Below are 110571 nucleotides of genomic sequence, written 5' to 3' on the forward strand. Positions count from 1 at the left end.
GCTCGTCGCCGATCTGCTCGTGCGAGCCCTGGAACTCGGCGGCACCCCCGTGTGGTCCGTGCTGACCTGCGAGCGAGAGCGGGCCGAGTTGCAGGCCGGTGCCGCCGCGCTGGGCATCCGCCCCTTCGAGGACAGCCGGGACGTGGGCTCCGGGCTCGGCGAGGCGCAGGTCATCCACGTCGTGGCCGAGGCGGCCGCGATGCCGGACGGGCCCACGGTCGCCGTCGCCCCGGTCCACGGCACCGGCGAGGGCGCCGACCCCACCGCCCTGCGCCTCGCCCTGCTCGCCCGGGACCGCACCGCGCCGGCCGCCCTCGACACGGCAGTCCTCGACGAGGCCCGCGCCCTTCTCGCCCGATGGCGCGGCCGCGTCGCCGCCTGGGCACGGCAGCCGTCCCGGCCCATCCCGGACGAGGCCCGGGCCCGGCTGCGCGCCGCGTGGGAGGACGACCTGGACGCGCCCGCCGTGCTCGACACCCTGACCTGGGTGGAGACCTCGCCCGACCTGCCGGACGGCGCCCGCTTCGAGACGTACGCCTACGCCGACCGGCTCCTCGGCCTCGAGCTCACGCGCGACCTGGGAGCCCCGGCGTGATCGCGCGCATGGGCGCGGGGCCGCTGCGCCGGCTGGTCGTGCTGCGGCACGCCAAGTCCGCCTGGCCGGCGGGCGTCCCCGACCACGAACGGCCCCTCGCACCGCGCGGCCGCCGGGACGCCCCGGCCGCGGGGCGCGCCCTCGCCGAGGCCGACTGCCTGCCCGACCTCGCCCTGTGCTCCACCGCCGTACGCGCCCGTCAGACCTGGGAACTGGCCTCGGCCCAGTGGGGCACGCCCCCGCCGGTGCGGCATGACGCCAGGCTGTACGCCGCCGAGCCGGCCGACCTGCTGGACGCCGTGCACGAGGTGTCCCCGGAGGTCGAGACGCTGCTGCTGATCGGGCACAACCCCGCACTGGAGGAACTCGTCCTGGAACTCGCAGGGGACGGCCTCGACGACGCCCTGGACGAGGTGCGCACGAAGTTCCCGACCTCGGCGATCGCCGTCCTGGCCTGGCACGGCGCCACCTGGCGCGCGCTCGCCCCGGGCACGGCGCTGCTGACGAGCATGATCGTGCCCCGGGGGAAGAAGAAGGGCCACGGGAGGGGCTGAGTCAGCCCACGCGCACGTGCGGTCGTCGCTGCGGATCCGGCTCGGCGCGCCTGAGCACCTCCCGGGTCACGGGGGCGACCTCGCCGTCCCCGAACACCAGGAACCGGATCAGATGGCTGACGGGGCCGCCCTCCGTCCAGCTGAAGTAGGCGCTGGGCACCTCGCCGGTGCGGTCGCGCAGCTCCAGCAGTACGGCCGCGATCGTGTTGGGCACGGTCGGGCCCTGCACGCGCAGCCTGCGCACGCCGTGCTTCTCGTCGCCGTGCACGGTGATGTCCGACGTGAAGTCGGAGGAGTCGCGCACGAAGACCTCCAGGAACAGCAGCGGGCCGCCCTCCGGGATGTGCGTGTGGGCCCGCTGGTCGTACTCCTTGGCGCGGTACTCCCGGGTGCTGTGCTCCTGCGGCTCGTTCGCGATCAGCCGGAGCGGACCACTGCGCGCGGCCTCCTCGACGAACCGGGCCGCCGTCTCGTCGAACGTCACCGCGGCGGCACGCAGTTCGAACGCTCGGTGCACCCGCGAGCCGAACGACGTCACCAGGATCGCCACGATGAAGATCAGCGCGATCTTGAGGCCGTCCGGCCGTTCGATGACGTTCGTGACCAGGGTGTACGCGAACACTGCCGTGATCAGCCCGAAGCCCGCCGTCGCCGCCCGGTGGCCGCGCCGGTGCACGGCGACCGCCGAGGCGAACGACGCGGACAGCATCAGCACCAGCACACCGGTGGCGTACGCGCCGCTCTGCGCGTCCACGTTCGCGTCGAACCACAGCGTGATGCCCACGGCGGCCACCATGAAGACCAGCACCAGCGGCCGCACGGCCCGCGTCCACTCGGGCGCCATGCCGTAGCGCGGCAGATAGCGCGGCACGAGGTTCAGCAGACCGGCCAGCGCGGAGGCCCCCGCGAACCACAGGATCGCGATCGTCGACATGTCGTATGCCGTGCCGAACGCCTGGCCGAGGTGCTCGTGCGCGAGGTAGGCGAGCGCGCGCCCGTTCGCCGGACCGCCGCTCCTGAAGTCCTTCTGCGGGATCAGGATCGTCGTCGCCAGACTGGACAGCAGCAGGAAGCAGCTCATGATCACGGCGGCCGTGGTGAGCAGCCTGCGGGTCTCCCGGATGCGGCCGGACGGCTGCGCGTAGGTGTCCGCCGGATCGCCCTCGACCTGCGGCATCACCGCGACACCGGTCTCGAAGCCGGACATGCCGAGCGCCAGTTTCGGGAACACCAGCAGCGCCACGCCGATCATCGCGAGCGGCGAGGAGTGCGCGGCGGTCAGCGCGTCGGTCCAGTTCCCGATCCGCACCGGGTGGCTGAGCACCTCCCAGGCGGACACGGCCAGGACGACCACGTTGAGGGCCAGATAGGTCCCCACGAGAACCACGGCGATCCCGACGGCCTCCCGGAACCCCTTGAGGAACACCGCGCCCAGCGCACCGACGAGGGCCAGCGTGATCCAGAGGTTGCCGCCCTCCGACCAGTGCGGGGCGAAAGGGTTCTCCACGACGTGCGCGGCGGCGTCCGCGGCCGACAGCGTGATCGTGATCAGGAAGTCGGTCGCCGCGAAGCCCAGCAGGACCAGGACGAAGATCTTCCCCGACCACCACGACAGCAGCCGCTCCAGCATGGCGATCGACCCCTCGCCGTGCGGGCTCTCGTGCGCGACCCGCCGGTAGACCGGCAGCGCGCCCAGCAGCGTCAGCGCGACCAGCACCAGCGTCGCGACCGGCGAGAGGAGACCGGCGGCGAGCGCCGCGATGCCCGGCTGGTAGCCGAGCGTGGAGAAGTAGTCGACACCCGTGAGACACATCACCCGCCACCACTTGTGGCCCTCGTGCTCGGGGCGCGGCGTCGCGTGCGGGCCGGGGTGCCGTGCCGACTGCTCGCTCAGCCCCTCCAACAGCCAAGCCCGGAAGCGGGCCCCGGCGGTGGAGGACGCGGAATCGCCGGGATCGGTGGTGCCGGGGCTGTCCACCTCGGTGCCGGTCATGCGGTGTTCTCCCAGTGCGCGGTCATGGCCTCGGGGGGCCGTGCGGACGACGAGGAGCGAGTATCCCCGACGCCGCGGCCCGCACCTGCGGCGGGGCCCTGGCGCGTATCCGCCGCTTAGGCTGGGCGGATGCAGGACGAGTACCGCACAGTGGCCCGCGCGGGCGTGCACGAGACCGAGGTCAACCGTTCCCGCTTCCTGTGCGCCCTCGCCCCGGCGGCCACCGAGCGGGAGGCTCAGGACTTCGTCGCCGCCGTCCGCAAGGAGCACGCGGACGCCACTCACAACTGCTGGGCCTACGTCATCGGCGCCGACGCCTCCGTGCAGAAGGCGAGCGACGACGGCGAACCGGGCGGCACGGCCGGCGTCCCCATGCTGCAGATGCTGCTGCGCCGCGAGATGCGCTACGTCGTCGCCGTCGTCACCCGCTACTACGGCGGCGTCAAACTCGGCGCGGGCGGCCTCATCCGGGCCTACGGCGGCGCGGTCGGCGAGGCGCTCGACGCCCTCGGCACCCTCACCCGGCGCCGCTTCCGGCTGGCCACGGTCACCGTCGACCACCAGCGCGCCGGCAAGGTGCAGAACGACCTGCGCTCCACGGGCCGCGAGGTTCGCGACGTCCGTTACGGCGAGGCGGTCGCCATCGAGATCGCCCTGCCCGACGCCGACGTGGACGCCTTCCGGGCCTGGCTGGCCGACGCGACGGCAGGGACGGCGGGGTTCGAACTGGGCGGGGAGGCCTACGGGGACGCGTGACGTTCCCCGCGAAACAGACGTAACGGATGTAACGGACGGCTGTGAGACTGCTCATGACGGGCCGATACGGGAGTAACCGCCCGTGATGTCGGACCCGGCCGTTAGGGTCGGGGATCATGAGGCTGTTGCACACTTCCGACTGGCATCTCGGCCGGGCGTTCCACCGGGTCAACATGCTCGGGGCCCAGGCCGAGTTCATCGGCCACCTGGTCACGACCGTGCGCGAGCACGCCGTGGACGCGGTGGTCGTGTCGGGAGACGTGTACGACCGGGCGGTGCCCCCGCTGGCCGCGGTCGAGCTGTTCGACGACGCCCTGCACCGCCTCGCCGACCTCGGCGTCCCGACGGTGATGATCTCCGGGAACCACGACTCGGCCCGCCGGCTCGGCGTCGGCGCCGGCCTCATCGGGCGCGCGGGCATCCACCTGCGCACCGAGCCGGCCGCGTGCGGAACACCGGTGGTGCTCACCGACGCGCACGGGGACGTGGCCTTCTACGGACTGCCGTACCTCGAACCGGCTCTGGTCAAGGACGAGTTCGGGGTGGAGAGGGCCGGCCACGAGACGGTGCTCGCGGCCGCCATGGAGCGCGTCCGCGCCGACCTCGCCACGCGCGCGCCCGGCACCCGCTCCATCGTCCTCGCCCACGCCTTCGTCGCCGGCGGCGAGGCCAGCGACAGCGAAAGGGACATCACCGTCGGCGGGGTCGCCTCCGTGCCCGCCGGGGTCTTCGAGGGCGTCGACTACACGGCACTGGGCCACCTGCACGGCTGCCAGACCATCACCGAGCGGGTCCGGTACTCCGGCTCCCCGCTGCCGTACTCCTTCTCCGAGACCGACCACCGCAAGACCATGTGGCTGGTCGACCTCGACGCCGAGGGCGCCGTCACCGCCGAACGCCTCGACTGCCCCGTGCCGCGCGCGCTGGCCCGCGTCCGGGGCCCCCTGGAGGACCTGCTCGCCGACCCCCGTCTCGCGCCGCACGAGGAGGCGTGGGTCGAGGCGACCCTCACCGACGCCGTCCGCCCCGCCGACCCCATGGCCCGCCTCACCGAGCGCTTCCCGCACACCCTCAGCCTGCTCTTCGACCCCGACCGGGCCCCGGACGACCCCGACGTGTCGTACGCCCGACGGCTCGCGGGCCGCAGCGACCAGGAGATCGCCGAGGACTTCGTCGCCCATGTGCGTGGTGCGGGACCAGACGAGCGCGAACGGACCGTGCTGCGGGACGCGTTCGACGCGGTGCGCGCGGACGAGGCCCTGCGGGAGGTGGCGCGATGAGGCTGCACCGGCTGGACATCACCGCCTTCGGCCCCTTCGGCGGCTCCCAGTCCGTCGACTTCGACAGCCTGTCCGCGGCCGGGCTGTTCCTCTTGCACGGACCGACCGGCGCCGGCAAGACGTCCGTCCTGGACGCCGTGTGCTACGCGCTGTACGGCACCGTCCCGGGCGCCCGCCAGAGCGGCCAGGGCCTGACCCTGCGCAGCGACCACGCGGCGATCGGCACGCGCACCGCGGTGACTCTCGAACTGACCGTCGCCGGACGCCGACTGGAGGTCACCCGCCAGCCGCCCTGGGAGCGGCCCAAGAAGCGTGGCACGGGCACCACCCTCGAAAAAGCGCAGAGTTGGCTGCGCGAGTACGACGCCACGGCCGGCGCCTGGAAGGACCTCAGCCGCTCCCACCAGGAGATCGGCGAGGAGGTCACCCAGCTGCTCGGCATGAGCCGCGAGCAGTTCTGCCAGGTCGTGCTGCTGCCCCAGGGCGACTTCGCCCGCTTCCTGCGCGCCGACGCGGAATCCCGCGGCAGGCTGCTGGGCCGCCTCTTCGACACCCACCGCTTCGCCGAGGTCGAGAAACGCCTCGCCGAGCGCCGGCGCGCCGCCGAGGCCCAGGTCCGCGAGAAAGACGCGACCCTGCTGGCCGACGCGCACCGCATGCAGCAGGCGGCCGGCGGCGCGATGACACTGCCGGAACTGCAACCGGGCGAGCCGGGGCTGGCCGAAGCGGTGCTGACCGCCGCCGCCGTCGCCCGCGCGACCGCCCGCGAGCAGCTGACGATCGCCCACTGCCGCCTGTCGGCCGCCGAGTCCGGACAGGCGGCGGCCGAGCGGGAACTCGGCGAGGCGCGCGAACTGGCCCGGCTGCAGCAGCGGTTCGCCGAGGCACGGGAGCGCGCCGCACGGCTGCAGGAGCACTCCGACGCCCACCGGGCGGCGCAGGAACGCATGGAACGAGCCCGCAAGGCCGAGGCGGTGGCGCCCGCTCTCGAACTGCGGGACGCGGCCGACGCGGAACACCGCAGGGCGGCCCAGGCGGAGGCCCGCGCGCGTGCGCTGCTGCGCGATGCCTACGCCGCCGAACGCGCGGGCAGTGCGCCGGGAGAGGGTTCCGGGGAACCTGCCGGTGATGTGGACGCGTCCGCCCACGCCGGGGCGTCCGGGGCGTCCGGCCTCGCGGTGGCCGCGCCGGGAGAGGGTTTCGGGGAACGTGCCGGTGATGTGGACGCGTCCGCCCACGCCGGGGCGTCCGGGGCGTCCGGCCTCGCGGTGGCCGCGCCGGGAGAGGGTTCCGGGGAACTTCCCGGTGATGTGGACGCGTCCGCCCACGCCGAGGCGTCCGGGCTCGCCGTCGCCGCGCGGCGGGCGGCCGAGGAGCTGGGCGGGCTGGAGTCGGCCCGCCGTGCCGAGCAGCGGTTGGACGGACTTCTCGCGGAACGTGCCGGGCTGGACCGGGAGGAGCGGTCCGACGCGGAGGTCCTGCAGGAGGCCGAGGCATGGCTCGCCGGCTGGGAGGAGATCCGCGCGGGCCTCCAGGGCGCCGTCGAGTCCGCCCAGGAAGCGGCCACCCGGGCCGAGCAGCTGGCCGTGCAGCGGGACCCCGCCCGCAGGAGGCTCGCCGCGGCCCGGCAGCGCGACCAGTTCGCGCGGGACACCGACGACGCCCAGCGGCAGGTGACCGCCGCCACCGAACACGCCCTGAAGGCCCGCGCCGAGTGGCTGGACGTCAAGGAACAGCGGCTGAACGGCATCGCCGCCGAGCTGGCCGCCCAGCTCACGGAAGGCGAGCCCTGCGCGGTCTGCGGAGCCACCGAACACCCGGCACCGGCTCGCAAGGACGCGGGACACGTCGACCGGGAGACCGAGGAGCGCGCGCTCGCCGCCTCCCAGCAGGCCGACGAACAGCGCGCCGAGGCCGAGCGTCGCCTCGGAGTCGTTCAACGGGCGCTGGCCGCCGCGGAAGGCGAGGCCGGCGACACCCCCACCGAACAACTGGCCGCCCAGGCACAGGAGTTGGAGCGGCTGTACGCCGAGGCGCGAGGGGAGGCGTCCGCGCTGCACACCGCGGGCGAGCGGCTGCGCCAGGCCGAGCAGGAGCACGAGCGCCGAGTCGCCACCCGGCAGCAGGCCGCCGTACGGGCCGCCTCCCGGGTCGCCCGCCGCGACGCCCTCGACCGGGAACGCGCGACCCTGGAACAGGAGCTGACCCACGCGCGTGGAGCCGCCGCGAGCGTCTCCGCCCGCGCCACCCAGCTCGAGCGCCGGGTCGCCCTGCTCACCGACGCAGCCGACACCGCGCGCGCCGCCGAGGACACCGCGCAGCGCCTCAAGGACGCCGACGCCCGGCTCGCCGACGCCGCCTTCCGCGCCGGCTTCGACACCCCCCAGGCAGCGGCCGCCGCGCTCCTCGACGCGGCCGCCCACCGCGAGCTGCAACACCGCCTGGACGCCTGGCAGGCCGAGGAATCGGCGGTCCGCGCCGTGCTCGCCGAGGACGACACCGCGGCCGCCGCCCGGCGATCCCCGGCCGACGTCGCCGGCGCGCAGCGGACGGCCGCCGCCGCGGCCCAGCGCCTGCGCGAGGCCGCCTCCGCCCGCGACGCGGCGGCCCGCCGCTGCGCCGAGCTAGACCGGCTCTCCGCCCGCTCCGCCGACGGCGTCCGCGCACTGGCACCGCTGCGCGAGGAGTACGACCGCGTGGCCCGCCTGGCCGGCCTCACGGCCGGCACCTCCGCGGAGAACGAGCGCAAGATGCGCCTGGAGTCGTACGTACTGGCCGCCCGCCTGGAACAGGTGGCCGCCGCGGCGACCGTCCGACTGCAGCGCATGTCCTCCGGCCGCTACACCCTGGTCCACTCCGACGACCGCGCCGGACGCGGCCGCAGCGGTCTCGGACTGCACGTCGTCGACGCCTGGACCGGACGGGAGCGGGACACGGCGACCCTGTCCGGCGGGGAGACCTTCTTCGCCTCCCTCGCCCTCGCCCTCGGTCTCGCGGACGTCGTCACGGACGAGGCGGGCGGGGTCCGCCTGGACACCCTCTTCATCGACGAGGGCTTCGGCAGCCTCGACGACCAGACCCTCGACGAGGTCCTCGACGTGCTCGACTCCCTGCGCGAACGCGACCGCAGCGTCGGCATCGTCAGCCATGTCGCCGACCTGAGACGGCGCATCCACGCCCAGCTGGAGGTCGTGAAGGGCCGATCGGGATCGGTGGTCCGCCAGCGCGGTCAGTGACCCAGCGGGCGCCGGGGCAGCGGCGAGGAGTACACGACGCTCGTGGTCACCGAGCCGAGCGAGCCGATCTTCCCCGACACCTCCTCCAGGTGCCGCATCGAGCGGGCGGCGACCTTGATGACGAAGCAGTCGTCGCCCGTCACATGGTGCGCCTCCAGGATCTCGGGCGTCACGGCGACCAGGTCGTGGAAGGGCTTGTAGTTGCCGTTGGGGTACCTGAGCCGTACGAACGCGAGGATCGGCAGCCCCAGCCGCTCGGGGTCCACGACGGCGGCGTACCCCTGGATGACCCCCGCCTCCTCCAGCCGCCGCACCCGCTCGGTGACCGCGCTCGGCGACATGGACACGGCACGGGCCAGCTCGGCGAAACTGGCCCGGCCCGCACGCTGCAGGACGTCGAGGATGCGCCAGTCGGTGGCGTCCGGGGAAAACACGGTCATGCCCCAGAGATACCAGGGGAATCCCCGGCCGGACAGGGCGGGGGCCGTGGAAGGACACTTCAAGGTGCCGGTCGGCGACCGTAAATTTCTTGCCGTAGCGAGAGAACGTCGGCGAAAGGCCAGATCATGACCAGCACCACCACCGCCGTGAACCCGGTCCTGCGCGTCGCCCCGGCGGCCCCGGCCGAGGCGGCCGCCCACTTCCGGGCGAGCCTCGCCTTCCACGCCGACGTCTCCGACGTGGCGGCCGCGCTCGCGGCCGACGGCGATCCCGGCTTCGTCGTACTGGACTCCCGCTCCACCGAGTCCTGGGACCAGGGCCACATCCCCGGCGCCGTCCACCTGCCGACCGCGCTCATCCCCGAGCAGGCCGAAGCGCTCCTCGACAAGTCCGTGCCGGTCGTCACCTACTGCTGGGGCCCCGGCTGCAACGGCGCGACCCGGGCCGCGCTCGCCCTCGCCGAACTCGGCTACCGCGTCAAGGAGATGCTCGGCGGGTTCGAGTACTGGGCACGCGAGGGCTTCGCGTACGAGACCTGGGAGGGCTCCGGCCGCCGCGCCGCCGACCCGCTGACGGCGCCGGTGGGCACCGAGGACTGCGGCTGCTGACGCTTCGCCCGGTATGACCGGTCATGGCGGGTGGCCCGCGTGGAGGGTTGGGGGACACCGAAAACGGGGCACGTCCGTGCGTGTAGGTTCTTGCGCCATGGTGCGATACGCGGATCCCGGGGCGTTGGAGTGGGTGGAGTCGGGCGGCGGCCCGCTCATAGCGGTGCCGGAGACGGTCCTGCCGTTCTGGGCGGGCGCGGACGGCGAGGAGACCGCCTCCGACTACGACCGCGCCTGCGAGGTCGACGGGGTCGTCGGCCTGCTCCCGGTCGGCGACTCGGCGGCCCTGGTCCTCGGCGACGAACCCGCCTCCACCGCCTACCTGCCGGAACACGGCGCCTTCGTACGCTGGTGCGCCGCGAACTCCGAGGACGAGCTGCTGGCCGGCGTCCCGGCCGCCCTCGCCACGGCGGACTGGGAGAACGAGGTGCGCTGGGAAGTGCCGGGCGCGGTCGTGCTGTTCGACTCGGCCTGGCCCGGCGGCGACACCGGACGGACGGACTGCCTGAAGGTCCCGCTCCAGCCCGGCAGTTACTCGGTCCGCGCGGCCAACGTCCAGCCGGGGCCGGAGACCTGGCTCGGCCTCGTACAGCTACGGCGGCTCGACTGACCTGAGCCCCCGGTCCGCCTCGTCGCGTGGCTCGCCACCGACGAGGCGGACCGGATCACCGGAGACGTCATCGACTCCGCGGGCGGGATCCGGCGCCGGTCACAGCCGGGCCAGCTCGTCCACCAGGTCGTCCAGACCCAGCGAGCCCTGCGAGAGCGCGGCCATGTGCCAGGCCTTGAGGTCGAAGGACTCGCCGTGCCGCTCGCGGGCCTTCTCCCGGCCCAGCAGCCAGGCCCGTTCGCCGAGCTTGTAGCCGATCGCCTGGCCCGGGATGGTCAGATAGCGGGTCAGCTCGCTCTCCACGAAGTCCGCCGGGCGGCTGCTGTGCGCGCCGAAGAACTCCTGGGCCAGCTCGGGCGTCCAGCGCTCGCCCGGGTGGAAGGGCGAGTCCGCCGGGATCTCCAGCTCCAGGTGCATGCCGATGTCGACGATGACCCGGGCGGCCCGCATCATCTGCGCGTCCAGGTAACCGAGCCGCTGCTCGGCGTCCTTGAGATAGCCGAGCTCGTCCATCAGCCGCTCCGCGTACAGCGCCCAGCCCTCGGCGTTCGCGCTGACCCCGCCCAGCGTGGCCTGGTAGCGGGAGAGGTTCTCGGCGACGTGTGCCCACTGCGCCAGCTGCAGATGATGCCCGGGCACGCCCTCGTGGTACCAGGTGGAGACCAGGTCGTAGACCGGGAAACGGGTCTGCCCCATCGTCGGCAGCCAGGTGCGTCCCGGGCGGGAGAAGTCCTCGGAGGGCGGCGTGTAGTACGGCGCGGCCGCACCGCCGGGCGGGGCGATGCACGACTCCACCTTCCGTACCCGCTCGGCGAGTTCGAAGTGGGTGCCGTCCAGGTCGGCGATCGCCTGGTCCATCAGGCCCTGCAGCCAGTCGCGGACCTCGTCGACTCCGTCGATGTGCTTGCCGTGCTCGTCGAGGTGCGCGAGCGCCACCCACGGGGTCTCGGCGCCGGGCAGGATCTTCTCGGCCTCGCTCTTCATCTCGCCGAGCAGCCGGTGGAACTCCGACCAGCCGTACGCGTACGCCTCGTCCAGGTCGAGGTCGGTGCCGTTGAAGTAGCGGGCCCAGCGGGCGTAGCGCTCGCGGCCCACCGTGTCCGGGGCGCCCTCGATGGCGGGCGCGTACACGTCGCGCATCCAGTCCCGAAGTTCCACGACCGCCGCGGTCGCCGCCAGGGCGGCCTCGTCCAACTCCGCGCGCAGCGCCTCGGGTCCGGCCGAGGCGAAGTCCTCGAACCAGCCGCGGCCCTTGCCGTCGGTGTCCGCCCACTCGGTGAGCTGTCCGACGAACGTGGCGGTCGGCCGCGGTGCCCCGTACAGCTTGCGCTCCAGGCCGAGCTCCAGGGACTCGCGGTAGCCGGCCAGCGCGGCCGGCACACCGCGCAGCCGCTCGGCGATCGCCGCCCAGTCCTCGTCGGTCTGGTTCGGCGTCACGGTGAACACCTCGCGCACCGAGTGCACCGGTGTGCCGAGGTTGCCGACCCGGCGCAGGCCCTCCTCGGCCTCGTGCACGGCGAGTTCAGCGGTGAGCCGCTCGCGCAGCAGCCGGCCGCACCGGCGTTCGACGTCGCTGTCCGCGCCGGGTTGCCGTTCGGCCTCGTCGAGCCGGGCCAGGGTGCGGCGCGCCAGCTGCGCCAGCGCCTCCTGGCCGCCGGGCGAGAGGTCGGGCAGCCTGCTGGAGCTCTCCTTCACACCGAGGTACGTACCGGTCACCGGGTCGAGGGCGATGACCTCGTCGACGTACGTGTCGGCGACCTGACGGGGCAGCATGTTCGTGGTCTGGGACATGCGGTCCATCCTCACCCGACGGTCCGCCGCACGTCACCCCGATTGAGCCGAGGGCGAAGGCGGCAGCAGCGGTCCGCAGTCCCACTGCTGGAAGATCAGGCGCGTCTCCACGCGGGCCACCTCCCGCCGGGACGTGAACTCGTCCAGCACCAGACGCTGCAGATCCGTCATGTCCGCGACGGCCACATGGACCAGATAGTCGTCCGGTCCGGTCAGATGGAAGACGGTACGGGACTCCGGCAGGGCCCTGATCCGCTCCACGAACGGCCCCACCAGCTCCCGCCGATGCGGCCTGACCTGCACCGACAGCAGGGCCTCCAGACCCCGCCCGAGCTTGGCCGGATCGAGCCGCAGCTGGTGTCCGAGGATCACCCCGCAGCGCCGCAGCCGCGTCACCCGGTCCAGGCACGTCGAGGCCGCGACGCCCACCTGCGCGGCGAGGTCACGGTAGGTGGTCCGGGCGTCGTTCTGCAGCAGGCGCAGAAGATGAAGGTCCACCGGATCCAGTACGACAGAATCGGCCATTGGCCGAACGTAGCACGGTGTCCGGCCCATGAGCCCCGGCCGTTGTTCACGCTTCGGGCATGGAGTCCACGAGAGCTCTGGCCACCGAGGCCGTGCACGCCGGCCGTGACGACCTCGCCCGGCAGGGGCTGCACGCCCCGCCCATCGACCTGTCGACCACCTACCCCTCGTACGACAGCCGTGGCGAGGCGGCCCGCATCGACGCGTTCGCCACCACCGGCGCCGAGCCCGACGGCCCGCCCGTCTACGGCCGCCTGGGCAACCCGACCGTCGCCCGCTTCGAGACCGCGCTGGCCCGCCTGGAGGGCACTCAGTCCGCGGTCGCCTTCGCCAGCGGGATGGCCGCGCTGAGCGCCGTCCTGCTCGTACGCGCCTCCCTGGGCCTGCGCCATGTCGTCGCCGTACGCCCTCTGTACGGCTGCAGCGACCACCTGCTCACCGCGGGACTGCTCGGCTCCGAGGTGACCTGGACCGATCCGGCCGGCATCGCCGACGCCCTGCGCCCGGACACCGGGCTCGTGATGGTGGAGTCCCCGGCCAACCCGACCCTCGCCGAAGTCGACCTGCGCGCCGTCGCCCACGCCTGCGGCTCGGTCCCGCTGCTCGCGGACAACACCTTCGCCACTCCGGTCCTCCAGCGCCCGGCCGGCCTCGGCGCGCGGCTGGTACTGCACAGCGCCACCAAGTACCTCGGCGGACACGGCGACGTGATGGCGGGCGTGGTCGCCTGCGACGAGGAGTTCGCCGGCCGGCTGCGCCAGGTCCGCTTCGCCACCGGTGGTGTCCTGCACCCGCTCGCCGGCTACCTCCTGCTGCGCGGTCTGTCGACCCTGCCGGTCCGCGTCCGCGCCGCCTCCGCCAACGCCGCCGAACTCGTGCGCCGCCTGTCCGCCGACCCGCGGGTCACCCGCGTGCACTACCCGCGCATCGGCGGCGCGATGATCGCCTTCGAGACGGCCGGCGATCCGCACGAGGTGATCGCGGCGGTCCGTCTGATCACCCCGGCGGTCAGTCTGGGCAGCGTCGACACCCTCATCCAGCACCCGGCGTCGATCAGCCACCGCATCGTGGACGCGGACGACCGTCGGGGCGCCGGGGTCGGTGACCGGCTGCTGCGGATGTCGGTGGGTCTGGAGGACGTGGACGACCTGTGGGCCGACCTGGACCAGGCGCTGGGGGAGCGTCCCGTGAGGGGCGCGGGGACCCGCGCGAGCGGGCACGACTGGGCCGCACCCGCCGACGCGGCCCCGGCCGCTACGGTGCTTCCGCGTTCGTGACCCTCACCAACCCGGCGTCCACTCCGAGCCGGGCCGTGATGACCAGGGTGCCCTCCTCGATCTGGTAGTCGAGGGGGAGCCCCAGGCCCCGCATGGCGGCAACCATCCCGGTGTTGGAGGCCTGCGTCACGGCGTACACGCTCTCGCAGCCGGCCTCGGCGGCCAGCGCCACCAGCCGCTCCAGGAGCTCCGCGCCGATGCCCCGCCGCTGCCACTTGTCCTCGACGAGCAGCGCGACCTCGGTCTCGTCCCCGTCCCACAGCAGATGGCCGAGCCCGACGACGCGGCCCGACGCGGTCTGCACGGCGAGCGTCCGGCCGAAGCTCGGGCTGAGCAGGTGGTTCAGATAGCGGTCCGCGTCCCCGACCGGCCCGTGGTAGCGCATGGAGAGCGTCCGGGAGGAGCACCGTTCGTGCATCTCCCGCGCCGCCTCCAGGTCACCCGGGCCGGCCCGGCGCACCGTGATCTCGTTGCCCTCGGGCAGCGTCAGCACGTCCCGGCCGCGCGGCACCCGCGGCCCGAGCCGCGCGTCCAGCTCCACCAGTGCCCGCGCCCGGGCGAACTCGGTCGGGGTGAACGGCAGATACGGCCGCTCCACGGTGATCACGCCGCCTTCCGGCGCCCGCAGCCGCATCACCGTGTCGTCCAGCACTCCCTCCAACGGCACGCCCTCCGGGCCGCGGCCGCCCCCGACCGGCGTGGCCGGCAGCTGGCGAATGGTGCACCGGCCCAGCAACTGCCGCAGCGCCAGCGGCAGTTCCGCCGCGTCAAGGGCGGTGCGGGCCGCGAGGCCCAGCACCCGGGTCGGCGCGTCCACCAGGTCGTGGGCGTCGGCCCGCTCCATCCAGGTGTCGACGCCCCCGGCCCGCGCGACCACCTGCGTGAGTTCGGTCGCCATGAGGCCGCCGGGAGCCCGCAGCAGGAACTCGTCGACGGTGCCCTCGGCCAGCGGATGCGTCTGCAGGCTCAGGATGTCGACGCGCTGCCCGGCGAGCGCCATGCACAGGGCCGCCAGCGACCCCGGTTCGTCCTTCACCGTGGTCCGCATCCGCCACAACACGCTTTCGTCCGGCCCGGCCTGCCGCTCACTCGGCAACGGCCGGGCACCGGTATCGCCTGCCGCCGGTGGCGCGTGTCCGTGGCGGCGTGACCACCACGTCTGGAACGCCGAGGCGAGTCCCGCCACGCCGCTTCGCCGGTGGTGCCCCCAGCGGCCCTGTTCCTCTGTCGTCCCATCAGACATGTCTCGACTCATGGAACCACTGTGAAGGAAACGTGTTGCGTGATCACGAACGGTTTGTGACTGATCGGTAAAGCGTGCTTATGTTCCTTTTGTTGATTTCTTTACGATTAGGGTGTGCCGCTTTCCGCTCATGCGGCCATCTCCCATGTCAGCGCGCTGCGCAACCGCCGTGCCTGCGCCACGATCCGGGACGAGCCGCGCCGGTCCGCGGTCTGCGCGAGGTGCGGTATCTCACCCCGGGCCCCGCAGCGTTCGGCGCATTCCGCACCCACGGCCAGCAGTTCCCCGAGCCCACGGGCCGAGGCTCCCGCACCGCCCGTCGCGAACTCGGCGAGCAGGAGGGGCAGCGTGTGCCGGAGCATCTCCCAGACGGTGGCGTCGGCGCCCGTGGCCGCCGCGGTCCGGGCGGACTCCGCGAGCCGCAGGGGCTTGACCGCGCCGCGCCGCAGGAGCTGCCCGAGGTCCGCGCCGAGCCGGGCCGGGTCGAGCTGGCCGCGTGCCGCCAGCGTCAACAGCGCGTCCACGGCGGCGAGCCGATCCTCCGCGTGCCGGGCGCCGAGGCCGTAGGCCAGGCCCAGGTGCACGGCCTCGCCGGCCGCGCCGCCGGACTCCGCGAGCTGCGGCAGGACTGCGGCACCCCGGTCGTCGTCCACGGCCAGGGCCGACAGATCCCGCAGCAGCCGCACGGCGACGAGCTCGCGCCGCTCGGGCAGCACGGCCAGCCAGTGCGGACGTGCGTCGTCGTTCCAGTGGTGGCAGTACCAACGGTCGGTGAACACCCCCACCGGACGGCCCAGATACCGGAACTCCTCCGGGAAGTCACCTCGCAGCTCCGGCAGTTCATCGCACTCCAGCAGGATGCGGCTGCCCGAGATCCGGCGCCGGGTCGCCGGCTGCGCGTCACCCGGTGCGCCCAGCCAGTCGGCGAGCCGCGCGCCCTCCTTCGTGCCGAGAGCCGCGGCTCGCTCGGCGGCCCGCCCGGCTGCGGGCCGGTCCGCGCGCCGCACCCGCAGCAGCGCCTGTGCGAAGTCCGCCGCCGACACCCGCGCGCCCAGCCGCCGGTACTCGTCCAGCCGGTCCACCAACTCGTCCGGCTCCAGCAGGCCCGTGCTCCAGGTCGGGGTCGACAGCAGGAAGGGCAGCGGGTCCGTCCGCAGCCGGTACGCGACCTCCCACAGCCGGCCCGCGAAGGCCCGGGCCAGGGCGCTGTGCCCGCACGCGCGGGCCGTGGAACCGTGCTGGACGAACGCGCGCGGTGTTTCGAGGTCCACCTTTTCGAGGAGGGCCGCCAGGAGGAGGTCGAGGCCGTCCTCCGCGTCCGCCACGGCGAAGTCGCTCCTGCCGAACCGGCTCGCGTACCGCAGGCCGCTCTCGGCGTCGTACCACCAGCGGCGGGCGAACACCGGTCCGAGCGCCTCCACCAGGGCCTGCCGGTCGTGGTACGCGTGGCGCACCAGTCCGTCCAGCGCCCGCTCGAACCCGGCCACCCCGGGCTCGCTCTCCATGGCCGCCCCCACCTCCTCGGCGACCTCGGCCGCGGAGACCGGAGCGGGTTCGAGGCGCGTGGGAACCGGGACCGGCGGAAGCACCTCCTCGTACGGCGCCGGGTCGGCCGACGCGGTCGTGGTGCCCAGGAGCCGGACCGCGCGGACGCGCAGCCCCGGGATCAACTGCTCCACCTCCGCCGCGATCTCACCGCGCATTCCGTCGCTGTCCGCCTTCTTCAGATGCCGCTCCACCAGCTTCAGCGCCCGCTCCTGCACGTCCGAGTCCTCGTGGCCAAAGGCCCGGGCGACCACGGGCAGCAGTTCCCCGGCCGTGCCGGCGTCCTTGGCGAGGACCTTGCCGAGCAGCACGAGCTGGGCACGCACCAGCTTCTTCTCCGTGCGGAAGAGCACCGCCGACGACATCTCCGCCAGCCGGCGGCTGCTCAGTTCCCCGTCGAGGACCAGGGCGGACAGCACCGACTGGGCGTGCGAGGCCACGGGGGAGACCGCGTCGCAGGCCAGCGCCAGCCAGTCGGCGGTCCGCTGCCGTTCCTCGTCCCTGGTGAGGTCCAGGCCCTTCAACAATCGCAGGAAGAAGCGCTGTTCGCTGGTGGTACCGCCCCGCAGCAGACGGGCCACGCACGCGTCGACCATCACCCCGCGCTCCACGAGCCCCTCGGCGGCCAGCCCCGACAGCGCCCCCGTCCAGCTGTCCGGCCCGTCGCCCCGCGGCCATTCGAGCAGGCCGCCGATGTCGTTCATCGCGAACAGAGCCGCCACGAGCTCTCCGAGATGAGGATCCGGGCGCATGCGGTCGAGCAGCGTGCCCCCGCGCTGCCAGGCCCAGCCCACGTGCCCCATCCAGCCCCGCACATACGCGTCCGTGGTCGGCACCGAGCAGCCCGACAGCCGGACCAGACCCGACATCAGTTCGTACGGCACCCTGGAGGCGGCCGGACGCTGGGCGAGCCGGTGCGTCAGATCGGCCAGCCACTCCGGAGAACGGTCGCCGAGCAGCCGCAGCAACAGGGCCGCGGACGTCCCCGACCAGCGCATGTCGGCGGCGGCGATCCAGGCGGCGACGGCTGCCGCACCCGTCTGGCAGGCCACCCCCGCCGCGTACAGCGGAGGATAGGCGCGACGGGACGCCGCGTCCCAGGGGGCCGCTCTGAGCTCCTTGCGCAGGGCCTTCAACTCCGGGAAGGCCGCGCGCCGTTCGGCATCCGTGAGCTCGTCGAGCAGCCCGATCACCTCGGCCGTCCGCCCGGACCGAACCGCTTCCATCAACGCGCTCATCGCGCACCCCCGTCGACTCGAACCGTCTCCTGCCGTGCCGCGGCACCCCGCCGCACCATCCGCACCGCCAGCGCGTGCTTGCACGGCCCGCGTCCGCCCCGGTACCTCGCCCACCACTGACAGCTGCAGCTGAGCACCCCCGCCTCGTCCCGCACCCGGTGGACATGCCCGTCCTCGGCCGTGACCCTCCCCAGAACGCCCTCCAAGGTGACGGCGCCCGCGGCGACCAGTACCCGGGCCGAGCGCAGCCGGGGGTTGTGGCGCTCCACGCGCTCGGCGTCGTAGGGCAGCTCACGGTGGAAGTAGGCCGCCTCCGCGGTGTCGTACCCGACGCGGCCAGAGGTGCCCAGGCGCACCAGGGCAGCCCGCACCCGCTCGGCCGTGAGGCCGCAGGACGCGGCGAGGTCGGCGATGTCGATACGGGGCTCCCAGGCGAGCAGCACGGAGACCAGCTCCGCGTCCTCGGCGGCCTCGTCCGTGGCCAGCGCGTCCAGCACGCCGCCCTCACCGGAGAAGCCCCGGGAGGCGTCGGGCGACAGGGTGAGCGTGAGCCGCATCCCCGGCAGCACGGCCTCCCAGGCGCAGGCCGTGGAGGCGCCGTCGGTGGCCGCGGGACCGTAGACCCGCAGGGCCGTGGCGTACCGCAGCACGCGCTGCAGCGCGACCAGCCGCTCCGGGCCGGGCAGGCACACCGCGCCCGGCACCGCCCGGGTGGTCGGCCGCAGTCCACGGCCGGCCGGTACCACCCACCGCGGCCCGGTCGCGGCGCCCCGCCCACCCCCGCGGGGCAGGGTGCGCAGGAACCGGACGGCCTCGGCGGCGGAGAGCTCGGCCCGCAGATCGAAACCGGCCGCGATGACCTGGGCCTCGGCGAACCCGCGCAGCCACCGGTCGGGCAGCGGCACCTTCTTCTCCACGACCGGACCGTCCAGCGTGGTCACCGACAGCTCCTCGGGGCCGACCCGCAGATGGAGAGGGTCGTCGGAGCCGATGCGGGAAAGGGCCTCACGCAGCGGGTTGTTGACGTCGACGTTGGTCGTGCCGTGCCCGACCTCGGCGCCGTCGAGGCCCGCGGCCAGCACGTCGAGGCGGGCGTAGACCCCGCCGCAGCCCGAGAAGGACTCGAAGCGCAGCCGGTCGCCGTTGCCCGTCACCACGGGGTCCAGCGAGGCCGGCAACTGCCGCTGGTAGTACCGGGCGGCCGCCACGTCCGCCACCGCCAGCAGTCCGGCGGACGCCGTCCGGGGCGACGTCAGAAAGCCCGCGAAGAAGCGGGGATGGTCCTCGGCGCCGGTGGGCGTCGCACCCCGGGAGGTCTCGAGTCCCAGGCGTCGCCCACCCGCCGAGGACTCCAGCACGGAGGGTCGGCGATAGGCCACGGCCTGCAAAGATCGCGTCATGGAAAAACCGTAGAGGCGACCACTGACAATCGGTCCCGACCTGCGAAAACGAGCTCTCGACAGGGGAGTTGGCGGGTACGGGACAGGGCCGCACGCCGGGGGATGACGCCGGTGCGCGGCCCTGCCGAGAGGGTACGGCAGTTACTGGCCGACCAGCCCCGGCCGCAGGGTCTGCGTGAACAGTACGGTGCCGTCGTACTCGCGCAGCCGTACCGTCAGCTCACCGCTGTCGCCGTCGATGTCGACCTCGCCGAAGAACTGGTAGCCCTCGGCCGGCGAGACGTTCGAGGCGGTCGGGGCCTTCACGAACACCCGGTCCGGGCCGAAGGTGCCGTCGAGCGCGTTGGCGGGGAAGGCGCCGGCGTTCAGCGGGCCGGAGACGAACTCCCAGAACGGCTCGAAGTCCTTGAACGCGGCTCGCGAGGGGTCGTAGTGCTGGGCCGAGGTGTGGTGGACGTCGGCGGTCAGCCACACCGTGCCGGTGATCCGCCGGTGCTTGATGAACCGCAGCAGTTCGGCGATCTGCAACTCGCGGCCGAGCGGCGCTCCCGGGTCGCCCTGCGCGACGGCCTCGAAGTTCGCCCTGCCCTCCACCGGGTCCGGCACGACCAGGCCGAGCGGCATGTCCGCGGCGATCACCTTCCACACGGCACGCGACCGGGACAGCTCGCGCTTGAGCCACCGCAGCTGTTCGGCGCCGAGGATGCCCTGCGGGTCGGTGGTCTGGTCGTCGGGCGAGTTGGCGTTGCGGTAGGTCCGCATGTCGAGGACGAACACGTCCAGCAGTGGACCGTGGTTGACCACGCGGTAGATCCGGCCGTCCGGGCGGCCGCTGACCGTGGAGATGGGGAAGTACTCGGAGAGGGCCCGCCGCGAGCGCACGGCGAGGTCGTCGAGCCGGGTGCCGGCCGGGTAGGCGGTGCCGGTGCCGATGACCTCACCCGGGTACCAGTTGTTGCGGACCTCGTGGTCGTCCCACTGGACGATGTTCGGCACCTGGGCGTTGAAGCGGCGCAGCGCCTGATCCAGCAGGTTGTAGCGGAAGTTGCCGCGGAAGTCGTCCAGCGTGACCGCGACGTGCGACTTCTCCTCGGTGGTGAGGTTGCGGTACACGCTGCCGTCGGGCAGTGCCTGCGTCGACGGGATGACGCCGTCGGCGTAGATGTTGTCGCCGCTGCACAGGAAGAAGTCCGGGTCCACCTTCGCCATGGCGTCGAAGATGCGGTAGCCGCCGATCGACTCGTTGATGCCCCAGCCCTGGCCCGCCAGGTCTCCGGACCACACGAACCGCACATCCTGGCGCCGCTTCGCGGGCGCCGTGCGGAACGTTCCGGTGACCGGCTCGCCGGTGCGGCGCGGGTCGTCCGGGTCGGCGAGCAGCACGCGGTAGTGGATCTGCTCGCCCGCGGGGAGCCCGTGCAGCCGTGTCGTGCCGGTGAAGTCGGAGTCCGCGCCGAGCAGCGGGCCGTGCCATCTGCGCGGGGCGCGGAACGACTCGGTGGCCGACGTCTCGACGACCATCCGGGCGGGACGGTCCGACCGCACCCACACCAGACCGGAGTCGCGGGTCACGTCACCCGCCTGCACACCCCAGTCCGCCCTGGGACGACCGGAGAGCGCGAACGCCGGTGCCGCGGACACGGCGGTGGGCAGAGCCAGGGCCGCGGACGCGGCGAGGGAGCCGCGCAGCACGCTGCGGCGGCCGGGGAACGGACGGTGTGACATGGATGCGCCTCCAGGGACGGGATCCGGCCGGTGTGCGATGCCACAACTACTGGTGCGCCGCAGCGCGCACGGAAACCACAAGTGAACAACTGGCCGCGGGGGGCGGGGGAGCCGACGCGTCGGAAGAACCGGAAGTGCCGGCATCCCGTTCTCACACGGCGGCCGCCATCAGGCGCACACCCGCCCGGATCCGTCCGGGTGACAGGTGCGCGTAGCCGAGGACGAGGCGCACACCGTCGCCGTCGTCCTCGGCACGCGTGTGCGTGTACGCGCTCAGCGGGCGTACGGCCACTCCGGCGGCCCGCACGCGCGCGAGGAAGCTCTCCTCGGGGCCGTACCGCGCGGGAAGGGCGGCGATGACGTGCAGTCCCGCGGCGATGCCGGTCAGCTTCGCCCCCGGGAAGTCCTCCGCCAGCGCGGCCACGAGGGTGTCGCGCCGCTCCCGGTAGGCACGCTGGCAGCGGCGCAGCTGGCGGTCGTAGTCGCCGCGCTCCACGAAGCGGGCGAACAGCGCCTGGTCGAGGGCGGGATGGCCGAGATCCATGGTCCGTTTGCGTTCGACGACCTCCTCGGTCAGTGGCCGCGGGACGAGCAGCCAGCCGAGCCGCAGGCCCGGGGCGAGGGACTTGCTGACCGAGCCCGCGTAGGCCACGTGCTCCGGGTCGAGCCCCTGAAGGGCGCCCACGGGCGCGCGGTCGTAGCGGAAGTCGCCGTCGTAGTCGTCCTCCAGGACCAAGCCGTCCACGGACCGCGCCCAGTCGAGGAGTTCGGCGCGGCGGCGCGCCGAGTAGGCGATGCCGGTGGGGAACTGGTGGGACGGCGTCGCCACCACGGCCCGCAGGCCCGACTCGCGCAGCGCTCCGACGCGCAGCCCCTCAACGTCCAGCGGCACCGGCACAGTGGTGACCCCGGCCGAGGCGTACAGCGCGTCGTGCTGGGGGCTGCCGGGGTCCTCGACGCCGACCTCGCGCACTCCGCGCGCGTGCAGCACGAATCCGAGCAGTGCCGTCGCCTGCGCCACCCCGGAGACGACCACGATGCGTTCGGGGTCGGCCACCACGCCCCGGCGCCGCGTCAGCAGCTCGGCCAGTGCCGTGCGCAGCCGGGGCAGTCCGCGCGGGTCGGGATAGCCGAGGTCCTCGTGGGGCAGTCGGGCCAGCACATCGCGCTGCGCGGCCGCCCAGGCGGCGCGCGGGAACAGCGACAGGTCCGGCGTGCCGGCCACGAAGTCGGCCTCGGTGCCGGGGGAGCGCGGCGCGAGGTCACGCGCGCGTGGCGGCGCCGCCCGTACGGCGCCGCCCACCCAGGTGCCGGCGCCCCGTCCGCTGCGCAGATACCCCTCGGCGGTCAGCTGTTCGTACGCCTCGGTGACCAGCCCCCGCGACACGCCGAGATCGGCGGCGAGATCCCGGCTCGACGGCAGCCTGGTACCCGGCGCCAGCCGCCCCGAGCGCACCGCCTCCCGGAGCGCGGCCTGCAGCGCACGGCCACGCGTGCGTGCCGGCGCGGAGACGGCAGGCAGCAGCAGCTCCCAGGCGGGCGAGGCGCTGAGGCCTGTACCCGCGTCCGCGGCCGGCTCCCCGGTCTCGTCCGGATTGGTCCCCGATGACGTCATGGGAATGGACCTTAAACCGGACCGCGCCGGTGCCTAGCGTCGCCGCCATGAACGCCACCGCCGCCCGTGGAGCACTGCTCGCCGCGCTCGCCGCCGTCCTCGTCGGAGGTTCCTTCACCGCCAACAGCGTCCTGGGCCACTATCCGTACGCCGGCGGCCAGTTCCTGCGCTACGCACTCGCCTGCCTGCTGCTGATCCCGCTCGCCGGTCACGGGGCGGCGGCCCGGCTGCGCACGCTGAAACCCCGCCAATGGGTCCGCCTCGCGGCCCTCGCCGCGGTGGGCATGGTCGGCTTCAACCTGGCCGTACTCGCCGCCGAGCGCAGCGCGGAACCGGCGGTCCCCGGCGTCTTCGTGGGCTGCGCCCCGGTGGTCGTCGCCGTCGCCGTACCGCTGCTGGAGGGACGCGAACCCCGGCGCACCGTCCTGTACGGGGCGTCGCTCGTCGCGGTCGGCGCCTTCACGGTCCAGGGATGGGGCCGTACGGACGGCACCGGCATCGCCTTCTCCGCCTGCGCGCTCGCCGGGGAGGTGGGCTTCGCCGTCCTCGCCGTCCCCGTGCTGCGGCCGCTGGGGCCCCGGCTGCTGTCCGCCACGGTCTGCGGGGTCGCGGCCGCCGAGTCTGCCGTCACCGGCCTGCTCCTGGACGGCACGGCGTGGCTGCGCCGGCCCGACGGCGCCGAGGCCGTCGCGCTGCTGTGGCAGGCGGCGGTGGTCACCGTCGTCGGTTTCGTGTGCTGGTACGTCGGCATGCAGCGGATCGGCGCCGAGCGCGCGACGCTGTTCTCCGGCCTCATCCCGGTCGCCGCCGCCTGCACCGCCCCGCTCGTCGGAACGGGCTCCTACGGGGCCGCCCAGGCCGTCGGCAGCGCCCTGGTGGGCGCCGGAGTCGCCCTCGGCTCCGGCGCGTTGAGCAGGCGGTGCGCCCGGTCAGCGGCTGCCGTCGAGGATGACCCGGGCCACCAGCGCCGGGTCGTCGTTCATCGGGCAGTGCCCGCAACCGGGCAGCCGCACCAGACGGGCCCGCGGAATGATCTGCTTGGCGCGCACCCCCTGACGGCGCACGAGCAGCATGTCCCTGGTCCCCCAGGCCACGGTGACCGGCAGATCGGGGATGTCGTCGGTGAACTGCACGGCGGTGCCGGCCCGGAGCGTCGCGTCGAACCCCGTGGCCCCGGCGAGGGCCAGCGTCTCGGCGACCACGGCGTCGGGTGAACGGCGGCCGGGGCGGGCGTAGATGGTGCTCGTCAGCATCGTCCGGCCGGCCGCCGAGCGGGAGAGCCGCTGCACCAGCGGCAGCGGCAGGCGCTGCGAGATCCGGCGCATGGCGAGCAGCACGCCGAAGGCGTAACGCCGCTCGGCCTCGGACCAGAAGCCGGCCGGCGACAGCGCGGTGACCGACCGTACGAGTTTCTCGCGGGCCAGCTCCAGGGCCAGCAGCCCGCCGAGGGAGTTGCCCGCGACATGCGGCCGGTCGAGCTCCAGGGCCTCGCAGAACGCGCCGAACACGGCGGTCGTGGTGGCCAGGTCGTAGGCGAGGCCGTCCGGCAGCCCCGGGGAGGCGCCGAAGCCGGGGAGGTCCACGGTGATCACCTCGCGCTCGGTGGCGAGGATGTCCACCACCGGGTCCCAGGCCTGCCGGTGGTGACCGATGCCGTGCAGCAGGAGCAGCGGCGCGCCGCTGCCCACGCGCGCGTAGGAGACGGTCACGGGCTGCGGGCCGCGTGGAGAGGGGACCTTGAAGGAGACGGTGGCGGACATGGGTGCTCCTCGTGTGGGGCTCGCTGACGGACGCCGTAGACAGCTTGTCAGCAATTGCTACCGACGGGTAGCCCCCAGTTCGGGCGACCTCACGGCCGTACCCCGCTTCGTTCCCCGGCTCAACGCGCGCTGCGGATCTGCATGTTGAACTCGCCGTGCCCGAAGTGCCGGAACAGGTCGACCCACAGCGGCAGTGCCATCTCCACGGCGCGCGCCGACCGGATGCCGCCGAGGTCCAGCACCCGGTGCGGTGGCCACCCGAACTCCCCGAGCAGGGCGGTGACCTGTTCCTTGGCCGCCGCGTCCTCGCCGCACACGAAGATCTGGTGCTCGCCCGGCACCAGGGCCGGTTCCACCATCACCTTGCAGTTGACCGTGTTGAGCGACTTCACCACGCGCGCGTTGGGGTACGCCCGCTGGATCTGCTCGCCCACGCTGTCCGACTCGACGGGGTCCAGCCGGAGCTGCCCGTCCTCGAACGCCAGGGGATTGCTGACGTCGACGACGACCTTGCCGTCGAGGTTCGCCGCCCCGGCCGCCTCCAGCGCCGACAGCGCCACCCGTCCGCCCACGGCGACGACGACCGCCTCGGCCGACGAGGCCGCCTCCTCGAACGTCCCCGACCGCGCGCCCGCCCCGGCGTCCCGCGCCCACTCCAGGGCGGCCGGATTGTCCTTGGTGCGGGAGCCCAGCGTCACCTCGTGGCCCAGGTCGACCAGCTTCCCGGCCAGCGTCCGGCCCACCTCGCCCGTGCCCAGAACCGCGTACCGCATCGCAACCTCCGCCACTCCGGCCCGCCGACCACCGGCGGTCCCCACGTCATTCTCCTCCGCGCACGCGGATTTCTCCTGGACATGTCCCCACACGTCGCGTGGGATGGACGCCGTGACCACCGACACCGGAACCGACGTCTTCGAAGAGCACCGCCCCGTCCTGCTGGGGGTGGCCTACCGCATGCTCGGGCGGGTGGCCGACGCGGAGGACGTCGTTCAGGAGGCCTGGCTGCGCTGGTCCGGCGCGGACCGCGGCGACGTCCGCGAACCGCGCGCCTATCTGGTACGCGTCACCACCCGTCTCGCCATCGACCGGCTGCGCCAGGTCAAGGCGCGCAACGAGGCGTACGTCGGCCCGTGGCTGCCCGAGCCGTACGCGACCGACTTCGGGGACGCCGTCCCCGACACCGCCGAGAAGGCCGTCCTGGCCGACTCCGTGTCCCTGGCCGTCCTGGTCGTCCTGGAGTCGCTGTCGCCCCTGGAGCGGGCGGTGTTCGTCCTGCGGGAGGCCTTCGGCTACCCGTACGCGGAGATCGCCTCCATGCTCGACCGGGGTGAGGCGGCGGTGCGGCAGCTCGCCGGGCGGGCCCGCAGACACGTCGAGGAGCGCAGGCCGCGTTACGAGGTCGATCCCGGCCGGCGCCGCGAGCTCACCGAGCGCTTCCTGGCCGCGGCCGGGGAGGGTGACCTGGAGGGCCTGATGGAGCTGCTGGCGCCCGACGTACGGCTCGTGGGCGACAGCGGCGGCAAGTCGCGGGCGCCGCTGCGAGTGCTGGAGACCGCCGACAAGGTGGGCCGCTTCGTCATCGGCGCCGCCGGAAAGGGCGTACCCGACCCGTCCTTCCGCTTCATGGAGCTCAACGGCGGCCCGGCTCTCGTCGTCCTGTCCGAGGGCAGGCCCGACAGCGTCTTCCAACTGGACGTCTTCGACGGCCGAATCCAGTCGGTCTACATCATCCGCAACCCTGACAAGCTGCTGTCGCTGCCGGTCGCATAGACAGCGTTTTCTGCCCGTACTTCGCAACCATTCTCTGTGTTCGCCATGGGATCGAGGATTGGTCTTGACCAAGGGTGGGGGCCGCCCTATGGTCGCAGATAAGTGCAACAACCTTTAATAAACAAGGGCGCTAAAACGCCGCCGGACCACGGCGATTGCGGAGGACAGGGTGGGGACCACGCAGCTGGAAACGGTGCCGGAACCGAAGTACTGGCAACTCAAGACCGTGCTCAGTGAGGCACTGGAGTCCGAGTTCTCCGTGGGCGAGATCCTGCCCAACGAGCGCGATCTCGCCGCCCGTTTCGGCGTCGCCCGGGCCACGCTCCGCCAGGCGCTGGAGCAGCTCGAACTGGAAGGCAGGCTGCAGCGTCGCCGCGGCGTCGGCACCACCGTCGCGCCCCCGCGCGTGGGCGTCGCCGTCGGCACCGAGCAGCACGCCTGGCCGGGCGCCGGTGACGACGTCTGGCAGGCCGTGGACTGCGCGGTCGCGGCCCCGCCGGCGGCCGTGGCCGCCGCGCTGGAGACCGGCCGGGAGGAGGCCGTGTACACCGTGCGGCGTTCCCGGGTGTCGCACGGCCAGCCCGTCGCGGCGGAGCTGCTCTACATCCCGGCCTCGTCGGTGCCGGAGCTGTCCGCCATAGACGCCCCGTCGGGACCGGCACGCGCGCGTGCGGTCCTGCGCGAGCTGCAGCGACTTGCGCTGGAGGGCCAGGAGAGCGCCATCGAGCTGGGCTCGGCCCGCGCGGACGACGCCAAGGAACTGGACCGCCTTCCCGGCGCTCCCGTCCTGGTCGTCACCACCCGCTTCCTCGCCCACGGCCGCACGGCGGCACTCTCCGTCGCCACCTACCGCGCCGACACCTGCCGGCTGACCTTCGGCGACTCGGGCGGCGTGGAGATCCACCAGGACACCGAGCGCCGGGCCTCCTGAACCACCGGACCACCACACGGACCGTGCGCCCCGGAACTCACCCGGGGCGCAGCCGTTTCACCGGCGGACGGCCGGTGGTCCGTTCAGCGGCGTGCCGTCACCGTGCCCTCCACCGCGAAGAGCTGTTCCTCCACGTGGTCGAGGGCCAGGCGCAGTGCGCCGGTCGCCACCGCGGCCTCGCCCAGGAGGGACAGCGTGACCTTCGGCGGGCGCAGGCAGTAGCGGGCCAACTCGCGCCGCAGGGGCTCCAGTACGCCGTCCAGACCGTTCGCCCAGCCGCCGACGACGACGAGTTCCGGGTCGAGGGCGAGGGCCAGGGCGGCGACGTCGTGGACGAGACGCTGGATGAAGCGCTCGACGGCCGCACGGGCCCGCTGGTCGCCCTCCCGGGCCTGCGCGAAGACCTCCGCGACGGCCTGTTCGTCCAACGGGTGCAAAGGCTCGTCCGTGGTGGACAGCAGGGTCTCCGGAGTCACCTCGCGGCCCAGCAGGTGCAGCGCGCCGATCTCGCCCGCGGCCCCACCGTACCCGCGGTGCAGCCGTCCGCCGATCAGCGACCCTGCGCCCGGGCTCAGCCCGGCCAGCACGAACACCACGTCGTCGGACTCGGTCGCCGCGCCCTTCCAGTGCTCGGCGACGGCGGCCGCGTTGGCGTCGTTCTCGACCAGCACCGGGCACTTGAAGGACCGGCTCAGACGTTCACCGAGACGCAACCCCGTCCACTCGGGGAGCGCGGCGCACAGCCGTACGGTGCCGTCGGCCTCGACGACGCCGGGCGAGGCCACGCCCACGGCGCGCAGCGAGTCGCGGGCGACCCCGGCCCGGCGCAGCAGCTCGGCCACCGCCGTGCGCAGCCGCTCCAGCCGCTCGTCCGCGGACGCCGACTCGTCGACGTCCTTGGCGACCGCGCCCAGCACCCGGCCGTCCAGGTCGGCGAGCAGCGCGGCGACCCGGTGCGAGCCGATGTCCAGGCCCAGCAGATGCCCTGCCTCGGCCCGGAACCTGAAGCGCCGCGCGGGCCGCCCCTGCCGGCGTACGAGACTCTCGTCGGGGGCCTTCTCGACGACGTACCCCGCCTCGATGAGCCCTTCCACGACGCCCTCGACCGTCGGCCGGGACAGTCCGGTCACCCGGGTGATCTCCGTCAGCGTCGCCGCGTCCGTGGCGCGCAGCGCGTGCAGCACCACCGCGGAGTTGATCCTTCGCAGCAGCGAGGGATCCCCGCCGGTCAGCCGCCCCAACGTCCGTCCTCCCAGCTCGTGCGCGTGTTGGCCGGATCGTACTCGCAGCGGCGGACACCGGCGAGTGCCGGGCCGCCCCGGCGGCGGATCACCCCGGCGTCACGAACCCCGACTCGTACGCGGCGATCACGGCCTGCGTGCGATCCCGGGCACCCAGCTTCGCCAGCACGGAGCTGACGTGCGACTTCACCGTCTCGGTGCCGACGACCAGCCGGGCGGCGATCTCCGCGTTCGACAGCCCGCGGGCCATCAGCCGCAGCACCTCGCCCTCCCGCTCCGTCAGCCGGGCACGCTCCAGCGCCTCCCGGGCCGCCCGGTTTCCGCCCCCGTCCCCGAACTCGGCGGCCAGCCGCCGCAAGGACGCGGGGAACAGCAGCGACTCGCCCTCGGCGACCAGCCGTACCGCCTGAACGATCTCGGCCGGCCGCGCCCGCTTCAGCAGGAAGCCGTCCGCTCCGGCCCGCAGCGCCTCGTAGACGTACTCGTCGTTCTCGAACGTCGTCACCACCAGGATCTTCGGCGGCTCCTGGACCGTCCGCAGCACCGCGCGCGTGGCCTCGATCCCGTCCAGGAGCGGCATGCGCACGTCCATGGCGACGACGTCCGGACGCAACTGGCGCACCAGCGGGATCACCGCCGCGCCGTCGGCCGCCTCCCCGACGACCTCGATGTCGGGCTGCGCCTCCAGCACGGCACGCAGCCCCGCGCGTACGAGGGGCTCGTCGTCGACGAGGAGAACGGTCACCGGCACCCGGCCAGCGTAGATCAACTCAACGGCAGCTCCACATGTACCTGCCATTCACCGTCGGCGGGGACGGTCCGCGCGCGGCCACCCAGCAGGGCCGCGCGCTCCCGTATGCCGCGCAGTCCGCTGCCCGCGCCCGCCCCCGTCGCGTCGCCGGTCAGCGGATTGCGCACCTCCAGCAGCAGCCGCCCGTCCGCGACGTCGACGCCCACGCGCACCGGGACGGCCCCCGCGTGCCGCAGGACGTTCGTCAGGGCCTCCTGAAGGATGCGGTAGCCCTCGCGGGAGACAGGGCCGGGGACCGACTCCAGCGGGCCCGAGACCTCCGCGTCGATCTTCGCCCCGGAGGCGCGAGCGGACTCCAGCAGCCGGTCGGCGTCCGTGAGCGTCGGCCGGCTGCCGACCGGGCGCCCGGACTCGCGCAGGACGCCGAGTACGCGCTCCAGGTCCTCCAGGGCGGCCCGGCCGGTCGACTCGATGGCATCCAGCGCCCGGTCCGTGAAGGCGGGATCACCGGCCGCGCGGGCGGCGCCCGCCTGCACCACGGCCACGGTCAGCGCGTGCCCGATGGAGTCGTGCAGCTCACGGGCGATCCGCGTGCGCTCCAGAAGCTGCTCGGTGCGCTCCTCCAGGGCGGCGAGGCGCTCGGCGGCCGACGGCCCGAGGAGGGCACGGGCGAGGGCCGTCGCCAGTCTGCCGAGTCCGACGACCACGCCGTACAGCGCGAGCAGGGGCAGCGGAGCGGCGAGCGCCCAGGCCCAGTGCCCCGGTATGTCCCGCAGGGCCGGTACCTCGCCGCCGGGATCGCCGAGCGCGGCCCGGACCAGCCCGTAGCACGTGACGGGCAGCCAGACGCAGGCGAACGCCGCCGACATGCCCAGCAGAAGGCGCACTTCGATCCACACCGTGGTGCGCAGCCGGTCGCGCCAGGTCGTCGACGGCGCCATCGAGAAGCCCGCGTCCGGCTCCCCGGGCGTCAGCATCCAGCGGGCCTGGACCCCTTCTGCCGTGCGCACGGCCGGGATCAGCCCGACCGGAGCCAGCAGCAGCGCCGGCACCCACGGCCACGACGGCCCGATGAACATCCACACGCTCACGAACAGCACCGGCACCCACAGGTGCAGCAGCCGTGTGTATGTCGTCCCTTGGAGCAACGGGCGCAGGAAGCGTGCCATTTCGTCATCGTGCCAGCCGCCACCGACAACGGGCCTCCCCCGCGCGGGGGAGACGATCTCCACCGGCGGGGGAGGCCACCACCCCTCCCCGCCGGCCACGCTGCTGCCATGACCAGCATCGACGTCCAGAAACTCACCAAGGAGTACGGCACCCGGCGGGCCGTTGACGACCTCACCTTCAGCGTCCGCCCGGGCCGCGTCACCGGCTTCCTCGGCCCCAACGGCGCCGGGAAGTCCACCACCATGCGGCTCGTGCTCGGCCTGGACCGGCCCACCTCCGGCACCGCCACCATCGACGGCCGCCCCTACGCCGGCCTGCGCGAACCCCTGCGCCACGTCGGCGCCCTCCTCGATGCCCACGCCGCGCACGGCTCCCGCACCGGACGGGACCATCTGCGCACCCTGGCCACGAGCAACCGCATCCCCGACCGGCGGGTCGACGAGGTGCTGGAGGAGACGGGCATCGCCACCGCCGCCCGGCGCCGGGTGCGGACGTACTCCCTCGGGATGCGGCAACGGCTCGGCATCGCCGCCGCCCTGCTCGGCGACCCCGAGGTGGTCATGCTCGACGAGCCCTCCAACGGCCTCGACCCCGAAGGCATCGTCTGGATCCGGGCGCTGCTGCGCCGCCTCGCGGCGCAGGGCCGCACGGTACTGGTCTCCAGCCACCTCATGAACGAGACCGCCTCCTTCGCCGACCACCTCGTCGTCCTGGGCCGCGGCCGCCTGCTCGCCGACACCCCGATGCGGGAGTTCATCGACACGCGCGTGTGCCCACGGGTGCGGATCAGAACGACCGACGCCACCGCGCTCACGGGGGTGCTCGCCCGGCACGGTCACGACGCCGTGCGGCACGAGGCGGGCCACTGGACCGTGGACCACGCGCGCGTGGACGACATCGGGCGCCTCGCCTCCGCCGCCGGCGTCCCGCTCCTCGAACTCGCCGCGGAAGAAGGCACCTTGGAGCAGGCCTATCTCGATCTCACCGGCTCCGAGGCCGAGTTCACCGCACCCGCACAGGAGGCCTGACCATGGAATTCACGCCCGTTCTCCGCTCGGAACTGCTCAAGATCCGCACACTGCGGTCGCTCGTCGGCGCCCTGTGCGCGGTGCTGCTCACGACCGCCCTGTTCTCCGCCCTGGCCGGCGGGGACAGCGGCGGCCCGGACGCCGACCCGCTCTTCTCCGCCTTCTTCGGGGTCTCCTTCGGGCAGATCGCGGCGATCGCGTTCGGCACGACGGCCGTGGCCGCCGAGTTCCGGGGCGGCGCGCTGAGCGCGACCCTCGCCGCGGTGCCGCGCCGGGGGCGGTGGTTCGCGGCGAAGGCGGTGGCGGTGGGCGTACCCGTAATGGTGGTGGGGCTGCTGACGGGCGGTGTGAGCCTGGCCGTGGGCAAGGCCGCCCTGGGGGAGAGGGCGGCTGACCTGACCTGGGGCCAGGAGGTTCGGGGTGTCGTCGGCTGCGCGCTGTATCTGACGCTGATGGCCCTGTTGGCGGCCGGACTGGCGGCCCTGCTGCGCAGTGGCGTCGCCACGCTGAGCCTGCTGGTTCCGTTCCTGCTCATCGTCTCCTTCGTCATCGGCGACATGTCCGACTCCTTCGCCGACGTGCTGCCGGACCGGGCGGGTCAAGTGGTCCTCCACCGAACCTGGGACGGGGCGTTCGGCCCGTGGACCGGCCTCGCGATCACGGCGCTGTGGGCCGCGGCCGCGCTGGCGGCGGGGGTGTGGAGCGTGCGCCGACGGGACGTCTGACACCTCACCAATTGTCAGTGGCGCCCGCTTTACTGGACCGTATGGACATCGCGCACTACGTGGCTCTCGTCGAGGAGCTGTGCTTCCGCCCTTTTGCGGCGGGACACGCTCATCACGAGGCCGAGTTGGCGGTCAGCCACGGCCTTCGGGGCGGCGACCTCGCGGAGCGGGCGGTGACGGCGGAGCAGTACCGGAAGTACCGGGACGCCATGCACGACCGGTTGGCGTCGCGCTGGGGCGAGAAGGAGCCGTACAACCTGCAGACGGTGCTGCTGCGCACGGCGGAGGAGGAGATACCCGAGCCGTGGGCCTCCCTCAGCGCACGCGCCGACGTGGCCTACCTCTGGGAGGTTGCGGGCACCGCCCGCTGGGTCGCCGTCGCCGTCGCCGACCGGGACGTCACGGACGAGGTCCAGCTCCTGGCCGTGGTCACCGAGGTCGCCCCGCCCTGACCAGCCAAGTGCCTTCAGCTGCGGCTCTCGGCCGTCACGACTCCTCGACCGCCGCCGAACGCAACCGCGCGAACTCCTCCGCCATCGTCTGCGCCGTCCAATGCGCGTTCAGACCGCTCGGGTTCGGCAGCACCCACACCCGCGTCCCCCCGATCACCCGCTCCTGCGGCCCCACCCGCGCCTTGCGGTCGTCGAAGGCGGCCCGGTAGGCGGTGACCCCCACCACGGCCAGCCACCGGGGCTTGAGCCGCGCCACCTTCAGCGCCAGCCGCCGCCCGCCCTCCCGGTACTCCTCCGCACCGAGCTCGTCGGCCCGAGCGGTCGCCCGCGCCACGACGTTCGTGATGCCGAGGCCGTAGGACAGCAACTCCCGCTGCTCCGACGGCTTCAGCAGGCGGGGCGTGAACCCCGACAGGTGCAGCACCGGCCAGAAGCGGTTGCCGGGCCGGGCGAAGTGGTGGCCGGTCGCCGCCGTCATCAGCCCCGGGTTGATACCGCAGAAGAGCACGGAGAGGCCGTCCGCGACCACGTCCGGGACGAGACGGTCGCGGGCGGCCTCCAGTTCCGCCGGGGTGAACCGGGTCAGAGGATCGCCCCCGGCGTGTAGCCCGCGGCCTCCGGGTGCTGCTTGACGATCTCCTCGACGCGGCCGACCACCGCGGCCACCTGGTCGGCGGCGGCGCCGGTGAAGGACAGCTTGTCGGCCATCAGCGCGTCCAGCTGGGCGCGGTCGAGCGGGATGCGCTCGTCGGCGGCCAGCTTGTCCAGCAGTTCGTTGCGCTCGGCGCCCTGCTCGCGCATGGCCAGCGCGGAGGCCACGGCGTTCTCCTTGATGGCCTCGTGCGCGAGCTCGCGGCCCACGCCCGCGCGGACCGCGCCCATCAGCACCTTGGTCGTGGCGAGGAAGGGAAGGTAGCGGTCCAGCTCACGGGCCACGACGGCCGGGAAGGCGCCGAACTCGTCGAGCACGGTGAGGAAGGTCTCCAGCAGGCCGTCCAGGGCGAAGAACGCGTCCGGCAGCGCGACCCGGCGCACCACCGAGCAGGACACGTCGCCCTCGTTCCACTGGTCGCCCGCCAGCTCGCCGGTCATCGACGCGTAGCCGCGCAGGATCACCATCAGGCCGTTGACGCGCTCGCACGAGCGGGTGTTCATCTTGTGCGGCATCGCCGAGGAGCCGACCTGGCCCGGCTTGAAGCCCTCGGTCACCAGCTCGTGCCCGGCCATCAGCCGGATCGTCTTCGCCAGCGAGGACGGCGCCGCCGCGAGCTGCACCAGCGCGGTCACGACCTCGTAGTCCAGCGAGCGCGGGTAGACCTGGCCGACCGAGGTGAAAGCCTGCGCGAAGCCGAGGTGCGCGGCGATCCGCCCCTCCAGGTCCGCCAGCTTCGCCGCGTCCCCGCCGAGCAGGTCCAGCATGTCCTGCGCCGTGCCGACCGGACCCTTGATGCCGCGCAGCGGGTAACGCCCCAGCAGCTCCTCGACCCGGCCGTGGGCCACCAGCAGCTCGTCGGCCGCCGTCGCGAACCGCTTGCCCAGCGTCGTGGCCTGCGCGGCCACGTTGTGGGAGCGGCCGGCCATGACCAGCTCGCCGTACTCGCCGGCCAGTCTGCCCAGGCGGGCGAGGACGGCCACCGTACGGTCGCGCATGAGCTCGAGCGACAGCCGGATCTGCAGCTGCTCGACGTTCTCCGTCAGGTCGCGGGAGGTCATGCCCTTGTGCACGTGCTCGTGGCCGGCGAGGTCGTTGAACTCCTCGATCCGGGCCTTCACGTCGTGCCGCGTGACCTTCTCGCGCTCCGCGATCGAGGCCAGGTCGACGGTGTCGAGGACACGCTCGTAGTCGGCGATCGCCGCGTCCGGCACCTCGATCCCGAGGTCCTTCTGGGCCCGCAGCACGGCGAGCCAGAGCTGCCGCTCCAGCTTCACCTTCTGCTCGGGCGACCAGAGCGTGGCGAGCTCGGCGGAGGCGTAGCGTCCGGCGAGGACGTTCGGGATGCGGGGCTTGGCGGGAGCGGAAGTCACGTAGACGGATTCTACTGGCGATTCGTGCAGGCCAGCGCCAGGACCCTGTTCGTCGGATGCTACGAGACGCCCGTCACGCCGCCTGCGTGTCGGCGAGCTCGGCCAGCACGTCCGCGTGGCAGAGCTCGGGCGCGCACCAGCAGGCCAGCGTCCGGCCGCGCAACGGCGGTACCAGCTCCAGCAGTTCGGGCCGCTCCAGCAGATACGCCCGGTACATGGCCATGACCTCCGCCCGCGTCCCGTCCCTGCGGCGCTCGGCGGTGTCGTAGGCGAAGGGGTTGTACAGCGGGTGCCTCGGCAGGTCCCAGCCGCCCATGGTCCAGCGGCGGCCGACGTAGACGAGGTCCGCGGGCGCGTGCTCCAGCCGGGGGCCGTACTCGTGGAGTCGGCCCCTGACGTTGATCACGCGCGTGCGCACCGCGGTCTACTCCTCGTACGGCAGCAGGTCGGGGCGCTTCGGCGGCCGTCCGTCTCCCGACGAGCGGCCGGTCAGCCGGCGGCCGATCCACGGCAGCAGATGCTGCCGGGCGAACCGCGCGTCCGCGACGCGCCGGGCGACCCAGCCGGGCGGCACGGTGGCCGCCATGGGCGTGCGCCACTCGGTGTCCTCGGGGTCGTAGCCGAGGCCCTGCCAGACCGCCTCCGCGACCCTGCGGTGTCCCTCGGCCGTCAGATGCAGCCGGTCGACGTCCCACAGGCGGGGGTCGGAGAGCGAGGGCGCCCCGTACAGGTCGACGACGAGCGCGTCGTGCCGGGCGGCCAGTTCCTCGACTGTGACGAACAGCTCCTCCATGCGCGGCCGGAACCGCTCCAGGACGGGCCCCTGGCGGCCCGGGCTGCGCATCAGCACCAGCTGCTTGCAGGACGGGGCCAGCCGCTCCACGGCCTCGGTCAGCAGGTCCCGCACCCGCCCCATGTCGCACTTGGGCCGCAGGGTGTCGTTCAACCCGCCCACCAGCGTGATCACGTCGGGCCGCATCGCCGCGGCCACGTCGACCTGCTCCTCGACGATCTGCCCGATCAGTTTCCCGCGCACCGCGAGGTTGGCGTACCGGAAACCGGGCGTGACGGCGGCCATCCGGCCCGCGAGCAGGTCGGCCCAGCCGCGGTAGGAGCCGTCGGGCAGCAGGTCCGACATGCCCTCGGTGAAGGAGTCGCCGACCGCGACCAGGCTGGTGTGAGTGGGGTTCGTCTGCATGGCGACGGAAATGGTAACCCGCCTCCATACCCGTCGGTCGGTCGGCCTCCCCGCCGCCCACATGGCCTCAGGCCGGCTGCCCGAACAGCTCCCTGAGCACGTCCTCCATCGTCACCAGGCCCGCCAGCCGTCCGTCGTCGCCGAGGACGGCCGCCAGGTGGGTGCGGCTGCCCCGCATCGCGGTGAGCACGTCGTCCAGCGGTGTGCCCGCCCGTACGCGCGCGATGGGCCGCATGTCCCGCACCCGGAACGGCACGTCCCGCGGCGAGGCGTCCAGCGCGTCCTTCACATGCAGGTAGCCGACGATCCGGCGGTTCTCCTCCACCACGGGGAACCGGGAGAAGCCGCTCTCGGCCGACAGCCGCTCCAGTTCCTCGGGCGTGACGCCCACGCGCGCGTAGACGACGCGCTCCAGCGGCAGGACGACGTCGCGCACGGGCCGGCGGCCCAGTTCCAGGGCGTCCCGCAGCCGCTCCTGCGCCCGGTCGTCGAGCAGGCCCGCCTCACCGGAGTCCCGCACGATGCGGATCAGTTCGGCGTCGGAGAAGGTGGCCGCGACCTCGTCCCTGGTCTCCACCCGCAGCAGCTTCAGCACGGCGTTGGCGAAGGCGTTGATCGCGAAGATCACCGGCCGCAGGGCTCGGGACAGGGCCACCAGCGGCGGCCCGAGCAGCAGGGCGCTGCGCACCGGCTCGGCGAGCGCGATGTTCTTCGGCACCATCTCGCCGAGCAGCATGTGCAGATAGGTGGCCAGGGTCAGCGCGATCACGAAGGACACCGCGTGCCCGGCGCTCTGCGGGACGCCCACCGCGTGGAAGACCGGCTCCAGCAGATGGGCGATCGCCGGTTCCGCGACAACACCGAGGACCAGCGTGCACAGCGTGATGCCGAGCTGTGCCGCCGCCATGAGCGCGGACACGTGCTGCAGACCCCACAGCACACTCTTCGCGCGCCGGTCGCCCTCCTCGGCGTACGGCTCGATCTGCGACCGGCGTACGGAGATCAGCGCGAACTCGGCGCCGACGAAGAAGGCGTTGACGACCAGGGTCGCGAGACCGATCAGCAGCTGTACGGCGGTCATCGCGCCCCCTCCTCGTGCCTTGTTGCGTCCGCGTGGTCGTCGAACGGGGCGTGCAGCAGCACCCGTGCGGCCCGGCGGCCGGAGGCGTCCACCACGTCCAGCCGCCAGCCGTTGACCTGGACGGTGTCGCCGACGGCCGGGATCCGGCCGAGCTCGGTCGCGACCAGGCCGGCCAGCGTCTCGTACGGGCCGTCGGGGGCCCGCAGCCCGACGCGGGCGAGCTGGTCGATGCGGGCCGAGCCGTCGGCGGAGTACAGGGCGTGGCCCTCGTCGTCGCTGCCGGCCGGGGCCAGGTCGGGTGTCTCGTGCGGGTCGTGCTCGTCGCGTACGTCGCCGACGACCTCCTCGACGATGTCCTCCAGGGTGGCGACGCCCGCGGTGCCGCCGTACTCGTCGATGACGACGGCCATGGTGCGCTTGCCGGAGAGCCGGTCCAGGAGCCGGTCCACGGTGAGGGACTCGGGGACCAGGAGGGGTTCGCGCATCACTTCGGAGACCGGCACGTGCGTGCGCCGCTCGGCGGGTATCGCGAGCACGTCCTTGATGTGGGCGGTGCCCACGACCGAGTCGAGGCTCGAACGGTAGACGGGGAAGCGGGACAGGCCGGTCGCCCGCGTCGCGTTGGCCACGTCCTCGCAGGTGGCCTGGGCTTCGAGGGCGATGACCTGCACGCGCGGGGTCATCACGTTCTCCGCGGTCAGGTCGGCGAGGTTCAGGGTCCGTACGAACAGCTCCGCGGTGTCCGCCTCCAGCGCACCCTCCCGGGCGGAGTGCCGGGCCAGCGCCACCAGCTCCTTGGGGCTGCGCGCCGAGGCGAGTTCCTCGATGGGCTCCAGGCCCAGTCGGCGCACCGCGCGGTTCGCGGTGTTGTTGAGGTGGGTGATGAAGGGCCGGAAGGCCGCACTGAACCACCGCTGCGGATTGCCCACCCGCTTGGCCAGGGCCAGCGGCGAGGAGATCGCCCAGTTCTTCGGCACGAGCTCGCCGACGACCATCAGGAAGACGGTCGACAGGGCCGTACCGAGCACCAGCGCGAGCGAGCTCGCGGTGGACGGGGAGAGGCCGAGCGCCTGCAGCGGGCCTGCGATCAGCTTCGCGATCGACGGTTCGGCGAGCATGCCGACAACCAGGTTGGTGACGGTGATGCCGAGCTGCGCGCCGGAGAGCTGGAACGTCAGGCTCCGTACGGCCTTCAGGGCGCCCGCCGCGCCCCGCTCGCCGCGCTCCACGGCCCGTTCCAGCTCGCCCCGCTCGACGGTGGTCAGCGAGAACTCGGCCGCGACGAAGGCGCCGCAGGCGAGCGAGAGCAGGATCGCCAACAGCAGGAGGAGCACTTCGGTCATCGGGTCACCTCCGTCCCATCGTCGGACAGGGTGGGGAGGACCGCGCGATGTCGAACACCACGCGTGCTACTGGGAGGCTCGCCCATGGACGGACGCTCACACCTTTCATGAAGGAGCGGGTGGTCCTCCGGGGAGGACCGAATGGTCCCCCAAGGGTAAAGGATGGGCAAAGTGCTGTGGCGGGGGTCAGCCGGTGAACGGCTTCACCCAGCGCCGCCACTGCTCCTCGGGCGCGTATCCGGCCGCCCGCCAGGCGCGCTGCCCCGTCTCGTTGCGCACCAGCACCATCGCGTCCCCGCGCCGCCCGCCCAGCCGTACGAACCGCTCCTCGGCCGCGGCCAGCAGAGCCGAGCCGATTCCCTGACGGCGCCGGTCGGGGTGCACGGCGAGCCGGTAGAGATGGCAGCGCCAGCCGTCGAAGCCGGCGATCACCGTGCCGACGAGCTCGCCGTCCCGCTCGGCCAGGATCAACGCCTCGGGGTCCCGTTCGACCAGCCGCTCCACGCCGGCGCGGTCGTCGCTGATGCTCGTACCCTCGGCGGCCGTCTTCCAGAAGGCCAGGACGGCGTCGAGGTCGGCGGGGGCGGCGGTTCGTATCCGCAGATCGGTCATGGACCGATCCCACCAGTCACGGCCGCCGCCGACCCGGAATTCCAGCATCCGGACGGTCGCCGTGGCAGGCGACCGGGACGGCGGCGGTGCGCCGTCACTCGTGCGCGATGGCCGCCAGCACGTTCATCCGGGAGGCGCGCAGCGCGGGCAGCAGGGCCGCCACGATGCCCACCACCGCCGAGCCGACCACCACCGCGACGATCGTGCCCCACGGGACGGCCAGGGCCTTCATGCCCTGCAGCGCCAGGACCTGCTGGGTGCACACGCCCCACACCAGGCCGAGCGCCAGGCCCAGGACCGCGCCGAAGACCGCGATCACCACCGACTCCAGCCGGATCATCCGGCGCAGCTGCCGCCGCGCGAGCCCGATCGCCCGCAGCAGGCCGATCTCGCGGGTGCGCTCGACGACCGACAGGGCGAGGGTGTTGACCACGCCGAGCACCGCGATGACGATCGCGAGGCCGAGCAGGGCGTAGACGAGGTACAGCAGCACGGCGATCTGGTCGTGGATGAGCTTCTTGTAGTCGGCCTGGTCGCGGACCTGGACCTGCGGGTACGGCTTGAGGGTGGTCTCCAGGTTCTTGCGCAGCTGGTCGGCGCCGGTGCCGGCGGCACGGTTGACGTACAGGACCGTGTCCTGACCGCCCGGGACGTACTTCTCCACCGTGGCGATGCCGAGGAAGAGCCCGCCCTCGCTGCCGAAGCCGCTGGAGCCCTCCTGGTCGGTGAGGGCCGCCACCTTCACCTGGGCGGTGTGCCCGCCGGGGAACTCCGCGGGGAGCACGCTGCCCAGCCGTACCCGATGGTCCTCCGCGTACTTGCGGTCCATGGCGATGTTGCCGTCCGCCAGCGCGGCCGCCGTGTCGCCCTGCGCGTAGGTGATGTGGGCGACGTCGTCGAGGCGCTGGTCGAATCCGGCCGCCGTGGTCTCGACGCGCTTGCCGTCGGGGAGCCGTACCGCGATCCCCGTGAACCGCTCCCGTACGACGAGACCGACGCCGTCCGTGGCCCGCACCTTGTCGGTGACCTCCTGGGAGAACGGCATGAAGTTGCTGTTCTGCACCATGAAGTCGGCGCCCAGCGTCTTGTCGATCTGCCGGTCGAAGGACTTGGACATCGACGCGCTCGCCACCGACATCCCGCCCACCAGGGCCAGGCCGACCATGAGGGCGGCCGCGGTGGCGCCGGTACGGCGGGGGTTGCGCAGGGCGTTGCGCTGGCTCATGCGGCCGACCGAGCCGAACAGTGCCGGGAAGGCGCCGCCGAGGACCCGGATCACCGGACGCACCAGCAGCGGACCGGCGACCACGGTCGCGATCAGCGTCAGAACGACGCCGAGCCCCAGCAGGGAGGCCGCCGAGGCCGTCTTCGAGGAGGCGGCGCAGCCCGCCAGGGCCGCCGCACCGAGCGCGCCGACGACCGAGCCGACGACCGCCCGGGTCCGCAGCGGCCGGCCGATCCCGGCGGTCTCGGCGTCCGCGAGCGCGGCCATCGGGGAGACACCCGCCGCCCGCCGCGCCGGGAGGTAGGCCGCAACGAAGGTGACGCCGATGCCGACGACGTAGGCCGCCACGGGAGTGCCCCAGCCGACGACCATCTCGGTGGTCTTGAGGTTCATCCCGAACGTGCCCATGAGCTTGATCAGCCCGGCGGCCAGTCCGATGCCGGCCGCGAGGCCGAGCGTGGAGCCGACCAGGCCGAGCAGGACCGCCTCGGTGAGCACCGAGCGCCGCACCTGCCGCCGGTCGGCGCCGAGGGCCCGCAGCAGGCCCAGTTCACGGGTGCGCTGGGCGATCAGCATCGAGAAGGTGTTGACGATCAGGAAGATCCCGACGAGCACCGCGATCCCCGCGAAGCCGAGCATCACGTACTTGATGACGTCGAGGAAGCCGCCGAGTTGCTCGGCCGAGGACTTGGCCTGCTCGTCGGCCGTCTTCACGTCGTAGGCGCCGGTACCGGTCACGGCGAGGACGCGGGACTTGAGCTGCGCGTCGCTGACGCCCTTCGCCGCGTCCACGGAGATGCTCGTCGCCCGGTCCGCCGAGCCGAGCAGTTTCACGGCGGCGACGTCGGGGTCCAGATAGACCAGGGCGGCACCGGGGTTGGTGGTGGTGAAGGTGGCGATGCCGGTGACCCGGACCTTGAACGTGCCGGGCTGGGCCATCACCGTGAGCGGGTCGCCGATGCGCACGTGCTTCTTGTCTGCGGTGTCCGCGTCCAGGAGGGCCTCGCCGGGGCCGTGCGGCGCGTCGCCGGAGGTCAGCTTCACGGGGCTGCGGGAGGTGAGGTACCAGTCCGTGGCGATGGTGGGGGCGCCGCTGGTCGGTCCCACCGACTTGTTGTGCCGGTCGACGATGGTGATGTTCTCGACACCGACGTCGGCGTGCGCGGACTTCACGCCCTGGACGGTCGCCAGCCGCTTCGCGAGCGCCGAGGGCACCGTCTGGGTCTCGCCGGTGGGCACCGACGACTTCAGGTCCTTCTTGGGCTGGACGGTGACGTCGGCCGACGTGTGGGCGAAGAGACGGTCGAAGGTGCGGGTGACCGTGTCGGAGAAGATCAGGCTGCCCGCGACGAACGCCACGGACAGGATGATCGCGAGGGCCGACAGCAGCAGCCGGCCCTTGTGTGCGAGGAAGCTCCGGAGCGTCGCCTTCAGCACGGGCCCTACTCCTGTCCGTCCGTGTCCTCGAACTGGCTGCGGATGACGTCGAACCGCTTCATGCGCTCCAGCACCGCCTCCGCCGTCGGCCGTTCCATCTCGTCCACGATCCGCCCGTCCCCGAGGAACAGCACCAGATCGGAGTGGGCGGCGGCGCCGGGGTCGTGCGTGACCATGACGACGGTCTGCCCCAGCTCGTCGACGGCCTGGCGCAGGAAGGCGAGCACCTCGAGGCCGGCCCGCGAGTCCAGGTTGCCGGTCGGCTCGTCCGCGAAGATCAGCTCCGGTCGGGAGGCCAGCGCCCGCGCGCAGGCGACGCGCTGCTGCTGGCCGCCGGACAGCTCGGCGGGCCGGTGCTTGAGGCGGTCCCGCAGCCCCAGCGTGTCGATGACCTGGTCCAGCCACTTCTCGTCGGGCTTCTTGCCGGCGATGTCCATGGGCAGGGTGATGTTCTCGGCCGCGTTCAGCGTCGGGATCAGGTTGAACGACTGGAACATGAAGCCGATCCGGTCCCGCCGGAGCCGGGTCAGCTCGCGGTCCTTCAGTCCGGTGATCTTGGTGTCGCCGAGCCAGACCTGGCCGGCCGAGACCGTGTCGAGCCCGGCCAGGCAGTGCATCAGGGTGGACTTCCCCGAGCCCGACGGGCCCATGACCGCCGTGAAGCGGCCGCGCGCGATGTCCACGTCCACCGAGTCGAGGGCCAGGACGGTCGTCTCGCCGGAGCCGTACGCCTTGGTCAGACCGCGGGCGCGGGCCGCGATCCCGTCGGCCGGCGCCTGGCCCGGGGCGTGCTCCGCAGCAGGTGTGGACAAGGCTGCCTCCTCGCTCACGTGGACGTGCGACTCCTCGTCGTGGCCGAGGTTAGTGTGAGCCACTCGCGGCGGAAATCCGCCGAAGGTCCCGGGTGGTCTCCACCGCAGGTCGGGCCCCTGATACGGATGTAAGGGGCATCCTCCATCCGTGGGAGGACCCTTGCCGTGCTAGCGGTTCGGCGCTAGCTTCGAGGTATGGCGAAGACCCAGTTGAACGTGAGAGTGGACGAGGGCACGGCCCGCGCCGCCCGTGAGCGTGCCCTGGCCCGGGGCATGAGCGTCAACCGCTACATCGAGGAACTGGTGAGACAGGACACCGGAGAGGTCGGCCAGACGTTCGTCGAGGCCGCCGCCGACTTCATGAAGCAGTACGAGTCCGTCTTCGCGGAGGAGTTCGGCGGCGAGAACGAGGCCCCGCGCGAAGGTCGCCGCTGATCCCTTGAACAACCTCAGCATCGATCTCGCCTGGCTGCTCATGCTCGCCGAGCAGCGGACGCCCGGGGATCCCCAGGTCATCGACTGGGGCGCCCTCGTCGCCGCCGTGGCCCGCCACGAGGCCGAGATATTCGACGTCCCCGTCTACGACAATCCGCACGCACGGGCCGCCGCCCTCCTCCAACTGCTCATCCACATCCCCGCGTTGGAGCGCTCGAACGCCCTCTTCGCCTCGGCGGTGGCCTACGCCTACCTGGTCGCCAGCGGACTGCGGGTCTCCACCTCGCCGACGCAGGTCCGGGATCTGGCCCGCATGGTCAAGCGCGGCAACGCCACGGTGTACGACATCGCGGCCGAACTGCGCGGCTGGACGATGTGAGTCAGGCTGCCGTCTCGCGTTCCGGGCGCCACGCGGTGCCCAGCACGCAGTAGGAGGTGGGCAGCGTGGGACCGGTCTCCGGCATCAACAGCCGCCGGTAGGGGCCGAGTTCGAAGCCGGCCTCGCGCAGGGCGGCGACCGGGTCGCGGGCCAGATGGCAGCCGCCGCTCAGCGGTGGCCACAGTGTGCGGTCCAGGGCGCGCTGGGTGAAGTGCATCGCCGCTCCGCCGCCCCGGCCGTGCTCGAAGAACCGCACGACACCGCCCGGTCGCAGCACCCGCCGTATCTCCGAGAGCGCCCGCGGCACGTCCCGCACGCTGCACAGCACCAGCGACAGCACCACCGCGTCGAACGCCTCGCTCTTGACGGGCAGCGCCTCCGCGGCACCCGGCGCCACGTCCACCGGGACGTCGGCGCGCAGCGCGTTCTCGACGGCCAACTGCCGCAGCCGGCGCTCCGGTTCGATGGCCACGACCTCCGAGACCGTACGCGGATAGCGCGCGAAGTTGAGTCCGTTGCCCGCGCCGATCTCGATCACCCGCCCCGACAGCCCGGCCAGCAGACGGTCGCGGATGACGCCCATCCCCAGCCGGGTCTCGGCGGCGACGCTGGCGCGGGCGTAGTAACGGGCGAACAGCGGGTGGTGCACGGGGTCCGGAAACGGCCTCGCGGAACCGGGCGACCGTAGCGGCATGGGGACCTCCTCCACCGGACGGGCCTTACCGCGATTGTCCCCCGATCGGGCCCCGCGCACCCCCGCCGCAGGTCAGGCGACGAAGTTCCGCACCTGCTGGTACACGCCGGGGTCGTTGTTCATGTCGGTGTGCGAGATGCAGCCGGCGTCGACGTTGGTCGCGCCGCTCAGGAGCGCCGAGCTGTTGGGGACGACCGCGCTGTCGCAGTCGGACCAGTAGCTCGCGTAGGACACGGCGCCCGGTGTCTCGTCGCCGGAGTTCAGCGCGGTCAGGAAGGAGCTGCCCGTCTGCATCTCCTTGCAGGACGTGTACAGCCAGGCACACCAAGAGGCCACGGACGTGCCGTGGTTGACGCCTGCGACGGAGACGAAGTCGTCGACGTACGACGTCCCGCCCAGGTTCTTGAGGTAGTAGCGGGAGGACATCGCGCCCATGGAATGGACGACCAGGTCCACCTTCGAGGCACCGGTTCTCGCGAGCACGTTCTTGACCTCGGTGGCCAGCTGCTGGGCCGTGGTGGCGTTCGACTGCGACCAGTCGTACGAGAACGCGTCCAGCTCGGAGGACGAGTAGCCGTCCGCCTCGAAGTCCGCGATCCAGTCGTCCCAGCTGCTCGCGTCACTGCTCAGGCCGTGCACGAAGACGACGGGGTTGTGGGTCGCCGCCCGGGCGGGGGCGGCGGTGAGGGGGAGGGACAGAAGGAGCGATGCGGCCACGGCCGACAGTGCCGTGGCGATACGACGCGTGTGGCGCTGCATGATGCCTCCTGACACGGGTGGGGTTCGTCAGGAGTGTCGGCTCGGGTCTACGCGCGCCGCATCGGTGAGATCGCCGGTCTTTACGATTCAAGTAACCCGCCAGTAACGTCAATTGTGTGGTGACTCCGGTGAACCCCCCGCCTCTTCCCCGCACTTCGCCACCGCCGCACCCGGCGTCCGAACTCCCCGAGGGCGTCCGCGTACGGGTCCTGCACGCCGTGTACGGCGACGCTCGCGCCGCCGCCGAACTCGCGACCCGCCTCACCGACCGCCAGCGCTCCGGCCTCGACCCGCTCCCCACTCAACCCGCTTCGCAGGCACCCCGGTTGCTGCGGGCGCTGCGCGCCGAGCTCCGCGCGCTCCCCGACGACAGCCGCCTGCTGCTGCTCCTCGCCGCCGCCGACCAGTACCCGCTCGCCACCCACGCCTTCCTGCGCGCCGTCGCCGCCGCCCGCCTCGACACCCGCCCCCTGGAGGCCGCCGAGGCCGCCGGCATCGCGCACGCCGGTGCGGGCGGCGTCGTCTTCCGCGACGCCTGGACCAGGATCGCCGCCTACGAGGCCGGGGCACCGTCGGACCGGCGCGAGGTCCACCGGCTGCTCGCCCGCGTCCTGAACGGCGACGGCGAGACACCGCGCCGCTCCTGGCACCGGGCGGCGGGCGCCCTCGGACCCAGCGGCCGGCTCGTCGCGGAGCTGGACGCGGCCGCCGGACAGGCCCGCGCGACCGGACGGCTCACGCTCGCCCGGGCCCTGTCGGAACGCGGCGCGGCACTCTGTCCCGACCCCGCCCGGCAGGCCCGTCTGCTCACCCGCGCCGCCGTCGACGCCTGGCAGTCCGGCGACGCCGACCGCGCCCGCGGGCTGCTTCGTGCCGGGACGGCCGACGACACCCTCACCGGCCTGTTCGCGCTACGCGCGGAGAACGCCACAGAGGCCTTCGACGCGCTGCTGACGGCGGCGGCCCGGGACGCTCGTGCCGACGATCCCGCTCACGGCACCGACTCCCCGTCCGCGCCCGCCGTCGCGGCCCGCCTCCCCGCCGCCGCCCACCTCCTCGCCCGCGCCACCGAGGCCGTCATCTACACCGGTGACCTGCGGCGATGTCGGGAGGCAGCTCGGGTCGCCGATCGGCTCGGGATCGAACCGCCCGGGGCGCTCGGTGGACTCGTCGCCGCCGTGGAGGGGCGCTACGAGGACGCGCGGGACCTGCTGGAGGCGGCGGCCGGACGCTGTGGACCCGGAGGCGACCCCACCCTGCTCCTGCACGCCGGCATCGCCGCGCTCATGCTCGGCGACCACGCCCGCGCCGCCACCGCCACCGTGCGCGCGGCCGCCTCCGCCCGGACGCGGGGCGCGACCGCCACCGTGGCGCAGGCCATGGAGTTCCGCGCCTACGCCGACTTCTGGACCGGCCGCCCGGACGCCGGCGCGGCCGCCGCGACGGACGCCCTCCGGCAGGCGTACGCCTCCGGCCAGGACAACGGCGCCTGCCATCTGCAGGCCGCGCTCGCCATGTACGCCGCGGTCACCGGTGCCGCGGACGTCTGCCGCGAACGGGCGGCGGCCGTACGGTCGTACGCCCTCTCCCGGGGCCTGGGCCTGCCCGCCGCGCTCGCCCAGTGGGCGCTGGCCTTCCTCGACCTCGCGGAGGGGCGCTTCGCCGGCGCCGCGGCCCGGCTGCGCGCCCTCGCCGGATTCGGCCCCGGCCACGGTCACCGCGCCATCCGGCACCTGGCCACCCCGCACTACGTGGAGGCCGCGGTCCGGACCGGCGACACCCGCGTCGCCCGGGCCGCGCACGCCGACTACGACCGCTGGGCGACGGCCGTCCGCAGCCCCGACGAACTGGCCCTCAGCGCCCGCTGCCGCGCCCTGCTCGCGCCGGGCGCCGAGGCGGTCGACCTCTACCACGAGGCCCTCGACCTGCACGCCCGCGGAACCCGCGACTTCGAACGCGCCCGGACCGAGCTGCTGTTCGGCGCCGCGCTGCGCCGACTGCGCCGCCGTACCGAGGCCCGCGACCGGCTGCACAGCGCCCTGGAGGCGTTCGAGCACTTCGGCGCCCCGCACTGCGCGGTCCAGGCCCGCGCGGAACTCCGCGCCCTCGGCGCTCCGGCCGCCCCGGAGCGGACCGACGAGGGCCCCGGCGGCCGCCTGACCGCGCAGCAGCTGGTGATCGCCCGCATGGCGGCCGACGGCGCCACCAACCGGGAGATCGCCACCCGCCTCGCCCTCAGCCCGCGCACGATCGACCACCATCTGCGGGGCGTGTTCGAACGGTTGGGGATCCGCTCACGGATCGACCTGGTGAGACTGCTCGCGGACAGTGATCCGTAGGGCCCTTGGGCCGCACGGCGACCTGACGACAGGACCGCTAGGAAGCCTGACGCCCCCGGAACACCTCCGCGTCCCAACTGCCGTTCAGCCGCGGGGCCAGCCAACCCGGCGCCGCGGCACGGAAGTCGGCGGGGTCGAGCGCTCCCGCGCCCATCGGCAGGGCGCCCAGCAGCGGGGCCGCGGCGACGTCCGGCAGGTCCGTGACGTTGCAGCGCATCGCCAGGTCCGGCGAGTCGGGCCAGCCGCCGATGACGACACCCAGCAACTCCACGCCACGGGAGCGGAGTTCACGGGCCGTCAGCTCCGTCGTGTTCAGCGTGCCCAGCCCTGCCGTGGCCACCACCAGCACCGGCGCGCGCAGCAGCTGTGCCGCGTCCGCCAGGGTGCCGCCCGCCTCGTCGAACCGGACGAGCAGCCCGCCGGCGCCCTCCACCAGCACCAGGTCGTGCTCCGCGGCCAGTTTGCCGGCGGCCTCGGCGACGTCCTGCGGGCGCACCGGGGTCATACCGGCCCGCCGTGCCGCCGTCGCCGGAGCCAACGGCTCGGGATAGCGCGCCAGTTCGGCCGTCGTCACGGCTCCCGCGAGCCGCGCGACCTCGTCGGCGTCCCCGCGCTCGTCCGGTCGTACGCCCGTCTGCGCGGCCTTGAGCACGGCCACGGAACGCCCTGCCGCGACTGCCGCCGCGGCCACGGCCGCCGTCGTGACGGTCTTGCCGACCTCCGTGCCCGTGCCCGTGATCACCAGTACCGGCATGTCATCCCTCCCGCGCCGCGGCGCAGACCGCGCGCGCGATCCGTGCCACGTCCCCGTCCCCGGTGACGTACGGCGGCATCGTGTAGATCAGGTCGCGGAAGGGCCGCAGCCACACGCCCTCGCGCACGGCCGCGTCGGTGGCCGCCTTCATGTCGACCGCGTGGTCCAGCTGGACGACCCCGATGGCACCCAGGACGCGGACGTCCCGCACCCCGGGCAGCTCGCGCGCCGGCGCCAGCCCCTCCCGCAGCCCCGACTCGATCCGCTTGACCTCCGCGAGCCAGTCCTGGCCCAGCAGCAGCTCGACCGAGGCGCAGGCGACGGACGCCGCGAGGGGGTTGCCCATGAAGGTCGGGCCGTGGGCGAGCACCGGGACCTCGCCCCGGGAGATGCCGTCGGCCACGCGCGCGGTGCACATCGTCGCCGCCATCGTCAGGTAACCGCCGGTCAGCGCCTTGCCGACGCACATCACGTCCGGCGTCACCGCCGCGTGCTCCGCCGCGAACAGCGCGCCCGTGCGGCCGAAACCGGTGGCGATCTCGTCGAACACGAGAAGCACGTCGTGCGCGTCGCACGCCTCGCGCAGCACCCGCAGATAGGCGGGGGAGTGGAACCGCATCCCGCCCGCGCCCTGCACCACCGGCTCGACGATCACCGCGGCCAGCTCGTCGGCGTGCTCGGCGATCGCCGAGCGCAGCGACTCGGCGTACGCCTCCTCGTACTCGGCCGGAGGCGCGTCGACGAACACCTGCCGGGGCAGCACCCCCGTCCACAGCTCGTGCATCCCGCCCTCGGGGTCGCACACCGACATCGGCTGCCAGGTGTCGCCGTGGTAGCCGCCGCGCCAGGTCAGCAGGCGCTGCTTGCCGGTCCGGCCCAGGGACCGCCAGTACTGCAGGCACATCTTCACCGCGACCTCGACAGACACCGAACCGGAGTCGGCGAGGAAGACGTGCTCCAGGCCGTCGGGCGACATGTCGACAAGGAGCTTCGCGAGCCGTACGGCGGGCTCGTGGGTGAGCCCGCCGAACATCACGTGGCTCATCCGGCCCAGCTGCTCGCGCGCGGCCTCGTTGAGCACCGGGTGGTTGTAGCCGTGGATCGCCGACCACCAGGACGACATGCCGTCGACCAGCTCGCCCGAACCGTCCGCCAGGCGCAGCCGCACCCCGCTCGCGGCCTCGACGACGAGCGGTTCGACCCGTCCGGGCATCGGCCCGTACGGATGCCACACATGCCGCCGGTCGAGCTCCAGCAGCTCGGAGACGGGCAGGTCAGGCATTGGGCGCGAGGTCCGTTCCGGCACCACGCCGACGTACGGCGACCAGGTCGGTGCGGGGCTCGTTGGCCGCCGGCACGGCAGCGGCCGTACCGCACACCGCGGCGCCCTCGTGCGACCCGCACCCGGCGCCCTCGTGCGACCCGCACCCGGCGCCCTCGTGCGACCCGCAGCCGGCGTCCCCGTGCGACCCGCAGCCGGCGTCCCCGTGCGACCCGCAGCCCCCGCCCGCGTGCACCCGGTGCTCGGGCAGGGTCACCTGGTCGGCGCCCTCCACCTCGAAACCGGCGTCCGCGATCATCTCCAGGTCGGCCTTGCCCGCCTGGCCCTCGGTGGTGAGGTAGTCGCCGAGGAAGATCGAGTTGGCCAGGTGCAGGGCGACCGGCTGCATCGAGCGCAGATGGACCTCGCGGCCGCCCGCGATGCGCACCTCGATGTCGGGGCAGACGAAGCGGACCATCGCCAGGATGCGCAGACAGCGCTGCGGGGTGAGGTTCCACTCCTCGGCCAGCGGGGTGCCCTCGACCGGGATGAGGAAGTTGACCGGCACCGAGTCCGGGTCCAGCGCCCGCAGCGAGAAGACCACGTCGACCAGGTCCTCGTCGCTCTCGCCCATGCCCGCGATCAGGCCGGAGCAGGCGGACAGACCCGCCGCGTGCGCCTTGTTCACGGTGTCGACGCGGTCGGCGTAGGTGTGCGTGGTCGTGATGTCGCCGTACGTCGACTCCGACGTGTTGAGGTTGTGGTTGTAGGCGTCCGCGCCCGCCTCGCGCAGCCGCTCGGCCTGGCCGTCGGAGAGCAGACCGAGGCAGGCGCACACCTCGACGCCCTCGTTCTGCTCCTTGATCGCCTTGATGGTGCCCGCGACCCGGTCCACGTCACGGTCGGTCGGACCGCGCCCGGACGCCACCAGGCACACCCGCTTGGCGCCGCCCGCCAGACCGGCAGCGGCGGCCTCGGAGGCCTGCTCCGGCTTGAGCCAGGTGTACTTGAGGATGCCGGTGCTGGAGCCGAGCCGCTGGGAGCAGTAGGAGCAGTCCTCCGGACAGAGCCCTGACTTGAGGTTGACGAGGTAGTTGAGTTTCACCCGGCGCCCGAACCAGTGCCGGCGCACCTTCCCGGCCGCGGCCACCACATCGAGCACGTCGTCGTCGGAAGTGGCGAGGACGGCCAGAGCTTCCTCGCGGGTCGGCAGCTCGCGCCGAAGCCCCTTGTCCACCAGCGTGTTCAGCAGGTCCATGAGAGCCGATCCTGTCCTACGGAGCCGCTCCGGGCCAAGGAGAGATTGAACAAGACGTGCGCTTCGACGTGTGGGTATTGCCACATCATGGGGTGCGGACGGTCCGGCTAGTGTCTGTCCACTGCCTACAAAAGCACCCGGAGGAGTCATGGCGTTCGGCTGGATCGACGAGCAGGCGGAGCTGCGCCGCCGAGCCGGGCTCGTACGGCGGCTGCGTCCGCGCCCGGCCGACTCGCCGCTCCTCGACCTCGCGAGCAACGACTACCTGGGGCTGACCCACCATCCCGAGGTCGCCGAGGGCGCGGCCGAGGCCGCCCGGACCTGGGGTGGCGGCTCCACCGGCTCCCGCCTCGTCACCGGTACGACGGAACTGCACGCCGAGCTGGAGCGGGAACTGGCCGACTTCTGCGGCTTCGAGGCGGCGCTGGTCTTCTCCTCCGGCTACGCGGCCAACCTCGCCGCCGTCACCGCGCTGGCCCCGCACGGCTCGCTGATCGTCTCCGACGCGGGCAACCACGCCTCGCTGATCGACGGCTGCCGGCTGGCCCGGGGCGGCACGCAGGTCGTGCCCCACTCGGACCCGGAGGCGGTGCGCAAGGCGCTGCGGACGCACGACGGCCCGGCCGTCGTCGTCTCCGACACGGTCTTCTCGGTCGACGGGGACGCGGCCCCGCTGGCCGCGTTCGCCGCCGCCTGCCGGGAGCGGGGCGCGGGTCTGCTGGTCGACGACGCGCACGGGCTCGGCGTCCTGGGCGACGGGGGCCGGGGTGCCGCGTGGGCGTCGGGCCTCGCGGGCGACGCCGACGTGGTCGTGACGGCCACGCTGTCCAAGTCGCTGGGCAGTCAGGGCGGAGTGGTGCTCGGCCCGGCCAAGGTGATCGAACACCTGGTCAACGCGGCCCGGACGTTCATCTTCGACACGGGTCTGGCGCCCGCGGCGGCGGGGGCGGCCCTGGCCGCGCTGCGGCTGCTGCGCCGCGAGCCCGAGCGGGCGGCGCGGGCACGCGCGGTGGCGGCGGAACTCCACGCGCGGCTGACCGCCGCGGGCCACGAGGCGGTGCGTCCGGACGCCGCGGTGGTCTCGGTGCGCGCGCCGTCCCCGGAGGGGGCCGTGCGATGGGCGGCCGACTGCCGTTCGGCAGGCCTCGCCGTGGGCTGCTTCCGTCCTCCTTCCGTTCCCGACGGCATCTCACGGCTCAGGCTGACCGCCCGCGCGGACCTCTCCGGGGCACTGATCGAACACGCGGTGAGGGTGATCGGCGAGACGCGACCATGAGTCGGCGTGACACGGCAGTGTGCCGCGCGATCACGGACTGATCAGGACCGGACGACCGTGAGGAAGCCCGCCCAGCTCTCGGGGGAGAAGAGCAGCGCGGGCCCAGCGGTGTCCTTCGAGTCGCGCACCGCGAGCAGTCCGGCCCACGGGCCGGAGTGCGGCAGTGCCGTCTCGACGCAGTTGTTCGCTCCCGTGCTGTAGCTGCTGCGCAGCCACCGCACGCCGTGCACTTCGGTGCTGGAAGGTACGTTCCGAGGCAGAGCTGACATGGTGCCTCCTTACGCGCCGTCAAACTGTCGCGGCGATGTAATCCAACGAGTCCTCGGGTGAAAGGGCGTGAATCCGAAGGGCGTTGAAGGCCTGTGTATACGCCTCCAGGTCTTCTTTCCGTTCGAGGTAGAGGCTACTCGTCAAGTGGTCGAGAACAACCACGTCCAGATCAGAAGTGCTCGAAAATGAGAAGATTACGAAAGGGCCTGTGACGCCGACATGTGCCCCGGCAGCGAACGGCAGTACCTGAAGCCGCACTTGGGGCAGACGGGCCGCTTCCAGAAGCCGTTCCCGTTGCCGTGCCATGACGTCCGGACCGCCGATCTCCCGGTGCAGAACCGCCTCGTCCAGGACCGCTGCCAGCCTCAACGGCGGATCCGAACGCAGTACGTCCTGCCGGGCCAGCCGCACCTCGACCAGAGCGTCCAGCCGTTCGTCGTCCAGTCCGTCGACCGCCGCCCTGGTGACCGCACGCGCGTATTCGGGCGTTTGCAGCAGACCGGGCACGACGGACGTCTCCAGCGTGCGCATCGCGCTCGCCTGCGACTCGAGGCTGATGAAGTCTCGATAGGTGGGCGGGAGAATTCCGCGATAGGCGTGCCACCAGTGGTGCCGCCCGACGCCCTCGTCGGAGCCCGCCAACACCAAAAGCAACTCGCGCAGTTGGGAGTCCGCGACGGCGTAGGCGTCGAGAAGTAACCGCACATCGGCCGGTTTCACCCCGCTGGCGCCGGTCTCGATCCGGCTCACCTTGGACTGGTGCCAGCCCACGAGCCGGGCCGCCTCGCCACTGGTGAGACCCGCCCCCGTGCGCAGGGCGCGCAGTTCGGCGCCCAGCTTGCGGCGGCGCACCGCGGGACCGTTCTGCATGCGGTACTCCTTACTCCTTCCGGGGCGCCCAAATACGGTCTCAGGTCGTAGAGTTCACCGTTTTGAGCGACAGATATATGCATATCTTGGTGGATCGCCACCCGTGACCGTCGCGGTAATGGCAGTCTGGCGAAGAAGCACCAGTCCGGGACCGTACTCGAACCATCCGCTCCATGTCGGACTCCGGTCCCGCGGGAAAGGGACGACGTCGTCATGGCAGACCACCTGGAAGCATCCGTCACTCTGCCGAGCGAGCCGGCCTCGGTCTCCGCCGCCCGCGGCTACGTGGTCACCACACTGGTGGAATGGGGTCTGCCCGCCCACACCGAGGCGGCCGAGACGATCCGCCTCATTGTCTCCGAACTGGCCACCAACGCGGTACAGCACACCTTCGGGCAGTCTCCCACCTTCACGGTGGACCTGCGACTGGAGCGTGACGAGCAACTGCGCATCGGCGTCACCGACAGCCATCCGCGCTTCCCCAAGCGGCTCCCGGCCGCGGTCCAGCAGGACAACGGACGGGGCATGGTGATCATCCGCTGGCTGGCGGCCGAGTGCGGCGGCAGGCTGCGAGTGCGGCCCACGAGAGAGGGCGGCAAGACGGTCTCCATCGAACTGCCGTGGACCGTTCCGGCCCAGCCCGTCACGGCGGGGCAGCAGGAGCCGTGAACCAAGACGCCCAGGCGCGATGCGCCTGGGTGCGGAATGTGGAGCCCCGTGGGGGTGACGGCAGGTCAGGAGGCCGCCGCCCCCACGGGAGAGTCAGCTGACCCGGCCGTACCAGACGCTGCGGGTCCAGATCTTCTGGAGCTTCACGACGTCCCCGGTCTTCGGGGCGTGCCAGATCTTCCCCTTCCCGGCGTAGATGCCCACGTGGTAGACGTTCGATCCCGAGTGGAAGAACACCAGGTCTCCGGCCTTGCGGTGGCTCGCGGAGATGTGGTGGGTCTTGTTGTACTGCTGGGCCGCCGTTCGAGGCAGTGTCTTGCCGGCCTTCTTGAACGAGTACAGCGTGAGCCCTGAGCAGTCGAAGCGGCGCGGTCCGGTGGCGCCCCACTTGTACGGGGATCCCTTTTTGGACGCCGCTACCTGAAGTGCCTTCGTCGCCGTCGTCGCGGCCGAGGCGTCGGCGGCGACGCCCGGGATCACGACGGAGCCGCCCACGGCGGCGAGGGTGAGAGCCGAGGCCGTGCCGGCCCGGACCATCAGCGACGGGACACGATTGAGCGCAGTCATGCGCAACCCTTCGTCAGCCGCCTGTGAAGGATGACCTGTCGGATTCGGGCTGGCGAAGTTGCCCGGCCGCATGCGCGGCTTCACCCCAAGGGCTGCTCGGAACGGTCATGGCGTGACCGTGCCGGCGACCCGTCGTGCTTGGGTCCTCCACTCCTGCCGATCCACTCCTGTCGACCGGTCATCCAGGCGGCGGCAGGACTCGGCGTCCGCCCGGATCGCCCCGCCGCTGCGGCGGGGGCTTGTCGTCAGACAGGGATCTTGACTCACGGATGTCCGAAAATCCCAATGGAATCGGGGATTTGTGGCGTTACTCACCACTCACCCGTTCGGGTGGACACCCTGTTTTTCGAACAGCCGTCGCGAGTCCGAGGAGCCCCGGACCAGCGGCGGAACGTCCCATTCCGCCCCTCGGCTACGCGTGTTGCGCAACCGGAGGGGTCCCGAAACAGCAGCCGCGTCTACTCCAAAAGGGGGTACGCCGTTTGGTGCGTTTCAGCCTCGGTCCGGACGCTCGGATCAACTGTCGGACCGCGGCGGCACGATGACCCGCGCCGTGCGCCGCTCACCGTCCAGCACCCGCATGGCCCGGCCCAGCGTGGGGGCGTGCAGTTCGGTCTCCCCCCGCTGGTGCATCAGCACCAGGGCGTCGCGCAGTTCGGCCGCCTTGGTCACCAGCGCCTGAGCCGCGCGCAGTCCTCGGTACGTGTCACCGTGGTGCGCGGGGTTGATGCGGCCGAGCAGGTCGACCACGTCGAGGTAACGGTCGATCAACTCGCCCTCGGCACGCGTGAGGGCGGGCAGCGGCGGGAGCTCGGGTGGAAGCACCGGCCGCTCACCTCCCCGTGGGTGGCGCGAAGGTGGACCTGCGGCTGGGGACGATCCGGTCCACCAGCCCGTACTCCACGGCCTCCCGGGCGTCGAGGATCTTGTCCCGCTCGATGTCCTCGGCCACCTGCTCCCGGGACCGCCCCGTGTGCCGCACCAGCATCTCCTCCAGGCGGGACCGCAGCCGCGACAGCTCGTCGGCCTGGATGGCCAGGTCGCTGGCCTGTCCCTGCACCGGTTCGTACAGCGCGGGCTGACGGAGGACCATGCGCGCGCCCGGCAGCGCGGACCGCTTGCCCGGCGTCCCCGCCGCCAGCAGCAACGCCGCCGAGGAGCCCGCCTGCCCCAGACAGATCGTCTCCACGTCGCAGCCGACGTACTGCATCGTGTCGTAGATCGCCGACATGGCGGTGAACGAGCCGCCCGGGGAGTTGATGTACAGCGAGATGTCCCGGTCCGGGTCCTGGTACTCGAGGTGCATGAACTGCGCCATCACATCGTTGGCGGAGGTGTCGTCGATCTGCGTACCCAGGAAGACGATCCGTTCCTCCAGCAGCTTCGAGTACGGATCCATCGTCTTGTGCCCGAAGCTCGTGCGCTCGGTGAACTCGGGCAGGACGTAGCGGGCGGACGGTCGGGTCATGGCGTACCCCTTCTCGCGGCAGCGCGATCTCTCGCCGGGCTGTCTCTGTAAAAAATGTACAGGATGTACGTGACGTTATGATGGGGGTATGGCCTACGAGATTCCGGTGACGCAAGCCAGGGCTGAGCTCGCCGATCTGATCAACCGGGTGGTGTACGGCGGCGAACGCGTCGTCGTGACACGGCACGGCAAGCCCCTCGTCGCCCTCGTCTCCGCCGCCGACCTGGAACGGCTCGAGAAGCTCCAGGAGCCCGACGAGGAGCAGGTGATCAGCTCGGTGTCGAACGTGCGCGACGTCGCGTCCGCTCCCCGCGAACAGCAGCGCTTCGGCATAGCGGCGCACCACCGCGGGACCGGGGCCTCCTAAGCGCCGTTACCGGGCCCTCCTGGACGCCGTTACCGGGCCCTCCTGGACGCCGTTACCGGGCCCTCCCGGACGGCGGGACCGGGCCCTCCTGGACGCCGGGACCGCGCTCCGGTGACGGCCGCCCGTATACGTTTAACGTGTTTGAAATCCCACCCAACTAGCCTGCCCATCCACGCCACCAGGGATTTTGCCCCGTGGCCGCGGCAACCGGGCCCGCACGGTCCGGAGCGAGACTGTGAGGTGGGACGTGCAACTGACCCCGCACGAGCAAGAGAGGCTGCTCATCCATGTGGCGGCCGACGTGGCGGAGAAGCGCCGGGCCCGGGGGCTGAAGCTCAACCATCCCGAGGCGGTCGCCCTCATCACGTCGCACATCCTCGAGGGCGCCCGGGACGGCCGCACCGTCGCCGAGCTCATGGCCTCCGGACGCAAGCTGCTCACCCGGGACGACGTCATGGAAGGCGTGCCCGAGATGATCCACGACGTCCAGGTCGAGGCCACCTTCCCCGACGGCACCAAGCTCGTCACCGTCCACGACCCGATCGTCTGACGGGGGAGGCGCCGTGATTCCCGGAGAGATCCTCTTCGCCGAGGACCCGATCGTCTACAACGCGGGCCGCGAGGTTACCCGCCTGACCGTCCTCAACGCCGCCGACCGGCCCGTACAGGTCGGCTCCCACTACCACTTCGCCGAGGCCAACCCCGGCCTGGACTTCGACCGCGCCGCCGCCCGCGGCAAGCGGCTCAACATCGCCGCCGGTACGGCCGTGCGCTTCGAGCCCGGCATCCCCGTCGACGTCGAACTCGTCCCTCTCGCCGGCGCCCGTGTCGTGCCCGGCCTGCGCGGGGAGACCGGAGGTGCCCTCGATGCCTGAGATCTCGCGTGCCGCGTACGCCGACCTGTTCGGCCCGACCACCGGAGACCGCATCCGGCTCGCGGACACCGATCTGATCGTCGAGATCGAGGAGGACCGTTCCGGCGGGCCCGGGCTCGCCGGTGAGGAGGCGGTGTTCGGCGGCGGCAAGGTCATCCGCGAGTCCATGGGCCAGTCGCGTGCCACCCGCGCGGAGGGCACCCCGGACACGGTCGTCACCGGCGCGGTGATCATCGACCACTGGGGGATCGTCAAGGCCGACGTCGGCATCCGGGACGGCCGGATCACCGGGATCGGCAAGGCGGGCAACCCCGACACCATGGACGGGGTCCACCCGGACCTGGTGATCGGCCCGGAGACCGAGGTCATCGCCGGCAACGGGCGCATCCTGACCGCGGGCGCGGTCGACGCGCACGTGCACTTCATCTGCCCGCAGATCGCCGACGAGGCGCTGTCCGCCGGTGTCACGACGCTGGTGGGCGGCGGCACGGGCCCGGCCGAGGGCTCCAAGGCCACGACGGTCACGCCCGGACCCTGGCACCTCGCGCGCATGCTGGAGGCGATGGAGCAGTACCCGCTCAACATCGGCTTCCTCGGCAAGGGCAACACCGTCTCGCACGAGGCGATGCTGTCGCAGATCCGCGGCGGCGCGCTGGGACTGAAGCTGCACGAGGACTGGGGCTCGACCCCGGCGGTCATCGACGCCTCGCTGACGGTGGCCGACCGGACCGGCATCCAGGTCGCCATCCACACCGACACCTTGAACGAGGCCGGGTTCGTCGGCGACACCCTCGCCGCGATCAACGGCCGCGGCATCCACGCGTACCACACCGAGGGCGCGGGCGGCGGGCACGCGCCCGACATCATGACCGTCGTCTCCGAGCCGCACGTGCTGCCGAGCTCGACGAACCCGACGCGGCCGTTCACCGTCAACACCGCCGAGGAGCACCTCGACATGCTGATGGTCTGCCACCACCTCAACCCGGCGGTGCCGGAGGACCTCGCCTTCGCCGAGTCGCGCATCCGCCCCTCGACGATCGGGGCGGAGGACATCCTGCACGACCTGGGCGCCATCTCGATCATCTCCTCCGACTCCCAGGCCATGGGCCGGGTCGGCGAGGTCGTCCTGCGGACCTGGCAGACGGCGCACGTGATGAAGCGGCGGCGGGGGGCGCTGCCCGGCGACGGCCGGGCCGACAACCACCGGGTACGCCGGTATGTCGCCAAGTACACGATCAACCCGGCCCTCGCGCAGGGACTGGCCCGCGAGATCGGCTCGGTGGAGACCGGGAAGCTCGCCGACCTGGTGCTGTGGGAGCCGGCGTTCTTCGGCGTCAAGCCGCACCTCGTGATCAAGGGCGGCCAGATCGCCTACGCGCAGATGGGCGACGCGAACGCCTCCATCCCGACGCCGCAGCCGATCCTGCCCCGGCCGATGTACGGGGCGATCGGGCGGGCGCCCGCCGCGAACTCGTTCAACTTCGTCGCCCCGCTCGCCGTCGAGGACGGGCTGCCGGAGCGGTTGCAGCTCGGGAAGCGGTTCGTGGCCATCGAGTCGACGCGTGGGGTCACCAAGGCCGACATGCGGGAGAACGACGCGCGGCCACGCGTGGAGGTCGATCCCGACAGCTTCGCGGTGCGCATCGACGGCGAGCTGGTCGAAGCCACGCCCGCCGCCGAACTGCCCATGGCCCAGCGTTACTTCCTGTTCTGATGTCCAGGGCGGGGCTTCTCGTGCTGGCGGACGGCCGGTTTCCCGCCGGAGGGCACGCGCACTCCGGCGGGGCCGAGGCCGCGGTGAAGGCGGGCCGGATCACCGGGGCCGCGAGCCTGGAGGGCTTCTGCCGGGGACGGCTGCACACGGCCGGCCTGGTCGCGGCCTCGCTGGCCGCGGCCGCCGTACTCGGCGCGGACGCGGGGGAGTTGGACGCGGCCGCGGATGCCCGGACGCCGTCTCCCGCGCTCCGTGTCGCCGCGCGCAGGCTGGGCCGGCAGCTGACGAGGGCCGCCCGTGCCACCTGGCCGTCGGACGAACTCGACTCCCTGGCAATGCGGTTCCCGAAGGGCGCCCATCAGCCGGTGGTGTTGGGGCTGGTGGCCCGGGCGGCCGGTCTGGAGCCCGTCGACGCCGCCCACTGCGCTGCGTACGAAAGCGTGAGCGGGCCGGCGAGTGCCACGGTGCGGTTGCTGAGCCTCGATCCGTTCGATGCCACCGGGGTGCTGGCCCGGCTGGCGCCGGAGATCGACCGGGTGGCCGATCGGGCGGTCGAGGCGGCCCGGAGGGTGCTCGACGAGGGAGTCGACGCGTTGCCCGCCGGGTCCGCGCCGCTGCTGGAGATCGGCGCGGAGGTCCACGCCGCCTGGGCCGTGCGGCTGTTCGCCTCGTAGTCCCTCACGTCCCGAAGACCGTAGGAGTCACCCCATGCATCTCGACCATTCCCACGACGGCCCCTCGGCCGTCAGTGCCGACGCCCGTCGTCCCGACGGGGCGCGGCGGGCCCTGCGGATCGGGCTCGGCGGTCCCGTCGGCTCGGGGAAGACCGCGACCGTCGCCGCCCTCTGCCGGGCGCTGCGCGAGGAGTTGTCCCTCGCCGTCGTGACCAACGACATCTACACCCGGGAGGACGCCGACTTCCTGTTGCGGGAGGCCGTGCTGCCGCCCGAGCGGATCGCCGCCGTGGAGACGGGCGCCTGTCCGCACACCGCCATCCGGGACGACATCTCCGCCAACCTGGAGGCCGTCGAGGATCTGGAGGACGAGGTCGGGCCACTGGACCTGATCCTGGTCGAGTCCGGCGGCGACAACCTCACCGCGACCTTCTCCAAGGGGCTCGTGGACGCGCAGATCTTCGTCATCGACGTGGCGGGCGGCGACGACATCCCGCGCAAGGGCGGGCCGGGGGTGACCACCGCCGATCTGCTCGTCGTCAACAAGACGGACCTGGCGCCCCATGTGGGTTCGGACCTCGGGCGGATGGCCGCCGACGCGAAGGCGCAGCGCGCCGAACTGCCCGTCGTCTTCCAGTCGCTCAGAAGCGACGGCGGCGTGCGGGACGTGGCCGCGTGGGTGCGGGCGCAGCTTGCCGCCTGGACGGCGTGAACGTGGGCGGGGTGCGGGCCACCGCACGCATCCGGGCGACGGCGGACGGGCGGGGCGGCACCTCCCTGCCCGTGCTGGAGGGGGACGGACCGCTCGCCCTGCGGCGGACCCGGGGGAGCGGTCGCGAGGCCCGCGTGATGCTCGTCGGGGCGATGAGCGGGCCGCTCGGCGGGGACCGTTTCCGGGTCGAGTGCGGCGTGGAGGACGGGGCCCGGCTGCGGGTCGGATCCGCCGCCGCCACCATCGCGCTGCCCGGCCAGGTCAAGGGCGAGGCGCGGTACGACGTCCGGCTCGACGTGGCCGACGGCGGCGAACTGGTGTGGCTGCCCGAGCAGTTGATCTGCGCCGGTGGAAGTGACCTGCGGGTCGCCACCCGGGTGGAGGCCGGCGCCGGCGCTCGGCTCGTGTTGCGCGAGGAGCAGGTGCTCGGGCGGGTGGGGGAGGAACCCGGGCGGCTCGGCAGCCGTCTCACCGTTCGGGTCGCGGGGCGTACCGTGCTCGATCAGGAGCTCGGGTGCGGGCCCGGAGCGCCCGGCGGCTGGGACGGGCCCGCCGTGCTGGGCGGCTACCGGGCGGTGGGTCAACTTCTCGTGGTACGACCGGAGTTCGGGAAAGAACCGGTGCCGGCCCGGGTGCTGGGGGAGGGGGCGGTGCTCGCGCCACTGGCCGGGCCCGCCGTGCTCGTGAGCGCCGTCGCCGCGGACGCGCTGCGCCTGCGCCGCCTGCTGGACGAGGCGCTGGCCGGGCTGGACGCGTGACGTTCCGCTGAGCGGGACCGCCCTCACCGTTTATCGGAATGGTAAAGAAGGTCAACAGCCTCTGTTCTCAGGCAGCCCACAGCCGCAAGGATCCCTCTGTCAATCGAACAGATGGAGGGGGAGGTCCCACTTGAGGGGCAACAGAGCGAAGAGGCGTACGACGACGCTCGGTTCGGCGGGAGTGCTCGTGACCGCGACGCTGATGGCCGGGGCCGTCGCGGCGCCCACCGCCGGCGCGAGCACGGGGCACGGGCAGGACCGCGAGGCCCGGGGTGCCGCCATCGCCGCCGAGCGGGCCGCCAAGGCGGGCATCGACTGGCAGGACTGCCCCGCCGACTGGGGCTTCGCCAAGCCCATCCAGTGCGGCTGGGTCAGCGTCCCGCTCGACTACGCGCACCCGTACGGCAAGCAGCTCAAGCTCGCCGTCGACCGCATCGGAAACACGGGGACCAAGGAGGAGCGCCAGGGCGCCCTCGTCTACAACCCGGGCGGTCCCGGCGGGTCCGGCATGCGCTTCCCGACCCGCGTCACCAACAAGAACCCGATCTGGGCCAACGCGGCCAAGGCCTACGACTTCGTGGGCTTCGACCCGCGCGGCGTCGGCCACTCGGCGCCCATCTCCTGCATCGACCCGCAGGAGTTCGTCAAGGCGCCCAAGATGGACCCGGTGCCGGACAGCGAGGCCGACAAGGCGGCCCAGCGCAAGCTGGCCCGCGAGTACGCCGAGGGCTGCGCCGAGCGCAGCGGCAAGGCGGTGCTCCAGCAGATGACCACGCCCAACACGGTGCGCGACCTGGACGTCATCCGTGCCGCGCTGGGCGAGAAGAAGCTCAACTACCTGGGCGTCTCCTACGGCACCTACATCGGCGCCGTCTACGGCACGATGTTCCCGGGCCACCTGCGCCGCATGATCGTGGACAGCGTCGTCAACCCCTCCCGCGACAAGATCTGGTACCAGGCCAACCTGGACCAGGACGTCGCCTTCGAGGGCCGCTGGAAGGACTGGGAGGACTGGGTCGCCGCCAACGACGCCGCCTTCCACCTCGGCACCACCCGCGACGCCGTCCAGGCCAAGTGGCTCCAGCTGCGCGCCACCGCCAAGAAGAGCCCCATCGGCGGGGTCGTCGGCCCGGCCGAGCTGATCTCCTTCTTCCAGAGCGCCCCGTACTACGACTCCTCGTGGGTGCCGATCGCGACGGTCTTCAGCAAGTACGTCGCCGGCGACACGCAGGCGCTGGTCGACGCCGCCGCCCCCGACATGTCCGACACCGCGGGCAACATATCCGCGGAGAACGGCAACGCCGTCTACACGGCCGTCGAGTGCACCGACGCCAAGTGGCCCACCAGCTGGAAGAAGTGGGACCGGGACAACACCGAGCTCAACAAGAACTACCCGTTCATGACCTGGGCCAACGCATGGATGAACCTGCCGTGCGCCACCTGGCCGGTCAAGCAGCAGACGCCCGTGAACGTCAAGACCCACAAGGGCCTGCCGCCGGTCATGATCGTGCAGTCCACGCATGACGCCGCCACCCCCTACGACGGCGCCGTCGAACTGCACCACCGCTTCAAGGGCTCCCGCCTGATCACCGAGAAGGACGCGGGCTCGCACGGTGTGACCGGCCTGGTCAACCCGTGCATCAACCAGCGGGTGGACACCTACCTGCTCACCGGGCAGCTGGACACCGCCGACGTGACCTGCACCCCGCACGCCACGCCCAAGCCGTAGGCGCCGGTCGTACGGAGCAAGGGGCGGCCGGAACTCCTCCGGCCGCCCCTCTCGTCATGCCCCGCAGATCAACTCAGCGGCGCCCGAGGGAACTTGCGCTCCTTCCCGCCCTTCGCCTCCGCCTCCTGCGCCTTCGCGACGGCCGCGTACTCGTCGACGTACTCCTGCTCCGAGAGCGACAGGATCGCGTACATGATCTCGTCGGTGACGGCGCGCAGGATCGCCTTCTCGTTCTCCATGCCGGCATAGCGGGAGAAGTCGAGGGGCTTGCCGAAGCGGATGACGACCGGGTGGAGGTTGGGGATGACCTTCCCCGGCGGCTGCGCCTCGAAGGTGCCGATCATCGCGCAGGGGATGACCGGGACCTGCGCCTTGAGCGCCATCACCGCCACACCGACCTTGCCCTTGTACAGGCGCCCGTCGTGCGAGCGGGTGCCCTCGGGGTAGATGCCGAGCAGTTCGTTCTTGCGCAGCACTCCCAGGCCCTCGCGGATGGCGGCCTGGCCCGCCTCCTTGCCGGTGCGGTCGACCGGGATCTGCCCGGCGCTGCGGAAGAAGGCCGCGGTGAGACGGCCCTTGACGCCGGGACCGGTGAAGTACTCCTTCTTCGCCAGGAAGGTGATGCGCCGCTTGAGCATGGCCGGCATCAGGAAGTGGTCGGAGAAGGACAGGTGGTTGCCCGCGATGATGGCGGGGCCTTCGTCCGGGACGTGTTCGAGCCCTTCGATGCTGGGCCGGAAGAACAGTCTCAGCAGGGGTCCCAGCAACACGTATTTGAGCACGTAGTAGAACAAAGGGGACGCTCCTCACTCCGGCGGATCGCCTCGGCCGCCGCGTTCCAGCAGGTCAACCGGCGTGTCGTGGGGCTGCCAGTGTATGTGCAGGCGCAGTTCGCCGGAACACGGCGGACACCGTGTCGCGGCGTGGGGAACGCCTGCCCGACCAGCCTCGTGTCACTGATCGACACGAGGCAAGTCGATCGCACCTGTTTGGCGTGATCTTCTTGCGAAAAACTCCGCGCGCCGACCGTGCCGCCGGCGATACGGTCCCCAAATGCTCGATGAGGACGGCTACTTCGGAGAAGAGATCGCCGCCGGCTACGACGCCTCGGCGGCCGACATGTTCCGCCCCGAGACCGTCGGACCGGTGGTCGACGTGCTGGCCGGGCTGGCCGGTGACGGCAGGGCACTCGAGCTCGGCATCGGCACCGGCCGGATCGCGCTGCCGCTGGCACGTCGCGGCGTGCCCGTGCACGGCATCGACCTGTCCCGCGCGATGGTGGACCGGCTGCGTGCCAAGGAGGGCGGCGCGGACATCGGGGTGACGATCGGGGACTTCGCCACGACCCGGGTGGAGGGCGAGTTCTCCGTCGCCTACCTGGTCTTCAACACGATCATGAATCTGACCACCCAGGACGCTCAGGTGGAGTGCTTCCGCAACGTCGCCCGGCACCTCGGGCCCGGCGCCTGCTTCGTCGTCGAGGTGATGGTGCCCGAACTGCGCAAGCTGCCGCCCGGGCAGAACGCCGTGCCGTTCCACATCGGCGAGACCAAGTGGGCCTTCGACACCTACGACCTCGCCACCCAGGCCATGAGCTCGAACTACGTCACCGTCGTCGACGGACGCGCCGAGCACTGGTCCATCCCGTTCCGCTACGTGTGGCCGGCCGAGCTGGACCTGATGGCCCGGCTGGCCGGAATGCGGCTGCGCGACCGCTGGGAGGACTGGACGCGCACCCCCTTCACCGGCGACAGCCCGAGACATGTCTCGGTGTGGGAGAAGCCCGTCAACTGACCGGTGCCACGCGCCTCACAGCCGTACGATCACCAGCGCCGTGTCGTCGGTCGCTCCGCCGGGCGGCAGCAGTTCCAGCAGGACGGCGTCGGCCACGGACTCGGCGTCCAGGTCACGGTGGCGGACGAGGGACTCCGCGAGGCGGGTCAGTCCGGTCCCGATGTCCTCGTGGCGGCGCTCGACGAGACCGTCGGTGTAGAGGGCGAGGGTGGCGCCCGCGGTGTAGATCGTGGACGCCTGGGGCCGCGGGATCGGGTCGGGGCTCGCGTCGAGCGGCGGGTCGGTGGCCTGGTCGAGGAACTCCACCCGGCCGTCGGCGTGCACGAGGACCGGCGGGGGATGGCCGGCGCTGCTGTAGTTGATGGTGTGCTCGTCGAAGTCGATGAACGTGGTGACGGCGGTGGCCGACTCGGCGCCGTTGACGACGTGCGCGTACCGGCCGAGGACGTTCAGCGCCTCCGCCGGCCCCGCCGCGACGCGTGAGGCGGCGCTCAGCGCGCTGCGCAGCTGGCCCATGACCCCGGCGGCGGCGAGCCCGTGGCCGACCACGTCGCCGACCGACACGCCGATGCGGTTGCCGCCGACCAGCTTGACGATGTCGTACCAGTCCCCGCACACGTTCAGTGCGCCGATCGCGGGCCGGTAGCGCACGGCGGCCCGGCGTTGGCCGACCTGCCGGCAGCCGGGCAGCATCGCCTCCTGCAGGGCGAGGGCGACCTCGCGCTCCCGGGCGTGGGACTGGCGCAGCCGCTCGTTGAGCTCCTGCAGTTCCCGGGCGCGCGTGTACAGCTCGGCCTCCAGGACCCGCGCCCGGCTGCCGCTCGGGCCGCCGCGGGCCTTGATCAGCTCGGTGACCTCCTCCACGCGGTGTACGAGCAGCACGACCTTGCCTTCCTCGTCGAGCACCGGGGCGTTGACCGGGCTCCAGTAGCGCTCCTGCCATTCCCCGGGGCGTTCGGGGTCCTCCACGTCGTAGCGCTGCAGGGCCATCGCGTCGCGTTCGCCGGTGTCCAGCACCCGCTGCAGCGATGCCGCCAGGTTGCGCATGCCGGACGCGGCTCCGTCATTGGGGTTGTCCGGGAAGACGTCGAAGAGGTAGCGCCCGACCACCTGGTCGCGCCGGCGCCCGGACACCCGCAGGAACTCCTCGTTGGCGTCCGCGTAGACGAGGTCGGGCGTCAGCAGGGCCACCATCCCCGGCAGGCACTGGAACACCCCCGCATAGTCGATAGCCGCATCGTTCATGGCTTCCGCCTCACCGCCGGGTTTGCCCTATTTTTACACGTCAAGCGAGATGCGTTCGGATTCCGTCGGTCAGACCGGGGGGCCGGTCAGGGACTGCTCGGCCCAGATGACCTTGCCCTCGGGCACGAAGCGGGTCCCCCAGCGATCGGTGAACTGGGAGACCAGCAGCAGGCCGCGGCCGCCCTCGTCGGTGGTCCGCGGATGACGCAGGTGGGGTGCGGTGGCACCGCCGTCGCAGACCTCGCAGACCAGCGCCCGCTCCCGGATCAGGCGGAGCCGGATGGGGCCCTGCGCGTGCCGGATGGCGTTGGTGACCAGCTCGCTCACCACCAGTTCCGTGGTGAACACCAGGTCCTCCAGACCCCACTCGGTCAGCTGCCGGGCGGCCTCCTTGCGGGCGTCGGCGACGACCGCCGGGTCGGTCGGCAGATCCCAGTCGGCGACCTGGTCGACGCCCAGCAGCCGGGTGCGGGCCATCAGCAGCGCCACGTCGTCGTGCGGCCGGGCCGGCATCAGCGCGTCCACCACGGTGCGGCAGCGCAGATCCAGCGAGGGCGCGACGCGTTCCAGAGCCCGGCGCAGCCGGTCGCGGTCGCCGTCGGGGGACCACTCCGCGTCCTCGCGGGCGAGCAGTCCGTCGGTGTGCAGGGCGAGCGTGCTGCCCTCGGCGAGGACCAGCTCGACCGCCTCGAAGGGCGGCCCCCCCGAACCGAGCGTCGACCCCTGCGGCAGGTCGACGAAGCCGACGGAGCCGTCCGGCAGCACGACGGCGGGCGCGGGATGGCCGGCGGCGGCCATCGTGCACTGCCCGTCGACGGGGTCGTAGACGACGTAGAGACAGCCGGACCCGGCGACCTGGATGCCGACGCCGTCCGGCGCGTCCGGGTCGACGCCCTCCTCCCGGGCCGTCCGGGCCACCTGGTCGTCGAGGTGCGCGAGAACCTCGGCCGGCGGCAGGTCGAGCGCGGCGAGGGTGCGTACGGCGGTGCGCAGCCGTCCCATGGCGGCGGCGGCGTCGATGCCGTGACCGGGCACCTCGCCGACGACCAGGGCGACACGGGCGCCGGACAGCGGGATGAGGTCGTACCAGTCGCCGCCGAGGCCGGTCAGTTCGTCGGCCGGCCTGTAGCAGGCGGCGACCTCCACCGCGTCCTGTTCGGGCAGCCGGTGCGGCAGCAGGCTGCGCTGCAGCGCCAGGGCCGCGTTCCGTTCCCGGGTGTAGCGGCGGGCGTTGTCCACGCAGACGGCCGCCCGCGACACCAGGTCCTCGGCCAGGGCCAGGTCGTCCGCGTCGAAGGGCTCCTGCCGCCCGCGCCGGAAGAAGGTGGTGACGCCCAGGGTGACGCCCCGCGCGCGCACCGGCACGATCATCACGCTGTGCAGGCCCAGCTCCAGGAAGGTCGCCTCCCGCCCGCCCGGTATGTCGGTCGCCCACTCCTTGGCGAGCGGGTCCAGCCGCTCCTCGCGCCAGGACCGGCCCGTGGTCAGGCAGCGGATCGGCGGCGAGCCCGCCAGATACGTGGCCACCTCGCCGATCTCCACGACGGCCTCGGGCACCCCGGCGTTCACCGACTGGTGCCCGGCCCGGCGCAGCGGCACCCGGTCCGTGTCGACAGGCGGCCCCGTCGCGGGCTCCGCGCCCCGCAGCACCGACTCCAGCAGGTCGACGCAGACGTAGTCGACGAACCCCTGCACGGCCACGTCGGCCAGCTCCTGCGCCGTGCGCGTGATGTCCAGGGTGCGGCCGATCTGCTCGCCGGCCCGGTCGAGCAGGGCCAGGCGCCGGCGAGCGCGGTGCTTGTCGGTGATGTCGACGACGGTGTAGTAGACGCCCATCGGGTGGCCGCGGTCGTCCTCGAGACGGGTGAACGACATCATGTGCGCCGTCTGCCGGTGCGGCGCCGAGCGCACCTGGCCCACATGCTCGTACCCGACGACCGGCCGTCCGGTCTCCAGCACGTGGCGCATCTGGGTCTCGATGCTCTCGGAGTCGATGCCCGGCTGGATCTCCGCCAGCCGCCGCCCCAGCCGCCGGGCGGCCGAGCCCCCGCCGAACTGCTCCAGGGCCGCGTTCGACCAGACGCACCGCAGATCGGCGTCCACGATCGCTATGCCGACGGGGGAGCCGGTCACCATCTGCTCCAGCACCGTCCGGCTCATGTCCCAGCCGCGGGCCCCGGCCGTGATGTCGGAGAGCAGCACCAGCCAGCGCGGCGCGCCGCCGGGCTCCATCGCCGGGGTGATCCGCGCCATCACCCGCACCGCCCGCCCGCCCTTGCGGCGGGTGGTCAGCAGCCCCGCCCAGCCGCCGTCCCTGCGGCACCGCTCGATCAGCTCCGGCACCCGGGCGGCGTCGTCCGGGACCAGCAGGCCGGACACCGAACGGCCCACCACCTCGGTGGGCGTGTACGCCAGCAGCCGCTCGGCGTCCCGGGTCCAGCTGCGCACCACGCCCTGCGCGTCGAGCAGCAGGGGCGCGGCATCGGCCACGTCGAACCGCTGCCCGGCAGCGTCCTGCTCCTCTTGAGTGCCCACGGCCGACCTCTCTGTCGCTGAGAGTGGTCTACCACCTCTTGACCCAGTCTTCACCCTTCGCACGAAAGCGGCCGTACGGACGGCGCGGTCCGGTACCCCGACGAGGGGCCCGGGTACCGGCCGTCCCCACCGCCACGCGCAGGTCAGGAGCGCTCGGTCAGTACCTCCGCCAGCGTGCCCAGCGCGCCCTCCAGCTCCTCGCCGGTGATCGTCAGCGGCGGCGCCAGCCGGATCGTCGAGCCGTGCGTGTCCTTGACCAGGACGCCCTTGCGCATGAGCCGGGCGCTGACCTCGCGGCCGGTGCCGATGGCCGGGTCGATGTCGACGCCCGCCCACAGTCCCCGCGCGCGGAACCCGACGACCCCCTTGTCCAGCAGCCCCGACAGCCCGCCGCGCAGGACGACGCCCAGCTCGGTGGCGCGGCGCTGGAACTCGCCCGTCTCCAGCAGGTCGACCACGGCGGTGCCGATGGCCGCGGCCAGCGGGTTGCCGCCGAACGTCGACCCGTGCTCGCCCGGATGCAGCACCCCGAGCACGTCCCGGCGGCCGACCACCGCGGAGACCGGCACGATGCCGCCGCCCAGCGCCTTGCCCAGCAGCACGAGGTCGGGGACGACCGACTCGTGCTCGACGGCCAGGGTGTGGCCGGTGCGGCCGAGACCCGACTGGATCTCGTCGGCGACGAAGAGGCAGCCCCTGCGCCGGGTCAGCTCCCGTACGCCGGCCAGGTAGCCCTCGTCCGGGATGATGACGCCCGCCTCGCCCTGGATGGGCTCGATCAGCACCGCGGCCGTCGTGTCGTCGACCGCCGCCTCCAGCGCGGCCAGGTCGTTGTACGGCACGATCCGGAAGCCCGGTGTGAACGGGCCGAAGCCCGCGCGGGCGGTCTCGTCCGTGGAGAACCCGACGATCGTCGTCGTACGGCCGTGGAAGTTCTCCGCGGCGACGACGATCGTGGCCCGGTCGGCGGGGACGCCCTTGACCTCGTAGGCCCATTTGCGGGCCACCTTGATGCCGGACTCGACCGCCTCGGCGCCCGTGTTCATCGGCAGCACCATGTCCAGGCCGGTCAGCCCCGCCAGCCGTTCGGCGAACTCGGCCAGCCTGTCGTTGTGGAAGGCGCGGGAGGTCAGGGTCAGCCGGTCCAGCTGGCGGTGGGCGGCCTCGATCAGCGCGGGGTGGCGGTGACCGAAGTTCAGGGCCGAGTAACCGGCCAGCATGTCCAGGTAGCGGCGGCCCTCCACGTCCTCCACCCAGGTGCCCTCGGCGCGCGCGACGACCACGGGCAGCGGGTGGTAGTTGTGCGCCAGGACCGGCTCCTCGGCGCGGATCAGCTCGGCGGACGAACGCATGTCGACTGCAGCGGTCATGAACGGATCTCCTGGGTGCAGCACTTGATGCCGCCGCCTGCCTTGCGGAACTCGGACAGGTCGACGGGCACGGGGACATAGCCGCGGTCGGCGAGGGCGGTGGTGAGCGCCTCGGCCTGGGGCGCGATGAAGACGTGACGGCCGTCGGAGACGGAGTTGAGGCCGAAGGCCAGCGCGTCGTCGAGGGTGGCGAGCACGGCGTTCGGGAACAGCCGCGCCAGCACTTCTCGGCTGCCCGGCGAGAACGCCTCCGGGTAGTAGGAGACATTGTCGTCGTCCAGGACGAACAGTGCGGTGTCCAAATGATAGAAGCGAGGGTCCACCAGTGTCAGGCTGATCACCGGGTGGCCGAAGAACTCCTGCACCTCGCGGTGCGCCTCACGGGTGGTGCGGAAGCCGTGCCCGGCCAGCACGTACCGGCCCGTCCACACCAGGTCGCCCTCGCCCTCGCAGACGGACTCGGGGCGGTGCACGTCGAAGCCGGCCGTCTTGAACCAGGTGTCGTAGTGCGTGGACTCCGGGCGCCGCTCGGGCGCGTGGAACAGGGAGCCGAAGACCCGGCCGTCCACGACGACCGCCGAGTTCGCGGCGAAGACCATGTCCGGCAGGCCGGGGGCCGGCTCGACGGTGTCGACGGCGTGGCCGTGCGCCCGGTAGGCGCCGATCAGCGCCTGCCACTGCTCATGGGCCAGGTCCACGTCGACGCGGACATCGGGTTGCATCCAGGGGTTGATCGCGTACTGCACGGCGAAGTGTCTGGGTTCGCAGACGAGGTACCGCCGCCGGCGCGGCACACGGGAGTCGGACACAGAGGGGTTCCTCCGCTTCCTGGGGTGTCGACTGAGGGTTGACACCAAGGTAGGAAGTGACCGAGACGGGCGACAAGCGACGACAATTGCGTGTCAGCGCAGGAATGCTGCGTCTTTGGCCGGTACGAAGCAGCCCTGCTGCGTAGACGAATGTTTATTCGGGCGCAGGCTGGGTCGCGCCCGCTTCCGGGCTTTCCGGGAGCAGGTGGGACAGCACCATCACGCTGATCGTCTTCCGGATGAACGGCTCCACCCGGATGCGCTCCAGCACCTCCTCGAAGTGCTCCACGTCCCGCGCCCGCACGTGCAGCAGCGCGTCCGCGCCGCCCGTCACCGTCATCGCCGCGGTGATCTCCGGATGGTTGCGCACCACCTCCGCCAGCCGCCGCGGCGGCGCCGCCCCCTCGCAGTACACCTCGACGTACGCCTCCGTGCGCCAGCCCAGCGCCGACGGCCGGACCGTCGCCGTGAACCCGGTGATCACACCGGTCTCGCGCAACCGGTCCACCCGGCGCTTCACCGCCGTCGCCGACAGCCCGATGGCCGAGCCGATCTCCGCGAAGCTGGTGCGCGCGTTCGCCATCAGAGCGGTGACGATCTTCCGGTCGAGCTCGTCGAAGGGGGCGGGCCTGCTGTTCATGTCGGCACTGTATCCAGCGCGAACGTCCACACCCCGGCACATGTCCACCCGTGCGGATTCCTCCTACACTCCGGGTTCATGCTGCGCGCCCTCGCCGTCGACGACGAACGCCCCTCGCTGGAGGAACTGCTCTACCTGCTGAACGCCGACCCCCGCATCGGCAGCGCCGAGGGCGCCGGCGACGCGACCGAGGCGCTGCGCCGCATCAACCGGGCACTGCAGTCCGGCCCCGGCGGCCCCGAGGCGATCGACGTCGTCTTCCTCGACATCCAGATGCCCGGCCTCGACGGCCTGGACCTGGCCCGGCTGCTGACCGGGTTCGCCCAGCCGCCGCTCGTCGTGTTCGTCACCGCCCACGAGGACTTCGCCGTCCAGGCCTTCGACCTCAAGGCCGTCGACTACGTCCTCAAGCCGGTCCGCAAGGAACGCCTCGCCGAGGCGATCCGCCGGGCCGCCGAACTCACCGGCAACACCCCGCGCATCCCCGTCCACGAACCCGACCCCGACCACATCCCCGTCGAGCTCGGCGGCGTCACCCGCTTCGTCGCCGTCGACGACATCACCCACGTCGAGGCCCAGGGCGACTACGCCCGCCTGCACACCGTCCGGGGCAGCCACCTCGTCCGCATCCCGCTGTCGACCCTGGAGGACCGCTGGCGCGCCCGCGGCTTCGTCCGCATCCACCGCCGCCACCTGGTCGCCCTGCGCCACATAGGCGAACTCCGCCTGGACGCGGGCACGGTGAGTGTGCTCGTCGGCGGCGAGGAGCTGCAGGTCAGCCGCCGGCACGCGCGCGAGCTGCGGGACCTGCTGATGAGGAGGCCGTGACACGTGCCCCACCAGGACCCCACCGAACGCCGTGTCGTCGTCACCGGCCCGCCCCGCCGTACCCGGCGTGGCTCCGGCTACTACCGGCCGCGCACCGAGATCGACGAGCAGACGACCCTCGGCCACACCTACGTCCGCTCCCTCATGCGCACCCAACTGCGCGCCGCCCTGGCCGTGTTCGCGGTCCTCGGCCTGCTGATAGGCCCGCTGCCGCTGGTCTTCGCCGCCATGCCCGACGCCCACCGCCTGCAATGGGGCATCCTCGGCTTCTGCCTCTACGCCCCCCTCGTCCTGCTCGCCCTGTGGTACGTCCGCCGCGCCGAGCGCAACGAGCGGGACTTCGTACGGCTCGTCGAGGACCGGTGAACTCCAACTACGCCGTCCCGGCGGTGGCCCTGGTGGTCGTGGCGACCGTCCTCGTCGGTGCCTTCGGCCTGCGCGTCTCCCGCACCACCTCCGACTTCTACGTCGCCTCCCGCACCGTCGGCCCCCGCCTCAACGCCGCCGCCATCAGCGGCGAGTACCTCTCCGCCGCCTCCTTCCTGGGTATCGCGGGACTGGTCCTGATCCAGGGCCCGGACATGCTCTGGTACCCGGTCGGTTACACCGCCGGCTACCTGGTGCTGCTGCTGTTCGTCGCCGCCCCGCTGCGCCGCTCCGGCGCCTACACGCTGCCCGACTTCGCCGAGGCCCGGCTCGCCTCCTACGGCGTACGGCGGCTGGCCGGGGCCTTCGTCGTCGGCGTCGGCTGGCTCTACCTGCTGCCCCAGCTCCAGGGCGCGGGGCTGACGCTCACGGTCCTCACCGGCGCTCCCGACGGGCTCGGCGGGGTCATCGTCGCGGTCGTCGTGGTGGCCACCGTCGCGGCCGGCGGCATGCGCAGCATCACCTTCGTGCAGGCCTTCCAGTACTGGCTCAAGCTCACCGCCCTGCTCGTCCCCGCCCTCTTCCTGGCCCTGGCCTGGCAGAGCGACGGAGCACCCCGCCACGCCTTCGCGGAACCGCCCACCTTCCGCGAACAGCGCTCGGTACGCGTCGCCGACAGCCTCGACCTGAGACTCGTACGGCCCCTGACCGTCACCGTGACCGGCACGGTCGACGGCTCCCCGCACGACGACGGGCGGGTGCGGCTCGCGGCCGGCACCCACCACATCGCCCGGGGCACCCGGCTCACCTTCGCCGAGGGCACCGCCGTCCCGTCCGCCGACCCCGGCACCAACGGCGGCATGTCCACCTCCCTCGCCTCGGGCCGCGAGGAACGCCCGCTGTACGCCACGTACGGACTGATCCTCGCCACCTTCCTCGGCACCATGGGCCTGCCGCACGTCGTCGTCCGCTTCTACACCAGCCCGCACGGCGTCGCCGCCCGCCGCACCACGGTCGCCGTCCTCGGCCTGATCGGCGCCTTCTACCTGCTGCCGCCCCTCTACGGCGCCCTCGGCCGCCTCTACACCCCCGAACTCGCCCTCAGCGGCGACGCCGACGCCGCCGTCCTGCTGCTCCCGGACCGCATGATCGGCGGTGTCGGGGGCGACCTGCTCGGCGCCCTGCTGGCCGGCGGGGCCTTCGCCGCGTTCCTGTCCACGGCGTCCGGACTGACCATGGCCGTCGCCGGCGTCCTCACCCAGGACGTCCTGCCGACGCGCGGTGTACGGCACTTCAGGCTCGGTACCGTGCTCGCCATGGCGGTGCCCCTCGCCGCCAGCCTGCTGGTAGGCGGGCTCCCCGTCGCCGACGCGGTGGGCCTGGCCTTCGCCGTCTCCGCGTCCTCGTTCTGCCCGCTGCTCGTGCTCGGCATCTGGTGGCGGCGGCTGACCCCGCCCGGCGCGGCGGCCGGCATGCTGGTCGGCGGCGGCTCGGCGTTCGTGGCGGTGGCCGCGACGATGGCCGGCTTCCCCGGCTCGGGCCCGCTGCACGCCCTGCTGGCCTGGCCGGCGCTCTGGTCGGTGCCGCTGGGCTTCCTCACCATGGTTCTGGTGTCCCTGGCGACGCCCGGGCGGGTGCCGACGGGCACGGAGGCGATCCTGGCGCGGTTCCACCTGCCGGAGGAACTGCGGGCGGAGGTGAAGGCATGAGCGGCTTCCTGGCCGGCCTCTGCGTGGCCGCGCTCCCCCTGCTGGCGGCCGGGTTCTGGCTGGGCCGGCGCACGGCCCGCCCCGAGAGCCTCGGCGGTCTCGGCACCCCCGTCGAGCACGCCACCTTCCAGACCCTGCACACCGCCTCCCTCGCCGCGCCCCCGCTGCGCGCGGGCCTGACGGAGGAGACCGCCCGCAAGTCGGCCCGCAGGCTGCGCTCGCTGCTGGGCACCGACGCGCTGTGCCTGACCGACCAGAAGGACGTCCTGGTCTGGGACGGGGTGGGCGGCCATCACCGCACGCAGATCATGGACCGGCTCGCCGGCCCGCTGGAGACCGGTCGCGGCGAGGCCTTCCGCCTCCACTGCGGCCACCCCGACTGCCCCGTGCGCTGGGCGGTGGTGGCCCCGCTCACCGTCGACGACCGGGTGCACGGCGCCCTGGTGGCCTGCGCGCCCCGCGAGTCCGCCGTGCTGGTCCGCGCGGCCGGGGAGGTCGCCCGCTGGGTCAGCGTCCAGCTCGAACTGGCCGACCTCGACCAGTCCCGCACCCGCCTCATCGAGGCCGAGATCAAGGCACTGCGCGCCCAGATATCCCCGCACTTCATCTTCAACTCGCTCGCGGTGATCGCCTCGTTCGTCCGCACCGACCCCGAACGCGCCCGCGAACTGCTGCTGGAGTTCGCCGACTTCACCCGCTACTCGTTCCGCCGGCACGGCGACTTCACCACCCTCGCCGACGAACTCCACGCCATCGACCACTACTTGGCGCTCGTCCGGGCCCGCTTCGGCGACCGGCTCTCCGTCACCCTGCAGATCGCCCCCGAGGTGCTGCCGGTCGCCCTGCCCTTCCTGTGCCTGCAGCCGCTCGTCGAGAACGCCGTCAAACACGGGCTGGAGGGCGGGGCCGTATCCGCCGGGGGCAAGTGCCGTATCTCCATCACCGCGCAGGACGCAGGCGCCGAGGCGCTGGTCGTCATCGAGGACGACGGCGTCGGCATGGACCCGGTCGTGCTGCGCCGCATCCTCGCCGGCGAGGTCAGCCCCTCCGGCGGCATCGGCCTGTCCAACGTCGACGACCGGCTCCGGCAGGTCTACGGCGACGACTACGGGCTCGTCATCGAGACCGCCGTGGGCGCGGGCATGAAGGTCACCGCCCGGCTGCCCAAGTACCAGCCGGGCGTGCACTCCGCGGGGCGGCTCACCCAGGGGCTCCCCGGTGACTTCGCCGGGGACCTGTCCGGGGAGTGAGCCTCACGCGCTGCTGCGGGTGGCGATCATCCCCAGCGTGAGCAACCCCAGCACGACCCAGCCGAACCACAGCCAGCCGTTGCTGCCGAGCGCCACCGTGTAGGCCGTCACCGCGACGAGACCGCCGACGGTGAGCACCCCCATCGCCTTGGTAGAACCGTCCGTGGAACCGGGCATCGCGACACCCTCCTCAGGATTCGTCCCCCTCCATGGTGCCCCCGTTCTGCTTCCGCACCGTGCATACGACGAAATGCGTGCCCGACTTCCACGACCCCTCGCTGGTCCAGGACCCGGATGTGTAGACCGACGGATCGAAGCCGTAGTCGCGCGGCGGCACGTCCCTCGCGCAGGCCGCGTCCGACCGCGTACGGGCCTCGGTGAGCGTGACGTCCCGGCCCAGCCGGGTGAAGCCGAGCACCTGCTCGTCGTGCGGGCCGGAGCAGGAGACCAGGCCGGCGTCCCGGTTGGAACGGGCCCGCAGACAGTCCCTGCGCTGCATGTTCGCCGTGTCGGTGAAGGACGAGCCCAGCCTGCGGTGGGCGCCCAGCGGCCCGTACACGGGCCCGTGCGCGCCCAGCACCAGACACGCCGTCCGCCGCCCCGCCGCCTCGAAACCCGCCCCGGTCGGCACGACCGCGAGGCCACGGACGTCCGCCAGCCGCTCCCGGATCTCCTGCGTCCGCTCCTCGCACCGCGCCGGCCCGTCCTTGCGGGCCTCGTCCGCCGAGGCCGCGGCCGCGAACGCCATCACCTGCCCGTCCGGTGCCTGGGCACCGCAGGAGGGGGCGAGCGTCAGCCGGGGCGTGCCGGAGAAGCGGTCGGGTCCGGGCCAGTCCGCGAGCACACAGTCACCCTCCTTCAGCGGCCGGACCAGCCCGACCGCCGAGCCGTACGGCAGCACCTTCCCCGTACCGCCTCCGCCGCCCTGGTGGGCCATGGCGTACCAGACGCCGCCCAGCGCCAGCAGCAGGCCGAGGGACGCGGCGAGGACGGCGCGCAGCACACGGGGGACCTCCCGGCGGTGCCGGGGAGCGGACGGGGGTGGGACGGCGGGCCCGAAGCCGTCCGGTGCGGGAGGCGGCGGGGGCGGCACGGGGGCCACGCCCTCCCACGGCGGCTGCGAGCCGAGATCGGTCCTGGTCCGGGCGTACGGTTCGGCCTGCGGCGTCACGATCTCCGACAGCGCCGCCTCCGCCCGCGGTGCCGACGCCCGCCGCGCGGGATCCTTCTCCAGCAGGCTCCGCAGTACGGGGCCCAGCGCGCCGGCCCGCACCGCCGGACGCGGCTCCTCCATCACCACCGCGGTGACCTCGGCCAGGTTCGACTCCCGCTCGAAGGGGCCGTGGCCCTCGACGGCGAAGTACAGCGTGCAGCCCAGTGAGAACAGGTCGGCGGCCGGGGTCGGGGGACCGCCCGTGGCCCGCTCCGGCGCCAGATAGCCCGACGTCCCCACCAGCACCGACGCCATCGTGTACCGGGTCTCCCCGGCGTCGGGCCGCACGGAGATGCCGTAGTCGGTGAGCAGGACACGGCCGTACGGCGCCCCGGTGCGGTCCGGTGCCAGCAGGATGTTCGCCGGCTTCACGTCCCGGTGCATCACGCCCCGCTCGTGCCCGGAGGTGAGCGCGTCGAGGACGGCGAGGCCGATGCGGGCGCACTCCGCGGGCGCGAGCGGACCGCGCCGCTCGACGAGGTCGCGCAGATCGGTGGCGCCCGCCACGTACTCCATGACGATCCACGGCAGCCCTTCGTGCTCCAGGACGTCGTGCACCGTGACCACGTGCGGGTGGCCGCGCAGCCCCGCCGCGTACCGGGCCTCCGCGCGCGCCCGCGCGACCCGGGCCTCCCGCTCCTCGCCCGCCGGTTCCGGGTCGCGGAACACGATCTCCTTGAGCGCCACCTCGCACGCGAGTCTCTGGTCGTGGGCGAGCCACACATGGCCCATGCCGCCGCCGCCGAGGCGGTTCAGCAGCAGATAACGGCCGGCGATGACCCGGCCCACTCCCGACGTCGGTGATCCTGAAGGCATCCGGTGACTCCCGGGTTGTGCGGGGGCACTACGTGATCGCGCTCGACGCGGGCCCGGAGGAAACGGGCTCGCTCGCGGCGGGGGCGCTGGCGGTGACGGGCGCGCTCGACGGGGGCGGCGCGCTGGTGGTGATCGGGGTGCTGGGTGGCGGTGGAGCGCTGGTGGTGACCGGGGCGCTGCTGGGCGGCGGCGGTGGTGGTGGTGCGCTGCTCGTCACCGGAGCGGCGGTCCCGGTCGAGCCGGTCTTCGGCGCGGGCGAGGACGGCGGCGACGAGGACGAAGGGGACGAGGACGAAGGGGACAAGGACGAAGGGGCCGACGACGACGGCGGGGCCTTGGATGTCCTGGACGGCGGCGAGGACCGCGGGGACGGCGTGGTCGCCGGGGGAGCGGTCGGCCCCCCGGAGGTGCCCGGGCCCGAGGAGGTCCCGTCGGCCGTGCTCAGGGTCACGTACTGCCCGAACCGCAGTCGCGTCCCCGCCGGCGGATCGGAGACCGTGACCCTCGCGTCGTCGGCGGGCCGGTTCTTCCCGGCGTACCCGACCGCCAGCCCCTGCCCGGTCAGCAGCCGGCTCGCCTCGGCGAACGTCGCCCCGGTCAGGTCGGGCACCGCGCGGGGCCTGCCCGCGTCGAAGGGCTCGTCGTGGCCGCCCGCCGTGCCCACCGGCCGGGTGATGCCGCGGGCGGGGTCGGCCACGTCGACCAGGGCGAGCCGTTCCAGCCTCCGCGGCGCGGGCCGCACCGCCACCAGGGAGGAACGCTCGTATCCCCGCCACTCCCGGTTGCCGTTTTCGAACTTCACCGAAATGCGGTTCGTGTCACCGGCGAAGGGCCGCAGTGGATTTCCGCACGAACACTTCACGGCCGGAAGTCCCTGTTCGTCGACGAGAACGGAGATTCCGGCCTGCAGCAGCGAGTCGAAAGGCACGGCCTTTCCCTCTTTGTAGTCGTGATTCCGCACGAGAGTGTCGTGACGCAGGAGAACAGGAGTGAGCCGGTCCAGATATCCCGGAATCCGATCGGTGGTGATGTCCAGCGCGGCCGCCCACGCATGTGCCTTACGGTGATTGGCGGGATCCGTGAGAAATGCCTTGAGTCTTTTCACGTCACAGACACTCGTCTCGCGGGTGCCCCCGTACAGGCCCGGAGTATCCCCTTGTTGCAGGCTGCCGCGCCCGACCGACGCGCGTATCGCTTGGTCGTGGCCCAGATGTCGGTGCTCGTCGAAGAACGGCGAAAGGGCGGGAACGCCCGCCGCGACCGCCCGGACCAGGGTCAGCGGTGTGCCCCGATCACAGCCGCCGACCGCGAGCACGAGAACGAGCAGCACGGCGATCCTGCGAATCACCGATTTCCCGGCCCTTTGCACAACTGCGCGAAACGTCATCACCGCTCCCCCCGGCGGTTTCCCCCTGACGCCTCATGCTACTGAAAGCCGCCGATCGGCGAAGCCTTTCAGTGTCCGCGCGCGTTCAATGAGGCCAGATAGGCGTTGTACGCCTCCAGTTCCTTGTCGCCGTCCCGGTCGGCGGCCCGGTCCTTGCGTTTGGCCTGCCGCTGTTCGGAGCTGTACCACTGGAACAGCAGGGCGAGGAGCACCAGGACGGACGGGACCTCGCTGAACGCCCAGGCGATGCCGCCGGCCGCTGTCTGGTCGGGCAGGGCGTCGATGCCCAGGGAGGCCGGGGGGTTCTTGAACGTCTCGACCATCGGCGTCGACGCCATCATCAGGGCGATTCCGAAGAACGCGTGGAACGGCATGCCCGCGAACAGCTCCAGCATCCGCATCAGGTGGCCCGGCCGCTGCGGGCCCGGATCCACACCGATGATCGGCCAGAAGAACACGACACCGACGGCGAGGAAGTGCACCATCATCGCGACGTGTCCCGTCTTCGACCCCATCAGGAAGTCGAACAGCGAGGTGAAGTACAGCGCGTACAGGCTCGCGATGAACATCGGGATGGTGAACGCCGGGTGCGTGATGATCCGCATGTAGCGGCTGTGCAGCAGCATCAGCAGCAGTTCGCGCGGGCCCTTGCGGCCCTTCCCGGCGGTCGGCAGCGCGCGCAGGGCGAGGGTGACGGGCGCGCCGAGCAGGATCAGGATCGGCGACAGCATGCTGATGATCATGTGCTGCACCATGTGCACGCTGAACATGACCATGCCGTAGTCGTTGAGGGCGGTGCACATCACCAGCCCGATGGTCAGCACGCCCGTGACGAACGACACCGTCCGGCCCACCGACCACGTGTCGCCGCGCCGCCGCAGCCGCACGACACCCCAGCCGTACAGGCCCAGCCCCAGCAGGCAGGCGACGAGGAAGAACGGGTCCGCGGACCATTCCAGACCCCGTCCCAGCGTGAACGGCGGCAGGTCCATGGTCATGCCGTGCCCGCTGTGGTCCATCGGCCGGCTCCTGATTCGTGGGGGTTGTGCAAGTGTGTCCGCACACAGACTAGAACTGCCCGCGGACGCCCCCTCGACCGGGGGGCCGCCCCTCACTGGCCCCGGCGCAGCACCGACTTCTCCCACAGGGCCGTCGCCTCGGGCGCCGCCTGCGGGGCGACGAGCAGCAACGGGGTGTCGTACGCCGGGAGCTCCGGCACCGCCACCGCGCCCGCCTCCGTCGCGATCAGCAGCGGGGGCAGGGCGTCCACGGGGTGGAACTCGCCGATGGCCGCCGCGACGGCCCGGCCGGCCGCGACCTGCACCAGCGACAGGGCCGTCGACCCCATGATCCGTACCGTGCAGTGCCGGGCCGCGAGCTCCCGCAGCAGGTCGTCCATGCCGGGCCAGTGGGCGTGGGCCGCCCATTCCGTGAGGAACGCGTGGCCGGTCAGGGTGTCGTGGGCCGCGGCCCGGATCGGCCGTCCGTCGAGGCGGGCGCCGCCGCCCTTGACCGCCGAGAAGAACTCACCGCGCCACGGGTCGGCCACCACGCCCAGCAGCGGCTCGCCCCGTGCCGTGGCCAGGCCGAGGGAGAACGAGCACCAGCCGATGCCGTGCGCGTAGTTCGTCGTACCGTCCACCGGGTCGATCACCCAGTGCGGGGCGCCGGGTGCGCCCTCGTGGACGCCGTACTCCTCGCCCTCGATGCCGTACTGCGGGAACTCCCGGCGCAGCACGGCACGGACGTGGGTCTCCACCGCCTCGTCCGTGTCCGTCACGATGTCGGCCGGGGAGGCCTTCTCGCGCACCTCGTCCGTGGCGCGGGGCCGGCGGATGCGGTCCGCGGCCCACGCGGCGAGTTCCGTGGCGAGCGCGAGTTCCCGGTCCATGCCTAGAGGACGCACTCCGCTTCGACGTAGCGCTCGGCCGGCACCGTCTTCAGCGTCTCGACCGCCTCGGCCAGCGACACCATCACGATGTCGGTGCCACGCAGCGCGGTCATGTTGCCGAACTCGCCGCGGTGCACGGCCTCCACCGCGTGCCAGCCGAACCGCGTGGCCAGCACCCGGTCGTACGCCGTCGGCGTGCCGCCGCGCTGGACGTGACCGAGGATCACCGGCCGGGCCTCCTTGCCGAGGCGCTCCTCCAGCTCGATCGACAGCTGACGGGCGATGCCGGCGAACCGCTCGTGCCCGTAGATGTCCTTGCCGCCCTCGTCGAAGTCCATGGTCCCGGCCCTCGGCTTGGCGCCCTCCGCGGCGACCACGATGGCGAACCGCTTGCCCTGGTCGAAGCGGGCGCCCACCCGGGCGGCCAGATCCTCGATGTCGAAGGGCCGCTCGGGGACGACGATGGCGTGCGCGCCGGCCGCCATGCCGGAGTGCAGGGCGATCCAGCCGGTGTGCCGGCCCATGACCTCCACGACCAGCACCCGCTGGTGGGACTCGGCGGTGGTCTTCAGCCGGTCCAGCGCCTCGGTCGCCACGCCCACGGCCGTGTCGAAGCCGAAGGTGACGTCCGTGACGGCGATGTCGTTGTCGATGGTCTTGGGGACCCCGACGATCGGCAGGCCGTTGTCGTACATCAGCCGGGCCGCCTTCAGCGTGCCCTCGCCGCCGATCGGGATGATCGCGTCCAGACCGAGTTCCTCGACGTGCTCCCTGGCCCGTGCCACGCCGTCGCGCAGGTGCGAGGGCTGGACCCGGGAGGAGCCAAGGATGGTGCCGCCGCGGGCCAGGATGCCGCCCACCGCGTCGAGGTCGAGCTTGAGGTAGTCGCACTCCAGGAGGCCCTTCCAGCCGTCCCGGAAGCCGATGACCTCGTCACCGTGGTCGACGACGGCACGGTGGACGACGGACCGGATGACGGCGTTCAGGCCGGGGCAGTCGCCGCCGGACGTGAGGACACCAATGCGCATAGCCCGAGAGAACCTTCTCAACGTGGTCGGCACCGGACCGCGCTGTCCGGCTCGAACCCCGCCACCCTAGCGGCAGGAGGGGGCGGGGCCGCACCGTGCGTCCGACTGCTGGACGACCCCGCTCACCTGTGCGTACTCGGCGTCAGACGGGCTGGTTACGAGGGGTGGGACAGGAGGTGTCAGGCGGGCTGCTGAGCCGATGCGATCCGCTCGTTGCGCAACGCCTCGTACCAGCGGTCGTCGGTCGGGGGCAGCGCGTTCACGTCGAGCGCCAGCTTCAGCAGCAGGTCGGCGATCAGCGGGTTGCGGGCCAGCACCGGCCCGTGCATGTACGTACCGAAGACCGTGTCGTTGTACGCGCCCTCCGTGCCGTCCCCGGTGCCGTTGCCGTTGCCGAGCTTGACCTGGGCGAGGGGGCGGGCCGTCGGACCGAGATGGGTGACGCCCTGGTGGTTCTCGAAGCCGGTCAGCGGGGGCAGGCCCAGGCGCGGGTCGATGTCGGCGAGCACGTCGCCGACGCACCGCTGGCCCTCGCCGCGGACCGAGACCACGTCAAGGAGCCCCAGGCCCGGCTCGCGCTGACCGAGGTCGTTGATGAACTCGTGGCCCAGGATCTGGTAGCCGGCGCAGACGGAGAAGACGATCGCGCCGTTGCCCACGGCCCGGTGCAGGCCGCCGTCCCGGCGCAGCCGCTCGGCCGCCAGCCGCTGGGGCCGGTCCTCGCCGCCGCCGATGAGGTAGATGTCACCCGACGTCGGGATCGGCTGGTCGCTGCGCACGTCGAGCCGGGCCACGTCCAGGCCGCGCTGCCGGGCCCGGCGCTCCACGACGAGGACGTTGCCCTGGTCGCCGTAGGTGCTGAGCAGGTCGGGGTAGATCCAGACGATCCGCAGTTGGTTGTCGCTCACAAAAGTCCCCTGATGTCTCAGTTGCCGACGCGGCGGCGCAGGTCCTGGAAGGCGGTGTAGTTGGCGATGACCTCGATCCGGCCCGGCGGACTCGCCTGGACCGCCTGGTCGAGGTTGTCGCACACCTGGAAGTTCTGGTTCGCGACCTCCAGGCGCACCGCGAGGTCCAGCTTGCGGTCGCCGATCACGCAGATCGGGTGCCCGGACAGGCGCGTGTAGTCGACGTCCCACAGCCAGGAGGTGTCGGTGCCGTCGGCGCTGCGCGCGTTCACCGAAAGGATCACCGGGGTCGGCGGCGGATCGATCAGGCTGAACGTTTCGAGCCAGCCCGCCGGGTTCTTCGCCAGCAACAGTCGCAGGTCACGCCCCTGGAACTGCACCACGTCGTAACGGCCCGCGACGGCCTGCACCTGCCACATGCGCTCCAGGGCGACCTGCGGCGGCACCCCGAAGACGGCGGCGACGGCGGCCGAGGAGGCGGCGTTGGCCTTGTTGGCGCGGCCCGGCAGCTGCAGGTGGATCGGCCAGGCCGAGCCGTGCGGGTCGAGCACGTGGTCACCGGAGAGCGCCCAGCTCGGGGTGGGCCGCCGGAAGCCGCACTCACCGCAGAACCAGTCGTCGCCGGGCCGCTGCATCACGCCACCGCAGGACGGGCAGGACCAGGCGTCGTCCTTCCACATCTGCCCGGCGGCGACCCAGACCACATTGGGGGAGGAGGAGGCCGCCCACACGACCAGCGGGTCGTCGCAGTTGGCGACGATGACGGCCTTCGAACCCGCGAGCCCCTCACGCCAGTTCTCCGCCAGCATGCGGGTCTCGGCGGCGCGGTCGAGCTGGTCGCGGGAGAGGTTGAGCAGGGCGATGCACTTCGGTGCGGTGTCCCGGGCCACGCCCGCCAGGTACTTCTCGTCGACCTCGATCACGCCGTAGCGCGCGTCGGAGCTGCCGGCGAGGGCGGAGGTGATGCCGGCGGGCATGTTCGCGCCGAGGGCGTTGGAGACGACCGGTCCGGCGGCCCGCAGCGCCTCGGCGATGAGCCGGGTCGTGGTCGTCTTGCCGTTGGTCGCGGACACCAGGACCACGTCCAGGTTCTGGGCGAGCCGGGCGAGAAGGTCGGGGTCGAGTTTGAGCGCCACCCGGCCGCCGATCACCGAACCGCTGCCGCGCCCCGCGGCTCGCGACGCCGCTGCGACCGCCTTGCCCGCGGTCACGGCCAGCTTGGCCCGCGGCGTGAGCGGGTCCGAGTTGCCTGACATCAGTTCTCGATCCTCCTTGCGTACGCGCCGCGCCTCAAGCCTGACGGCAACGTGGTGTGGACCTCAGCCTATCGAGATCCACTCGCAGTCCCGAACCACGGCATGGCCAAGACGCGCGCGACCGTACGCTTGCGGCCATGCGAAACGGCTCCATTCCGGGCGCCCACGGGCGAGTGAGGCCCCTCACCCTGCTCGGGGACACGGCACTGCACGCCCCCTGCGCGGAAGTCACCGACTTCGGCCCCGAACTGGCGGCACTCGTGGAGGACTTGTTCGCCACGATGTACGCCGCCCAGGGGGTGGGCCTGGCGGCCAACCAGGTGGGGGAGCCGTGGCGGGTCTTCGTCTACGACTGCCCGGACGACGAGGACGTCCGCCACCTCGGCCATGTGGTCAACCCGCGCCTGGTGGAGGCCGACGGAGTGGTGGTCCGCGGTCCGGAGGGCTGTCTGTCGCTGCCGGGCCTTGAGGCGGGGACCGAACGCCACGACCACGTGGTGGTGGAGGGGTTCACGGTGACCGGGGAGCCGGTCACCGTGCACGGGACGGGTTTCTTCGCACGGTGTCTGCAGCACGAGTGCGACCATCTCGAGGGCCGGGTCTACGCCGATCACCTCACGGGACGGCGCAGACGGAAACTGCTGCGCCAGGTGGCGAAGGCATCGTGGCACCGGCCGGGCCGAGGCCCTTCCTGACGGATCTTCGCGGGAGAAGGGCGCTCAGAAGCCGGGGCCGCCGATCCGGTCCCCGGCCGCGGCCAGCCGCCCCCACAGCAGGTCGGCCAGGCTGCGCACCAACTCCGCCCGCGAGCAGGGCCGTTCGCCCAGCCACCAGTCGCCCGCCGCGTGCATCATCCCGACTATCCCGTGCCCCCACACCCGGGCCAGCCGCTGGCTCTCCGGGCCCAGGTCCAACCGGTCCTCGATGACCTGGGCCAGCTCCTCGCCCATCCTGCGCAGCAGCGGCGCCGAGTGCTTGCCGACGTCGAAGCCCTGCTCGGCCGCCGTACCGCCCTCCGCCGGGTGCATCAGGAACCGGTACACCTGGGGTCGTGCCTCGATCGCCGCGAGGTAGGTGTCCAATGTGGCCTCGACGCGCTCCCGGCGGTCCGCGGGCGCGTCCAGCGCGGCGCGCAGGGAGTCCAGGAGCGCGTCCGTGTGCCGCTTGGCCAGCGCGGCGTACAGGCCGCCCTTGTCGCCGAAGTGGCGGTAGAGAATCGGCTTCGTGATGCCCGCCTCCGCCGCGATGGCGTTCATCGAGGCCTGTGGGCCGTCGCGCAGCACCACTCTGTCCGCGGCCTCCAGCAGCTCGCGCCGACGGCGGTCGGCGGACCGCTGCTGATCGGTCCGCTGTGTGGTGTCCATGAGCTCTCCCCACCCGTGCTGAATCGGTAACGCCTGCGCAAACTAACACCCAACATGCCCACTGCATCGAACAGGCTGCCGAGACGTCGTCGGAGTTGACTTTTCCTACCCGTGGGTAACAGACTCGAGTTACCGCTAGTAACACATTTGCACGTCGCCGCTGGAGGGGACATGGCCGAGTTCACCATGGAGCTCAACGACGAACAGAAGGAGGTCCGGGACTGGCTGCACGGCTTCGCCGCCGACGTCATCCGCCCCGCGGCCGCCGAATGGGACGAGCGTGAGGAGACTCCCTGGCCGGTCATCCAGGAGGCCGCGAAGGTTGGCATCTACTCCCTCGACTTCTACGCCCAGCAGTACTTCGACCCCACCGGGCTCGGCATCCCGATGGCCATGGAGGAGCTGTTCTGGGGCGACGCGGGCATCGCCCTGTCGATCGTAGGCACGGGTCTGGCCGCCGTGGGCGTTCTTGCCAACGGAACCGAGGAACAGATCGGTACCTGGATCCCCCAGATGTACGGCGACGCCAACGACGTCAAGGTCGCCGCCTTCTGCTCCTCCGAGCCCGACGCCGGCTCCGACGTGGCATCCATGCGCACGCGCGCCGTCTACGACGAGGCCAAGGACGAGTGGGTGATCAACGGCACGAAGACCTGGGCGACCAACGGCGGCATCGCCAACGTCCACGTCGTCGTCGCGGTCGTCGACCCCGAGCTCGGCTCCAAGGGCCACGCGTCCTTCATCATCCCGCCGAACACGCCGGGCCTCTCCCAGGGCCAGAAGTTCAAGAAGCACGGCATCCGCGCCTCGCACACCGCCGAGGTCGTCCTGGAGAACGTCCGCGTCCCCGGCTCCTGCCTGCTGGGCGGCAAGGAGAAGCTCGACGAGCGCCTCGCCCGCGCCCGCGAGCGGGCCAAGCAGGGCGGTGAGCGCGTGAAGAACGCCGCCATGGCCACCTTCGAGGCGTCCCGCCCGGCCGTCGGCGCGATGGCGGTCGGCACCGCCCGTGCCGCCTACGAGGTCGCCCTCGACTACGCCAAGACCCGCGAGCAGTTCGGCCGGCCGATCATCGACAACCAGGGCGTCGCCTTCCAGCTCGCCGACATGCGTACGTCCGTCGACGCCGCGCGGCTGCTGGTCTGGCGGGCCTCGTGGATGGCGATCAACGGCAAGCCGTTCACCGCGGCCGAGGGATCGATGTCCAAGCTGTTCGCCAGCGAGACGGCGAAGAAGGTCACGGCGCAGGCGATCCAGATCCTCGGCGGCAACGGCTACACGCGGGAGTACCCGGTGGAGCGGATGCACCGGGACGCCGCGATCTACACCATCTTCGAGGGCACGAGCGAGGTCCAGCGCCTGGTGATCGCCCGCACCCTGTCGGGCATGCCGATCCGCTGAGCGCTCCGCTGAAGTGCCGCGATGTGCGGTCGGTCGTCCGCGGCGCCGTCGTGGCCGGTCGCGCAGTTCCCCGCGCCCCTTCGGGGCGCTGCCGGACCGCAGCGGACTTCACCGGGTCCGCTCAGCGCGGGCTCAGCGGCCCCCGCGCGGAACGACCAGGCCGCTGTCGTAGGCCAGGATCACGGCCTGGACCCGGTCGCGCAGGCCGTACTTCTCCAGGATGTGGGCGATGTGCGTCTTCACCGTCGTCTCGCCCACTCCGAGTTCGAGCGCGATCTCCGCGTTCGACAGTCCGCGGCTGAGCGCCCGCAGCACGTCCAGTTCACGCCCGGTGAGGGCGTCGAGCCGGGCCGGCACGGGCGCCTCGGCGGGCGCGCCCAGGTGTGCGAAGCGGTCCAGCAGCCGGTGGGTGACGCGCGGCGAGAGCACGGCCTCGCCGTCGGCCACCGTGCGGATCGCGCCCACCAGCGAGTCGGCGGGCCCGTCCTTGACCAGGAACCCGCTGGCCCCGGCGCGCAGGGCGTCCACGACATGGGCGTCCAGGTCGAAGGTCGTCAGGATGACGATCCGGCTGGCCGAACCCGTCTCCACGATGCGCCGCGTGGCCTCCACGCCGTCCGTGCGCGGCATGCGGATGTCCATCAGGACGACGTCCGGGCACAGGCTTCCGGTCAGCTCTACGGCCTCCGTGCCGTCCGCCGCCTCACCCACGACCGTGATGTCTGGTTCCGCTTCCAGGATGAGCCGGAATCCCGTACGGATCATGGGCTGGTCGTCGACCAGCAGGACCCGGATGACCTTCATGCGCTGTGCCCTTCGTGCCGTGGTTCGGGGACCGGAAGCGGGATGACGGCGTGCACGCAGTAGCCGCCGCCGGGCCGGGAGCCGGTGTGCAGGGAGCCGCCCACCGCGCCGACCCGCTCGCGCATGCCGACCAGACCGTGCCCGGTGCCGTGCGCCGCGACGGGCGGCCGCACCGGCTCGCCGTCCGACGCCGGTCCGTCGTCGCACAGCCGCACCGTGAGCCGCTCACGCTCCGGCTCCCAGGCCAGGGTGAGCTCGGTCCTGGTACGGCCGGCGTGCTTGAGCGTGTTGGTGAGCGCCTCCTGCGCGATCCGGTACACGGCGAGATGTGAACCGGCGGGCAGTTCGACCGGCTCACCGCTGGTGCTGAAGTCGACCCGCAGCCCCGCCGCGCGCACCGAGTCCACCAGCGCGGGCAGCGCCTCGACGGTGGGCTGCGGCGGTTCCCGGCTCGGGTCGCCCGGCCCCTCCTCGTCGGTGCGCAGGACGTCGAGGAGGTGGCGCAGCTCCGTGACGGTGGCCCGCCCGGTCTCCTCGATGGCGCCGTGCAGTTCGTGCGCCTTGGCCCGGTCGCGGTCCTGGACGCGGTCGGCGGCGATCGTCTGCACCACCATGAGGCTCACGTTGTGCGCCACGATGTCGTGCAGCTCACGGGCGATCCGGGCCCGCTCCGCCATGACCGCCGCCCGCGCGTCGGCGGCCTGTTCCCGCTCGAGCGCGGCGGCCCGCTCCAGCGCCTGGTTCCGGATCGCGGCCCGCGCCCTGGCCAGCCGTCCCAGCGCCCACGCGGCGATCAGCAGCACCGCCTCCGTCAGCAGCGCGGCGACGCGGTGCCCGGACGGGGCGAGCACCGCCTCCGCCACGGCGGCCGCCGGAATGAGCACCGAACCGACCAGGGCCGCGATCCGCGGTGTGGTGCGGGTGGCGGTGAGGAAGAGGGCCGTGGCGACGGTGAGGTAGGTGGGCCCGATGGACGTACCGTCGGGCCCGGACAGATCCGGGACGTAGTGCCGGGCCTGCAGCACTCCCGCGGCCGCCGACATCACCAGCAGGGCGGGCAGCGGACACAGCCGGTGCACCGCCAGGGGAAGCGTGGTCAACAGGACGAGGACGACCCACGGCGCGTCCGGCGCGCGCAGTTCCGGGCCCCCGTGCGGCATCGCCAGGGGCAGCGCCAGACAGCCTGCGGTCAGCAGCAGGGCGAGAGCCGTGTCGGTGACGGCCCGTGGCCAGGGGCGTCCCGCCAGCGACTCCATCCGGTTCATGCCCTTACCGTAGACGGACCGCGAACCCCCGTGATCTCACCTGAGGTTGAAAGCCGGGACCGCTCTCCTCCGCGGGGTCTCCTCCGCGAGGAGGAGACACCCACCCGCCTCGCCCGACCGGCCGAGACCCCGGTTCGACTGCTCGGCCGAGGTCAAGCCCCGCCGCCGACGGTGCACTTGAGACATCCCTGACGGACAGTCGCTGGAGGAGTCACGGTGCTCGCAAGCCGGTACGCGGTCCAACTCACGGACGTGACCAAGAGGTACGGGGAGGGCCCGGACGCCGTCCTCGCCCTCGACAAGGTCAGCGCGGGCATCGAGCCCGGCACCTTCACGGCGGTGATGGGCCCCTCGGGCTCCGGCAAGAGCACGTTCCTGCACTGCGCGGCCGGCCTGGACCGGCCCACGGCGGGCGAGGTACGCCTCGGCGACCAGGACCTGTCGGCGCTCAGGGAACGGCGGCTGACGGAACTGCGGCGCACCCGGGCCGGGTTCGTCTTCCAGGCCTTCAACCTGCTGCCGTCGCTGACCGTCGAGCAGAACATCCTGCTGCCCCTGCGTCTGGCCGGGAGGCAGCCCGAACCGGACTGGCTGCGCCACATCGTCGGCGCCGTCGACCTGGGCGGCCGGCTGACCCGCTACCCCGCGCAGCTCTCCGGCGGCCAGCAGCAGCGCGTGGCGATCGCCCGCGCCCTGGTCACCCGGCCCGAGGTGATCTTCGCCGACGAGCCCACCGGCGCTCTCGACCCGGAGACCGCCCGCGACATCCTGGTCCTGCTGCGCCAGGCCGTCACCGACCTGCACCAGACGGTGGTGATGGTCACCCACGATCCGGTCGCCGCCGCCCACACCGACCAGGTCCTCTTCCTCGGTGCCGGACGCGTCGTCGACGGCATGGTCACCCCCAGCGCGGACCGGGTCGCCGAGGTCATGTCCGGCCTGCGGAGGGCGGTGTGATGCTCACCCTGGCTCTGCGGACGCTGAAGTCCCGTGCGGCCGGTTTCGCCGGCACCTTCGTCGCCCTGCTGCTGGGCGCCGCCGTGCTCAGCGCCTGCGGCATCCTCCTGGAGTCCGGCATCCGCGCGGGCTCCCCGCCCGAGCGGTACGCGGCGGCCGACGTCCTCGTCACCGGCCGGCAGGACCTCGAACTGACCCTGAAGGACGTGGACGGCTCGACGCTGAAGCAGTCCCAGCCGCTGCCCGAACGCGTGCCTCTGCGGGCGTCCCTGGCGGAGCGGATCAGGAAGGTGCCCGGGGTCCGCGCGGTGACCGAGGACGACGGCGCGACCGTACGCCTGGCCACGGCCGCGGGGCGACCCGTCCCGGGCCGGCACGGCACCGCGCCCCAGGCCCACAACTGGTCGGGCCTGCGACTCGGCGACTTCCGGCTCACCCGGGGCCACGCGCCCAGCACCGCGCGGGAGGCCGTCCTCGACGCCGAACTCGCCGGCCGGGCCGGCATCCGTCCCGGCGACACCGTCCGGCTGATGACCGCCTCCGTGCCCCGCGCCTACACCGTGGCCGGCATCGTCGCCCTCGACGACGGCCGGGCGCCCCGCCAGTCGGTGCTGTTCCTGACCCGCCAGGGCCTGCGCCAACTGGGGCCCACCGCTTGTGCGTTCGGCGTCCACGCCACCCCGGGCACCTCGCCCGGGCGGCTCGCCGACGCCCTCCGGTCCGCGCTCGGCGACGACCGGCTCGCCGTGCACACCGGGGACGGGCGCGGCCGGGCGGAGTTCCTCGACGTCTCCGTCAGCGGATCCGACCTCACGGTCCTGGCCGGCGCGGTCGGCGGGAACGTCCTGCTCATCGCCGTCTTCGTCCTGTACGCCACCAGCGCGCTGTCCGTCCGCCACCGCCGCCGGGAGATCGCCCTGCTGCGCGCCGTCGGCACCACGCCCGGCCAGTTGAGGCGGATGCTGGCCGCCGAGGCGGCCGTCACCGGGCTCGTCGCGGGGCTGCTGGGCTGCCCGCTCGGACTGCTCCTGGTGCACTGGCTGCGCGACCGGTTCGCCGGACACGGCATCGTGCCGCCCGACTTCGCGCTCGCCCTCAGCCCGCTGCCGTTCCTGGCCGCGGTCCTGGTGACCGTGCTGACCGCGGTGGTCGCCGTCCTGATCGCCGCCCTGCGCGCCGGCCGCATCAGGCCGACCGAGGCCCTCGGCGAGGCGGCCGTGGAGCCCGCCGGACCGAGCCGCGGACGCCGGATCACCGGCGGGGTCCTCCTGGCGCTCTCGGCCGCGATCTTCGTCACCGGCCTGGTGCAGCACGCCGACTTCCTCACCCTGGTCGGTCTCGCCAACTCCCTCGTGCTCCTCCTGGTGATCGCCGGCGCCGTCCTCGGCCCGCTGCTCGCCCGCACGGCCGTAAGCCTCCTGGCCCCGCTGCTGGAGCGGACCGGCGTCACCGGCCATCTCGCGGCGGCCAACTCCCGCGCCAACGCGGGACGTCTGGCGGGCGCGATCACCCCGCTGATCCTCGCCGTGTCCTTCGCCTCGACCGTCGTCTTCACCCAGACCACCGCCCTGCGGGAGTCCTCCGAGCAGATCCACTCCGGCCTCCTCGCCGACCACGTGCTCACCGCGCCGGGCGGGGTGTCGCCCGACCTCGCGGCGAAAGCGCGGGGACTGGGGCAGGTGGCGGCGGCCACCGGACTGGTGAAGTCCAAGGTCGTGGCCGCGGGCGAACTCATGGGCGCACAGGAAGCCGTGTCGCTGAGCGCGCAGGGCGTGGACCCCCGTGCCCTCACCGCCACCCTCGACCTCGGCACCCGCAAGGGCGACCCGACCTCCCTCTCGCCCGGCACGGTGGCGCTCAGCACCACCGCGGCGTCCTGGCTCGGCCTGGGCGTGGGTGACACCGCGCGGCTCCATCTCGGCGACGGCACCCCGTTCCGGGGCCGGGTGATCGCCGTGTACGGCCGGGGTCTCGGCTTCGCCGACGTCACCCTCGACCACGACCTCCTGCTCGCCCACACCACCCAGAAGGCCGACACGTCGGTCCTCGTCCGCGCCGCGCCCCGGGCGCACGGCCTCTCCCGCGCCCTGTCCGGGCTCGCCGCGGCCTACCCCGGCACGGCGGTGCGCAGCGGCCTCACCGCCGACGACCAGCTGGCCGAACAGCGCGCGAACGCCTGGGTCAACTACCTCGTCGTCGGCGTGATCATCGCCTACACCGCGATCACCGTGGTCAACTCCCTCGCGATGACGACGGCCGCCCGACGCCGCGAGTTCGCGCTGCTACGGCTGTCCGGCACCGCTCGCCGTCAGGTCGCCGGAATGATGCGCAGGGAGAGTGCCGTCGTCGTCCTGGCCGGCGTGGGGACCGGCACGCTGCTGTCCGTCTTCCCGCTCCTCCTGGTCGCCCTGGCCCTGGGCGGAACGCCGTGGCCGGCCGTGCCGCCGCTCGGCTACGCGGTGATCGCCGGCGCCCTGGCGGCCCTGGCCACCGTGGGCGTGATGGTGCCGACGAGGCTGCTGCTGCGGATCCGTCCGGTCGAGGCGATCGGCGTCCGGGAGTGAGCCGGATTCACCTCCGTGCACCCCCTGATCACCCGACAGGGCGACGATCCCGCGGCGGGCCGCTCCGCGCCGGCGATCCGTGCCAGGGTCGGAGCAGGAGCCCCACCCCACCGACGGAGGACGCGATGGCGCCAACGGCCGCGGAACTGCTGGAGAACACCACCGCACAGCTGGCCCCGGACCCCCACGCCAATCCCCTCGTCCCGCTGATCGCCCGGGGCGAGGCCCCGCGGGACGCGCTCGCCACCCTGGCCCTGGAACAGCAGTGGGTGATCCCCGCGGACCGGGCGGCGTTCCTGCATCTGGCGCAGCGCGCGACCGGGGAGCCGGAGGCGGCGGCGTACTTCGAGATGCTCGCCGAGGGGGAGTCGCTGGCCGAGGAGCGGCTGCGGCCGTTCGCCTCGGCCTGTGGCATCGACGAGGCCCGCTCCCGCGCCTACGCCCCCCTGCCCGGCTGCCAGGCCTACCCGGCCTACGTCGCCTGGCTCGCCCTCAACGCCTCCCCGGCGGACACGGTCCTGGCGATCACCGCCAACTTCTCGGCGTGGGGAGGCTACTGCGCGCAGATCGCCAGGGCCCTGCGAGTGCATTACGGATTCAGGGACGAGGCCTGCGCGTTCTTCGACTTCTTCGCGCAGCCGGCGCCCGAACTGGACCGGACGGCGAGGGCGGCGGTGCAGGCGGGCCTGGACACGGCGACCCTGAGCGAGGAACGCGCACACGCGTACGGCCGGCTGCTGCAGAGCTACGAGGCGATGTTCTGGAGCACCCTGTCGACCCTGCCCTCCCTGCCCTGAACCCCTACGGCGCACCCCCGCTGCTGTGGGCGATGCACGCCACGTCGATCCGGTCGGCGAGCTTCGCCAGCTCGATCGTCAGCGCGGCCACCGTGTCCTCGTCGAGACCCTGCTCACCGGCCTCCACGAGGTGCAGCCACCGACCGCCCACGGTCCGCAACAACTTGCTGACGTCGGCGGCGGCCACCTGCAGGGTCCCGCGGTCGTCGACGATCAGAGGCAGAGTCACTTCGCGGTTCACAACCGGGATGTTAGCCGCGCAACACTCACGCCCCGTGCCAAACCGTCGTGATGTTGCAGAACTCGCGGATTCCGTGCCCGGCCAGCTCACGCCCGTACCCGGACCGCTTGACCCCGCCGAACGGGAACGCCGGATGGGAGGCGGTCATCCCGTTGAAGAACACGCCGCCCGCCTCCAGATCCCGTACGAACCGGTCCACCTCCGCCTCGTCCCGGGTCCACACGTTCGAACTGAGCCCGAACGGGGAGTCGTTGGCGATGAGCACGGCCTCGTCCAGGTCCGCCGCCCGGTACAGCGTGGCGACCGGCCCGAAGGCCTCCTCGCGGTGGATCCGCATCTCGCGGGTGATCCCGGCGAGCACGGTCGGCGGGTAGTACCAGCCGGGTCCGTCCGGCCGCTGCCCGCCGCACAGCACCTCGGCGCCGCTGCGCCGCGCGTCGTCGACCAGCTCCTCCAGATCGGTCCGCCCCTGCTCGCTGGAGAGCGGCCCGACCTCGGTGTCCTCCTCCATCGGGTCGCCGACCCTGAGCGCCTTCATGCCCTCGACGAACCGCTCGGCGAACCGGTCGTACACGTCCGTGTGCACGATGAACCGCTTGGCGGCGATGCACGACTGGCCGTTGTTCTGCACCCGCGCGGTGACCGCGACCTGGGCCGCCCGGTCGATGTCGGCGGAGGGCATGACGACGTACGGGTCGCTGCCGCCCAGCTCCAGCACCGTCTTCTTGATCATCTCTCCGGAGGTGGACGCCACCGCCCGCCCGGCCGGCTCGCTGCCCGTCAGCGTGGCCGCCCTGACCCGCTCGTCGCGCAGGATGTCGTCGACCGCGCCGGAGCCGACGAGCAGCGTCTGGAAGCAGCCCTCGGGGTAGCCGGCCTGGTGGAAGAGGTCCTCCAGGAACAGGGCCGTCTGGGGGACGTTGGAGGCGTGCTTGAGCAGGCCCACGTTGCCCGCCATCAGCGCGGGCGCCGCGAACCGGACCACCTGCCACAGGGGGAAGTTCCACGGCATCACCGCGAGCACGGGGCCCAGCGGCCGGTACCGCACCCGTACGCGTGACGCGCCCGAGTCCTTGACGTCGGAGTCGGACGGCTCCTCGTCGGCGAGGAGTTCCTCGGCGTGCTCGGCGTACCAGCGCATCGCCTTGGCGCACTTGGCGGCCTCGGCGCGGGCCTGCTTGACCGGTTTGCCCATCTCGGTGGTCATCACCCGGCCGATGTCCTGCTGCATCCCGTCGAGCAGTTCGGCGGCCCGGTTCAGCAGGCGGGCGCGCTCGGCGAACGACGTCGTCCGGTACGTGCGGAACGTCGCCTCCGCGAGCTGGAGCCGGCGCTCGAGCTCCTCCTCGCCCATGGCCTGGTACGTCTTGAGCGTCTCGCCGTTCGCCGGGTTCACCGTCGCGATGGGCATGGCCGACCTCCCTGCGGCTTGGTGTTACGACCTTCCCGCGCGGCGCGGGCGACCGCAACGCGTGTGCGTCTGCTCAGGGCTCCGCGGAACCCGTCAGGGCCGAGTGCTCCGCCAGCCGGTCGAGAAACGCCGACTGCGCCTTGACAATCACCTCGCGGCCCCGGTCGAGGCCGAACCACGCCACGCGGTCCAGCTCGGGGAACTCCTGGGTCCGCCCCGACTTCGGCGGCCACTCCATGACGAACGTGCCGGGAGTGACGGCCGCCGGGTCCAGGTCGGCCTCGATCGCCCACGCCGTGACGGTCTTGCCGTTGGTCTGGCGCACCTCGCCCAGTGCCACGGCCTGCCCGTCGGGCGGCTCCAGCCCGAGTTCCTCGCGGAACTCCCGTCGGGCGGCCTCCCAGGCGGGCTCGTCGGGCTCGTACTCGCCCTTAGGGACGGTCCACGCCCCGGCGTCACGTTTCGCGAAGAACGGCCCACCCATATGGCCCAGCAACACCTCCAGGCTGTCTTCGGTGTGCCGGTACAACAGCAGTCCCGCGCTGCGCCTTGCGGTCACGCCCCCACCTCCGGGTGTGCGGCGAGCAGGGTCTCGACGGTGTCGGCGTCCTCGGGGCGCTTGTCCTCGCGGTAGCGCAGCACCCGGGCGAAGCGGAGGGTGACGCCGGCCGGGTAGCGGGTAGAGCGCTGCAGGCCGTCGTAGGCGATCTCGACGACGAGTTCGGGGCGTACGGTGACCACGTGGTCGGTGCTGTCGACGGCCAGTTCCCGCAGCCGCTCGGTCTGCCACTCCAGCATCGCGTCGGTCATGCCCTTGAAGGTCTTGCCGAGCATCGCGAAGCCGCCGTCCGCGGTGCGGGCGCCGAGGTGGAGGTTGGAGAGCTTGCCGGTGCGCCGGCCGTGGCCCCATTCGGCGGCCAGGACGACCAGGTCGAGGGTGTGCACCGGCTTGACCTTCAGCCAGGACGCGCCGCGCCGGCCCGCGCTGTAGGCGGCGTCGAGGGCCTTGACCACGACTCCTTCGTGGCCGCGGGCGAGTGTCGCGGCCATGAAGGCCTCGGCCATGTCCGTGTCCTCGGGGCCGGTCACCAGCGCGCGCCGCACCCGCATCGGCTCCGGGACCAGTGCGGCCAGTTCGGTGTGCCGTTCCGAGAACGGCAGGTCGAGCAGGTCGCGGTCGCCGACGGACAGGGCGTCGAAGAAGACGGGGGAGACGGGGATCGACTTGGCGGCCGTGTGCACGTCCACCCGCGACCCGACGCGGCCGGCCGTCTCCTGGAAGGAGCGGGGCCGCCCGTCGTCGCCGAAGGAGATGACCTCGCCGTCCAGCACGAACCGCCGGCCCCGCAGCCGCAGCGCGGCACCGGTGACCTCGGGGAGGCGGTCGGTGATGTCGTCGAGGGTGCGGGTGTAGACCCGTACGGCGTCGCCGTCGCGGTGGACCTGGACGCGGATGCCGTCCAGCTTCTCCTCGACCGCGCAGGCGCCGAGCTTGTCGACCGCCTCGGTCACCGAGGAGGCGGTGTGCGCCAGCATGGGCAGGACCGGGCGGCCGACGGTGAGGCGGAAGCGGTCCAGGGCCGCCGTGCCCTCGCCGAGCAGGGCCTGGGCGACGGTCTGCAGGGAGCCCGCCAGCATCACCGCCCGGCGGACGTCCGCCGGTGGCGCCCCGGTGGCCTGCGCCAGGCCCTCGACGGCGACGGCGTCCAGGGCGCCCTGCCGCACCTCGCCGGTGAGCAGCCCGAACAGGAAGCGTTGCTCCTCCTTGGTGGCGGCGCCCATCAACTCACCGACCAGGCGGCCCCGTTCGGCCTGCGAGCCGGGGCCCGAGACCTTGCCGAGGCCGGTGAGCAGGGCGTCCACCTCGCGCACGGTCAGGGTGGGCTCGGCGGCGGGGACGACGGGGCGGCTCAGCACCTTCCAGCCGACACCGAGCCGCCCCTGGGGCAGCCGTCCCGCCAGATAGGGGATCACGATCGGTACGTCGTCCGCCTCGGCGTCCCCGAAGAGTTCGGCGAGCAGGGCGATCTTCCGGGACCGCGCCGAGGTGGCGGCGACCTCCTGGGACACATGGGCCAGCCGGGCAAGCAGCATGCTGCCATGGTGCAACGCGCTCGCCCGGGTGACACCTGGACGAACGGGTCCGGCTACCGTCCGCGGCCGGTCGTGGCCGTGCGGCCGCGTCGCACATCGATACGGCGCCCGCCGTTACGGCGTCGCGTCCAGGTCGCTCATCAGCAGCTCTCCGTTGATGGTCGCGCCCGCCCGGTAGCCGCCCGCCGCCGCGTTGACGACCTGCTCCGCGAAGCCCATGGCGTTGCCGGCCGCCCAGACGCCGGGCACCGTCGTCCGCCCGGTCTCGTCCACCACGGGATACGCGCCGAACGGCGTCTCGCGCAGTTCGGCGCCGAGCCGCTCCAGCAGATCCGTCCGCGGTACCGCGCGGGGCGCGACGAAGACGACCTCACGTGCGTGTGTCGTGCCGTCCGTCAGCCGGACACCGGTCAGCCGGTCGTCCTCGACGACCAGCTCCGCGACCTCGCCCGGCACCACCTTCACGCCGGCCGCGGCCAGCCTGCGCAGGTCCTCGTCGGTCAGCTCCTCCTCGGCGACGGTGTGCGGGAAGAACGTCACGTCCTTCGACCACTGGGACACCATCAGCGCCTGGTGCACGCTCATCGGGGTGGTGGCCAGCACGCCGAAGGCCCGGTCGCGCACCTCCCAGCCGTGGCAGTACGGGCAGTGCAGCACATCGCGGCCGAACCGCTCGGCGACCCCGGGGACCGCCGGCTGCTCGTCCCTCAGGCCGGTGGCCACGACGAGGCGCCGGGCCCGGACGGTCCGACCGCTCGCGAGCGAGACGGTGAAGCCGGGGGCGACGTCCACCGCCCGGTCGCGGACCAGTTCGACGCCGTAGCGGGCGATCTCCTCCCGGCCGGCGGCCAGGAACTCGGCGGGCGGCATGCCGTCCCGGGTCAGATAGCCGTGCATATGGGCGGCGGGCGCGTTGCGGGGCTCGCCCGCGTCGACGACCAGTGTGCGGCGCCGGGCCCGGCCCAGCACCAGCGCGGCGGAGAGCCCCGCCGCACCGCCGCCGACGACGATCACTTCGTACTGCTCGGTCATGGGTGACCACCTCCACGACCGACGGTCGCCGCACCGGTGCGGGATTGACAAATGTGTTTGCCGAAACTGCAATGGCGTCATGACGGACGACACGGACGACGTCCTCGCGGAGGTCGGCCCCCGGCTGCGCCGCATCCGCAAGGAGCGGGGCGCCACCCTCGCCGGGCTGTCGGCGGCCACCGGCATCTCGGTGAGCACGCTGTCCCGGCTGGAGTCCGGGCTGCGCAAACCCAGCCTGGAGCTGCTGCTGCCGATCGCGCGGGCGCACCAGGTGCCGCTCGACGAGCTGGTGGGCGAGCCGCGGACGGAGGATCCGCGCGTCCAGGGCAAGCCGGTCGTGCGCCACGGCCGCACCTTCTGGCCGCTCACCCGGCAGCCCGGCGGACTGCAGGCCTTCAAGGTGCTGGTGCCCCGGAGCACGGAGGAACCCGAGCCGCGCACCCATGAGGGCTACGAGTGGATGTACGTGCTGTCCGGGCGGCTGCGGGTGGTGCTCGGCGAGCACGACGTGGTGCTGACGGCCGGGGAGGCGGCCGAGTTCGACACCCGGGTGCCGCACTGGTTCGGCTCGACCGGGGAGGGACCGGTGGAGTTCCTGAGCCTGTTCGGACCGCAGGGGGAGCGGATGCACGTGCGGGCCCGGCCGAAGCGGGCATGACACCCCCCGTCGCGCGCGGCCCGGCCGCTGCTCGGTCCGGCGGGTCAGGCCTTCGCGTGCGACTGGTTGTCGGGCGCCGTGCGGTCGGCCTCGGCCCGGGCCAGCACGGACAGCAGGGACGCCACGGTCAGCCCGGCCTCGGCCGGGTGGCGCAGGACCATGCTCGGTTCGATGCGGTACGTGTTGGTGCGCCCCTCCCGGACATGGGAGAGGTAGCCGTCCCGCTCCAGATCGGAAATGATCTTCTGAACGGCGCGTTCCGTGAGCCGGCAGTGGGCGGCGATGTCGCGGATCCTGGCGCTCTGGTTGTCGGCGATCGCGGCCAGCACCCGTGCGTGATTCGTCAGAAACGTCCATCCGGTGTGTGACTCGGGCACTCCATCCATACCTCCACTCTAGCGAGCAGACATTCACGTATTCAAAAACCCGAACTTGATTTCGTGTATTTGTTGACGTGCTTGGGGCAGTCGAGGGAATCTGAGGGTGAGATGCAGACACGTACACGAGGGAGAAGGGTCATGCCGGAATCCGCGGACTCGGCGCAGCCCCTCATCGCCCAGGAGTGCCCGGGTCGGGTGCCCGACGACGGTTCGCGAGCGGGTGTGCCGTGTCTGGCCACGATCGAGTCCGTCGCGGACGGCGACCGCACGCTCGTCACCGTGCACGGCGAGCTCGACCTCGGTGGCACCGGGCTCCGGACGGCGCTGGGCGACGTCCTCGACCGCTCGGTCGCCGGGCTCGACCTGGATCTGGCCGCGGTGGGCTTCTGTGACTGCGGCGGCCTGAACATCCTTCTCGACCTTCGGCGGCAGGCCCTCGCCCAGGGCAAGGCCGTCGGTGTGCGGTCCTGCAGCCCGCCGGTGGCCCGGCTGCTCGAACTGACCGGCACCCGTGAGCTGTTCGCGCCCTCCGGCGCCCGCGGGCCGCGCGACGAGCCCGTTGCCGAGGCGCCGGTCCGGCGCGCGAACGCCGACCAGGAGCTGCGCACGGAGGTCGCCCAGCTGCGCCGGGCCATGCAGACCCGGCCCGCCATCGACGTGGCCCGCGGCATCCTGATGGCGACCTTCGGCCTGAGCGCCGACGCCGCCTGGGTAGTACTCGTCACCGCCTCCCAGGACAGCAACACCAAGCTCCACCGGCTCGCCCAGGACCTGATGGGGGCCGCCGAGGGATCCCGGCTGTCCGGGGTGGTACGGCAGCAGATGGCGGCGGCCGTCGCAAAGGTGCGGGAGCGCCCGGACGGCACCCGGCTTTAGGTGCGGCCGCGGTGTGACGTTCCCGGCAGTCCTGTTCCCTCTACGGCAAGCGACCGCTTAGTATGCGATGGATCCCGGTCAAGACCCCGGTCCGACGACGCTGTCCCGTGGAGGCACCGCATGCAGGCATGGCAAGTGCACGAGCTCGGCGAGCCGAGTGAGGTGATGCGGCTCCAGGACGTCCAGGCGCCCACCCCCGGCGACGGCCAGGTGCTGCTGAAGGTGCGGGCCGCCAACATCAACTTCCCGGACGTGCTGATGGCCCGCGGCCACTACCAGGTCCGCCCGCCGCTGCCGTTCACGCCGGGCGTGGAGATCTGCGGCGAGACGGAGGACGGCCGCCGGGTGCTGGCCAACCCCGCCCTGCCGTACGGCGGCTTCGCCGAGTACGCCGTCGCGGACGCCGCCGCCGTACTCCCCGCGCCCGACTCGCTGGACGACGCCGAGGCCGCCGCGCTGCACATCGGCTACCAGACCGGCTGGTTCGGCCTCCACCGCCGCGCCCGTCTGGAGGCCGGCGAGACGCTGCTCGTCCACGCTGCCGCGGGAGGGGTCGGCAGCGCGGCCGTACAGCTCGGCAAGGCGGCCGGCGCCACGGTCATCGGTGTCGTCGGCGGCGCCGAAAAGGCCGCCGTGGCCCGCGAGTTGGGCTGTGACGTGGTCGTCGACCGCAAGAGCGAGGACGTCGTCGCCGCGGTCAAGGAGGCGACCGGCGGCCGGGGCGCCGACGTGATCTACGACCCGGTGGGCGGCGACGCCTACACCCAGTCCACCAAGGTCGTCGCCTTCGAGGGCCGGATCGTGGTCGTCGGCTTCGCCAGCGGCGGCATCCCCAGCCCGGGCCTCAACCACGCCCTGGTGAAGAACTACTCGATCCTGGGCCTGCACTGGGGCCTGTACAACACCAAGAACCCGAAGCTGGTCCTGCACTGCCACGAGCAGCTCACCGAACTGGCCGCCCGGGGCGCCATCAAGCCGCTGGTGAGCGAGCGCGTGCCGCTCGGCGAGGCGGCCGCCGCCGTGCAGCGCGTCGCCGACGGCGTCACCACCGGCCGGGTCGTCGTCGTCCCGTCCCTTGCGAACGGAGCCGCCGCATGACCGTCGACGCAGCCGAACTCCGGCGCCGCACCGCCGAGTTGCTGGAGGCACATCCGCCGGCCACGACCGACCGGACGGACTTCCTGCGCGCCCGCTTCGACGCGGGACTGGCGTGGGTGCACTACCCGCAGGGCCTCGGCGGCCTCGGCGCGCCCCGCTCCCTGCAGATCGTCGTGGACGCCGAGCTGGAGGCCGCAGGCGCCCCCGACAACGACCCCCGCCGGATCGGCATCGGCCTGGGCATGGCCGCGCCGACCATCCTGAAGTACGGCACCGAGGAACAGAAGCAGCGGTACCTGCGGCCCCTGTGGACCGGCGAGGAGGTCTGGTGCCAGCTCTTCAGCGAGCCCGGCGCCGGCTCCGACCTCGCGGCGCTCGGCACGCGCGCCGTGCGCGAGGGCGCGGACTGGGTCGTCAACGGGCAGAAGGTGTGGACCTCCAGCGCCCACCTCGCCCGCTGGGCCATCCTCATCGCCCGCACCGACCCGGACGTGCCCAAGCACGCGGGCATCACCTACTTCCTGTGCGACATGACCGACCCCGGCGTAGAGGTCCGCCCGCTGCGGCAGATCACCGGCGAGGCCGAGTTCAACGAGGTCTTCCTCACCGACGTCCGCATCCCCGACTCCCGCCGCCTCGGCGAGGTCGGCGACGGCTGGCGGGTCGCGCAGACCACGCTCAACAACGAGCGCGTCGCCATCGGCGGCATGCGGCTGCCCCGCGAGGGCGGCATGATCGGCCCGGTCGCGAAGACCTGGCGCGAGCGGCCCGAACTGCGCACCCACGACCTGCACCAGCGGCTGCTGAAACTGTGGGTCGAGTCCGAGGTCGCCCGCCTCACCGCCGAGCGCCTGCGCCAGCAGCTCGTCGCCGGCCAGCCCGGCCCGGAGGGCGCCGGCATGAAGCTCGCCTTCGCCCGCCTCAACCAGGAGATCAGCGGCCTGGAGGTCGAACTCCGCGGCGAAGAGGGCCTGTTGTACGACGACTGGACCATGCGGCGGCCCGAGCTGGTGGACTTCACCGGCCGCGACGCCGGCTACCGCTACCTCCGCTCCAAGGGCAACAGCATCGAGGGCGGGACCAGCGAGGTCCTGCTGAACATCGTCGCCGAGCGCGTCCTTGGCCTGCCCGCCGAGCCGCGCACCGACAAGGACGTCGCCTGGAAGGACCTCGCCCGATGAGCACACAGACGGATCTGCTCTACTCCGAGGAGGAAGAGGCGCTCCGGTCCGCCGTGCGGGATCTGCTCGCCGACCACTGCGACGCGCCCGGCGTCATCGCGCGCACCGAGTCCGACGCCCCGCACGACCCCGCCGCCTGGAAGGCGCTCGCCGACGGCATGGGTCTCGCGGGCCTGCTGGTGCCCGAGGCACAGGGCGGACAGGGCGCCACCCACCGCGAGGTCGCCGTCGTCCTGGAGGAGCTGGGGCGGGCCGTCGCCCCCGTGCCGTACCTCACCAGCGCCGTCGTCGCCACCGAGGCCCTGCTGGAGTGCGGGGACGAGGAGTTGCTCGGCCGGCTGGCCACGGGGCGGACGGTCGCGGCCCTCGCGGTCGGGCTGCACCGGGCTCCGGGGACCGCCTTTCCCGCCGTACGGCTGGAGAACGGCACCCTGCACGGGGAGCTGACCGGCATCGCGGACGCCGCGGCGGCCGACGTCCTGCTCGTGCCGGCCGAGGACGGCGGGCTGTACGCGGTGGAGGCGTCCGACGCCGGCGTCACCCCGCAGGCCTCCCTCGACCTCACCCGGCCGCTGGCCGACGTCGTCCTGGCCGGCGCCCCCGGCCGCCGCCTCGGCGACGCCGAGCCCGCCGTGCGGCGGGCCCTGCGCGCCGGCGCCGGACTGCTCGCCTCCGAGCAACTCGGCGTCGCCGAGTGGGCGTTGACCGAGACGGTGCGCTACCTCAAGGAGCGCAAGCAGTTCAACCGGCCCGTCGGCGGGTTCCAGGCGCTCAAGCACCGGCTCGCCCAGCTGTGGCTGGAGGTCGTCAACCTCCGCGCCGCCGCCCGCAACGCCGCCGACGCGCTCGCGAACGGTGAGGACGTCGACCTGGCCGTCGCCGTCGCCCAGGCCTACGCGGCGCCCGTCGCCGTGCACGCCGCCGAGGAGGCGCTGCAACTGCACGCCGGCATCGGTATGACCTGGGAGCACCCGATCCATCTGTACCTCAAGCGCGCCAAGGCCGACTCGATCGCGTACGGCACGGCCGGCGCCCACCGGTCCGCGGTGGCCGAACTGGTCGACCTGCAGACCCCCTGAGCATCACCCGGTGAAGCCCGCCCCACCTGGGGCGGGCTTCTTCGTGCGCTCGGCGCGAGGAGTGAACGGACGACGGCGGTCCGGCCAACTCCTGGCACGTACAGATACTTTGGGGCCTCGGCGGCCCCATACTCCCTGTGGTTCCGACCCGCCCCACAGGGAGGCAGAACATGGCCCTCGTCACCCGCCGCAGAGCCCTCACCGCCTTCGGCGCCACACTCGCAGCCGTCCTCGCCCCACCCGCGGGCAGCGCGTTCGCCGCCGAACGCGGGCACCGCAAGGCCCCGTTGTGGCGCGCCCACGCCCACAACGACTACGAGCACCCCCGCCCCCTCTTCGACGCCCTCGACCACCGCTTCGGCAGCGTCGAGGCCGACATCTTCCTCGTCGGCGACCAGCTCCTGATCGGCCACACCGAGAGCGACCTCGACCCGACCCGCACCCTGGAATCGCTCTACCTCGACCCGCTGGCGGCCCTGGTCAAGGCCAACCACGGCTCCGTGTACCGCGGTTACCGCAAGCCACTGCAACTGCTGATCGACATCAAGACCGAGGGCTCCTCGACCTACCTCGAACTCGACCGCCATCTCCGCCGCTACCGGCACCTGTTCACGACCTACGCCCACGGCCGGGTGTACCCCGGCCCGGTCACCAACGTCGTCTCCGGTGACCGGGCAGCCCGCACGCCCATGGAGGCGCAGAGCGTGCGCCGCGCCTTCTACGACGGCCGGCTCACCGACCTCGGCACCTCCGCGCCCGCCTCCTTCGCCCCGCTGATCAGCGACAACTGGCAGCTGAACTTCACGTGGCTGGGCGAGGGCGTCTTCCCCGACACCGAGCGGCAGAAGCTGCGCGCGATCCTCGCCCGGGCGCACGCGGCCGGACAGAAGGTCCGCTTCTGGAACACCCCGGACCTGGCCGGGCCCGCCCGGGACGCGCTGTGGACCGAACTGCTGGACGCCGGCGTCGACTACTTCAACACCGACGACCTCGCCGGTCTCGAAGCCTTCCTCGACGCCCACAGGACGGCGTAGAACCACACGTTCGGCGGACAGGTCAGCCGTGCCGACCGGCCCTCCGCTACGCCACACTTGCGGCCGAACGCCGCGAAACGGGCGTGGCGGAGGAGGTTGACGATGGCGATTTCCATCTCTGCGGTGCTGCTGCTCCTGATCCTGGCGGTGATCTTCCTGCGCAGCGGCGGGTTGAAGGTCTCCCATGCCCTGGTCTGCGCGCTGCTCGGGTTCCTCCTCGCCGGCACGAGCATGGCGCCCACCATCCACAGCGGCATCACGGCGACCGCCGACATCGTCGGCAGCCTGCGCCCCTGAGTCCGGCCGGTCGCGGTCAGGGCGTCGTGAACACCCCGATGCCGTTCGGCACCGGGCGTTCCGCGTCGCCGGAAGGGTGGTTGCGCACGGTCACGGTGCTCGCGCCCGGGGCGCGCGCGACCAGCGTGGTCGAGCCGCCGCCGTCCAGACTGAAGGCGTCCGCCGCGCCCAACTCCCGCATTTCGGACGCCACTTCGGCGATCGTCAGGCCCTTGCGGTAGTCGGGCGCGCCGTCCAGCGCGAACAGCAGCAGCCGCCTGCCGCCGTCCGCGATGCCGACGGCGGTGCGTACGGCCGCTGTCGTGCCGTCCAGTCCGGGCAGCGGCTGTCCGTGCCGGAGGACGGGGTAGCCGCCGAGGGCGAAGCGGTAGGGGATCTTGGAGTGGGCCGCGACCAGGCGGCGCGTGACCTTCACCGACTCGCCCTCGGCGAACTTCCGCAGCTGCCGTGCGCCCTCCTCCCGGCCGACGAGCACCGTCGTGCCCGCGGCGATGGCGCCCCCGCCCGGGGTGTCGGCCGCCGCCACGACCCGGCCGCGGCGGACGGTGACCTCGTAGGTGTCCTTGCTGCACGCGGCGCCCCGGTCGGTGTCCGTGCCGCAGGTCGCGCGGACCCGGGAGACCGCGCCCCAGTCCGAGGTGAACGCGCCGATCGAGTTCTCGGGCAGCGCGAACTGGTTCAGGCCGCCCAGCGGCAGGCGGCCGGCCGGGGTGCGGATCGTGCCCTTGAGTTGCAGGCCGTCCAGCCGGGCCCTGCGGTCGACGCCCACGCCGAACACGTCCTCGGTGCTGGTGCCGGGCGGCAGTGCCGGGCCGAAGCGCTGGCTGTCGGGCACCGCCGCCTTCAGCACGTGCTCGGCGGCGATCGCGGGCCCGTCGGTGGATCCCGTTGCCTCTACGCCCGGGTGCTGGGTCTCCGAGATGTTGAAGAAGTCGCCGTTGACGCCGGCGACGGCGCCCTGCGTGTCGGCCAGCCGGGAGACCGTGGCCCGGGCGGCGACCGCCCCCGGATACAGCAGACCGAGCCGTACGCGCGGACTGCGCAGGTCGACGGTGAGCAGGTGCGCGTGGGCCGGCCCCTTGCTCCCCTGGACGTCGAACTGCCGGTAGGTGACACCCCGCGCGATCGCGGTGGCCGTGGGTACGGCGCCGGCCGGTGCCGCCCCCACCAGGGCCGCACCGGCCAGCGCGCCGAGTACGGTGACGAACGAGAGTACGGATCTGCCGGATCTGCCTGCCGTGGAACGCTTCTGACGGCGCGTCACTCTGCCCCCTGAGGTCTCGTCAACTCTCCAAACTCTCAGGGGAAGTGCAGCAGACCGCGGTGGTCCGCGCAGCGACTACGTGTCGACTACGCGAAAACGGGTGAGAAAACGCACTCCCTCGGGTGCCTCCAGCGAGAAACCGCTGCCGCGTCCGGTCACGACGTCCACGATCAGCCGGGTGTGGCTCCAGGCCGCGTACTGGCTGCGCGACATCCAGAACGTCACCGGCTCCGGCACCCCCTCCACCTCCAGCTCCGCCAGCAGGACGTCGGAGTCACCGGTGCGGAACTCGCCCTCCGGGTAGCACATGGGCGCGCTGCCGTCGCAGCAGCCGCCGGACTGATGGAACATCAGCGGGCCGTGAGTGGCCCGCAGGGCGCGCAGCAGGTCGGCGGCGGCCGGGGTGAGTTCGACGCGCGGGATCTCCTCGTCCATGCCGTCCAGGGCACCACGGACAAGGTTGCGAGAGGGTTGCGGAACCACCCGGCGCGCGGCGCCCTACGTGCTCCAGGGGGCCGCCCAACACCCCAGGGAGACCAGCTGGTCCGGCGCCCAGCGCTGCTCCACGACGGCCAGCAGCTCCCAACCGAGCCGCTCGTACAGGGCCGTGGCCGCCGTGTTGGAGACGACGACGTCGAGCACGGGGTGCAGCCCGCGCGCCCGGGCCTCCGCGACGGCCCGGGCCATCAGGGCGGCGCCGAGTCCGTGCCCGTGCGCGGCGGGCGACACGAACAGGCGGCCCACGACGGCGGTGGAGTCCACGCCGACCCCGGCGCGGGCGCTCCACAGGCCGGGCGCCACGTCCCCGCCGTTGGGACGGGACAGCTCCACGTGCCCGACGACCCGGCCGTCGTGTTCGGCCACCCAGGCGGCCTCCATCGAGTGCGGGGTGAGCCAGTCGGCCGGACGGGGCGGCCAGTTGACCGGGTAGCCGCTGTGCCGGTGCACGGCGGCGAGAGCCGCCACGCAGGCCTCGAGATCGTGGTCGGTGCGTCGCCTGACGCGGGGCTTGTCGGTCGTCATGACCGGCCAGTATCCCGGGGACCCACGGACTCCGCCGAACCGCCCAGGAGTCGGGAGGGAACCTGGAGGGCGGTCGGACCCTCCTATCGGTTGACGTAGTGGCCGACACGATCGAGGAGTGTCTGTTGGACGGCATCGAGGCCTCCGCCGCCGGACCGCGCACGGTATCCCGCCGCCGGTTCATGGTGTACTCCCTGTCCACGGTCACCCTCACCGTGGCCGCCCCGCTCGGCTGCGACACCTCGACGGCCCAGGGGTCCGAACCCGCCGGCGCGCCGGCCGACACGGTGGTGACCGGCACCGACGACGAGATGCTGGTCCTGGAGGTCACCCGGGAGAACAAGGTGGTCGTACGACTGCCCCGGGTCGAGGTCGGCCAGGGCATCACGACCGCCGTCGCCATGATGATCGCCGAGGAACTGGACGCCCGCCTCGACGACGTCGACATCCCCCTCGCGGACGCCCGGACCAAGGGCAACCAGAACACCGGCGGCTCGGACTCCGTCCGCTCGCTGTACGACCCGGCCCGGCGGCTGGCGGCCACGGCACGCGCGCGCCTGGTGACCGCGGCCGCCCGGCGCTGGCGGGTCCCCGCCTGGAGCCTGCGGACCAAGGACACCGAGGTCATCGCCCCCGACGGCCGCAGAGCCACCTTCGGTTCGCTGAGCGCGAGCGCCGCCCGGGTGCGCCGCACCTCCGTGTCCGACCGGCCCAAGCCGGCCTCCCGGCACAAGCTGATCGGCAGGCCCACGAACCGCGTCGACGGCCGGGACATCGTCACCGGCAGGGCCACCTACGCCGGCGACCTGCACGTGGCCGGCGCGAAGCCGACGGTCGTGGCCAGGCCGCCGACGCTCGGGGGGAGGGTGGTCACGGTCGACGACCGCGCCGCCCGTGCCATGCCGGGTGTCCACGCGGTCGTACGGGTTCCCGGCGGGATCGCCGTCGTGGCCGAGACCTTCCACCACGCCTTCCAGGCCCGCGACGCCCTGAAGGTCAAGTGGGCGCCGGGTCCGCTGGGCTCCCTGTCCGACGCGGGCATCCGCTCCCGGCTCAAGGCCGCCGTCCCCAAGCTCGGTTCGCCGCCGCGCGGGTCGAAGCAGGTGGAGGGCGAGTTCGAGTTCGCCTTCGTCAGCCACGCTCCGATGGAGGTGCTGACCGCGATCGCGGACGTGCGCGCCCACCGGGCCGAGATGTGGTTCTCCGCCCAGGGCCCCATGGGGGCCCGCGACGACATCGCCTCCGCGGTCGGCCTGCCCGCCTCCAAGGTGACGGTCCACGTCACGCGCGGCGGAGGCTCCTTCGGACGACGGCTGACCCATGAGGCCGCCGTCGAGGCCGCCCTGATCTCCAAGGCGGCCGGCCGGCCGGTCAAGCTCATGTGGAGCCGCAACGACGACACCCGCCACGGCCGGATGCGCCCCGCCACCCACCACCGCGTCCGCGCCAGCCACAAGGACGGCCGCGTCATCGCCTTCGCCCACGCCATGGCCTCGGTGAACGAGTCGTACGGCAAGAAGGGCGGCGCCGAGCAGGCGCTGTTCGTCCGGCCGGCGGCCCGCCCCGCACCCAGCGACTCCGGGCTGTACAACTTCGGCCGTCTGTCGGGGGACTCGGGCGGTGTCGAACTCGCGATGCCGGTCGGCGCCTGGCGCTCGGTGGACTCCGGGACGATGCGCACCGCGGAGGAGATCCTCGTCGACGAGATCGCCGACAGCCTGGGCGTCGACCCCGTCGCCTTCCGTCGTACGACCCTGCGGAGCAAGGCCGTGCGGGCCGTACTCGACAAGGTCGCCGAGGCGGGGAGCTGGAACGCGCCCCTGCCCGCCGGACACGGACAGGGCGTCGCCGTCCACGAGGAGTACGGCTCCTGCGTGGCCTGCCTCGCCGAGATCGACGCCACCGACCCGAAGAGGCCACGGGTCGTCAAGGTCGTGATGGCCGCCGACGTCGGCACGGCCGTCAACCCGCGCGGCCTTCAGGCCCAGCTCATGGGCACGGCCGTCGACGGGATCTCCACGGTGCTGAGCGCCGGGCTGCACATCGACCGGGGCGCCGTGCGCGAGGGCAGCTTCGCCGACTTCCACTGGGCCCGCCAGCGGCACGCCCCGCTGCACTTCGAGGCGCACATCATGCCGTCCACGGCCGAGCCCGGCGGCGCGGGCGAACTCGGCGTACCCGCCGCCTCCGGAGCCGTCGCCAACGCCTACGCCCGGGCGACCGGCAGCAGACCCCGCCGCTTCCCGCTCAACTTCTGACCCTCTGCGAACCTCTGACCCTCTTCGAGAAGGTGCCGATGCCGTCCTACTCCTTCGTCCTCAACGGCGAGAAGGTCACCGTCGAGGCCCCGTCCGACATGCCGCTGCTGTGGGTGCTGCGCGACCTGCTGCACGTCACCGGCCCCAAGTACGGCTGCGGCGTCGGCGTCTGCCGGGCCTGCACCAGCCATCTCGACGGAGAGGAGATCCAGCCCTGCGTCGTCAAGGTCAAGGACTGCGCGGACCGGAAGGTCACCACCATCGAGGGCCTGGCCGACGGCGACACCCTGCACCCCGTGCAGCAGGCCTGGCTCGACTGCGACGTCTCCCAGTGCGGCTTCTGCCAGCCGGGGCAGATCATGGCCGCCGTCGCCCTGCTGAAGAAGACGCGCCACCCCACCGACGCCGACATCGACGGCATCGAGAACGTCTGCCGCTGCGGCACCTACGCCCGCATCCGTGAGGCGATCAACAAGGCGGCCACGAAAATCACCCCCTGAGTGGCCCGGGTCACATGGCCACGGGCGCATGGCACCGACACCATGGGGGACGTTCGTCGGCAGGCTGAAGGGAGCGGTGATGTTCCGCAAGGTGCTGGTCGCCAACCGTGGTGAGATCGCGATCAGGGCGTTCCGCGCCGGCTATGAGCTGGGCGCGCGGACGGTCGCCGTCTTCCCGCACGAGGACCGCAACTCGTTGCACCGGCTCAAGGCCGACGAGGCCTACGAGATCGGCCAGCCCGGCCACCCCGTGCGGGCCTACCTGTCGGTCGAGGAGATCGTCCGCGCCGCGCGCAGGGCCGGCGCGGACGCCGTCTATCCGGGCTACGGCTTCCTGTCGGAGAACCCCGAGCTGGCCAAGGCCTGCGAGGAGGCGGGCATCACCTTCGTCGGGCCGAACGCGCAGACGCTGGAGCTCACCGGCAACAAGGCCCGAGCCGTGGCCGCCGCCCGCGCGGCCGGTGTCCCGGTGCTCGGGTCCTCCCAGCCCTCCACCGACGTGGACGAACTCGTCCGCGCCGCCGAGGAGATCGGCTTCCCCGTCTTCGTGAAGGCGGTCGCCGGCGGCGGCGGGCGCGGCATGCGCCGCGTCGAGGCCCCGGCCCAGCTCCGCGAGTCCATCGAGGCCGCGTCCCGCGAGGCCGCCTCCGCCTTCGGAGACCCGACCGTCTTCCTGGAGAAGGCCGTCGTCGACCCCCGCCACATCGAGGTGCAGATCCTCGCGGACGGCCAGGGCAACGTCATCCACCTCTTCGAGCGCGACTGCTCCCTCCAGCGCCGCCACCAGAAGGTCATCGAGATGGCGCCCGCGCCCAACCTCGACCCCGGGCTGCGGGACCGGATCTGCGCCGACGCGGTCCGCTTCGCGCGCGAGATCGGCTACCGCAACGCCGGCACCGTCGAGTTCCTCCTCGACCGCGACGGCAACCACGTCTTCATCGAGATGAACCCGCGCATCCAGGTCGAGCACACGGTCACCGAGGAGGTCACCGACGTCGACCTCGTCCAGGCCCAGCTGCGCATCGCCTCCGGCCAGACCCTCGCCGACCTCGGCCTCTCCCAGGAGACGGTGAAGCTGCACGGCGCGGCCCTGCAGTGCCGTATCACCACCGAGGACCCCGCCAACGGCTTCCGCCCCGACACCGGGCGCATCAGCGCCTACCGCTCGCCCGGCGGCTCCGGCATCCGTCTCGACGGCGGAACCACCCACGCCGGTACGGAGATCAGCGCGCACTTCGACTCGATGCTGGTCAAACTCACCTGCCGCGGACGGGACTTCAAGGCCGCCATCGGACGGGCCCGGCGCGCGGTCGCCGAATTCCGCATCCGCGGCGTGGCCACCAACATCCCGTTCCTGCAAGCGGTGTTGGACGACCCGGACTTCCAGGCAGGGCGGGTGACGACCTCGTTCATCGAGCAGCGCCCGCACCTGCTGACCGCCCGCTCCTCGGCCGACCGCGGCACCAAGCTGCTCACCTACCTCGCCGACGTCACGGTCAACAAGCCGCACGGCGAACGGCCCGAGCTGATCGAACCGGTCACCAAGCTGCCCCCGCTGCCCGCCGGTGAGCCCCCGGCCGGCTCCCGCCAGAAGCTCGTGGAGCTCGGCCCCGAGGGCTTCGCCCGCGCCCTGCGCGAGTCGCCGACCATCGGCATCACCGACACCACGTTCCGCGACGCCCACCAGTCCCTGCTCGCCACCCGGGTGCGCACGAAGGACCTGCTGGCCGTGGCACCGGTCGTCGCCCGCACACTGCCCGAGCTGCTCTCCCTGGAGTGCTGGGGCGGCGCGACGTACGACGTCGCCCTGCGCTTCCTCGCCGAGGACCCCTGGGAGCGGCTGGCCGCCCTGCGCGAGGCCGTCCCCAACCTCTGCCTGCAGATGCTGCTGCGCGGCCGCAACACCGTCGGCTACACCCCGTACCCGACGGAGGTCACCGACGCCTTCGTGCACGAGGCCGCCGCCACCGGCATCGACATCTTCCGTATCTTCGACGCCCTCAACGACGTCGGCCAGATGCGCCCCGCCATCGACGCCGTACGCGAGACGGGCACCGCGGTCGCCGAGGTCGCCCTCTGCTACACCTCGGACCTGTCCGACCCGAACGAGCGCCTGTACACGCTGGACTA

105 protein-coding genes, 2 pseudogenes and 1 riboswitch (2 of these 108 only partly in view) are annotated in these 110571 nt (G+C 72.7%); of the genes and pseudogenes, 48 read left to right on the plus strand and 59 right to left on the minus strand.

Annotated features, from left to right (window positions below; translation table 11 throughout):
* Both ACQF4J_RS38260 and ACQF4J_RS38265 read left to right on the plus strand, forming a co-directional pair.
* A protein-coding gene (locus ACQF4J_RS38260) for a hypothetical protein (protein ID WP_427167809.1) crosses the window boundary here: on the plus strand, positions 1-595 show its 3' portion. Its footprint begins 158 nt before the window's first position; only the last 595 of its 753 coding nucleotides appear in the window; its start codon lies beyond the left edge, outside the window; the stop codon is at positions 593-595.
* Complete coding sequence (locus ACQF4J_RS38265; RefSeq protein WP_351564648.1) at positions 592-1149, plus strand: SixA phosphatase family protein; 558 nt, start codon at positions 592-594, stop codon at positions 1147-1149. The genes ACQF4J_RS38260 and ACQF4J_RS38265 overlap by 4 nt, the downstream gene beginning before the upstream one ends.
* A gap of 1 nt (position 1150) precedes the next feature.
* On the opposite strand, the gene ACQF4J_RS38270 is transcribed toward ACQF4J_RS38265, so the two are convergent.
* Positions 1151-3142 (minus strand): amino acid transporter, encoded by a 1992-nt coding sequence (locus ACQF4J_RS38270; RefSeq protein ID WP_427167810.1) that lies wholly within the window; start codon positions 3140-3142, stop codon positions 1151-1153.
* Positions 3143-3271: 129 nt separating this feature from the next.
* On the opposite strand from ACQF4J_RS38270, the gene ACQF4J_RS38275 reads away from it, so the two are divergent.
* The 3 genes from ACQF4J_RS38275 to ACQF4J_RS38285 all read left to right on the plus strand — a co-directional run bounded on the left by ACQF4J_RS38275 (position 3272) and on the right by ACQF4J_RS38285 (position 8414).
* Positions 3272-3898, plus strand: a complete 627-nt coding sequence (locus ACQF4J_RS38275; protein ID WP_351473033.1) for a YigZ family protein — start codon at positions 3272-3274, stop codon at positions 3896-3898.
* Between the two features lie 116 nt (positions 3899-4014).
* Positions 4015-5178, plus strand: a complete 1164-nt coding sequence (locus ACQF4J_RS38280) for an exonuclease SbcCD subunit D (RefSeq protein WP_427167811.1) — start codon at positions 4015-4017, stop codon at positions 5176-5178.
* On the plus strand, positions 5175-8414 hold the full coding sequence (locus tag ACQF4J_RS38285) for an AAA family ATPase (RefSeq protein ID WP_427167812.1): 3240 nt from the start codon (positions 5175-5177) through the stop codon (positions 8412-8414). Before ACQF4J_RS38280 ends, ACQF4J_RS38285 begins: the two co-directional genes overlap by 4 nt.
* Here ACQF4J_RS38285 and ACQF4J_RS38290 read toward each other — a convergent pair.
* Entirely contained in the window at positions 8408-8854 is a 447-nt protein-coding gene (locus ACQF4J_RS38290) for an Lrp/AsnC family transcriptional regulator (protein ID WP_351564662.1), read from the minus strand. The two genes, ACQF4J_RS38285 and ACQF4J_RS38290, sit on opposite strands and share 7 nt — an antisense overlap.
* 126 nt (positions 8855-8980) lie before the next feature.
* Here ACQF4J_RS38290 and ACQF4J_RS38295 point away from each other — a divergent pair, with 126 nt between their 5' ends.
* The 3 genes and pseudogenes from ACQF4J_RS38295 to ACQF4J_RS38305 all read left to right on the plus strand — a co-directional run.
* Positions 8981-9463 (plus strand): rhodanese-like domain-containing protein, encoded by a 483-nt coding sequence (locus ACQF4J_RS38295; protein ID WP_351802713.1) that lies wholly within the window; start codon positions 8981-8983, stop codon positions 9461-9463.
* Between the two features lie 97 nt (positions 9464-9560).
* Positions 9561-10073, plus strand: a complete 513-nt coding sequence (locus tag ACQF4J_RS38300; protein ID WP_427167813.1) for an immunity 21 family protein — start codon at positions 9561-9563, stop codon at positions 10071-10073.
* Positions 10074-10169 (plus strand): annotated as a pseudogene (locus tag ACQF4J_RS38305) (SDR family oxidoreductase); the annotation flags it as partial.
* A 3-nt stretch (positions 10170-10172) separates the two neighbouring features.
* On the opposite strand, the gene ACQF4J_RS38310 reads toward ACQF4J_RS38305, so the two are convergent.
* Positions 10173-11864, minus strand: coding sequence for a DUF885 domain-containing protein (locus ACQF4J_RS38310; RefSeq protein ID WP_427167814.1), 1692 nt, complete (start codon positions 11862-11864; stop codon positions 10173-10175).
* 33 nt (positions 11865-11897) lie between these two features.
* A complete protein-coding gene (locus ACQF4J_RS38315; protein ID WP_351564671.1) occupies positions 11898-12389 on the minus strand; it encodes an Lrp/AsnC family transcriptional regulator in 492 nt (163 codons plus the stop codon).
* A gap of 59 nt (positions 12390-12448) precedes the next feature.
* Between ACQF4J_RS38315 and ACQF4J_RS38320 the strand changes: the two genes are divergently transcribed.
* The gene (locus tag ACQF4J_RS38320) at positions 12449-13666 is read left to right on the plus strand and encodes a trans-sulfuration enzyme family protein (RefSeq protein WP_427167815.1); all 1218 of its coding nucleotides are present in this window, start codon (positions 12449-12451) and stop codon (positions 13664-13666) included.
* Here the strand turns inward: ACQF4J_RS38320 and ACQF4J_RS38325 are convergent.
* From ACQF4J_RS38325 to ACQF4J_RS38345, 5 genes are all read right to left on the minus strand, one after another.
* On the minus strand, positions 13644-14921 hold the full coding sequence (locus tag ACQF4J_RS38325) for a GNAT family N-acetyltransferase (protein WP_351802709.1): 1278 nt from the start codon (positions 14919-14921) through the stop codon (positions 13644-13646). The genes ACQF4J_RS38320 and ACQF4J_RS38325 overlap by 23 nt on opposite strands.
* Positions 14922-15037: 116 nt before the next feature.
* Positions 15038-17692, minus strand: a complete 2655-nt coding sequence (locus ACQF4J_RS38330; RefSeq protein WP_427167816.1) for a DUF6493 family protein — start codon at positions 17690-17692, stop codon at positions 15038-15040.
* The gene (locus tag ACQF4J_RS38335) at positions 17689-19092 is read right to left on the minus strand and encodes an SWIM zinc finger domain-containing protein (protein ID WP_351564681.1); all 1404 of its coding nucleotides are present in this window, start codon (positions 19090-19092) and stop codon (positions 17689-17691) included. The genes ACQF4J_RS38330 and ACQF4J_RS38335 overlap by 4 nt, the downstream gene beginning before the upstream one ends.
* Before the next feature lie 141 nt (positions 19093-19233).
* Positions 19234-20817, minus strand: a complete 1584-nt coding sequence (locus tag ACQF4J_RS38340) for an alkaline phosphatase D family protein (protein ID WP_427167818.1) — start codon at positions 20815-20817, stop codon at positions 19234-19236.
* Between the two features lie 151 nt (positions 20818-20968).
* A complete protein-coding gene (locus tag ACQF4J_RS38345) occupies positions 20969-22432 on the minus strand; it encodes a PLP-dependent aminotransferase family protein (protein WP_427167819.1) in 1464 nt (487 codons plus the stop codon).
* Between the two features lie 47 nt (positions 22433-22479).
* Here ACQF4J_RS38345 and ACQF4J_RS38350 point away from each other — a divergent pair.
* Positions 22480-23268 (plus strand): annotated as a pseudogene (locus ACQF4J_RS38350) (DMT family transporter); the annotation flags it as partial.
* Between the two features lie 93 nt (positions 23269-23361).
* On the opposite strand, the gene ACQF4J_RS38355 reads toward ACQF4J_RS38350, so the two are convergent.
* Positions 23362-24192: an alpha/beta fold hydrolase gene (locus ACQF4J_RS38355; protein ID WP_142150056.1), complete on the minus strand. Its 831-nt coding sequence runs from the start codon at positions 24190-24192 to the stop codon at positions 23362-23364.
* Between the two features lie 119 nt (positions 24193-24311).
* The gene (locus tag ACQF4J_RS38360; protein WP_351564690.1) at positions 24312-24965 is read right to left on the minus strand and encodes an NADPH-dependent F420 reductase; all 654 of its coding nucleotides are present in this window, start codon (positions 24963-24965) and stop codon (positions 24312-24314) included.
* 112 nt (positions 24966-25077) lie between these two features.
* Here ACQF4J_RS38360 and ACQF4J_RS38365 point away from each other — a divergent pair, with 112 nt between their 5' ends.
* Both ACQF4J_RS38365 and ACQF4J_RS38370 read left to right on the plus strand, forming a co-directional pair.
* The gene (locus tag ACQF4J_RS38365) at positions 25078-25962 is read left to right on the plus strand and encodes an RNA polymerase sigma-70 factor (protein WP_351564693.1); all 885 of its coding nucleotides are present in this window, start codon (positions 25078-25080) and stop codon (positions 25960-25962) included.
* A gap of 169 nt (positions 25963-26131) precedes the next feature.
* Entirely contained in the window at positions 26132-26893 is a 762-nt protein-coding gene (locus ACQF4J_RS38370; RefSeq protein ID WP_351564696.1) for a GntR family transcriptional regulator, read from the plus strand.
* An 83-nt stretch (positions 26894-26976) separates the two neighbouring features.
* Here ACQF4J_RS38370 and ACQF4J_RS38375 read toward each other — a convergent pair whose 3' ends face one another.
* The 3 genes from ACQF4J_RS38375 to ACQF4J_RS38385 all read right to left on the minus strand — a co-directional run bounded on the left by ACQF4J_RS38375 (position 26977) and on the right by ACQF4J_RS38385 (position 30054).
* Entirely contained in the window at positions 26977-28134 is a 1158-nt protein-coding gene (locus ACQF4J_RS38375; protein WP_351564699.1) for an ROK family transcriptional regulator, read from the minus strand.
* 88 nt (positions 28135-28222) lie between these two features.
* A complete protein-coding gene (locus tag ACQF4J_RS38380) occupies positions 28223-28885 on the minus strand; it encodes a response regulator transcription factor (protein WP_351802697.1) in 663 nt (220 codons plus the stop codon).
* Positions 28886-28899: 14 nt separating this feature from the next.
* Positions 28900-30054: a sensor histidine kinase gene (locus ACQF4J_RS38385; RefSeq protein WP_427167820.1), complete on the minus strand. Its 1155-nt coding sequence runs from the start codon at positions 30052-30054 to the stop codon at positions 28900-28902.
* Between the two features lie 108 nt (positions 30055-30162).
* Between ACQF4J_RS38385 and ACQF4J_RS38390 the strand changes: the two genes are divergently transcribed.
* The 3 genes from ACQF4J_RS38390 to ACQF4J_RS38400 are packed head-to-tail and all read left to right on the plus strand — an operon-like array spanning position 30163 to position 32260.
* Positions 30163-31083 carry an ABC transporter ATP-binding protein gene (locus ACQF4J_RS38390; protein WP_351564713.1) on the plus strand — a complete coding sequence of 307 codons (921 nt, stop codon included), beginning with the start codon at positions 30163-30165 and terminating at the stop codon, positions 31081-31083.
* Between the two features lie 2 nt (positions 31084-31085).
* Positions 31086-31808, plus strand: a complete 723-nt coding sequence (locus tag ACQF4J_RS38395) for an ABC transporter permease (RefSeq protein WP_427167821.1) — start codon at positions 31086-31088, stop codon at positions 31806-31808.
* Positions 31809-31849: 41 nt separating this feature from the next.
* Entirely contained in the window at positions 31850-32260 is a 411-nt protein-coding gene (locus ACQF4J_RS38400) for a hypothetical protein (RefSeq protein WP_351802693.1), read from the plus strand.
* Positions 32261-32294: 34 nt separating this feature from the next.
* Here ACQF4J_RS38400 and mug read toward each other — a convergent pair whose 3' ends face one another.
* The 9 genes from mug to ACQF4J_RS38445 all read right to left on the minus strand — a co-directional run bounded on the left by mug (position 32295) and on the right by ACQF4J_RS38445 (position 41993).
* Positions 32295-32846 carry a G/U mismatch-specific DNA glycosylase gene (mug, locus tag ACQF4J_RS38405; RefSeq protein ID WP_427168668.1) on the minus strand — a complete coding sequence of 184 codons (552 nt, stop codon included), beginning with the start codon at positions 32844-32846 and terminating at the stop codon, positions 32295-32297.
* Positions 32843-34285, minus strand: a complete 1443-nt coding sequence (gene purB, locus ACQF4J_RS38410) for an adenylosuccinate lyase (protein ID WP_351564721.1) — start codon at positions 34283-34285, stop codon at positions 32843-32845. The genes mug and purB overlap by 4 nt, the downstream gene beginning before the upstream one ends.
* Positions 34286-34358: 73 nt before the next feature.
* On the minus strand, positions 34359-34703 hold the full coding sequence (locus ACQF4J_RS38415; RefSeq protein ID WP_351564724.1) for a DUF4326 domain-containing protein: 345 nt from the start codon (positions 34701-34703) through the stop codon (positions 34359-34361).
* Positions 34704-34709: 6 nt separating this feature from the next.
* The gene (locus ACQF4J_RS38420; RefSeq protein ID WP_351564727.1) at positions 34710-35483 is read right to left on the minus strand and encodes an SGNH/GDSL hydrolase family protein; all 774 of its coding nucleotides are present in this window, start codon (positions 35481-35483) and stop codon (positions 34710-34712) included.
* 67 nt (positions 35484-35550) lie between these two features.
* The gene (locus ACQF4J_RS38425; RefSeq protein ID WP_351564730.1) at positions 35551-36564 is read right to left on the minus strand and encodes a hemolysin family protein; all 1014 of its coding nucleotides are present in this window, start codon (positions 36562-36564) and stop codon (positions 35551-35553) included.
* Positions 36561-37907 (minus strand): hemolysin family protein, encoded by a 1347-nt coding sequence (locus ACQF4J_RS38430; protein ID WP_427167822.1) that lies wholly within the window; start codon positions 37905-37907, stop codon positions 36561-36563. The genes ACQF4J_RS38425 and ACQF4J_RS38430 overlap by 4 nt, the downstream gene beginning before the upstream one ends.
* A 186-nt stretch (positions 37908-38093) precedes the next feature.
* On the minus strand, positions 38094-38519 hold the full coding sequence (locus ACQF4J_RS38435) for a GNAT family N-acetyltransferase (protein ID WP_351802687.1): 426 nt from the start codon (positions 38517-38519) through the stop codon (positions 38094-38096).
* 94 nt (positions 38520-38613) lie between these two features.
* Complete coding sequence (locus tag ACQF4J_RS38440) at positions 38614-41181, minus strand: ABC transporter permease (RefSeq protein ID WP_351564739.1); 2568 nt, start codon at positions 41179-41181, stop codon at positions 38614-38616.
* A 5-nt stretch (positions 41182-41186) separates the two neighbouring features.
* On the minus strand, positions 41187-41993 hold the full coding sequence (locus ACQF4J_RS38445; RefSeq protein ID WP_427167823.1) for an ABC transporter ATP-binding protein: 807 nt from the start codon (positions 41991-41993) through the stop codon (positions 41187-41189).
* Positions 41994-42188: 195 nt separating this feature from the next.
* On the opposite strand from ACQF4J_RS38445, the gene ACQF4J_RS38450 reads away from it, so the two are divergent.
* Both ACQF4J_RS38450 and ACQF4J_RS38455 read left to right on the plus strand, forming a co-directional pair.
* The gene (locus ACQF4J_RS38450; protein ID WP_351564745.1) at positions 42189-42428 is read left to right on the plus strand and encodes a toxin-antitoxin system HicB family antitoxin; all 240 of its coding nucleotides are present in this window, start codon (positions 42189-42191) and stop codon (positions 42426-42428) included.
* A 4-nt stretch (positions 42429-42432) separates the two neighbouring features.
* Positions 42433-42807: a fic family toxin-antitoxin system, toxin component gene (locus ACQF4J_RS38455; protein ID WP_351564748.1), complete on the plus strand. Its 375-nt coding sequence runs from the start codon at positions 42433-42435 to the stop codon at positions 42805-42807.
* Between the two features lies 1 nt (position 42808).
* On the opposite strand, the gene ACQF4J_RS38460 is transcribed toward ACQF4J_RS38455, so the two are convergent.
* Complete coding sequence (locus tag ACQF4J_RS38460) at positions 42809-43501, minus strand: class I SAM-dependent methyltransferase (protein WP_351564751.1); 693 nt, start codon at positions 43499-43501, stop codon at positions 42809-42811.
* Positions 43502-43573: 72 nt separating this feature from the next.
* A complete protein-coding gene (locus ACQF4J_RS38465) occupies positions 43574-44260 on the minus strand; it encodes an esterase/lipase family protein (RefSeq protein ID WP_351564754.1) in 687 nt (228 codons plus the stop codon).
* Between the two features lie 119 nt (positions 44261-44379).
* Between ACQF4J_RS38465 and ACQF4J_RS38470 the strand changes: the two genes are divergently transcribed.
* Positions 44380-46599 carry a LuxR C-terminal-related transcriptional regulator gene (locus ACQF4J_RS38470; protein WP_427168669.1) on the plus strand — a complete coding sequence of 740 codons (2220 nt, stop codon included), beginning with the start codon at positions 44380-44382 and terminating at the stop codon, positions 46597-46599.
* 37 nt (positions 46600-46636) lie between these two features.
* On the opposite strand, the gene bioD is transcribed toward ACQF4J_RS38470, so the two are convergent.
* The 3 genes from bioD to bioB are packed head-to-tail and all read right to left on the minus strand — an operon-like array spanning position 46637 to position 49872.
* Positions 46637-47353, minus strand: a complete 717-nt coding sequence (bioD, locus tag ACQF4J_RS38475) for a dethiobiotin synthase (RefSeq protein WP_351802683.1) — start codon at positions 47351-47353, stop codon at positions 46637-46639.
* Position 47354: 1 nt separating this feature from the next.
* Entirely contained in the window at positions 47355-48635 is a 1281-nt protein-coding gene (locus tag ACQF4J_RS38480) for an adenosylmethionine--8-amino-7-oxononanoate transaminase (protein WP_351564760.1), read from the minus strand.
* Positions 48628-49872 (minus strand): biotin synthase BioB, encoded by a 1245-nt coding sequence (gene bioB / locus ACQF4J_RS38485; protein ID WP_427167824.1) that lies wholly within the window; start codon positions 49870-49872, stop codon positions 48628-48630. Before bioB ends, ACQF4J_RS38480 begins: the two co-directional genes overlap by 8 nt.
* 148 nt (positions 49873-50020) lie before the next feature.
* Between bioB and ACQF4J_RS38490 the strand changes: the two genes are divergently transcribed.
* Positions 50021-51148: an 8-amino-7-oxononanoate synthase gene (locus ACQF4J_RS38490; RefSeq protein ID WP_351564765.1), complete on the plus strand. Its 1128-nt coding sequence runs from the start codon at positions 50021-50023 to the stop codon at positions 51146-51148.
* A 41-nt stretch (positions 51149-51189) separates the two neighbouring features.
* Here the strand turns inward: ACQF4J_RS38490 and ACQF4J_RS38495 are convergent, their stop codons facing one another.
* Positions 51190-51417, minus strand: coding sequence for a DUF397 domain-containing protein (locus tag ACQF4J_RS38495; RefSeq protein WP_351564768.1), 228 nt, complete (start codon positions 51415-51417; stop codon positions 51190-51192).
* A gap of 19 nt (positions 51418-51436) precedes the next feature.
* Positions 51437-52288 (minus strand): helix-turn-helix domain-containing protein, encoded by an 852-nt coding sequence (locus ACQF4J_RS38500; RefSeq protein WP_351564776.1) that lies wholly within the window; start codon positions 52286-52288, stop codon positions 51437-51439.
* A 213-nt stretch (positions 52289-52501) separates the two neighbouring features.
* Here ACQF4J_RS38500 and ACQF4J_RS38505 point away from each other — a divergent pair, with 213 nt between their 5' ends.
* Positions 52502-52957 carry an ATP-binding protein gene (locus tag ACQF4J_RS38505; protein WP_351564779.1) on the plus strand — a complete coding sequence of 152 codons (456 nt, stop codon included), beginning with the start codon at positions 52502-52504 and terminating at the stop codon, positions 52955-52957.
* A 93-nt stretch (positions 52958-53050) separates the two neighbouring features.
* On the opposite strand, the gene ACQF4J_RS38510 is transcribed toward ACQF4J_RS38505, so the two are convergent.
* The 3 genes from ACQF4J_RS38510 to ACQF4J_RS38520 all read right to left on the minus strand — a co-directional run bounded on the left by ACQF4J_RS38510 (position 53051) and on the right by ACQF4J_RS38520 (position 54992).
* The gene (locus tag ACQF4J_RS38510) at positions 53051-53524 is read right to left on the minus strand and encodes a C40 family peptidase (protein ID WP_351564782.1); all 474 of its coding nucleotides are present in this window, start codon (positions 53522-53524) and stop codon (positions 53051-53053) included.
* A 3-nt stretch (positions 53525-53527) separates the two neighbouring features.
* Positions 53528-53723: riboswitch (cyclic di-AMP (ydaO/yuaA leader) on the minus strand.
* A 317-nt stretch (positions 53724-54040) separates the two neighbouring features.
* On the minus strand, positions 54041-54349 hold the full coding sequence (locus ACQF4J_RS38515; RefSeq protein WP_351564785.1) for a hypothetical protein: 309 nt from the start codon (positions 54347-54349) through the stop codon (positions 54041-54043).
* 7 nt (positions 54350-54356) lie between these two features.
* Positions 54357-54992, minus strand: coding sequence for an ATP-dependent Clp protease proteolytic subunit (locus tag ACQF4J_RS38520; RefSeq protein ID WP_351564788.1), 636 nt, complete (start codon positions 54990-54992; stop codon positions 54357-54359).
* 88 nt (positions 54993-55080) lie between these two features.
* Between ACQF4J_RS38520 and ACQF4J_RS38525 the strand changes: the two genes are divergently transcribed.
* The 8 genes from ACQF4J_RS38525 to ACQF4J_RS38560 all read left to right on the plus strand — a co-directional run bounded on the left by ACQF4J_RS38525 (position 55081) and on the right by ACQF4J_RS38560 (position 61821).
* On the plus strand, positions 55081-55359 hold the full coding sequence (locus ACQF4J_RS38525; protein WP_351564791.1) for a type II toxin-antitoxin system Phd/YefM family antitoxin: 279 nt from the start codon (positions 55081-55083) through the stop codon (positions 55357-55359).
* A gap of 247 nt (positions 55360-55606) precedes the next feature.
* On the plus strand, positions 55607-55909 hold the full coding sequence (locus ACQF4J_RS38530) for an urease subunit gamma (RefSeq protein ID WP_103838990.1): 303 nt from the start codon (positions 55607-55609) through the stop codon (positions 55907-55909).
* Positions 55910-55922: 13 nt separating this feature from the next.
* Positions 55923-56234: an urease subunit beta gene (locus ACQF4J_RS38535; protein ID WP_200699239.1), complete on the plus strand. Its 312-nt coding sequence runs from the start codon at positions 55923-55925 to the stop codon at positions 56232-56234.
* A complete protein-coding gene (locus tag ACQF4J_RS38540; RefSeq protein ID WP_351564795.1) occupies positions 56227-57948 on the plus strand; it encodes an urease subunit alpha in 1722 nt (573 codons plus the stop codon). The genes ACQF4J_RS38535 and ACQF4J_RS38540 overlap by 8 nt, the downstream gene beginning before the upstream one ends.
* Positions 57948-58622 carry an urease accessory protein UreF gene (locus ACQF4J_RS38545; RefSeq protein ID WP_427167825.1) on the plus strand — a complete coding sequence of 225 codons (675 nt, stop codon included), beginning with the start codon at positions 57948-57950 and terminating at the stop codon, positions 58620-58622. Before ACQF4J_RS38540 ends, ACQF4J_RS38545 begins: the two co-directional genes overlap by 1 nt.
* A 34-nt stretch (positions 58623-58656) precedes the next feature.
* On the plus strand, positions 58657-59334 hold the full coding sequence (gene ureG / locus ACQF4J_RS38550; protein ID WP_351564801.1) for an urease accessory protein UreG: 678 nt from the start codon (positions 58657-58659) through the stop codon (positions 59332-59334).
* Positions 59322-60092, plus strand: a complete 771-nt coding sequence (locus ACQF4J_RS38555) for an urease accessory protein UreD (RefSeq protein ID WP_351564990.1) — start codon at positions 59322-59324, stop codon at positions 60090-60092. The genes ureG and ACQF4J_RS38555 overlap by 13 nt, the downstream gene beginning before the upstream one ends.
* Before the next feature lie 130 nt (positions 60093-60222).
* The gene (locus ACQF4J_RS38560) at positions 60223-61821 is read left to right on the plus strand and encodes an alpha/beta hydrolase (protein WP_351564804.1); all 1599 of its coding nucleotides are present in this window, start codon (positions 60223-60225) and stop codon (positions 61819-61821) included.
* Between the two features lie 68 nt (positions 61822-61889).
* Here the strand turns inward: ACQF4J_RS38560 and ACQF4J_RS38565 are convergent, their stop codons facing one another.
* A complete protein-coding gene (locus tag ACQF4J_RS38565) occupies positions 61890-62615 on the minus strand; it encodes a lysophospholipid acyltransferase family protein (RefSeq protein ID WP_351564807.1) in 726 nt (241 codons plus the stop codon).
* Positions 62616-62874: 259 nt separating this feature from the next.
* Between ACQF4J_RS38565 and ACQF4J_RS38570 the strand changes: the two genes are divergently transcribed.
* A complete protein-coding gene (locus ACQF4J_RS38570; RefSeq protein ID WP_351564810.1) occupies positions 62875-63615 on the plus strand; it encodes a class I SAM-dependent DNA methyltransferase in 741 nt (246 codons plus the stop codon).
* Positions 63616-63630: 15 nt separating this feature from the next.
* Here ACQF4J_RS38570 and ACQF4J_RS38575 read toward each other — a convergent pair whose 3' ends face one another.
* The 5 genes from ACQF4J_RS38575 to ACQF4J_RS38595 all read right to left on the minus strand — a co-directional run bounded on the left by ACQF4J_RS38575 (position 63631) and on the right by ACQF4J_RS38595 (position 70214).
* Positions 63631-64860, minus strand: a complete 1230-nt coding sequence (locus ACQF4J_RS38575) for a PP2C family protein-serine/threonine phosphatase (RefSeq protein ID WP_351564813.1) — start codon at positions 64858-64860, stop codon at positions 63631-63633.
* 69 nt (positions 64861-64929) lie between these two features.
* Positions 64930-67395, minus strand: a complete 2466-nt coding sequence (locus ACQF4J_RS38580) for a SpoIIE family protein phosphatase (protein ID WP_351564816.1) — start codon at positions 67393-67395, stop codon at positions 64930-64932.
* A gap of 143 nt (positions 67396-67538) precedes the next feature.
* Positions 67539-68765 carry an ornithine--oxo-acid transaminase gene (rocD, locus tag ACQF4J_RS38585; RefSeq protein WP_351802675.1) on the minus strand — a complete coding sequence of 409 codons (1227 nt, stop codon included), beginning with the start codon at positions 68763-68765 and terminating at the stop codon, positions 67539-67541.
* On the minus strand, positions 68762-69574 hold the full coding sequence (gene ddaH, locus ACQF4J_RS38590) for a dimethylargininase (protein ID WP_351564821.1): 813 nt from the start codon (positions 69572-69574) through the stop codon (positions 68762-68764). The genes rocD and ddaH overlap by 4 nt, the downstream gene beginning before the upstream one ends.
* A gap of 154 nt (positions 69575-69728) precedes the next feature.
* Positions 69729-70214 carry an Lrp/AsnC family transcriptional regulator gene (locus ACQF4J_RS38595; protein WP_351564824.1) on the minus strand — a complete coding sequence of 162 codons (486 nt, stop codon included), beginning with the start codon at positions 70212-70214 and terminating at the stop codon, positions 69729-69731.
* A 78-nt stretch (positions 70215-70292) separates the two neighbouring features.
* Here ACQF4J_RS38595 and ACQF4J_RS38600 point away from each other — a divergent pair, with 78 nt between their 5' ends.
* From ACQF4J_RS38600 to ACQF4J_RS38615, 4 genes are read left to right on the plus strand one after another with little or no spacing between them, the layout of a single operon-like run.
* Positions 70293-71042 carry a LytR/AlgR family response regulator transcription factor gene (locus tag ACQF4J_RS38600; RefSeq protein ID WP_351564827.1) on the plus strand — a complete coding sequence of 250 codons (750 nt, stop codon included), beginning with the start codon at positions 70293-70295 and terminating at the stop codon, positions 71040-71042.
* A gap of 3 nt (positions 71043-71045) precedes the next feature.
* Positions 71046-71408: a hypothetical protein gene (locus ACQF4J_RS38605; protein ID WP_351564830.1), complete on the plus strand. Its 363-nt coding sequence runs from the start codon at positions 71046-71048 to the stop codon at positions 71406-71408.
* Entirely contained in the window at positions 71405-73117 is a 1713-nt protein-coding gene (locus ACQF4J_RS38610; RefSeq protein ID WP_351564833.1) for a cation acetate symporter, read from the plus strand. Before ACQF4J_RS38605 ends, ACQF4J_RS38610 begins: the two co-directional genes overlap by 4 nt.
* Entirely contained in the window at positions 73114-74367 is a 1254-nt protein-coding gene (locus ACQF4J_RS38615; protein ID WP_351564836.1) for a sensor histidine kinase, read from the plus strand. The genes ACQF4J_RS38610 and ACQF4J_RS38615 overlap by 4 nt, the downstream gene beginning before the upstream one ends.
* Before the next feature lie 3 nt (positions 74368-74370).
* Here the strand turns inward: ACQF4J_RS38615 and ACQF4J_RS38620 are convergent, their stop codons facing one another.
* The 8 genes from ACQF4J_RS38620 to ACQF4J_RS38655 all read right to left on the minus strand — a co-directional run bounded on the left by ACQF4J_RS38620 (position 74371) and on the right by ACQF4J_RS38655 (position 82866).
* Positions 74371-74544: a hypothetical protein gene (locus ACQF4J_RS38620; RefSeq protein ID WP_107416195.1), complete on the minus strand. Its 174-nt coding sequence runs from the start codon at positions 74542-74544 to the stop codon at positions 74371-74373.
* Between the two features lie 13 nt (positions 74545-74557).
* Positions 74558-76396, minus strand: coding sequence for a protein kinase domain-containing protein (locus tag ACQF4J_RS38625; RefSeq protein WP_427167827.1), 1839 nt, complete (start codon positions 76394-76396; stop codon positions 74558-74560).
* Positions 76397-76424: 28 nt separating this feature from the next.
* Positions 76425-77783: a DUF6777 domain-containing protein gene (locus ACQF4J_RS38630; protein ID WP_427167828.1), complete on the minus strand. Its 1359-nt coding sequence runs from the start codon at positions 77781-77783 to the stop codon at positions 76425-76427.
* A 68-nt stretch (positions 77784-77851) separates the two neighbouring features.
* On the minus strand, positions 77852-78802 hold the full coding sequence (locus tag ACQF4J_RS38635; RefSeq protein ID WP_427167829.1) for a cytochrome c oxidase assembly protein: 951 nt from the start codon (positions 78800-78802) through the stop codon (positions 77852-77854).
* A gap of 92 nt (positions 78803-78894) precedes the next feature.
* Complete coding sequence (locus ACQF4J_RS38640) at positions 78895-79674, minus strand: inositol monophosphatase family protein (RefSeq protein WP_427167830.1); 780 nt, start codon at positions 79672-79674, stop codon at positions 78895-78897.
* A 2-nt stretch (positions 79675-79676) separates the two neighbouring features.
* Complete coding sequence (locus ACQF4J_RS38645) at positions 79677-80702, minus strand: 6-phosphofructokinase (protein ID WP_427167831.1); 1026 nt, start codon at positions 80700-80702, stop codon at positions 79677-79679.
* 179 nt (positions 80703-80881) lie between these two features.
* The gene (locus ACQF4J_RS38650; protein WP_351564853.1) at positions 80882-81610 is read right to left on the minus strand and encodes a type 1 glutamine amidotransferase; all 729 of its coding nucleotides are present in this window, start codon (positions 81608-81610) and stop codon (positions 80882-80884) included.
* A 17-nt stretch (positions 81611-81627) separates the two neighbouring features.
* Positions 81628-82866: a MurT ligase domain-containing protein gene (locus ACQF4J_RS38655; RefSeq protein ID WP_351564856.1), complete on the minus strand. Its 1239-nt coding sequence runs from the start codon at positions 82864-82866 to the stop codon at positions 81628-81630.
* A 137-nt stretch (positions 82867-83003) separates the two neighbouring features.
* Here ACQF4J_RS38655 and def point away from each other — a divergent pair, with 137 nt between their 5' ends.
* A complete protein-coding gene (def, locus tag ACQF4J_RS38660; RefSeq protein ID WP_351564859.1) occupies positions 83004-83561 on the plus strand; it encodes a peptide deformylase in 558 nt (185 codons plus the stop codon).
* Positions 83562-83585: 24 nt separating this feature from the next.
* Here def and ACQF4J_RS38665 read toward each other — a convergent pair whose 3' ends face one another.
* Positions 83586-84230 carry a TetR family transcriptional regulator gene (locus tag ACQF4J_RS38665; RefSeq protein WP_351564862.1) on the minus strand — a complete coding sequence of 215 codons (645 nt, stop codon included), beginning with the start codon at positions 84228-84230 and terminating at the stop codon, positions 83586-83588.
* A 171-nt stretch (positions 84231-84401) separates the two neighbouring features.
* Here ACQF4J_RS38665 and ACQF4J_RS38670 point away from each other — a divergent pair, with 171 nt between their 5' ends.
* Complete coding sequence (locus ACQF4J_RS38670) at positions 84402-85628, plus strand: acyl-CoA dehydrogenase family protein (protein ID WP_351564865.1); 1227 nt, start codon at positions 84402-84404, stop codon at positions 85626-85628.
* A 132-nt stretch (positions 85629-85760) separates the two neighbouring features.
* On the opposite strand, the gene ACQF4J_RS38675 is transcribed toward ACQF4J_RS38670, so the two are convergent.
* Entirely contained in the window at positions 85761-86432 is a 672-nt protein-coding gene (locus ACQF4J_RS38675; protein ID WP_351802667.1) for a response regulator transcription factor, read from the minus strand.
* Complete coding sequence (locus ACQF4J_RS38680; protein WP_351564870.1) at positions 86429-87697, minus strand: sensor histidine kinase; 1269 nt, start codon at positions 87695-87697, stop codon at positions 86429-86431. Before ACQF4J_RS38680 ends, ACQF4J_RS38675 begins: the two co-directional genes overlap by 4 nt.
* 216 nt (positions 87698-87913) lie before the next feature.
* Between ACQF4J_RS38680 and ACQF4J_RS38685 the strand changes: the two genes are divergently transcribed.
* The 3 genes from ACQF4J_RS38685 to ACQF4J_RS38695 all read left to right on the plus strand — a co-directional run bounded on the left by ACQF4J_RS38685 (position 87914) and on the right by ACQF4J_RS38695 (position 92015).
* A complete protein-coding gene (locus tag ACQF4J_RS38685; RefSeq protein ID WP_351564873.1) occupies positions 87914-88654 on the plus strand; it encodes an ABC transporter ATP-binding protein in 741 nt (246 codons plus the stop codon).
* Complete coding sequence (locus tag ACQF4J_RS38690) at positions 88654-91218, plus strand: FtsX-like permease family protein (protein WP_427167833.1); 2565 nt, start codon at positions 88654-88656, stop codon at positions 91216-91218. Before ACQF4J_RS38685 ends, ACQF4J_RS38690 begins: the two co-directional genes overlap by 1 nt.
* Before the next feature lie 125 nt (positions 91219-91343).
* Positions 91344-92015 carry a transcriptional regulator gene (locus tag ACQF4J_RS38695; RefSeq protein ID WP_351564879.1) on the plus strand — a complete coding sequence of 224 codons (672 nt, stop codon included), beginning with the start codon at positions 91344-91346 and terminating at the stop codon, positions 92013-92015.
* Between the two features lie 4 nt (positions 92016-92019).
* Here ACQF4J_RS38695 and ACQF4J_RS38700 read toward each other — a convergent pair whose 3' ends face one another.
* From ACQF4J_RS38700 to ACQF4J_RS38720, 5 genes are all read right to left on the minus strand, one after another.
* Positions 92020-92256, minus strand: a complete 237-nt coding sequence (locus ACQF4J_RS38700; protein ID WP_058926770.1) for a DUF6213 family protein — start codon at positions 92254-92256, stop codon at positions 92020-92022.
* A 25-nt stretch (positions 92257-92281) separates the two neighbouring features.
* Complete coding sequence (locus ACQF4J_RS38705) at positions 92282-93667, minus strand: NADP-dependent succinic semialdehyde dehydrogenase (protein WP_351564884.1); 1386 nt, start codon at positions 93665-93667, stop codon at positions 92282-92284.
* 73 nt (positions 93668-93740) lie between these two features.
* Entirely contained in the window at positions 93741-94226 is a 486-nt protein-coding gene (locus tag ACQF4J_RS38710; RefSeq protein WP_351564891.1) for an NUDIX domain-containing protein, read from the minus strand.
* Entirely contained in the window at positions 94223-95761 is a 1539-nt protein-coding gene (locus ACQF4J_RS38715; protein WP_351564896.1) for an ATP-dependent DNA ligase, read from the minus strand. Before ACQF4J_RS38715 ends, ACQF4J_RS38710 begins: the two co-directional genes overlap by 4 nt.
* Before the next feature lie 114 nt (positions 95762-95875).
* Positions 95876-96793 carry an NAD(P)/FAD-dependent oxidoreductase gene (locus ACQF4J_RS38720; protein ID WP_351564899.1) on the minus strand — a complete coding sequence of 306 codons (918 nt, stop codon included), beginning with the start codon at positions 96791-96793 and terminating at the stop codon, positions 95876-95878.
* Positions 96794-96872: 79 nt separating this feature from the next.
* Between ACQF4J_RS38720 and ACQF4J_RS38725 the strand changes: the two genes are divergently transcribed.
* Entirely contained in the window at positions 96873-97451 is a 579-nt protein-coding gene (locus ACQF4J_RS38725; protein ID WP_351564901.1) for a helix-turn-helix domain-containing protein, read from the plus strand.
* A 44-nt stretch (positions 97452-97495) separates the two neighbouring features.
* On the opposite strand, the gene ACQF4J_RS38730 is transcribed toward ACQF4J_RS38725, so the two are convergent.
* Positions 97496-97837 (minus strand): helix-turn-helix transcriptional regulator, encoded by a 342-nt coding sequence (locus ACQF4J_RS38730; RefSeq protein ID WP_351564904.1) that lies wholly within the window; start codon positions 97835-97837, stop codon positions 97496-97498.
* A gap of 132 nt (positions 97838-97969) precedes the next feature.
* Between ACQF4J_RS38730 and ACQF4J_RS38735 the strand changes: the two genes are divergently transcribed.
* From ACQF4J_RS38735 to ACQF4J_RS38760, 6 genes are all read left to right on the plus strand, one after another.
* Entirely contained in the window at positions 97970-98707 is a 738-nt protein-coding gene (locus ACQF4J_RS38735) for an ANTAR domain-containing protein (RefSeq protein ID WP_427167834.1), read from the plus strand.
* Positions 98708-98827: 120 nt separating this feature from the next.
* Positions 98828-99805 (plus strand): NADPH:quinone oxidoreductase family protein, encoded by a 978-nt coding sequence (locus ACQF4J_RS38740; RefSeq protein WP_351564909.1) that lies wholly within the window; start codon positions 98828-98830, stop codon positions 99803-99805.
* On the plus strand, positions 99802-100986 hold the full coding sequence (locus tag ACQF4J_RS38745) for an acyl-CoA dehydrogenase family protein (protein ID WP_351564912.1): 1185 nt from the start codon (positions 99802-99804) through the stop codon (positions 100984-100986). The genes ACQF4J_RS38740 and ACQF4J_RS38745 overlap by 4 nt, the downstream gene beginning before the upstream one ends.
* Entirely contained in the window at positions 100983-102065 is a 1083-nt protein-coding gene (locus ACQF4J_RS38750) for an acyl-CoA dehydrogenase family protein (protein ID WP_427167836.1), read from the plus strand. The genes ACQF4J_RS38745 and ACQF4J_RS38750 overlap by 4 nt, the downstream gene beginning before the upstream one ends.
* Positions 102066-102235: 170 nt before the next feature.
* The gene (locus ACQF4J_RS38755; RefSeq protein ID WP_351564918.1) at positions 102236-103099 is read left to right on the plus strand and encodes a phosphatidylinositol-specific phospholipase C/glycerophosphodiester phosphodiesterase family protein; all 864 of its coding nucleotides are present in this window, start codon (positions 102236-102238) and stop codon (positions 103097-103099) included.
* 102 nt (positions 103100-103201) lie between these two features.
* Positions 103202-103396, plus strand: a complete 195-nt coding sequence (locus tag ACQF4J_RS38760; protein ID WP_351564920.1) for a hypothetical protein — start codon at positions 103202-103204, stop codon at positions 103394-103396.
* A gap of 16 nt (positions 103397-103412) precedes the next feature.
* Here the strand turns inward: ACQF4J_RS38760 and ACQF4J_RS38765 are convergent, their stop codons facing one another.
* From ACQF4J_RS38765 to ACQF4J_RS38775, 3 genes are all read right to left on the minus strand, one after another.
* Entirely contained in the window at positions 103413-104660 is a 1248-nt protein-coding gene (locus ACQF4J_RS38765) for a phosphodiester glycosidase family protein (protein WP_427167837.1), read from the minus strand.
* Between the two features lie 75 nt (positions 104661-104735).
* Complete coding sequence (locus ACQF4J_RS38770) at positions 104736-105095, minus strand: DUF779 domain-containing protein (protein ID WP_427167838.1); 360 nt, start codon at positions 105093-105095, stop codon at positions 104736-104738.
* Between the two features lie 63 nt (positions 105096-105158).
* A complete protein-coding gene (locus ACQF4J_RS38775) occupies positions 105159-105683 on the minus strand; it encodes a GNAT family N-acetyltransferase (RefSeq protein ID WP_351564928.1) in 525 nt (174 codons plus the stop codon).
* Between the two features lie 182 nt (positions 105684-105865).
* Between ACQF4J_RS38775 and ACQF4J_RS38780 the strand changes: the two genes are divergently transcribed.
* The 3 genes from ACQF4J_RS38780 to ACQF4J_RS38790 form a co-directional block, all read left to right on the plus strand.
* The gene (locus ACQF4J_RS38780; RefSeq protein WP_427168670.1) at positions 105866-107941 is read left to right on the plus strand and encodes a molybdopterin cofactor-binding domain-containing protein; all 2076 of its coding nucleotides are present in this window, start codon (positions 105866-105868) and stop codon (positions 107939-107941) included.
* A 38-nt stretch (positions 107942-107979) separates the two neighbouring features.
* Positions 107980-108441, plus strand: a complete 462-nt coding sequence (locus tag ACQF4J_RS38785) for a (2Fe-2S)-binding protein (RefSeq protein ID WP_351802652.1) — start codon at positions 107980-107982, stop codon at positions 108439-108441.
* 79 nt (positions 108442-108520) lie between these two features.
* Positions 108521-110571 carry the 5' portion of a pyruvate carboxylase gene (locus ACQF4J_RS38790; RefSeq protein ID WP_351802721.1) on the plus strand. It continues 1324 nt past the right edge of the window, so 2051 of the gene's 3375 nt are visible here — the first part of the coding sequence; its start codon is at positions 108521-108523; the stop codon falls past the right edge of the window.

Origin of the sequence: Streptomyces sp. C1-1, assembly GCF_050214755.1 — a bacterium.
In the GTDB taxonomy this organism is placed as follows: Bacteria; Actinomycetota; Actinomycetes; order Streptomycetales; family Streptomycetaceae; genus Streptomyces.

What these genes read in the sequence shown, in the direction of transcription:
- ACQF4J_RS38270 (WP_427167810.1), bottom strand. Translation starts at nt 3,142, where the DNA reads ATGACCGGCACCGAGGTGGACAGCCCCGGCACCACCGATCCCGGCGAT.
- ACQF4J_RS38275 (WP_351473033.1), top strand. Translation starts at nt 3,272, where the DNA reads ATGCAGGACGAGTACCGCACAGTGGCCCGCGCGGGCGTGCACGAGACC.
- ACQF4J_RS38280 (WP_427167811.1), top strand. Translation starts at nt 4,015, where the DNA reads ATGAGGCTGTTGCACACTTCCGACTGGCATCTCGGCCGGGCGTTCCAC.
- ACQF4J_RS38285 (WP_427167812.1), top strand. Translation starts at nt 5,175, where the DNA reads ATGAGGCTGCACCGGCTGGACATCACCGCCTTCGGCCCCTTCGGCGGC.
- ACQF4J_RS38290 (WP_351564662.1), bottom strand. Translation starts at nt 8,854, where the DNA reads ATGACCGTGTTTTCCCCGGACGCCACCGACTGGCGCATCCTCGACGTC.
- ACQF4J_RS38295 (WP_351802713.1), top strand. Translation starts at nt 8,981, where the DNA reads ATGACCAGCACCACCACCGCCGTGAACCCGGTCCTGCGCGTCGCCCCG.
- ACQF4J_RS38300 (WP_427167813.1), top strand. Translation starts at nt 9,561, where the DNA reads ATGGTGCGATACGCGGATCCCGGGGCGTTGGAGTGGGTGGAGTCGGGC.
- ACQF4J_RS38310 (WP_427167814.1), bottom strand. Translation starts at nt 11,864, where the DNA reads ATGTCCCAGACCACGAACATGCTGCCCCGTCAGGTCGCCGACACGTAC.
- ACQF4J_RS38315 (WP_351564671.1), bottom strand. Translation starts at nt 12,389, where the DNA reads ATGGCCGATTCTGTCGTACTGGATCCGGTGGACCTTCATCTTCTGCGC.
- ACQF4J_RS38320 (WP_427167815.1), top strand. Translation starts at nt 12,449, where the DNA reads ATGGAGTCCACGAGAGCTCTGGCCACCGAGGCCGTGCACGCCGGCCGT.
- ACQF4J_RS38325 (WP_351802709.1), bottom strand. Translation starts at nt 14,921, where the DNA reads ATGAGTCGAGACATGTCTGATGGGACGACAGAGGAACAGGGCCGCTGG.
- ACQF4J_RS38330 (WP_427167816.1), bottom strand. Translation starts at nt 17,692, where the DNA reads ATGAGCGCGTTGATGGAAGCGGTTCGGTCCGGGCGGACGGCCGAGGTG.
- ACQF4J_RS38335 (WP_351564681.1), bottom strand. Translation starts at nt 19,092, where the DNA reads ATGACGCGATCTTTGCAGGCCGTGGCCTATCGCCGACCCTCCGTGCTG.
- ACQF4J_RS38340 (WP_427167818.1), bottom strand. Translation starts at nt 20,817, where the DNA reads ATGTCACACCGTCCGTTCCCCGGCCGCCGCAGCGTGCTGCGCGGCTCC.
- ACQF4J_RS38345 (WP_427167819.1), bottom strand. Translation starts at nt 22,432, where the DNA reads ATGACGTCATCGGGGACCAATCCGGACGAGACCGGGGAGCCGGCCGCG.
- ACQF4J_RS38355 (WP_142150056.1), bottom strand. Translation starts at nt 24,192, where the DNA reads ATGTCCGCCACCGTCTCCTTCAAGGTCCCCTCTCCACGCGGCCCGCAG.
- ACQF4J_RS38360 (WP_351564690.1), bottom strand. Translation starts at nt 24,965, where the DNA reads ATGCGGTACGCGGTTCTGGGCACGGGCGAGGTGGGCCGGACGCTGGCC.
- ACQF4J_RS38385 (WP_427167820.1), bottom strand. Translation starts at nt 30,054, where the DNA reads ATGGCACGCTTCCTGCGCCCGTTGCTCCAAGGGACGACATACACACGG.
- ACQF4J_RS38390 (WP_351564713.1), top strand. Translation starts at nt 30,163, where the DNA reads ATGACCAGCATCGACGTCCAGAAACTCACCAAGGAGTACGGCACCCGG.
- ACQF4J_RS38395 (WP_427167821.1), top strand. Translation starts at nt 31,086, where the DNA reads ATGGAATTCACGCCCGTTCTCCGCTCGGAACTGCTCAAGATCCGCACA.
- ACQF4J_RS38400 (WP_351802693.1), top strand. Translation starts at nt 31,850, where the DNA reads ATGGACATCGCGCACTACGTGGCTCTCGTCGAGGAGCTGTGCTTCCGC.
- ACQF4J_RS38420 (WP_351564727.1), bottom strand. Translation starts at nt 35,483, where the DNA reads ATGCAGACGAACCCCACTCACACCAGCCTGGTCGCGGTCGGCGACTCC.
- ACQF4J_RS38425 (WP_351564730.1), bottom strand. Translation starts at nt 36,564, where the DNA reads ATGACCGCCGTACAGCTGCTGATCGGTCTCGCGACCCTGGTCGTCAAC.
- ACQF4J_RS38430 (WP_427167822.1), bottom strand. Translation starts at nt 37,907, where the DNA reads ATGACCGAAGTGCTCCTCCTGCTGTTGGCGATCCTGCTCTCGCTCGCC.
- ACQF4J_RS38435 (WP_351802687.1), bottom strand. Translation starts at nt 38,519, where the DNA reads ATGACCGATCTGCGGATACGAACCGCCGCCCCCGCCGACCTCGACGCC.
- ACQF4J_RS38450 (WP_351564745.1), top strand. Translation starts at nt 42,189, where the DNA reads ATGGCGAAGACCCAGTTGAACGTGAGAGTGGACGAGGGCACGGCCCGC.
- ACQF4J_RS38460 (WP_351564751.1), bottom strand. Translation starts at nt 43,501, where the DNA reads ATGCCGCTACGGTCGCCCGGTTCCGCGAGGCCGTTTCCGGACCCCGTG.
- ACQF4J_RS38465 (WP_351564754.1), bottom strand. Translation starts at nt 44,260, where the DNA reads ATGCAGCGCCACACGCGTCGTATCGCCACGGCACTGTCGGCCGTGGCC.
- bioD (WP_351802683.1), bottom strand. Translation starts at nt 47,353, where the DNA reads ATGCCGGTACTGGTGATCACGGGCACGGGCACGGAGGTCGGCAAGACC.
- ACQF4J_RS38480 (WP_351564760.1), bottom strand. Translation starts at nt 48,635, where the DNA reads ATGCCTGACCTGCCCGTCTCCGAGCTGCTGGAGCTCGACCGGCGGCAT.
- bioB (WP_427167824.1), bottom strand. Translation starts at nt 49,872, where the DNA reads ATGGACCTGCTGAACACGCTGGTGGACAAGGGGCTTCGGCGCGAGCTG.
- ACQF4J_RS38490 (WP_351564765.1), top strand. Translation starts at nt 50,021, where the DNA reads ATGGCGTTCGGCTGGATCGACGAGCAGGCGGAGCTGCGCCGCCGAGCC.
- ACQF4J_RS38495 (WP_351564768.1), bottom strand. Translation starts at nt 51,417, where the DNA reads ATGTCAGCTCTGCCTCGGAACGTACCTTCCAGCACCGAAGTGCACGGC.
- ACQF4J_RS38500 (WP_351564776.1), bottom strand. Translation starts at nt 52,288, where the DNA reads ATGCAGAACGGTCCCGCGGTGCGCCGCCGCAAGCTGGGCGCCGAACTG.
- ACQF4J_RS38505 (WP_351564779.1), top strand. Translation starts at nt 52,502, where the DNA reads ATGGCAGACCACCTGGAAGCATCCGTCACTCTGCCGAGCGAGCCGGCC.
- ACQF4J_RS38510 (WP_351564782.1), bottom strand. Translation starts at nt 53,524, where the DNA reads ATGACTGCGCTCAATCGTGTCCCGTCGCTGATGGTCCGGGCCGGCACG.
- ACQF4J_RS38520 (WP_351564788.1), bottom strand. Translation starts at nt 54,992, where the DNA reads ATGACCCGACCGTCCGCCCGCTACGTCCTGCCCGAGTTCACCGAGCGC.
- ACQF4J_RS38525 (WP_351564791.1), top strand. Translation starts at nt 55,081, where the DNA reads ATGGCCTACGAGATTCCGGTGACGCAAGCCAGGGCTGAGCTCGCCGAT.
- ACQF4J_RS38540 (WP_351564795.1), top strand. Translation starts at nt 56,227, where the DNA reads ATGCCTGAGATCTCGCGTGCCGCGTACGCCGACCTGTTCGGCCCGACC.
- ACQF4J_RS38545 (WP_427167825.1), top strand. Translation starts at nt 57,948, where the DNA reads ATGTCCAGGGCGGGGCTTCTCGTGCTGGCGGACGGCCGGTTTCCCGCC.
- ureG (WP_351564801.1), top strand. Translation starts at nt 58,657, where the DNA reads ATGCATCTCGACCATTCCCACGACGGCCCCTCGGCCGTCAGTGCCGAC.
- ACQF4J_RS38570 (WP_351564810.1), top strand. Translation starts at nt 62,875, where the DNA reads ATGCTCGATGAGGACGGCTACTTCGGAGAAGAGATCGCCGCCGGCTAC.
- ACQF4J_RS38575 (WP_351564813.1), bottom strand. Translation starts at nt 64,860, where the DNA reads ATGAACGATGCGGCTATCGACTATGCGGGGGTGTTCCAGTGCCTGCCG.
- rocD (WP_351802675.1), bottom strand. Translation starts at nt 68,765, where the DNA reads ATGACCGCTGCAGTCGACATGCGTTCGTCCGCCGAGCTGATCCGCGCC.
- ACQF4J_RS38595 (WP_351564824.1), bottom strand. Translation starts at nt 70,214, where the DNA reads ATGAACAGCAGGCCCGCCCCCTTCGACGAGCTCGACCGGAAGATCGTC.
- ACQF4J_RS38600 (WP_351564827.1), top strand. Translation starts at nt 70,293, where the DNA reads ATGCTGCGCGCCCTCGCCGTCGACGACGAACGCCCCTCGCTGGAGGAA.
- ACQF4J_RS38615 (WP_351564836.1), top strand. Translation starts at nt 73,114, where the DNA reads ATGAGCGGCTTCCTGGCCGGCCTCTGCGTGGCCGCGCTCCCCCTGCTG.
- ACQF4J_RS38620 (WP_107416195.1), bottom strand. Translation starts at nt 74,544, where the DNA reads ATGCCCGGTTCCACGGACGGTTCTACCAAGGCGATGGGGGTGCTCACC.
- ACQF4J_RS38625 (WP_427167827.1), bottom strand. Translation starts at nt 76,396, where the DNA reads ATGCCTTCAGGATCACCGACGTCGGGAGTGGGCCGGGTCATCGCCGGC.
- ACQF4J_RS38630 (WP_427167828.1), bottom strand. Translation starts at nt 77,783, where the DNA reads ATGACGTTTCGCGCAGTTGTGCAAAGGGCCGGGAAATCGGTGATTCGC.
- ACQF4J_RS38635 (WP_427167829.1), bottom strand. Translation starts at nt 78,802, where the DNA reads ATGGACCACAGCGGGCACGGCATGACCATGGACCTGCCGCCGTTCACG.
- ACQF4J_RS38640 (WP_427167830.1), bottom strand. Translation starts at nt 79,674, where the DNA reads ATGGACCGGGAACTCGCGCTCGCCACGGAACTCGCCGCGTGGGCCGCG.
- ACQF4J_RS38645 (WP_427167831.1), bottom strand. Translation starts at nt 80,702, where the DNA reads ATGCGCATTGGTGTCCTCACGTCCGGCGGCGACTGCCCCGGCCTGAAC.
- ACQF4J_RS38655 (WP_351564856.1), bottom strand. Translation starts at nt 82,866, where the DNA reads ATGTCAGGCAACTCGGACCCGCTCACGCCGCGGGCCAAGCTGGCCGTG.
- def (WP_351564859.1), top strand. Translation starts at nt 83,004, where the DNA reads ATGCGAAACGGCTCCATTCCGGGCGCCCACGGGCGAGTGAGGCCCCTC.
- ACQF4J_RS38665 (WP_351564862.1), bottom strand. Translation starts at nt 84,230, where the DNA reads ATGGACACCACACAGCGGACCGATCAGCAGCGGTCCGCCGACCGCCGT.
- ACQF4J_RS38670 (WP_351564865.1), top strand. Translation starts at nt 84,402, where the DNA reads ATGGCCGAGTTCACCATGGAGCTCAACGACGAACAGAAGGAGGTCCGG.
- ACQF4J_RS38675 (WP_351802667.1), bottom strand. Translation starts at nt 86,432, where the DNA reads ATGAAGGTCATCCGGGTCCTGCTGGTCGACGACCAGCCCATGATCCGT.
- ACQF4J_RS38680 (WP_351564870.1), bottom strand. Translation starts at nt 87,697, where the DNA reads ATGAACCGGATGGAGTCGCTGGCGGGACGCCCCTGGCCACGGGCCGTC.
- ACQF4J_RS38690 (WP_427167833.1), top strand. Translation starts at nt 88,654, where the DNA reads ATGCTCACCCTGGCTCTGCGGACGCTGAAGTCCCGTGCGGCCGGTTTC.
- ACQF4J_RS38695 (WP_351564879.1), top strand. Translation starts at nt 91,344, where the DNA reads ATGGCGCCAACGGCCGCGGAACTGCTGGAGAACACCACCGCACAGCTG.
- ACQF4J_RS38705 (WP_351564884.1), bottom strand. Translation starts at nt 93,667, where the DNA reads ATGCCCATCGCGACGGTGAACCCGGCGAACGGCGAGACGCTCAAGACG.
- ACQF4J_RS38715 (WP_351564896.1), bottom strand. Translation starts at nt 95,761, where the DNA reads ATGCTGCTTGCCCGGCTGGCCCATGTGTCCCAGGAGGTCGCCGCCACC.
- ACQF4J_RS38720 (WP_351564899.1), bottom strand. Translation starts at nt 96,793, where the DNA reads ATGACCGAGCAGTACGAAGTGATCGTCGTCGGCGGCGGTGCGGCGGGG.
- ACQF4J_RS38725 (WP_351564901.1), top strand. Translation starts at nt 96,873, where the DNA reads ATGACGGACGACACGGACGACGTCCTCGCGGAGGTCGGCCCCCGGCTG.
- ACQF4J_RS38730 (WP_351564904.1), bottom strand. Translation starts at nt 97,837, where the DNA reads ATGGATGGAGTGCCCGAGTCACACACCGGATGGACGTTTCTGACGAAT.
- ACQF4J_RS38735 (WP_427167834.1), top strand. Translation starts at nt 97,970, where the DNA reads ATGCCGGAATCCGCGGACTCGGCGCAGCCCCTCATCGCCCAGGAGTGC.
- ACQF4J_RS38740 (WP_351564909.1), top strand. Translation starts at nt 98,828, where the DNA reads ATGCAGGCATGGCAAGTGCACGAGCTCGGCGAGCCGAGTGAGGTGATG.
- ACQF4J_RS38745 (WP_351564912.1), top strand. Translation starts at nt 99,802, where the DNA reads ATGACCGTCGACGCAGCCGAACTCCGGCGCCGCACCGCCGAGTTGCTG.
- ACQF4J_RS38750 (WP_427167836.1), top strand. Translation starts at nt 100,983, where the DNA reads ATGAGCACACAGACGGATCTGCTCTACTCCGAGGAGGAAGAGGCGCTC.
- ACQF4J_RS38755 (WP_351564918.1), top strand. Translation starts at nt 102,236, where the DNA reads ATGGCCCTCGTCACCCGCCGCAGAGCCCTCACCGCCTTCGGCGCCACA.
- ACQF4J_RS38760 (WP_351564920.1), top strand. Translation starts at nt 103,202, where the DNA reads ATGGCGATTTCCATCTCTGCGGTGCTGCTGCTCCTGATCCTGGCGGTG.
- ACQF4J_RS38770 (WP_427167838.1), bottom strand. Translation starts at nt 105,095, where the DNA reads ATGGACGAGGAGATCCCGCGCGTCGAACTCACCCCGGCCGCCGCCGAC.
- ACQF4J_RS38775 (WP_351564928.1), bottom strand. Translation starts at nt 105,683, where the DNA reads ATGACGACCGACAAGCCCCGCGTCAGGCGACGCACCGACCACGATCTC.
- ACQF4J_RS38780 (WP_427168670.1), top strand. Translation starts at nt 105,866, where the DNA reads ATGGTGTACTCCCTGTCCACGGTCACCCTCACCGTGGCCGCCCCGCTC.
- ACQF4J_RS38785 (WP_351802652.1), top strand. Translation starts at nt 107,980, where the DNA reads ATGCCGTCCTACTCCTTCGTCCTCAACGGCGAGAAGGTCACCGTCGAG.